Annotated in this window: 106 protein-coding genes and 1 tRNA gene (2 of these 107 cut by a window edge); 36 read left to right on the forward strand and 71 right to left on the reverse strand. The window is 46.2% G+C overall.

Annotated features, from left to right (window positions below; translation table 11 throughout):
* Nucleotides 1-858: the 5' portion of a biotin synthase BioB gene (gene bioB / locus DET62_RS04625; RefSeq protein WP_011234570.1), read on the reverse strand. 180 nt of this gene lie to the left of the window's left edge; only the first 858 of its 1,038 coding nucleotides appear in the window; it begins with the start codon at nucleotides 856-858; the stop codon falls past the left edge of the window.
* Nucleotides 859-959: 101 nt separating this feature from the next.
* On the opposite strand from bioB, the gene bioA reads away from it, so the two are divergent.
* Entirely contained in the window at nucleotides 960-2,255 is a 1,296-nt protein-coding gene (gene bioA, locus DET62_RS04630) for an adenosylmethionine--8-amino-7-oxononanoate transaminase (RefSeq protein ID WP_110013144.1), read from the forward strand.
* Here the strand turns inward: bioA and DET62_RS04635 are convergent.
* On the reverse strand, nucleotides 2,252-2,611 hold the full coding sequence (locus DET62_RS04635; protein ID WP_011234572.1) for a hypothetical protein: 360 nt from the start codon (nucleotides 2,609-2,611) through the stop codon (nucleotides 2,252-2,254). The genes bioA and DET62_RS04635 overlap by 4 nt on opposite strands.
* A 107-nt stretch (nucleotides 2,612-2,718) precedes the next feature.
* Here DET62_RS04635 and asnS point away from each other — a divergent pair, with 107 nt between their 5' ends.
* Nucleotides 2,719-4,119 (forward strand): asparagine--tRNA ligase, encoded by a 1,401-nt coding sequence (asnS, locus tag DET62_RS04640; RefSeq protein WP_110013145.1) that lies wholly within the window; start codon nucleotides 2,719-2,721, stop codon nucleotides 4,117-4,119.
* Here asnS and DET62_RS04645 read toward each other — a convergent pair.
* Nucleotides 4,116-4,682 (reverse strand): nitroreductase family protein, encoded by a 567-nt coding sequence (locus DET62_RS04645; protein ID WP_110013146.1) that lies wholly within the window; start codon nucleotides 4,680-4,682, stop codon nucleotides 4,116-4,118. The two genes, asnS and DET62_RS04645, sit on opposite strands and share 4 nt — an antisense overlap.
* 109 nt (nucleotides 4,683-4,791) lie before the next feature.
* Between DET62_RS04645 and sppA the strand changes: the two genes are divergently transcribed.
* The 3 genes from sppA to DET62_RS04660 are packed head-to-tail and all read left to right on the forward strand — an operon-like array spanning nucleotide 4,792 to nucleotide 9,071.
* Entirely contained in the window at nucleotides 4,792-6,642 is a 1,851-nt protein-coding gene (sppA, locus tag DET62_RS04650) for a signal peptide peptidase SppA (protein ID WP_110013147.1), read from the forward strand.
* A gap of 38 nt (nucleotides 6,643-6,680) precedes the next feature.
* Complete coding sequence (gene ansA / locus DET62_RS04655; protein WP_110013148.1) at nucleotides 6,681-7,694, forward strand: asparaginase; 1,014 nt, start codon at nucleotides 6,681-6,683, stop codon at nucleotides 7,692-7,694.
* Between the two features lie 33 nt (nucleotides 7,695-7,727).
* Entirely contained in the window at nucleotides 7,728-9,071 is a 1,344-nt protein-coding gene (locus DET62_RS04660) for a sodium-dependent transporter (RefSeq protein ID WP_110013149.1), read from the forward strand.
* A gap of 52 nt (nucleotides 9,072-9,123) precedes the next feature.
* On the opposite strand, the gene DET62_RS04665 is transcribed toward DET62_RS04660, so the two are convergent.
* The 17 genes from DET62_RS04665 to rluC all read right to left on the reverse strand — a co-directional run bounded on the left by DET62_RS04665 (nucleotide 9,124) and on the right by rluC (nucleotide 22,492).
* Nucleotides 9,124-10,608, reverse strand: a complete 1,485-nt coding sequence (locus DET62_RS04665) for a bifunctional 2-methylcitrate dehydratase/aconitate hydratase (protein ID WP_110013150.1) — start codon at nucleotides 10,606-10,608, stop codon at nucleotides 9,124-9,126.
* Nucleotides 10,609-10,950: 342 nt separating this feature from the next.
* Nucleotides 10,951-11,739, reverse strand: a complete 789-nt coding sequence (locus tag DET62_RS04670) for a YchF/TatD family DNA exonuclease (RefSeq protein ID WP_110013151.1) — start codon at nucleotides 11,737-11,739, stop codon at nucleotides 10,951-10,953.
* A gap of 12 nt (nucleotides 11,740-11,751) precedes the next feature.
* A complete protein-coding gene (locus DET62_RS04675; protein ID WP_110013152.1) occupies nucleotides 11,752-12,108 on the reverse strand; it encodes a hypothetical protein in 357 nt (118 codons plus the stop codon).
* A 23-nt stretch (nucleotides 12,109-12,131) separates the two neighbouring features.
* Nucleotides 12,132-12,992 (reverse strand): DNA polymerase III subunit delta', encoded by an 861-nt coding sequence (locus DET62_RS04680; protein WP_110013153.1) that lies wholly within the window; start codon nucleotides 12,990-12,992, stop codon nucleotides 12,132-12,134.
* Entirely contained in the window at nucleotides 12,992-13,609 is a 618-nt protein-coding gene (gene tmk, locus DET62_RS04685) for a dTMP kinase (protein ID WP_110013154.1), read from the reverse strand. The genes DET62_RS04680 and tmk overlap by 1 nt, the downstream gene beginning before the upstream one ends.
* Before the next feature lie 2 nt (nucleotides 13,610-13,611).
* On the reverse strand, nucleotides 13,612-14,610 hold the full coding sequence (gene mltG, locus DET62_RS04690) for an endolytic transglycosylase MltG (protein ID WP_110013155.1): 999 nt from the start codon (nucleotides 14,608-14,610) through the stop codon (nucleotides 13,612-13,614).
* Nucleotides 14,607-15,395, reverse strand: a complete 789-nt coding sequence (gene pabC / locus DET62_RS04695; protein WP_110013156.1) for an aminodeoxychorismate lyase — start codon at nucleotides 15,393-15,395, stop codon at nucleotides 14,607-14,609. The genes mltG and pabC overlap by 4 nt, the downstream gene beginning before the upstream one ends.
* 54 nt (nucleotides 15,396-15,449) lie before the next feature.
* Nucleotides 15,450-15,689, reverse strand: a complete 240-nt coding sequence (gene acpP / locus DET62_RS04700; RefSeq protein ID WP_011234585.1) for an acyl carrier protein — start codon at nucleotides 15,687-15,689, stop codon at nucleotides 15,450-15,452.
* Between the two features lie 118 nt (nucleotides 15,690-15,807).
* Entirely contained in the window at nucleotides 15,808-16,545 is a 738-nt protein-coding gene (fabG, locus tag DET62_RS04705; RefSeq protein ID WP_011234586.1) for a 3-oxoacyl-ACP reductase FabG, read from the reverse strand.
* Between the two features lie 16 nt (nucleotides 16,546-16,561).
* Entirely contained in the window at nucleotides 16,562-17,482 is a 921-nt protein-coding gene (fabD, locus tag DET62_RS04710; protein ID WP_110013157.1) for an ACP S-malonyltransferase, read from the reverse strand.
* Nucleotides 17,483-17,492: 10 nt separating this feature from the next.
* On the reverse strand, nucleotides 17,493-18,455 hold the full coding sequence (locus tag DET62_RS04715; RefSeq protein WP_110013158.1) for a beta-ketoacyl-ACP synthase III: 963 nt from the start codon (nucleotides 18,453-18,455) through the stop codon (nucleotides 17,493-17,495).
* Nucleotides 18,456-18,473: 18 nt separating this feature from the next.
* Entirely contained in the window at nucleotides 18,474-19,499 is a 1,026-nt protein-coding gene (gene plsX / locus DET62_RS04720) for a phosphate acyltransferase PlsX (RefSeq protein ID WP_110013159.1), read from the reverse strand.
* An 8-nt stretch (nucleotides 19,500-19,507) separates the two neighbouring features.
* Nucleotides 19,508-19,678 carry a 50S ribosomal protein L32 gene (gene rpmF, locus DET62_RS04725; protein WP_011234590.1) on the reverse strand — a complete coding sequence of 57 codons (171 nt, stop codon included), beginning with the start codon at nucleotides 19,676-19,678 and terminating at the stop codon, nucleotides 19,508-19,510.
* Nucleotides 19,679-19,694: 16 nt separating this feature from the next.
* Nucleotides 19,695-20,222: a 23S rRNA accumulation protein YceD gene (gene yceD, locus DET62_RS04730; RefSeq protein WP_110013160.1), complete on the reverse strand. Its 528-nt coding sequence runs from the start codon at nucleotides 20,220-20,222 to the stop codon at nucleotides 19,695-19,697.
* Between the two features lie 51 nt (nucleotides 20,223-20,273).
* Nucleotides 20,274-20,870 (reverse strand): Maf family protein, encoded by a 597-nt coding sequence (locus tag DET62_RS04735; RefSeq protein ID WP_110013161.1) that lies wholly within the window; start codon nucleotides 20,868-20,870, stop codon nucleotides 20,274-20,276.
* On the reverse strand, nucleotides 20,867-21,529 hold the full coding sequence (locus tag DET62_RS04740) for an HAD-IA family hydrolase (protein ID WP_110013162.1): 663 nt from the start codon (nucleotides 21,527-21,529) through the stop codon (nucleotides 20,867-20,869). Before DET62_RS04740 ends, DET62_RS04735 begins: the two co-directional genes overlap by 4 nt.
* 15 nt (nucleotides 21,530-21,544) lie before the next feature.
* Nucleotides 21,545-22,492, reverse strand: a complete 948-nt coding sequence (rluC, locus tag DET62_RS04745) for a 23S rRNA pseudouridine(955/2504/2580) synthase RluC (RefSeq protein ID WP_110013163.1) — start codon at nucleotides 22,490-22,492, stop codon at nucleotides 21,545-21,547.
* Nucleotides 22,493-22,944: 452 nt separating this feature from the next.
* On the opposite strand from rluC, the gene rne reads away from it, so the two are divergent.
* Entirely contained in the window at nucleotides 22,945-25,902 is a 2,958-nt protein-coding gene (gene rne, locus DET62_RS04750; protein ID WP_243734854.1) for a ribonuclease E, read from the forward strand.
* 87 nt (nucleotides 25,903-25,989) lie between these two features.
* Here the strand turns inward: rne and DET62_RS04755 are convergent, their stop codons facing one another.
* The 11 genes from DET62_RS04755 to gyrA all read right to left on the reverse strand — a co-directional run bounded on the left by DET62_RS04755 (nucleotide 25,990) and on the right by gyrA (nucleotide 37,661).
* Nucleotides 25,990-26,313, reverse strand: a complete 324-nt coding sequence (locus DET62_RS04755) for a helix-hairpin-helix domain-containing protein (RefSeq protein ID WP_110013164.1) — start codon at nucleotides 26,311-26,313, stop codon at nucleotides 25,990-25,992.
* 104 nt (nucleotides 26,314-26,417) lie between these two features.
* Nucleotides 26,418-27,113 (reverse strand): orotidine-5'-phosphate decarboxylase, encoded by a 696-nt coding sequence (gene pyrF / locus DET62_RS04760; protein WP_181396964.1) that lies wholly within the window; start codon nucleotides 27,111-27,113, stop codon nucleotides 26,418-26,420.
* Between the two features lie 4 nt (nucleotides 27,114-27,117).
* Nucleotides 27,118-28,275 (reverse strand): lipopolysaccharide assembly protein LapB, encoded by a 1,158-nt coding sequence (gene lapB / locus DET62_RS04765; protein ID WP_110013166.1) that lies wholly within the window; start codon nucleotides 28,273-28,275, stop codon nucleotides 27,118-27,120.
* A 6-nt stretch (nucleotides 28,276-28,281) separates the two neighbouring features.
* Complete coding sequence (locus DET62_RS04770) at nucleotides 28,282-28,542, reverse strand: LapA family protein (RefSeq protein ID WP_110013167.1); 261 nt, start codon at nucleotides 28,540-28,542, stop codon at nucleotides 28,282-28,284.
* A 74-nt stretch (nucleotides 28,543-28,616) separates the two neighbouring features.
* Complete coding sequence (locus DET62_RS04775) at nucleotides 28,617-28,898, reverse strand: integration host factor subunit beta (RefSeq protein ID WP_110013168.1); 282 nt, start codon at nucleotides 28,896-28,898, stop codon at nucleotides 28,617-28,619.
* A gap of 38 nt (nucleotides 28,899-28,936) precedes the next feature.
* A complete protein-coding gene (gene rpsA / locus DET62_RS04780) occupies nucleotides 28,937-30,619 on the reverse strand; it encodes a 30S ribosomal protein S1 (protein WP_011234601.1) in 1,683 nt (560 codons plus the stop codon).
* A gap of 114 nt (nucleotides 30,620-30,733) precedes the next feature.
* Nucleotides 30,734-31,426 (reverse strand): (d)CMP kinase, encoded by a 693-nt coding sequence (gene cmk, locus DET62_RS04785; protein ID WP_110013362.1) that lies wholly within the window; start codon nucleotides 31,424-31,426, stop codon nucleotides 30,734-30,736.
* A 97-nt stretch (nucleotides 31,427-31,523) separates the two neighbouring features.
* Nucleotides 31,524-32,813 (reverse strand): 3-phosphoshikimate 1-carboxyvinyltransferase, encoded by a 1,290-nt coding sequence (gene aroA, locus DET62_RS04790; protein ID WP_110013169.1) that lies wholly within the window; start codon nucleotides 32,811-32,813, stop codon nucleotides 31,524-31,526.
* On the reverse strand, nucleotides 32,806-33,909 hold the full coding sequence (gene hisC, locus DET62_RS04795; RefSeq protein WP_110013170.1) for a histidinol-phosphate transaminase: 1,104 nt from the start codon (nucleotides 33,907-33,909) through the stop codon (nucleotides 32,806-32,808). Before hisC ends, aroA begins: the two co-directional genes overlap by 8 nt.
* A 30-nt stretch (nucleotides 33,910-33,939) precedes the next feature.
* Nucleotides 33,940-35,025, reverse strand: coding sequence for a 3-phosphoserine/phosphohydroxythreonine transaminase (gene serC, locus DET62_RS04800; protein ID WP_110013171.1), 1,086 nt, complete (start codon nucleotides 35,023-35,025; stop codon nucleotides 33,940-33,942).
* Nucleotides 35,022-37,661, reverse strand: coding sequence for a DNA gyrase subunit A (gene gyrA, locus DET62_RS04805; protein ID WP_110013172.1), 2,640 nt, complete (start codon nucleotides 37,659-37,661; stop codon nucleotides 35,022-35,024). The genes serC and gyrA overlap by 4 nt, the downstream gene beginning before the upstream one ends.
* Nucleotides 37,662-37,810: 149 nt before the next feature.
* Between gyrA and ubiG the strand changes: the two genes are divergently transcribed.
* The 6 genes from ubiG (at nucleotide 37,811) to DET62_RS04835 (ending at nucleotide 43,613) form a co-directional block, all read left to right on the forward strand.
* The gene (gene ubiG, locus DET62_RS04810) at nucleotides 37,811-38,542 is read left to right on the forward strand and encodes a bifunctional 2-polyprenyl-6-hydroxyphenol methylase/3-demethylubiquinol 3-O-methyltransferase UbiG (RefSeq protein ID WP_110013173.1); all 732 of its coding nucleotides are present in this window, start codon (nucleotides 37,811-37,813) and stop codon (nucleotides 38,540-38,542) included.
* Nucleotides 38,543-39,226: a phosphoglycolate phosphatase gene (gph, locus tag DET62_RS04815; protein WP_110013174.1), complete on the forward strand. Its 684-nt coding sequence runs from the start codon at nucleotides 38,543-38,545 to the stop codon at nucleotides 39,224-39,226.
* Nucleotides 39,227-39,497: 271 nt separating this feature from the next.
* Nucleotides 39,498-41,828 carry a class 1a ribonucleoside-diphosphate reductase subunit alpha gene (nrdA, locus tag DET62_RS04820; RefSeq protein ID WP_110013175.1) on the forward strand — a complete coding sequence of 777 codons (2,331 nt, stop codon included), beginning with the start codon at nucleotides 39,498-39,500 and terminating at the stop codon, nucleotides 41,826-41,828.
* Nucleotides 41,829-41,846: 18 nt separating this feature from the next.
* Nucleotides 41,847-42,980, forward strand: a complete 1,134-nt coding sequence (gene nrdB, locus DET62_RS04825; RefSeq protein ID WP_110013176.1) for a class Ia ribonucleoside-diphosphate reductase subunit beta — start codon at nucleotides 41,847-41,849, stop codon at nucleotides 42,978-42,980.
* 3 nt (nucleotides 42,981-42,983) lie between these two features.
* Nucleotides 42,984-43,244, forward strand: a complete 261-nt coding sequence (yfaE, locus tag DET62_RS04830) for a class I ribonucleotide reductase maintenance protein YfaE (RefSeq protein ID WP_110013177.1) — start codon at nucleotides 42,984-42,986, stop codon at nucleotides 43,242-43,244.
* A 102-nt stretch (nucleotides 43,245-43,346) separates the two neighbouring features.
* Nucleotides 43,347-43,613 (forward strand): GrxA family glutaredoxin, encoded by a 267-nt coding sequence (locus DET62_RS04835; protein WP_054487610.1) that lies wholly within the window; start codon nucleotides 43,347-43,349, stop codon nucleotides 43,611-43,613.
* 36 nt (nucleotides 43,614-43,649) lie between these two features.
* On the opposite strand, the gene hrpA is transcribed toward DET62_RS04835, so the two are convergent.
* Nucleotides 43,650-47,579, reverse strand: coding sequence for an ATP-dependent RNA helicase HrpA (gene hrpA / locus DET62_RS04840; protein ID WP_110013178.1), 3,930 nt, complete (start codon nucleotides 47,577-47,579; stop codon nucleotides 43,650-43,652).
* A gap of 11 nt (nucleotides 47,580-47,590) precedes the next feature.
* Nucleotides 47,591-48,628, reverse strand: coding sequence for an isoaspartyl peptidase/L-asparaginase (locus tag DET62_RS04845; RefSeq protein ID WP_110013179.1), 1,038 nt, complete (start codon nucleotides 48,626-48,628; stop codon nucleotides 47,591-47,593).
* 89 nt (nucleotides 48,629-48,717) lie between these two features.
* Here DET62_RS04845 and DET62_RS04850 point away from each other — a divergent pair, with 89 nt between their 5' ends.
* The 3 genes from DET62_RS04850 to DET62_RS04860 all read left to right on the forward strand — a co-directional run bounded on the left by DET62_RS04850 (nucleotide 48,718) and on the right by DET62_RS04860 (nucleotide 52,074).
* Nucleotides 48,718-48,954: a hypothetical protein gene (locus tag DET62_RS04850; protein ID WP_011234615.1), complete on the forward strand. Its 237-nt coding sequence runs from the start codon at nucleotides 48,718-48,720 to the stop codon at nucleotides 48,952-48,954.
* Nucleotides 48,955-49,016: 62 nt separating this feature from the next.
* Entirely contained in the window at nucleotides 49,017-50,456 is a 1,440-nt protein-coding gene (gene sbcB, locus DET62_RS04855) for an exodeoxyribonuclease I (protein WP_110013180.1), read from the forward strand.
* Nucleotides 50,434-52,074: a GMC family oxidoreductase N-terminal domain-containing protein gene (locus DET62_RS04860; protein ID WP_110013181.1), complete on the forward strand. Its 1,641-nt coding sequence runs from the start codon at nucleotides 50,434-50,436 to the stop codon at nucleotides 52,072-52,074. The genes sbcB and DET62_RS04860 overlap by 23 nt, the downstream gene beginning before the upstream one ends.
* 20 nt (nucleotides 52,075-52,094) lie before the next feature.
* Here DET62_RS04860 and DET62_RS04865 read toward each other — a convergent pair whose 3' ends face one another.
* The gene (locus DET62_RS04865) at nucleotides 52,095-54,425 is read right to left on the reverse strand and encodes an MMPL family transporter (RefSeq protein WP_110013182.1); all 2,331 of its coding nucleotides are present in this window, start codon (nucleotides 54,423-54,425) and stop codon (nucleotides 52,095-52,097) included.
* Nucleotides 54,425-55,603 carry a YCF48-related protein gene (locus tag DET62_RS04870; protein ID WP_110013183.1) on the reverse strand — a complete coding sequence of 393 codons (1,179 nt, stop codon included), beginning with the start codon at nucleotides 55,601-55,603 and terminating at the stop codon, nucleotides 54,425-54,427. The genes DET62_RS04865 and DET62_RS04870 overlap by 1 nt, the downstream gene beginning before the upstream one ends.
* 162 nt (nucleotides 55,604-55,765) lie before the next feature.
* Between DET62_RS04870 and DET62_RS04875 the strand changes: the two genes are divergently transcribed.
* Entirely contained in the window at nucleotides 55,766-57,115 is a 1,350-nt protein-coding gene (locus DET62_RS04875) for a DUF1329 domain-containing protein (protein ID WP_110013184.1), read from the forward strand.
* A gap of 157 nt (nucleotides 57,116-57,272) precedes the next feature.
* Here the strand turns inward: DET62_RS04875 and DET62_RS04880 are convergent, their stop codons facing one another.
* The 3 genes from DET62_RS04880 to DET62_RS04890 are packed head-to-tail and all read right to left on the reverse strand — an operon-like array spanning nucleotide 57,273 to nucleotide 59,711.
* Complete coding sequence (locus DET62_RS04880; protein WP_243734853.1) at nucleotides 57,273-58,142, reverse strand: NAD(P)-dependent oxidoreductase; 870 nt, start codon at nucleotides 58,140-58,142, stop codon at nucleotides 57,273-57,275.
* Nucleotides 58,143-58,144: 2 nt separating this feature from the next.
* On the reverse strand, nucleotides 58,145-58,933 hold the full coding sequence (locus DET62_RS04885) for a methyltransferase (RefSeq protein WP_110013186.1): 789 nt from the start codon (nucleotides 58,931-58,933) through the stop codon (nucleotides 58,145-58,147).
* A 16-nt stretch (nucleotides 58,934-58,949) separates the two neighbouring features.
* Nucleotides 58,950-59,711, reverse strand: coding sequence for a Nif3-like dinuclear metal center hexameric protein (locus DET62_RS04890; protein WP_279513156.1), 762 nt, complete (start codon nucleotides 59,709-59,711; stop codon nucleotides 58,950-58,952).
* 140 nt (nucleotides 59,712-59,851) lie between these two features.
* Between DET62_RS04890 and DET62_RS04895 the strand changes: the two genes are divergently transcribed.
* On the forward strand, nucleotides 59,852-60,256 hold the full coding sequence (locus DET62_RS04895) for a hypothetical protein (RefSeq protein WP_110013187.1): 405 nt from the start codon (nucleotides 59,852-59,854) through the stop codon (nucleotides 60,254-60,256).
* Nucleotides 60,257-60,303: 47 nt separating this feature from the next.
* Here the strand turns inward: DET62_RS04895 and DET62_RS04900 are convergent, their stop codons facing one another.
* From DET62_RS04900 to DET62_RS04950, 11 genes are all read right to left on the reverse strand, one after another.
* Nucleotides 60,304-60,561 (reverse strand): DUF3912 family protein, encoded by a 258-nt coding sequence (locus DET62_RS04900; RefSeq protein WP_110013188.1) that lies wholly within the window; start codon nucleotides 60,559-60,561, stop codon nucleotides 60,304-60,306.
* Between the two features lie 83 nt (nucleotides 60,562-60,644).
* Complete coding sequence (locus DET62_RS04905) at nucleotides 60,645-61,172, reverse strand: DUF3833 domain-containing protein (protein ID WP_110013189.1); 528 nt, start codon at nucleotides 61,170-61,172, stop codon at nucleotides 60,645-60,647.
* Between the two features lies 1 nt (nucleotide 61,173).
* A complete protein-coding gene (locus tag DET62_RS04910) occupies nucleotides 61,174-61,680 on the reverse strand; it encodes a chalcone isomerase family protein (RefSeq protein WP_110013190.1) in 507 nt (168 codons plus the stop codon).
* Nucleotides 61,681-61,683: 3 nt separating this feature from the next.
* Nucleotides 61,684-62,184 (reverse strand): DUF2878 domain-containing protein, encoded by a 501-nt coding sequence (locus DET62_RS04915; RefSeq protein ID WP_110013191.1) that lies wholly within the window; start codon nucleotides 62,182-62,184, stop codon nucleotides 61,684-61,686.
* The gene (locus tag DET62_RS04920; protein WP_110013192.1) at nucleotides 62,184-63,422 is read right to left on the reverse strand and encodes a cyclopropane-fatty-acyl-phospholipid synthase family protein; all 1,239 of its coding nucleotides are present in this window, start codon (nucleotides 63,420-63,422) and stop codon (nucleotides 62,184-62,186) included. The genes DET62_RS04915 and DET62_RS04920 overlap by 1 nt, the downstream gene beginning before the upstream one ends.
* Before the next feature lie 21 nt (nucleotides 63,423-63,443).
* Nucleotides 63,444-64,166, reverse strand: coding sequence for a DUF1365 domain-containing protein (locus DET62_RS04925; RefSeq protein ID WP_110013193.1), 723 nt, complete (start codon nucleotides 64,164-64,166; stop codon nucleotides 63,444-63,446).
* Complete coding sequence (locus DET62_RS04930) at nucleotides 64,163-65,437, reverse strand: FAD-dependent oxidoreductase (protein ID WP_110013194.1); 1,275 nt, start codon at nucleotides 65,435-65,437, stop codon at nucleotides 64,163-64,165. Before DET62_RS04930 ends, DET62_RS04925 begins: the two co-directional genes overlap by 4 nt.
* Entirely contained in the window at nucleotides 65,434-66,165 is a 732-nt protein-coding gene (locus DET62_RS04935) for an SDR family NAD(P)-dependent oxidoreductase (protein ID WP_110013195.1), read from the reverse strand. Before DET62_RS04935 ends, DET62_RS04930 begins: the two co-directional genes overlap by 4 nt.
* Nucleotides 66,162-66,596, reverse strand: coding sequence for a nuclear transport factor 2 family protein (locus DET62_RS04940; RefSeq protein ID WP_110013196.1), 435 nt, complete (start codon nucleotides 66,594-66,596; stop codon nucleotides 66,162-66,164). The genes DET62_RS04935 and DET62_RS04940 overlap by 4 nt, the downstream gene beginning before the upstream one ends.
* Entirely contained in the window at nucleotides 66,589-67,995 is a 1,407-nt protein-coding gene (phrB, locus tag DET62_RS04945) for a deoxyribodipyrimidine photo-lyase (RefSeq protein ID WP_110013197.1), read from the reverse strand. The genes DET62_RS04940 and phrB overlap by 8 nt, the downstream gene beginning before the upstream one ends.
* A gap of 2 nt (nucleotides 67,996-67,997) precedes the next feature.
* Nucleotides 67,998-68,933, reverse strand: a complete 936-nt coding sequence (locus tag DET62_RS04950) for a DUF523 and DUF1722 domain-containing protein (RefSeq protein WP_110013198.1) — start codon at nucleotides 68,931-68,933, stop codon at nucleotides 67,998-68,000.
* Between the two features lie 145 nt (nucleotides 68,934-69,078).
* Between DET62_RS04950 and DET62_RS04955 the strand changes: the two genes are divergently transcribed.
* The 3 genes from DET62_RS04955 (at nucleotide 69,079) to DET62_RS04965 (ending at nucleotide 71,033) form a co-directional block, all read left to right on the forward strand.
* Entirely contained in the window at nucleotides 69,079-69,657 is a 579-nt protein-coding gene (locus DET62_RS04955; protein WP_110013199.1) for an LON peptidase substrate-binding domain-containing protein, read from the forward strand.
* A gap of 88 nt (nucleotides 69,658-69,745) precedes the next feature.
* Nucleotides 69,746-70,366: a sigma-70 family RNA polymerase sigma factor gene (locus DET62_RS04960; RefSeq protein WP_110013200.1), complete on the forward strand. Its 621-nt coding sequence runs from the start codon at nucleotides 69,746-69,748 to the stop codon at nucleotides 70,364-70,366.
* On the forward strand, nucleotides 70,356-71,033 hold the full coding sequence (locus DET62_RS04965) for a ChrR family anti-sigma-E factor (protein WP_110013201.1): 678 nt from the start codon (nucleotides 70,356-70,358) through the stop codon (nucleotides 71,031-71,033). The genes DET62_RS04960 and DET62_RS04965 overlap by 11 nt, the downstream gene beginning before the upstream one ends.
* A 44-nt stretch (nucleotides 71,034-71,077) precedes the next feature.
* Here the strand turns inward: DET62_RS04965 and DET62_RS04970 are convergent, their stop codons facing one another.
* From DET62_RS04970 to thrS, 7 genes are all read right to left on the reverse strand, one after another.
* Nucleotides 71,078-71,374: an integration host factor subunit alpha gene (locus tag DET62_RS04970; RefSeq protein ID WP_011234639.1), complete on the reverse strand. Its 297-nt coding sequence runs from the start codon at nucleotides 71,372-71,374 to the stop codon at nucleotides 71,078-71,080.
* A gap of 3 nt (nucleotides 71,375-71,377) precedes the next feature.
* Nucleotides 71,378-73,765 carry a phenylalanine--tRNA ligase subunit beta gene (gene pheT / locus DET62_RS04975; RefSeq protein WP_110013202.1) on the reverse strand — a complete coding sequence of 796 codons (2,388 nt, stop codon included), beginning with the start codon at nucleotides 73,763-73,765 and terminating at the stop codon, nucleotides 71,378-71,380.
* A 13-nt stretch (nucleotides 73,766-73,778) separates the two neighbouring features.
* Nucleotides 73,779-74,759, reverse strand: coding sequence for a phenylalanine--tRNA ligase subunit alpha (pheS, locus tag DET62_RS04980; protein WP_011234641.1), 981 nt, complete (start codon nucleotides 74,757-74,759; stop codon nucleotides 73,779-73,781).
* 123 nt (nucleotides 74,760-74,882) lie between these two features.
* Nucleotides 74,883-75,236, reverse strand: coding sequence for a 50S ribosomal protein L20 (gene rplT / locus DET62_RS04985; RefSeq protein WP_011234642.1), 354 nt, complete (start codon nucleotides 75,234-75,236; stop codon nucleotides 74,883-74,885).
* Nucleotides 75,237-75,249: 13 nt separating this feature from the next.
* A complete protein-coding gene (rpmI, locus tag DET62_RS04990) occupies nucleotides 75,250-75,447 on the reverse strand; it encodes a 50S ribosomal protein L35 (RefSeq protein ID WP_011234643.1) in 198 nt (65 codons plus the stop codon).
* 73 nt (nucleotides 75,448-75,520) lie between these two features.
* The gene (gene infC, locus DET62_RS04995) at nucleotides 75,521-76,066 is read right to left on the reverse strand and encodes a translation initiation factor IF-3 (protein WP_011234644.1); all 546 of its coding nucleotides are present in this window, start codon (nucleotides 76,064-76,066) and stop codon (nucleotides 75,521-75,523) included.
* 19 nt (nucleotides 76,067-76,085) lie between these two features.
* Nucleotides 76,086-78,002, reverse strand: a complete 1,917-nt coding sequence (thrS, locus tag DET62_RS05000) for a threonine--tRNA ligase (RefSeq protein ID WP_110013203.1) — start codon at nucleotides 78,000-78,002, stop codon at nucleotides 76,086-76,088.
* 166 nt (nucleotides 78,003-78,168) lie between these two features.
* Between thrS and DET62_RS05005 the strand changes: the two genes are divergently transcribed.
* Together DET62_RS05005 and DET62_RS05010 are read left to right on the forward strand one after the other, a co-directional pair.
* Nucleotides 78,169-79,062: a DMT family transporter gene (locus tag DET62_RS05005; protein ID WP_110013204.1), complete on the forward strand. Its 894-nt coding sequence runs from the start codon at nucleotides 78,169-78,171 to the stop codon at nucleotides 79,060-79,062.
* Between the two features lie 33 nt (nucleotides 79,063-79,095).
* A complete protein-coding gene (locus DET62_RS05010; protein WP_011234647.1) occupies nucleotides 79,096-79,305 on the forward strand; it encodes a CPXCG motif-containing cysteine-rich protein in 210 nt (69 codons plus the stop codon).
* On the opposite strand, the gene DET62_RS05015 is transcribed toward DET62_RS05010, so the two are convergent.
* Nucleotides 79,299-79,922, reverse strand: coding sequence for a riboflavin synthase subunit alpha (locus DET62_RS05015; protein ID WP_110013205.1), 624 nt, complete (start codon nucleotides 79,920-79,922; stop codon nucleotides 79,299-79,301). The genes DET62_RS05010 and DET62_RS05015 overlap by 7 nt on opposite strands.
* A 31-nt stretch (nucleotides 79,923-79,953) precedes the next feature.
* Between DET62_RS05015 and DET62_RS05020 the strand changes: the two genes are divergently transcribed.
* Nucleotides 79,954-80,988 carry a DUF3080 domain-containing protein gene (locus DET62_RS05020; RefSeq protein WP_110013206.1) on the forward strand — a complete coding sequence of 345 codons (1,035 nt, stop codon included), beginning with the start codon at nucleotides 79,954-79,956 and terminating at the stop codon, nucleotides 80,986-80,988.
* An 8-nt stretch (nucleotides 80,989-80,996) separates the two neighbouring features.
* On the opposite strand, the gene DET62_RS05025 is transcribed toward DET62_RS05020, so the two are convergent.
* The gene (locus DET62_RS05025) at nucleotides 80,997-81,260 is read right to left on the reverse strand and encodes a hypothetical protein (RefSeq protein ID WP_110013207.1); all 264 of its coding nucleotides are present in this window, start codon (nucleotides 81,258-81,260) and stop codon (nucleotides 80,997-80,999) included.
* 195 nt (nucleotides 81,261-81,455) lie between these two features.
* Here DET62_RS05025 and DET62_RS05030 point away from each other — a divergent pair.
* Nucleotides 81,456-81,532: transfer RNA gene (locus DET62_RS05030), tRNA-Val, on the forward strand.
* 262 nt (nucleotides 81,533-81,794) lie between these two features.
* On the opposite strand, the gene DET62_RS05035 is transcribed toward DET62_RS05030, so the two are convergent.
* The 6 genes from DET62_RS05035 to DET62_RS05060 form a co-directional block, all read right to left on the reverse strand.
* A complete protein-coding gene (locus DET62_RS05035) occupies nucleotides 81,795-82,349 on the reverse strand; it encodes a porin (protein ID WP_011234651.1) in 555 nt (184 codons plus the stop codon).
* Between the two features lie 219 nt (nucleotides 82,350-82,568).
* A complete protein-coding gene (locus tag DET62_RS05040) occupies nucleotides 82,569-83,603 on the reverse strand; it encodes a cyclase family protein (protein ID WP_110013208.1) in 1,035 nt (344 codons plus the stop codon).
* Between the two features lie 33 nt (nucleotides 83,604-83,636).
* Entirely contained in the window at nucleotides 83,637-85,085 is a 1,449-nt protein-coding gene (locus DET62_RS05045; RefSeq protein WP_110013209.1) for an NAD-dependent succinate-semialdehyde dehydrogenase, read from the reverse strand.
* Nucleotides 85,078-86,454 (reverse strand): sigma 54-interacting transcriptional regulator, encoded by a 1,377-nt coding sequence (locus DET62_RS05050; RefSeq protein WP_110013210.1) that lies wholly within the window; start codon nucleotides 86,452-86,454, stop codon nucleotides 85,078-85,080. The genes DET62_RS05045 and DET62_RS05050 overlap by 8 nt, the downstream gene beginning before the upstream one ends.
* The gene (locus DET62_RS05055) at nucleotides 86,444-87,805 is read right to left on the reverse strand and encodes a hypothetical protein (protein WP_110013211.1); all 1,362 of its coding nucleotides are present in this window, start codon (nucleotides 87,803-87,805) and stop codon (nucleotides 86,444-86,446) included. The genes DET62_RS05050 and DET62_RS05055 overlap by 11 nt, the downstream gene beginning before the upstream one ends.
* An 11-nt stretch (nucleotides 87,806-87,816) precedes the next feature.
* On the reverse strand, nucleotides 87,817-88,980 hold the full coding sequence (locus tag DET62_RS05060) for an iron-containing alcohol dehydrogenase (protein WP_110013212.1): 1,164 nt from the start codon (nucleotides 88,978-88,980) through the stop codon (nucleotides 87,817-87,819).
* Nucleotides 88,981-89,292: 312 nt separating this feature from the next.
* Here DET62_RS05060 and DET62_RS05065 point away from each other — a divergent pair, with 312 nt between their 5' ends.
* From DET62_RS05065 to dbpA, 3 genes are all read left to right on the forward strand, one after another.
* Complete coding sequence (locus DET62_RS05065) at nucleotides 89,293-90,453, forward strand: porin (RefSeq protein ID WP_110013213.1); 1,161 nt, start codon at nucleotides 89,293-89,295, stop codon at nucleotides 90,451-90,453.
* Between the two features lie 163 nt (nucleotides 90,454-90,616).
* Nucleotides 90,617-91,489: a DMT family transporter gene (locus DET62_RS05070; protein ID WP_110013214.1), complete on the forward strand. Its 873-nt coding sequence runs from the start codon at nucleotides 90,617-90,619 to the stop codon at nucleotides 91,487-91,489.
* 85 nt (nucleotides 91,490-91,574) lie between these two features.
* Nucleotides 91,575-92,999 carry an ATP-dependent RNA helicase DbpA gene (dbpA, locus tag DET62_RS05075; RefSeq protein WP_110013215.1) on the forward strand — a complete coding sequence of 475 codons (1,425 nt, stop codon included), beginning with the start codon at nucleotides 91,575-91,577 and terminating at the stop codon, nucleotides 92,997-92,999.
* Between the two features lie 97 nt (nucleotides 93,000-93,096).
* Here the strand turns inward: dbpA and katG are convergent, their stop codons facing one another.
* Nucleotides 93,097-95,352 (reverse strand): catalase/peroxidase HPI, encoded by a 2,256-nt coding sequence (katG, locus tag DET62_RS05080; protein ID WP_110013216.1) that lies wholly within the window; start codon nucleotides 95,350-95,352, stop codon nucleotides 93,097-93,099.
* Nucleotides 95,353-95,586: 234 nt separating this feature from the next.
* On the opposite strand from katG, the gene DET62_RS05085 reads away from it, so the two are divergent.
* From DET62_RS05085 to DET62_RS05120, 8 genes are all read left to right on the forward strand, one after another.
* A complete protein-coding gene (locus DET62_RS05085; RefSeq protein WP_110013217.1) occupies nucleotides 95,587-98,403 on the forward strand; it encodes a TonB-dependent receptor in 2,817 nt (938 codons plus the stop codon).
* Between the two features lie 8 nt (nucleotides 98,404-98,411).
* Nucleotides 98,412-99,581 carry a M14 family metallopeptidase gene (locus tag DET62_RS05090; protein WP_110013218.1) on the forward strand — a complete coding sequence of 390 codons (1,170 nt, stop codon included), beginning with the start codon at nucleotides 98,412-98,414 and terminating at the stop codon, nucleotides 99,579-99,581.
* A gap of 105 nt (nucleotides 99,582-99,686) precedes the next feature.
* Complete coding sequence (locus tag DET62_RS05095) at nucleotides 99,687-100,295, forward strand: outer membrane beta-barrel protein (RefSeq protein ID WP_110013219.1); 609 nt, start codon at nucleotides 99,687-99,689, stop codon at nucleotides 100,293-100,295.
* 292 nt (nucleotides 100,296-100,587) lie between these two features.
* A complete protein-coding gene (locus tag DET62_RS05100; protein WP_181396966.1) occupies nucleotides 100,588-102,210 on the forward strand; it encodes a BCCT family transporter in 1,623 nt (540 codons plus the stop codon).
* A 71-nt stretch (nucleotides 102,211-102,281) separates the two neighbouring features.
* The gene (locus DET62_RS05105; protein WP_110013221.1) at nucleotides 102,282-104,135 is read left to right on the forward strand and encodes a DUF294 nucleotidyltransferase-like domain-containing protein; all 1,854 of its coding nucleotides are present in this window, start codon (nucleotides 102,282-102,284) and stop codon (nucleotides 104,133-104,135) included.
* A 3-nt stretch (nucleotides 104,136-104,138) separates the two neighbouring features.
* Entirely contained in the window at nucleotides 104,139-104,885 is a 747-nt protein-coding gene (locus DET62_RS05110) for a 3'-5' exonuclease (protein WP_011234666.1), read from the forward strand.
* Nucleotides 104,886-105,004: 119 nt separating this feature from the next.
* Nucleotides 105,005-106,972, forward strand: a complete 1,968-nt coding sequence (locus DET62_RS05115) for a methyl-accepting chemotaxis protein (protein WP_243734852.1) — start codon at nucleotides 105,005-105,007, stop codon at nucleotides 106,970-106,972.
* A 222-nt stretch (nucleotides 106,973-107,194) separates the two neighbouring features.
* Nucleotides 107,195-107,809: a hypothetical protein gene (locus DET62_RS05120; RefSeq protein ID WP_110013223.1), complete on the forward strand. Its 615-nt coding sequence runs from the start codon at nucleotides 107,195-107,197 to the stop codon at nucleotides 107,807-107,809.
* 16 nt (nucleotides 107,810-107,825) lie between these two features.
* On the opposite strand, the gene DET62_RS05125 is transcribed toward DET62_RS05120, so the two are convergent.
* The 6 genes from DET62_RS05125 to DET62_RS05150 all read right to left on the reverse strand — a co-directional run bounded on the left by DET62_RS05125 (nucleotide 107,826) and on the right by DET62_RS05150 (nucleotide 114,737).
* Complete coding sequence (locus tag DET62_RS05125) at nucleotides 107,826-108,080, reverse strand: hypothetical protein (protein ID WP_110013224.1); 255 nt, start codon at nucleotides 108,078-108,080, stop codon at nucleotides 107,826-107,828.
* Entirely contained in the window at nucleotides 108,081-109,256 is a 1,176-nt protein-coding gene (gene prpF, locus DET62_RS05130) for a 2-methylaconitate cis-trans isomerase PrpF (protein WP_110013225.1), read from the reverse strand.
* 14 nt (nucleotides 109,257-109,270) lie between these two features.
* Nucleotides 109,271-111,865, reverse strand: coding sequence for a Fe/S-dependent 2-methylisocitrate dehydratase AcnD (acnD, locus tag DET62_RS05135; RefSeq protein WP_110013226.1), 2,595 nt, complete (start codon nucleotides 111,863-111,865; stop codon nucleotides 109,271-109,273).
* Between the two features lie 83 nt (nucleotides 111,866-111,948).
* On the reverse strand, nucleotides 111,949-113,073 hold the full coding sequence (prpC, locus tag DET62_RS05140; protein ID WP_011234672.1) for a 2-methylcitrate synthase: 1,125 nt from the start codon (nucleotides 113,071-113,073) through the stop codon (nucleotides 111,949-111,951).
* 99 nt (nucleotides 113,074-113,172) lie between these two features.
* Nucleotides 113,173-114,051, reverse strand: coding sequence for a methylisocitrate lyase (gene prpB / locus DET62_RS05145; protein ID WP_011234673.1), 879 nt, complete (start codon nucleotides 114,049-114,051; stop codon nucleotides 113,173-113,175).
* Nucleotides 114,048-114,737: a GntR family transcriptional regulator gene (locus tag DET62_RS05150; RefSeq protein ID WP_011234674.1), complete on the reverse strand. Its 690-nt coding sequence runs from the start codon at nucleotides 114,735-114,737 to the stop codon at nucleotides 114,048-114,050. The genes prpB and DET62_RS05150 overlap by 4 nt, the downstream gene beginning before the upstream one ends.
* A 161-nt stretch (nucleotides 114,738-114,898) precedes the next feature.
* Here DET62_RS05150 and DET62_RS05155 point away from each other — a divergent pair, with 161 nt between their 5' ends.
* Nucleotides 114,899-115,343, forward strand: partial view of a TerC family protein gene (locus DET62_RS05155; protein ID WP_110013227.1) — the 5' portion only. The gene runs 323 nt beyond the window's last position; the window shows 445 of its 768 coding nt (coding positions 1-445); it begins with the start codon at nucleotides 114,899-114,901; the stop codon falls past the right edge of the window.

Consider the following 115,343-nt stretch of genomic DNA (forward strand, 5'->3'; position numbering starts at 1 on the left):
GAAGATTGAGTTAGCACCGGCGAGAAAGCACAACGCCTGCATTTCATCGTTCATGTCTTCACGGCCGGCGGACAAACGTACATGCGAAGCTGGCATTAAAATACGGGCTACGGCAACGGTACGCACAAATTCAAAGTTATCTAAGTCTTCCAGTTTGGCAAAAGGCGTGCCTTCTACTTTAACCAGCATATTAATCGGTACGCTTTCCGGGTGCTTAGGCAAATTCGCCAACTGCACTAATAAAGAGGCTCGGTCGGTGACGCTCTCGCCCATACCAACAATGCCTCCGGCACAGACTTTCATACCTGCGTCTCGCACATTATTCAGCGTATTAAGGCGATCCTGATAAGTTCGGGTGGTAATGATGTCACCATAGAACTCCGGAGAGGTATCGAGGTTGTGGTTGTAATAATCAAGACCGGCCTGCTGCAGCATTTTTGCCTGTTCATTACTTAACATGCCAAGTGTCATACAGCTTTCCAAACCCAATGCTTTCACGCCTTTGATCATTTCAATGACGTAAGGCATATCGCGGTCTTTCGGATTACGCCAGGCGGCGCCCATGCAAAAACGGCTCGCGCCCTTCTCTTTCGCTGCCTGTGCTTCAGCCAGCACACTTTCAACTGCCATCAGGCGCTCGCGATCCAACCCGGTGTGATAATGGGCGCTCTGCGGGCAATACTTACAGTCTTCGGGGCAGGCACCGGTTTTAATCGACAACAAGGTACTGACCTGAACTTCGTTCGGGTTAAAGTGCTGGCGATGCACTGTTTGTGCTTCGAAAACTAAATCGTTCAACGGCATCTGCAAAAGATTCTGAACTTCTTCAATGGTCCAGTCGTTACGAATTTGTGGCATGGTAAATCTCGTGTGCTTGGCAAATTATGGTCGACTAGAATAATCCAGCTCGATACACTGTCAATATACTTTCAGTTTAATACTTTACAATAGTTTAATTTATGAGCAAAAGCGATATTGAGTTTGATCGACAGCACATTTGGCACCCATATACCTCTACGCTGAACCCATTACCTGCTTATAAAGTTGAGTCAGCAAAAGGGTGCAGGTTAACTCTGGATACCGGTCAAGACGTTATTGATGGCATGTCTTCCTGGTGGGCTGTTATTCACGGATACCGTAACCCTCGCTTAGATGTCGTTGCTCACAGTCAGATAGATAAAATGAGCCACGTTATGTTTGGCGGTATCACCCATCAACCCGCGATTGCTCTTGCGCGACGTCTTATTGAACTGACGCCGGAGCCTCTACAGCGAGTATTTATTGCCGATTCAGGCTCTGTCAGCGTTGAAGTGGCTATAAAAATGGTCCTGCAGTTCTGGTTGGCGCAAGAACGGCCCGAGAAACACCGACTGCTGACCATCAAGGGCGGCTACCACGGCGACACGTTTAAAGCGATGTCGGTTTGCGACCCGGTCAACGGCATGCACCATCTTTTTAACAGAGCTATTAACTCCCAGCTTTTTGCTGAAGCCCCCAGACTAACCCCGGACGATGACTGGGCAGAGACTGCTGGTGACGAACTCAGACACTGGTTCGAGCAACACCACCATGAGTTGGCGGCGGTTATTCTTGAACCTGTTGTTCAGGGAGCCGGTGGCATGCGTTTTTATCACCCTGAATACCTAAGGCTAATACGCCAGCTTTGCGACGATTTTGACGTATTACTGATAGCGGATGAAATTGCAACAGGGTTTGGTCGTACCGGCAAGTTATTCGCCTGTGAACACGCTGGAATTACGCCTGATGTTCTCTGCGTTGGTAAAGCTCTGACCGGTGGTTACATGACGCTGGCAGCCACGCTAACCACGAAACAGGTAGCAGAAACCATTGGTCACGGCCCCGGCGGAGGCGCATTAATGCACGGCCCTACTTTTATGGGGAATCCTTTAGCCTGCGCGGTTGCAGCTGAGTCACTGGCGATTATTGCTGAGGGTAAGTGGCAGCAACAGGTTGCTGAAATCGAAGCTCAGTTAAAGCAGCAACTTCTTCCCCTGGCTGAATGTGATGCAGTAAAAGACGCACGAGTTTTTGGGGCTATTGGCGTATTAGAAATGCACCACCCCATTGATGTTGCCATTGCGCAGAAGCGTTTTGTTGAATTAGGGGTATGGATACGCCCGTTCGGACGCTTACTTTATATTATGCCGCCTTATGTTATTTCTACGAACGAGCTCAGCCGTTTAACCGTTGCCATGAAAGACTACGTTGAAACTCAGAGCTCTATTAAGGCTTAATAACCAAAGAAATAAACCGACAAGCCACCCAAACAACTCATGATCAGTATCAGGATATTGATCCACAAATGCTGTTTGTCCTTGCGGAAAAGAACATAATTAAGAACAAAGCTGAGCAGACTCACACAAAGGCCAATAACTAAAAGAATAACGAATAAGTCACCTAATGTGATGAGCCAGTCTTCGCGAACAGGAATACCAAAAATTTCAGTCAAAATGGTATCGCGCTCAGGTTTTGCATAATTGAAAACGATAGCGGCAACGACAAAGATAAACCAGCCGAAAATAGACAGCCATCCCAGAACACGGGACCAAAATGGTACCTGCTTTAAATCCGCTAAGGATCCCCTTTTCATAATTTTTCTCTCGGTTATCAGGGGTTATACTTGAGTCTGCGCCAAAGCGCGGTAACATAGCAACCTTTCTATAGCAAAATAGTGTAAATTTCGGAGAAAACCAACTCATGTCGTATGCTTCTGTAGTGGATGTTCTGACGGGAAAAGTCGCTGTCGATGAGACCGTCACAGTCCGGGGCTGGGTACGCACCCGCCGTGACTCGAAAGCCGGTATTTCATTTATTAACTTGCACGATGGCTCATGCTTTGATGCCATTCAGGCCGTGGTTCCGGCAGAACTTCCCAATTACAGTAATGAAGTGCAGAAACTGACGACCGGTTGTTCTGTAGCTATTACCGGTGTTGTTGTCCCTTCTCAGGGCAAAGGTCAGTCATTTGAGCTGCAGGCAACTAAGGTTCATGTATACGGCTGGGTGGAAGATCCCGATACCTACCCTATGGCTCCTAAACGTCATAGCATGGAATACTTACGTGAATACGCGCATTTGCGTCCGCGTACCAACATTACCGGTGCGGTCATGCGTGTTCGTAATGCGTTATCTCAGGCTATTCATCGCTTCTTCCATGAGGAAGGTTATTTGTGGGTGAGTACACCAATCATCACGACTTCCGATTGTGAAGGTGCCGGTGAGATGTTCCGTGTTTCAACACTGGACATGCTGAATATCCCGAAAACAGATAAAGGCGAAGTCGACTACTCTGAAGACTTTTTCGGTAAAGAAGCGTTTTTAACGGTGTCGGGTCAGCTGAACGTAGAGTCTTACGCTTGCTCTTTATCTAAAGTTTATACATTCGGGCCAACCTTCCGTGCTGAAAACTCGAACACCAGCCGTCACTTGTCTGAATTCTGGATGGTAGAACCCGAGCTGGCGTTTGCCACTTTAGATGATGTTGCCGGCTTAGCCGAAGCCATGCTTAAGTATGTGTTTAAAGCCGTTCTGGAAGAGCGCCCGGACGACATGGCGTTCTTTGCCGAACGCATTAACTCTGACGCTATCAGCCGTTTAGAAGCCATTGTAAATAATGACTTTGTGCACATGGATTACACCGACGCCATTGAGATACTGAAGAACTGCGATAGAAAATTCGAATACGCGGTTGAATGGGGTGTGGATTTACAATCAGAGCACGAGCGTTATTTAGCTGAAGAACATGTCGGCGCACCAATTATTCTGAAAAACTACCCGCGTGATATTAAAGCGTTCTACATGCGTCAGAACGAAGATGGTAAAACCGTTGCAGCAATGGATGTATTAGCGCCGGGTATCGGTGAAATTATTGGTGGTTCCGCCCGGGAAGAACGTTTAGACATTCTTGACCAGCGAATTGAGGAAATGAATCTGCCGAAAGAAGAGTACGGCTTCTACCGCGATTTACGCCGTTACGGTACTGTTCCTCACGCCGGTTTTGGCTTAGGTTTTGAACGTTTGGTTGCTTATGTCACCGGCGTACAAAACATTCGTGACGTTATACCTTTCCCACGTGCCCCGAAAAGTGCTGAATTTTAATCCAGCACCAAGTCATTGCCACTCATAAAAAACGGTGATGGATCTTTTTGAGGCTTTATTGGCGTAGGGACCGCAGGTGTCCCTACGTACAGAAAGCCAACAATGGCATCGTCAACAGATAATTTCAGTTGTTCCTTTATAAAGTCGTCCTCGGCCATCCATCCTGTACGCCAAATAGCCCCTATACCTTGCGCAAAAGCCGCTTGCTGCATGCCGTGAGTTGCACAGGCAACAGAGCACAGTTGCTCATCGCGCGGAACTTTCGGGTGCTCCTGAAAACGTAAGCAAGAGACTATCACCATGGGCGCCCGAAATGGCAACTGCCCAGCCTGCTCTATTACTGTTTCCGAAAAGTCATTAAGGCGTGCGGCCTGCTGGAAAATATCAGCCAGAACCTGTCTTTCTTTGCCCTGAAACTGAATAAACTGGTATGGCGTTAACCCCATATGATCAGGCGCACGAACTGCTGCAGCCTTAATTAATTCTAATTGCTCTACAGTAGGACCCGGTTCACTCAAACGTGGCATAGAGGATCGGCGGGTTAATAATTCTTCGGCATTCATACTTCAACCTTATTCAATGTGTAACGGTTAGTTACATTCTCTGACTGGTCTGTCACTCGCACATTCGATATGCTAAGGCTTGTTTTTATTAGCTAATGAGAATTTAACTATGCGCTCAATCTTCAGTTATTTGTGGAAAATAATCAACGGTACACGCAAGGTCATTTTAAACCTTGTGTTCTTTTTACTATTAGCGGTTTTTCTCGTTAGTCTCTTTAGCGGAGACGATCCCATCGAAGTGCCGGACAACGGCATTCTGGTTCTGAACCCTAATGGTATGCTGGTTGAAGAAAAAACCTGGGTTGACCCCTTTAGTCAATTTCTGAACGAAGCTATGGGAAGTGGTGACGACACTCCGGAAGTACTTTTATCCGATGTGGTTAAATCCATTGAAAAAGCCAAAACCGATGAGCGCATTGGTGCGTTATATTTAAATTTACAAAACCTCTACCCCAGCGGACTCAATAAATTGCGCGTCGTTGCCGATGCTCTGGATGACTTCCGTACTTCTGGTAAACCCATTATCAGCAACGCCGATTATTACGACCAACATCAATATTATATTGCGGCACACGCTGACCAGCTGTACCTAAACCCAATGGGTGCGGTGGTTTTTGAAGGGCTGGATTACACTCAGCTTTACTTTAAAGATTTACTCGACAAGCTTAAGCTTAAGCCCGAAGTCTTTAAGGTAGGTAAATTTAAGGCAGCGGTTGAGCCTTTTATTCGTAATGACATGTCTGATGAAGCGCGTGAAGCCAATGAGTTTCTTTATTCAGCCTTGTGGGATAGTTTTCGCACCGATGTTACCGCGGCGCGGAATATTAACCCGCTAGTTACCAGTGGTAAGGTTGATGACTTTATGTCAGCGTTTGACAGTGCCAATGGCGATATGGCTAAGATGGCGTTAGAAACAAATATGGTGGACGCCTTGCGTACCCGCACTGAAGTTCGTAATGAACTGATTAACTTAGCCGGACTGGACAAAGAAAAAGACACTTTCCGCCATATCACTTTTGATAACTACCTGGCTTCTGAAGCTGATATCCCTGAAGGTTTAAAACCTCAGGATCGCAATCAGATTGCTGTCATCGTTGCCCGCGGACAAATTGTTAACGGTTCACAAAAAGCCGGCATGATAGGCGGAGACAGCACGGCAAAACTGATTAGGGAAGCGCGCAATAACAAGCAAACCAAAGCAATTGTACTACGCATAGACAGCCCCGGCGGCAGCGCCTTTGCATCTGAAATTATCCGCCAGGAAATTTTGCAGGCAAAAGACGCAGGCATTCCGGTTGTCGCTTCTATGAGCACCGTTGCAGCATCTGGTGGTTACTGGATTGCCGCCGATGCCGATAAAATTGTAGCCGCACCCACGACCATTACCGGCTCTATCGGGGTTTTCGGTTTGTTAATGACTCTGGAAGACAGTTTAGAGGCCATTGGCATTCATAGCGATACCGTCAGCACCACCGAACTATCCATGTTAAACCCTTTGGAAGAAATGACCGATTATCAGAAAAACCTGGTACAACGTTCCGTTGAAACCACTTATGAAGACTTTTTGACTCTAGTCAGTAAGGCTCGCAATATGTCGCGGGACGACGTACATGAAGTTGCTCAGGGACGTATATGGACAGGCCAACAAGCGATGGAACGCGGCTTAGTTGACCAATTGGGTAATTTTGATGACTCCGTCGCTACTGCCGCTGAGCTTGCTGCTATTGATGACTATGACGTAAAAATCATTCAGCAAGAATTGTCAGCCAAAGAACAGTTTTTTGCTGACATGTTTAACAGCACCTCAGAGTATCTTCCTGCACCCAATGTTGCCGGCGATGCACAACATTGGTTAATGGGTACGCTTAATAAGGTGAAATCTGAAACCGCAGTTTTGCAAAACTTTGATGATCCTAAAAATATTTACTCTTATTGTGCACTCTGCCCTCAACCGCGATAGAATTATCGCGGTTATTTCGCAGAGCACAGGAGTGAACTTTGGCTCGTAAAAAGATTTATGTTGCCTACACAGGCGGTACGATAGGTATGAAAAAATCAGCTCAGGGTTATGTTCCGGTTGCCGGACACCTGAGCCGATGCGTTGAAAACATGCCCGAATTCTTCCGCGATGAGATGCCCGAATTCACCATTAATGAATATTCACCATTAATGGATTCCTCTAATATGACGCCGTCTGACTGGGTTACAATTGCCCGCGATATAGAAGCAAACTACGACAGTTACGACGGTTTTGTCATTTTGCATGGTACCGATACCATGGCTTATACGGCATCTGCTCTTTCTTTTATGCTGCAAAATCTGAGCAAGCCCGTTATTGTAACCGGTTCACAAATACCCTTAGCGGCCCTGCGATCTGACGGCCAGACGAATCTGCTCAATTCACTGTATGTGGCTGCCAACTACCCCATTCCTGAAGTTGGCTTGTTCTTCAATAATACGCTTTACCGGGGCAATCGCTCGACCAAAGCGGACGCAAACGGATTTAAGGCTTTTGCCTCTCCTAATTATCCTTCTCTGCTTGAGGCAGGAATTCAAATTCAGCTGAATGCCGGAGAGCTGTCAGAACCTTCAGCCCATTCATTGAAAGTGATTGAAATGACACCTCAGCCAATAGGTGTGGTCATGCTGTATCCCGGGATATCCGCTGAAATTATAAAAAATCAGCTACAACAGCCGGTAAAAGCCATGATTTTACAAAGTTATGGTGTAGGCAACGCGCCGCAGGACGAGGCCTTACTGGCAAGTCTTAAAGAAGGAATTAATCAGGGCATTACCATTCTTAACTGTACCCAGTGCTTTCGTGGCCGGGTCAATATGGATGGCTACGCAACCGGCAATGCACTGGCAGAAATCGGCATTGTATCTGGTGCTGATATGACTATAGAAGCAGCGCTCACCAAGCTGCATTATCTGCTGTCGCAAGACTTAAGCATGAATAAAATGCAGAAATTGTTACAGAAGAATTTACGCGGCGAGCTAACTCCGACATAATTTGACGCTGCTCAAATAATAATAAGAAAAATTATGGCAAATTCATCACCTGCATTCGCAACCCGATTAGGCTTTATATTAGCTGCCGCTGGCTCAGCGGTTGGCGTTGGTAATATTTGGGGGTTCCCTACCCAGGCCGCCAGTAATGGCGGAGGTGCGTTTTTATTAGTTTACCTGGTCATGATTATTTTACTGGCGTATCCGATGCTGGTAGCCGAAATAACCATTGGCCGCATACGACGTCAAAACCCGATAGAAGCATTACGTAACTTATCCGACAAGCCATTTTTAAGGGGCTCAGGCGCCATTGCCGGGGTCACGGGCCTTATTGTCTTAAGCTTAATATTAAGCTTTTACGCCATTGTATCCGGCTGGCTTATTTCTTATATGCTGGCACCACTTATGGTGTTAATTGGGTTACCAGAAACGGCGACCTGGTTTACCGAGTTCTCGGTTTCCAGAAACCTTACCACCATGATATTTTTCATGCTGCTAACCGTTTACGTCGTACGCTCAGGTGTCAACAACGGAATAGAGCGCTGGTCCAGACGTTTGATGCCTTTGTTGTTTTTATTACTGATTGGTATGTCAGCTTATATTCTGACACAGGAAGGCGCTATTGAAGGCCTGAAAATGTATCTGCTGCCTGACTTTTCAACCGTAACAGACCCGAACCTAATTATTCGCGCTATGGGTCAGGCCTTCTTCTCGCTGTCACTTGGTGTTTGCGTGATGATGACGTACGGTGCGTATCTGTCAAACTCCGAGAACATACCCAAAACAGCAGCCTGGGTAGCAGGCATTGATACCAGCGTTGCGTTTTTAGCCGGCCTGCTTATTTTGCCCGCTATGTTTGTCGCACAAGCCAATGGGGTAACCATTTATGCGGACGACGGCACTCTGCTCTCCGCCGATACGTTAGTTTTCACTGTATTACCGGCAATGTTCGATGCCCTTGGTTACGCCGGCTTATTTGTTTCATTTGGCTTCTTCCTGTTAATGGTGATTGCGGCTATCACATCATCCATTTCTATGCTGGAAGCGCCCGTCAATGCACTTAGAGAGGAAGCAAACTGCGATCGCAGCAGCGGCGTCTGGATAATTGCACTAGTGGTGACTGCATTATCTACTCTCATCATTTATAACTTTGAGTTACTTTTTGGTGCCGTTATTACCTTTAGCACGGTTTATATGCAGCCAATAATGGCTCTGGTATTCGGTATTATGCTGACCTGGGTATTACGTCAAAATTATTTATTAAAGGCGTTAAAACAAGGGTCACCGGATATTGATAAAAGCTTGTTCTGGAAGATATGGCCGTGGTATGTAAAATTCATTTGTCCAATACTGATTTTACTGGTTATCTGGCGCGGCTAATAACCGTTTAAAGGCTCTTCAATAAGCTGAAGAGCCTTTTTTTATAAACGAATTAAATGACCAGCATATCCATAAATTCATTAACCGCGATATTTTCAAAGAACTGTTGCTGAGCGCACTGGTCAAAAATGGATTTAACCCGTGGCTCAGGAAAACGAGTCGCTAAATTAGCTTTAAATTTGCTTTCAAGTACCGGAAAGCCCTCTTCCCGGCGTCTTCTGTGCCCTATTGGGTATTCCACCACAACTTTGTCAGTATGAGTTCCATCTTTAAAGAAGACCTGTAACGCATTAGCTATAGAACGCTTCTCAGGGTCGTGATAATCCTGACTATATTGCTTGTTTTCAATCACTTCCATTTTTTCACGGATAGTATCAATAACCGGATGACTTTCATGAAAGCCGTTTTCATAATGATCAGCGGTTAATTCACCGAAAATTAGCGGTACAGCAGTCATATATTGCAGACAGTGATCTCTGTCTGCCGGATTAGCCAGCTTTCCTTGTTTTGAAATGATTCGAATAGCCGACTCATGAGTCGTTATTTCAACTTTCTCAATATCATCAATTCTACCTTTAACTTCCGGGTGTAATGTCACAGCTGCTTCACAGGCAGTTTGAGCATGAAACTCGGCGGGAAAAGACAGTTTAAACAAAATGTTTTCCATGACGTAACTGCCATAGTCACGCTGAAACTTAAACTCCCAGTCTTCTTTAGGTTTCAGCTGCTGATCTTTATTGGTTTTATTAAACAACACATCATAAAAGCCCCACTGCGGAGCAGTAAGTGCCCCTGGAATTCCCATTTCACCACGCATGGTTATGTCGGCCAGGCGCACCGCTCTTGATGTGGCATCGCCTGCCGCCCAGGATTTACGCGAGCCGGCATTCGGTGCGTGTCGGTAGGTTCTTAACGACTGGCCGTCGACCCAGGCTTGCGAAACAGCAGCCATAATCTGCTCTCTGGAGCCCCCCATTAACCAAGTCACGACAGCTGTAGAGGCCACCTTTACCAGCACAACGTGGTCCAGACCAACACGGTTAAAACTGTTTTCTATGGCTAAATTACCCTGAATTTCATGGGCTTTAATCATTGCCTCTAAAACGGTTTTCATGGTTAAAGGCTTCTCGCCTTTTGATACTCGCTTTTGCGAAATATAGTCAGCGGTTGCCAAAATACCGCCTAAATTATCGGAGGGGTGCCCCCACTCGGCGGCCAGCCAGGTATCATTAAAATCCAGCCAGCGGATAATGCAGCCAATATCCCAGGCCGCTTTAGCCGGGTCCATACGAAATTGAGTGCCCGGTACCCGGGCGCCATTTGGAACCGTGGTGCCTTCAACCAGCGGACCTAAATGTTTGCTGCACTCGGGAAAGCGTAGCGCTAATAAGCCACACCCCAGAGTGTCCATCAGACAGTTACGAGCCGTATTCCACGCTTCCTCACTGTCTACCTGGTAATCGATAACGTAGTCTGCAATGGTTTGAATGACTTCGTCGTAGTCGGGACGTTCATTACTTTCAACGGTTGTACTCATCACTGACTCCTTAGTTAATTTTATTATCAGAACGGGCTATCCGTTTGTCTATATGTACCCTGAAAAGTGTCTTTTTGATCGCCATGAATTGTTAAGAAAGAGGAAGAAAAAGATAAAAAAAACCCGGAACCAATCCAGATTGTTCCGGGTATAGGGGAATGGCTCAAAGGTTGAGCCGTGCGCTAACTCATGACAAAAACGATGCATTAGGCTGCATAAAATTTGTTCGGTAAACTTCAGTGTAGACAATATCAAAGGGATGTCTAATATTTTTTAGAATTTTTTTATCTTATTGTTTTTGCGTAATTTTAATTGAATAGAGCACAGGTTATGCACAGCTAATTAAGAGTTAGCAAACAGCTTGTAATAGTTAGCTGTCGTGGTCTTAGCCACCTCTTCTAAGGTAATGCCTTTTACGTCAGCAACGCATTTTGCAACGTCGACAACATAGGCTGGCTGGTTCTCTTTACCACGATGAGGAACCGGCGCTAACCAGGGACTGTCGGTTTCAATTAAAAGCTTATCCAGTGGCAATGCTTTGATTGTGTCACGCAGCTCCTGAGCATTGCGGAACGACGCGATACCAGAAATAGAAATAAAGAAATCGAGATCATCAATGGCTTTTTTTGCCATCTCAAGAGATTCGGTAAAGCAATGCAGAACCCCTCCTGGCTTTTCGGCATGCCCGTTTTTTAATAACGACAAGGTGTCATCCCGAGCATCACGCGTATGAATAATCAATGGTTTATTGACGTCGTTGGCTATTTCAATATGTTGCTCAAAATTTTGCTGTTGCAGAGCTTTAGATTCGGGGTGATAAAAATAGTCTAGCCCGGTCTCTCCTACCGCAACAACGCTGCTCAGTGCCGATAGTTCGCGCAACTTTGCACCAAGCTCTGCAATTGGAGTCTGGCTGTCTTTAACGTACAAAGGGTGTACACCACAGGAAATTGAAACATCATCGAATTCGGCCACCGCTGTCTGCATAGCCGGAAAGTCCTCGAGGGTAACGCAAACACACAGCATGTGTTCAACCTTATTAGCCCGTGCCGCTGCAACAATTTCTTTTAGATCGGCTCCCGCTTTTTCCGGATTGATTTTATCCAAATGACAGTGTGAGTCGACGAACATAGATAGCTCCACTTAGCGTTGATTTGAGTGACAGAAGTCGTTAACCAGTTGGTGAAAGAGTTTACCATATTCACTTGTATGATGGCGGCAAAGGTAACGAAGACGATGAATCATAGCTTGTTGTGAGGGCAAAACCGTGACTGCTAACCAATTCTTTAGCTCCCAAACCTCAAAGCAAAACACCACGGTCACCTCTAAATATAAAGGTTGACCTTCTATATCCGGACATTGAAACTCTAACCTGGCTCTGTCATCTACCGTGATATCAGCCGTTTCGCTGTTGACCAGCAGAGTAAAGGACTGAAACTCAGGAACGACATGAGCAGCGAGTTCTGTTGGCGAATTTGGACTTAATTTTAGCGTCAGCATGGCAACTCCGTTGTAAGGAGCCGTTATGCTGAAAGTGCATTGGACCAGCGGCTCCAGGCAAAGCTTAATAATAACGGCAAATTGATTCCGGTTGAGCCCTGATATAGCTGACGCAGTTGTCGGCATTCGGATACCCACTCACTTAACTGCGCAACACTGACCCACTCATAGCTGCTAATTTGTTGTAATTCGTCCGCCAGTTGCTCATAACGTAACCGCGCAGCCGCGGCTCTTTGACTAATTAGCAACCAGTCCATGAGTAAGTTCTCGGAAATATCCAGCCAGCTTAGTGCGCCCTCTTTATCTTTTAAAAGAGGTAATTCCTGCTGCCCGCGAAGTCCCGCCAACAGTTGTCCTGCTAAAGTAATCTGCTCATCACTCTGGACGGTTGTCGGGTAGGCAATGCTTACCCACTGCATGCGGCTTCTTAAGGTAGGCAGTAGGCGCTCTGCGTCTTTGGTTGAAACCAGCCAATGTGTATCTGCGGGAGGTTCTTCCAGAACTTTGAGCAGTGCATTGCCAGCCTGCTCTGTCATTTTTTCCGCTTCGAGTATGACAGCGACTTTTAATCCGTTCTGGTTAGCTGTTTGCGTGACGTTTTGTTGCAGCTCACGTACCGTATCAACTCCAATGCGGTTAACTTCTGCACCATCAATAGTCCAGGTGTCCGGATGATTACCCGATAGATAAAGTAAACAGGATTTACATTTGCCGCAGGCACTTTTGCCTGGTTGCTTACACAACAAAAACTGATTCAGACGCTGAATAAACTCAGTCGAACCGCCCTCAACATTATGTTGCAAATAATAAGCATGAGCCAGGCGTCCTGCCTCGGCACTCGCTACTAGTCTCAACCAGGGTTCCCGTAGCCATGGATAAGCCATTAAAACAGGTACTCCTCAATTGCTCTCAATATTGACTGGTGAACATCCAGCATCGACTGGTTTGCATCAATAACAATGATGCTGGGATCTTTAGCTGCAATATTCAAATAGCGTTGCCGGGTACGTTGAAAAAAGGCTAAATCTTCTTCTTCAATGCGGTCGAGCTCCCCCCGTTCCCGGGCTCGTTCAAGACCTTTTTTTTCATCAACATCAAGTAATAGAGTTAGATCCGGAGTAAAATCCCCTAAGGTAATTTTTCGTATTTTTTGCAACAAGTCATCACCAAGCTCCCGGCCACCGCCCTGATAAGCTCTGGAAGACAAATCATGACGGTCACCAATAACCCACCGGTTTTTGGATAAGGCAGGTTTTATAATATTATCGACCAACTGAACGCGGCTGGCGTACATAAGTAAGAGTTCGGTCGTGGGGCTGACTTTTTCATCCCACTTCTTTTTTACCAGGTCCCGCAGCGATTCAGCTAACGGTGTGCCGCCAGGCTCGCGAACCGTTTCAGCCTGAATTCCTTTCGCCTGAAGATGCGTAACAACACTTGCGATAGCCGAACTTTTACCGGCACCCTCGAGCCCTTCAATAACAATAAACTTTCCTGACATAATCACTCTTGATTCAGTTGATATCGGCGTACAGCCTGTTGATGTTCTTCCAGGGTTTCCGAAAAAACATGGCCACCTGATTTATCCGCGACAAAATAGTAATACGGAGAACGTACCGGATTGGCAGCAGCATTAATTGAAGCCTTTCCCGGCATAGCGATTGGTGTTGGTGGTAATCCATTAATTCGATAAGTATTGTATTGTGTTTTCTCACGTAAATGAGCGCGAGTCAGATTACCGTCAAAGTTTTCAATACCGTAAATTGTCGTCGGGTCAGACTGCAATCGCATGTTAATAGCCAGACGATTGGCAAATACGCTTGCAACTAATGGACGTTCATCGGCCACGCCCGTCTCTTTTTCAATAATTGAAGCCAGTATCAACAGCTCGTAAGGCGAATTTACAGGACATCTGTCTGAACGCTTTTGCCAGGCATTTTCCAGCACTTTCTGCATGGACTGGTAAGCTTGTTTCAGGATAGCAATGTCCGTTGTATAGGCTCTGTAACTGTAGGTTTCAGGGAGTAAAACACCTTCTAAAGAATCTTCTGTAACGCCCAATTTCAGCCTGAGCTCCGCTGCGCTCAATGCCGAAGACTCGTCTTTTAAATAAGGTTGCTGTTTTAACTGAGCTCGCCACTGTTTCAGAGTCAGGCCTTCCACCAGCGTTACGGTAAACGTTTTCTCCCGCCCCTGGCTCAGCATACTCCAAATATCAAACCAGCTTTGCTGACCATGAATTTCATACAGGCCAGCCTGTAAATGATTAATATCGGCAAAAACCTGACTCAGGCGATAGCTTAATGTTGAGTGCCCTTTCCCAAAGTGTTCTGTCACTTGAGACGTTACGCTACGGGCGGTTGCTCCGCCGCGAAAGTCTAATAATAGCGGTGTCCTGGCATCACTTTGCACTGGCTGTGACAAATACCAGCGCCCCGAGACAAGGGCAACCACAACCGCCAAAACTGCAACAAGCAGCACCACAATAAAACGTATTTTCATAATATAAGCTGCTCTAACACCGCCGGTAATTTACTCTTATCCAATACTTTACCATTAAACTGAGCGACCGTAACAGCGCCCCTGACACTGTTGCTCAAGATAATCTGCTCAACATCCGCCAATTCTTCCAATGGAAAATAGCCGATATTTAAAGGGGTAAGCGCCCTTTCATCAATAATCAACTGACGAATAATTCCGGCAACTCCGGCAAAACTAAGATCAGGGGTATACCACTGTCCTTGTTTGTACCAGAAAACATTCCCTTGTATGGCTTCGACGATATTTCCCTCAGAATCGCAAACCAGTAAATCATCATACTCAGAGGCACCGCATTCCTGAGTTAGCAGAACCTGTTCCAGCCTGTTTAATGTTTTTAAACCAGCCAACCTGGGCTGTCTGGCTAAGTTCAGTTCCGCCACCCCCAGACTAACCGAGCTTAAACGACCGGGAGCATCGCTTACCTGGATATACTCATTGGCTATACTGCCGTCTGCAAAAGCGTACCCTCGGCCTCCGTATCCACGCGTGATAATAACCTTACACACGCCGTCTTCTATGCCGTCACAAGCGTTAAGAATACGCTGATGCAAAGAGTCAAAATCCGGATGATTTATAAATAAACGATGATTCGCTTCGGATAAGCGTCTCAGATGCCTTTCAACATGCACAGGCACACCTTGAACAACTCGCATGGTTGTAAAGTGTCCGTCGCCGAATTGCAGCCCTCTGTCTATTTCCGAAAACTGAAAAGGCTTATTATTAAGTTGTATTTTTCTTATTGTCATAACAAAAAAGGCGGAACCAATGGCTCCGCCTTTTATATCACGTTCTACGACAAATTAGTCGTTAGAATGATTATTTACGTAGTCGATAGCTGATTGAACTGTTTTAATTTTTTCAGCTTCTTCGTCTGGAATTTCAGTTTCAAATTCTTCTTCCAAAGCCATTACCAGTTCAACTGTGTCTAAAGAATCAGCGCCAAGGTCATTTTCAAATGACGCTTCTGGCTTAACTTCTTCTTCTTTAACACCTAATTGTTCAACAATGATTTTTTTAACGCGTTCTTCAATAGTACTCATGATTATAAAATCCCTCAATAGTCATCGCGAGAGTGAAAATTGGCTGTAGTGTAGTGAAACCAGCCTCATTAATAAAGTAAAAAATAGCATAAAGTTAAGAGGTCGTACCGCTAACCTCTTAAACCATCGCCATACCACCATTAACGTGAATGGTTTCACCAGTGATATAAGCTGCACCTTCCGATGCTAAAAATGCTACCGCAGCAGCAATTTCCTTTGGCTCGCCTAAACGTGCTGCCGGAATATTATCAAAAATAGCCTGTTTTTGCTCATCATTCAGAGCTTTTGTCATATCTGTATCAATAAAGCCAGGTGCAACACAGTTGACGGTTATACCGCGAGCAGCAACCTCTTTGGCCATGGCTTTACTGAAACCGACCAGCCCGGCTTTTGCCGCACAATAGTTAACCTGGCCCGGGTTTCCTGTTGTACCAACCACTGAGCTGATATTAATAATACGACCGTTACGACGTTTCATCATGCCGCGTACAACCGCTTTGCACACCTTAAATACAGCGGACAAGTTGGTGTTTAATACCGCATCCCACTCATCGTCTTTCATTCGCATCATCAGGTTGTCACGAGTAATGCCGGCGTTATTCACCAGAATATCGATAGAACCGTACTCTGATTCAATCTCTTTAATTACCTGCTGCAGACTATCAGAATCGGTTACGTCCAACGCCAGGCCTTTGCCTTTTGAACCAAGATATTCGGAAATTGCAGCTGCACCCTTATCGGAGGTAGCCGTACCAATAACTTTAGCCCCCTGGCTGGCAAGTAATTCAGCTATTGCTTTTCCTATGCCCCGGCTTGCGCCTGTAACTAATGCGACTTTATTTTCAAAGTTTTGCACGTAAATAACCTTTTTATTAAAGTGAGTTCAAAGAGTCTAGCGTATTCAACGCACTACAACCAAAAGCCTTAGTAATACGTTTGTTTAATCCGGTCAGTACTTTTCCCGGACCAACTTCATAGGCTGTTTCGACATCCAATTTCGCAATCTGTTCAATCGTTTCAGTCCAGCGGACAGGACAATAAAGCTGACGCACCAATGCATCTTTAATGGCATCTTCGCTGTCGGCTATGGCAACGTCCACATTATTAATAACCGGTGTGTGTGGCTGTTTCAGTTTTATTGACTTTAACGCGTCGGCCAATTGACTGGCGGCAGGCTGCATCAATGCACAGTGTGATGGCACGCTAACCGGTAACGGCAAAACACGTTTAGCCCCGGCTTCTTTTAAAGCCTCTGCAGCACGGCCTACAGCATCTGCATGACCGGCTATAACCACCTGACCCGGTGAATTATAATTAACCGGAGTTACTACTTGCTCTCCTGCCTGCTCTAAACAAATTTTTTCAATTTCGGCATCTTCCAGGCCAATAACCGCGGCCATCGCACCTTCGCCTTCAGCCACGGCTTGCTGCATAAACTCTCCGCGCAGAGCAACAAGCTTAACTGCATCGGTAAACTCCAGAGCTCCGGCGCATACAAGGGCTGAGTACTCGCCCAGACTGTGGCCTGCCATAACGGTAACGTCAGCCAGGCCTTTTTCTTTGGCTACACGGTATAATGCAACGCTGGCAGTTAACAACGCGGGCTGTGTTCGTTGCGTTTCATTCAACTGCTGCTCAGGTCCCTGTTGTACTAACTGCCAAAGGTCATAACCTAAAACACTGCTGGCTTCCGCGAAAGTTTCTTTCACTAAAGCAAAATCATTCGACAATTCACTTAACATGCCAACGCTTTGGGAGCCTTGCCCCGGAAATAATAATGCCGTTTTAGTCATAATCATCCTCTTAATATTGAACCAGCGCTGAACCCCACGCAAAACCGCCGCCAAAAGCTTCTAACAAGAGTTTCTGACCACGCTTAATGCGTCCGTCCTTAACCGCCCAGTCAAGTGCAATGGGTACCGATGCCGCAGAAGTATTCCCTGTTGAATCAAGAGTAATAACCACGCGCTCCATCGGCATTTGTAATTTTTTTGCTGTTGCATTAATAATGCGTAAGTTTGCCTGATGCGGAATCAGCCAGTCCAGATCATTTGGCTGTAGTTGATTCTTCGCCAAAGTTTCAGTCACTAAACTACTGAGTTTTGACACCGCAACTTTGAAAACTTCGTTCCCTTTCATGTACATCCAGGCATTTTCTGCGCCGCGGTCAGAACTTCTGGAAGCTTGTTTAGCTCCTAATAAATGGCTGTATTCACCGGCACTGAAAAGATGAGTGGAGATAATTCCGGGTGTGTCACTCTGTTCAAGGACAACCGCCCCGCCGCCATCACCAAAAAGCACCACGGTATTGCGATCATTAGGGTCACATAAACGTGCCAGTACATCAGTACCGATGACCAGAATACGTTGGTGCTGCCCACTTTTAATAAATTGATCAGCTACAGAAAGCGCATAAATAAAACCGGAGCATGCAGCACCCACGTCAAAAGCCGGAATAGATGTAACCCCCAGCATTCGCTGAATTTCACAGGCCGCACTTGGAAAAGCGTGCTCGGCCGATGTGGTCGCCACCACAATCATATCGATATCCCGGGGGCTTAAACCAGCGGCAGTCAGTGCTTCTTTTGCCGCTTCATAACCTACCGTCGCGGCGGTTTCATTAGCAGCCGCAATGCGCCGTTCTTTAATGCCGGTTCGTTCTGTTATCCATTCGTCAGACGTATCAACCCGCCGGGAGAGTTCTTCATTAGTAAGCCGTTGTTCGGGCAGATAGTGCCCGGTACCAACAATTTTTGCATAAGTCATAGCGCTACTTAACTGATATTACAGCTGTTCTGATAAGACTGCTTCAACACGATGTTTAATTCGTTCAGGAAGCTGTTCATGCGCTTCTGCGACGGCTTGTTGAATTGCACTATAAAAAGCGCCGGCGCTAGCGCTACCGTGACTCTTTATCACGACATGGCGCAATCCTATCAGACTCGCACCATTGTAGTGGTCGGGCTTCAGCCTATCCCAGGACTTGTGCGTCCGTTTTTGTAAAAAACGAAAGAAAAACCGATAAAGCCAGTGCGAGTTTAGTGTGTCCCGCATTTGATCGATAATGAATGTTGCCAGACCTTCGCAACTTTTAAGCGCAACATTACCGACAAAGCCGTCACAAACGACAACATCCGCTCTGCCACTGAATAAGTCATTGCCTTCAATAAAACCAATGTAATTTACCTGCTCGCATTGAGCGAGTCTGGCCGCCGCATTACGCACGACATCATTACCTTTGATGTCTTCCTCACCCATATTTAACAGGCTAATTTTAGGCGCTGGCACACCCGATAAATATTCAGCGGCCACAGCCCCCATCACCCCAAACTGAAATAAGGTTTCTGAATCACAGCTGGCATTCGCACCTAAGTCAAGCAGGTAAGACTTTCCACCAGCTTGATTCGGCAAAGCCGTCATTAATGCGGGACGCAACACACCAGGAAGCGTTTTCAGTGTAAAGTATGCATTGGTCATTAGCGCGCCAGTATTGCCGCCGCTTACCATTGCCTGACAACGACCATCGGTTAAACTATTGAGCGCAATACGCATGGAAGATTCGGGCTTACTACGCAGAGACTGGCCCGGCTTATCGTCCATTTCGATGACTTGTTCGGCATGAACAAGCTCTATGGCAGGATGCGAGCTTAAATTGGCTTTATGGAGTAAAGGGGTAAGTTCTTGCTCGTGGCCAACAACGGTGAATTTAACATCGGGATACCGATGAACCGCTTTTTCCAGGGCTTCTATAACAATAGAGGGGCCATTATCGCCCCCCATTGCATCAATCGCTATGTTCAGTTCAGGCATGGCCTGTCTTACTTGTTAACGACCTTACGACCCTTGTAATAACCGTCGGCTGTTACGTGGTGACGACGATGCGTTTCACCCGTAGTTGAGTCAACCGACAGTGTGGGGCCGTCTATTGCATCGTGTGAACGACGCATGTCGCGTCTTGAACGACTTTTCTTACTTTTTTGAACAGCCATTTACGCTATCTCCTGATTATTTACGCTTCAATTCTTGTAATACGGCAAACGGGTTCTCTGACTCTTCAGCAGCTGATTCGTCAATTTCGCCCCACGTCATCGCATCACGATCCACCTGGCATGCCTTAGCGTCGTGCTTAGGAACTATTGGCATAGCCAGAATTAATTCGTCTTCAACAAGCCCATGCAGGTTAACTTCTCCAAAATCGTTCACCTCAATAGCTTCGTAGCTATCGGGAAAGTCATCTGCTACCTGTCGCTTAGTGACAGGAGCATACGCAAATTGCGCGAGAATATCAACATCCAGAGGCGTATTACAGCGTTCACAAAGTACTTTGACAGCAACTTTTGCTCTCCCTGTAAAATAACTAATGCCCTGCTCATCAATTCCAAACTCAACACTGGCCTCAGGATCGGGGCAAGGTTCTACCAAACTTTCCTGAAGTCTTGTTAATGTTTTTCCAGGCACTACCCCGTCATATGCCACTTTCTTGTTGGCACTTTTGACTGGGTCTACCGTTACGGGAATACGAAGTTTTTGCATAGCGCGCGAATGTTAACGAAGTTCCGCTTTACTGACAAGGGAAATCTGTCGTTAATCCTTATTTAAAGGGTTAATTCCATGGGGTCTCAACATATCCAATAAAGCAATAGCTGGTAAGCCGATGAGTGTATTGGGGTCGTTGCCTTTTAGACCACTGAACAGACTGATTCCCAGCCCTTCGCTTTTAAAGCTACCAGCGCAATCAAAGGGATTCTCGAGTTCGACATAACTTTCTATTTCTTCGTCTGTTAATTGGCGAAACTCAACTTCAAAGGGTTCAACTCTTACTTCGCACTGCTGGGTCTTTGTATTAAGAACCGCCAGTCCAGTATAAAAGGTTACTGTTTTGCCCACAAAACTGGACAATTGTCGCACCGCATTTTCGTGATTACCGGGTTTACCTAAAATGCTACCATCGCAAACAGCAACCTGGTCGGAACCAATAATAATGGCGTCATCATAGGTCATTCTTTTTTCAACTGCCCGAGCTTTTGCTTCCGCTAACCGGCCGACTAACTGCTGCGGACTTTCTGAATGAATAGTACTCTCGTCTATATCCGGCTTCACAACATCGTAGTTCAAATGCAGTTTATCTAAAATTTCACGACGGTACTTAGAACCTGATCCCAGGATTAATGGCAACGTCATAAGGCCTCCCTGACAAGTTTATTGCTGAGTTCTGAAAGCGAATCAATCACTATTGCTGCACCGGCTTCGCGTAAACGTTCAGCGTCATGCACGCCAAAGCTCACACCTATTGCCTGTACGCCAGCGGCAACAGCCATTTTCATATCGTGAACAGAATCGCCAACCATTACGGTGTGTTCGGGCTGAGTTTCAAGTTCACTCATAATTTCATAAAGCATCTGAGGGTCAGGCTTACCTTTAGTTTCACTGGCGCACCGCGAGGTATCAAAGTAATGCTCGGTTTCACTTTCTGCCCAGACTCGCTTTAGCCCACGTCTTGCCTTGCCCGTAGCAACGGCCAAACGATAACCGGCACTGGATAGCTGAGAAAGCACCGCTTTTGCATCGTGAAATAATGGCGACGGCGTTGTATTCAAGTCTACATATTCATCACGATACTGAGTTAAAAAATGATTCATTTGTGTCGCGTTAAGCACACCGAACAGTTTTTCTATTGCGGGTTCAAGGCTTAAACCAATAATATCTCTAACAGATACTTCGGTCGGAACCGGTAGCCCGGTATGCTGAGCTGTATTTTGCATAGATGACACAATTCGGCCAATGGAGTCCATTAAAGTGCCGTCCCAGTCAAACACCACAAGTCGCTTATTGTGCATCATTATAAGCAGTCCTTATTATTGCGCGGTCAGTTGTTTTAACGTTTGCTGCAAGTTGTCATCCAGAGGAGCTTCAAAAGCGACTTCTTTTCCCGTAACAGGGTGTAAAAAACGCAGCTGCCAGGCGTGTAAAAACAGTCGGTTTAACCCAAGCCCTGACATTGCGTTATCGAAATCTGCATCACCATACTTAGGATCTTTCGCTATAGGATGCCCCGCATGTAACGCGTGAACCCGAATCTGATGGGTACGGCCGGTCACAGGCGATGCTTCAACTAATGTCCCTTCCTTATACCTTTGCTGAATTCTGAAACGAGTTAAAGAGGCTTTGCCTTCGGCATCAACGCGCACAATTCTCTCGCCGGACTTTAAGGTGTTCTTTTTTAACGGCGCCTCAACACTGCGAACCCGCTTTTGCCATTGGCCGCGAACCAACGCCAGATATTGCTTATTCATTTCTTTGTTACGCAGCTGTTCGTGTAAGCTTCTCAGCACTGAACGTTTTTTAGCAACCAGCAATAAGCCACTGGTGTCCCGGTCTATCCGGTGAACCAGTTCTAAGCTTTTTTCTTTTGGCCGCAACGCTCTTAAACCTTCAATAAGGCCAAACTGCAACCCTGAGCCACCGTGAACAGCAACACCTGAAGGTTTATTAATTAACATCAAAGCATCGTCTTCATAAAGAATTGCATGCTCCAGTGCCGCAACCTGCTCTAAATTAGCAGAAGGTAGTTCCGGTCTTTCGCTCACTTTTACCGGAGGAATGCGAATAAGGTCGCCTTCCTTTAACTTATAGTCCGGTTTTATCCGCTTTTTATTCGCCCGCACTTCACCTTTACGAACAATTCGGTACACCAAAGACTTTGGTACACCGCGTAATTGCGCAATGAGAAAATTATCGATTCGCTGCCCCGACTCTTCTGCAGAGACGGTATGCCAGCGTACTTCTTGTTGAATTGTTTTCATGCCGCTATTTTACCATCATCTACAAGATTCAACAGCGAAATTGTTGCTTGTATTTTCAGTGGTTTTCATGGAATAATTAAGTGTCAAAGTCCATCGAAGATGGCAGACGAAGAATATATTTCGCGCAATCGAAATAACAGAGCGACGCATTATCCACATCAGCGTACGGTTTTAAAGTCTAATGAAGTGACTAACCGAGATGTTGATGGCACGGAGAAGAACACAGCACATCGAATACGCTTTGTTTCATAATCGATTGCAGACGTAAAATTTAGCGACAATATGACACCGAACAGTTGGTGTTATCGGCACAGTCAAACTCATTTTAGTTACACGTTGTAGATGACGGGTAACGCAGGTCCCAAAGGGCCTGCAGCGACAGACGAATTCGATAATTGCACGATCGCCATTGGGGCGTGTCATATTGTGGCCCAAAGAATTGAGTCACAGTAATGAAAAGAATGCTAATTAATGCCACGCAATTGGAAGAATTGCGTGTTGCGCTGGTTGACGGCCAGCGCCTATACGATTTAGATATTGAAAGCCCTGGTCACGAACAAAAAAAAGCAAATATTTATAAAGGCAAAATCACGCGCATAGAGCCAAGTCTCGAAGCCGCCTTTGTCGATTATGGTGCAGAACGCCACGGGTTCCTTCCTCTAAAAGAAATTGCTAAAACCTATTTTCCGCAAGGCTATACCTTTCAGGGCCGCCCCAACATCAAAGATGTGGTTAAAGAAGGCCAGGAAGTTATTGTTCAGATAGACAAAGAAGAACGGGGCCAAAAAGGCGCCGCCTTAACCACTTTCATTTCTCTGGCGGGTAGCTATTTGGTGCTAATGCCGAATAACCCCCGTGCCGGTGGTATATCCCGCCGCATCGAGGGCGATGAACGCTCAGCACTGAAAGAAGCCTTGTCTGACCTCAATGTTCCCAAAGATATGGGACTCATTGTCCGTACTGCAGGTGTCGGTAAGTCTAAGGAAGAGCTTGAGTGGGACTTAAATGTTCTGCTCAATCATTGGGAAGCCATCAGCAAAGCTGCAGACGAACGCCCTGCTCCTTTCCTTATTCATCAGGAAAGCAACGTTATTTTCCGTGCCTTACGCGATTACCTGCGTAGAGACATCGGTGAAGTGCTCATCGATAGCCCGAAAGTTTACGAACAGGTTCGCAGCCACATCCAACTTATTCGCCCTGACTTTTTACAGCGCGTTAAACAATACGAAGGCGATGTTCCGCTTTTCAGTCACTACCAGATAGAAAGCCAGATTGAATCTGCATTCCAGCGCGAAGTCCGGCTTCCGTCGGGTGGTTCCATTGTTATCGACCCGACCGAAGCACTGACATCCATCGACATTAACTCGTCACGTGCAACTAAAGGTGGCGATATCGAAGAAACGGCGTTGCAGACCAACCTTGAAGCAGCCGAAGAAATAGCACGTCAATTGCGTTTACGCGATGTTGGCGGCTTAGTGGTTATCGACTTTATTGATATGACCCCTGCACGCCATCAACGTGATGTTGAAAACCGTTTACGCGACAGTTTATCTCAGGACAGAGCACGTATTCAGGTGGCCCGCATTTCGCGCTTTGGTTTGATGGAAATGTCCCGTCAGCGTTTACGTCCTTCATTGGGTGAATCAGCAAATAATGTTTGCCCTCGCTGTAATGGTCAGGGAACCATACGGTCAAGCGACTCTTTAGCGCTGTCTATTTTGCGTTTGATTGAAGAAGAAGCCATAAAAGACAACACCATTCAGGTGCATGCTCAGGTTCCGGTTGATGTTGCTACTTATTTGCTCAATGAAAAGCGTCAATCCGTCAATCATATTGAAAAGCGTCATAACGTAAAAATCGTTATTATCCCGAATCACCATATGGAAACACCGCACTTTGAAGTGTTACGTATTCGTGATGACGAAGTTCCGGAATCGGCCAGTTTTGAGTTGGTACAAAAACCAGAGCAAACCGAATCTACGGTTTCTATCACGTTAACTCAGGATAAAGCGAAGTTTGAAGAGCCTGCACTAAAAGGCCTGCAGGCACCAAGTGCCGCGCCAACACCAGCGCCGGCTGCTAAAGTTGAAGAGAAAAAGGCAGCTCAACCATCGTTATTGAGTCGCTTATCGACCTGGTTCTCTGGCTTGTTTGGTTCAGATGAAGAGCAAAAACAAGCTGAAGCTGAGAAAGAAAAAGAGCGTAATGCTCAGAACCAACGGAATCAGCAACGCCGTGGTCGCAATCGCCGTTCAGGAAACCGCCCGCAACGAGGCCGAAACCAGTCGGCTGGCAAGGACAAGGAAGCCAATAAAGAAAGTACCTCGGCTGCGACAGAAGATAAATCAACGGAATCCCGTGATGACGCAGGTAATCGTAACAGTCGCAACCGCAACGATCGCAGACGTCGTGGCCGCAGCAATAAAAATCAGCAGCAGCCAAAACCAGAAGCGGCTAAGAACGAGCAAGTTGATAGCCCGGCTGAAGCAGAAAAGCCGAAAGAGCCTAAAGCTGTTCAGGATAAACCGCGTCGTCAGCGTAAGCCGATTGAAAAATCCGTTCGCGTTTCATCTACTGGCGATTCATTAGAAGCTAAAGAACCAGCGCAACCAGCTCAAAAGACTGCTGATGCCTCGACTGATGGTGCGGATACTCAGAAACCAACTCAGGCTAAAGAGAAGCCATCAAAACAGTCGGGTTCTGGCAAAAGCGAGAATAAAGCGATTTCTGATAAGGTGCTGGATCCGCGTATGCAGGCAGCGGCTGAGCTGGTGCAAAATCAGGCTCAATCTGCGACTCCGGAGGAACCAGGCGTAGAAAAGAGTGTTGAAGAGGCCGTTCAGAGTACTGAAGATAAAGCCCCTCAAACAGACGCTCAGGCCGCCACTCAACAAACTGAAGCCAATACAGATGACTCGGTGCAAAAGCAGGACACAGCTAAACCTGAAGCTAAGCCTGAAGCAACATCTAATGAAAAAGTAGAAACGCCGGTTGAACAGGCCAGTGAGCCAGTTTCTGAGCCAGTTGAAGATAAGCAAAGTAACACCTCTGAAACTGCTGAAGAGGCACCAAAGCAAGCTGAACCAGTAGAAAGCGTTGAAGAAAAACCGGAGCCAAAAGCTGAAGAGAAGAAAAGCCGGGATCGCTCTCGCCGCTCTCCTCGCCATCAGCGGGCGGCCGGACAAAAACGCAAGCAAATGAAAACCGAAGCGGTTATACCTAACCGTTCACTGAGTGGTTCATCATTTTCTGCAATGACAAAGGCGACAGCTGAAGAACGTAAAGAAGCCTTTAAGGCTCTGCCTGTTGCTTCTTCAGATAATCGCCCTCAGTTTGTTAAAGACAGTCGTATCGCCAGTATTTCTCAGGCGCGTTCGACTTCTTATGCCAAAATGGCAAAATGTGACTAAATTCAGCTAAACAAAAATTTAGTTAGAAAATAAGAAGGCCGGTAGCAACAAACTACCGGCCTTTTTTATCTCTGGAGTTTGCCATTATTATTGAATGGTAATAAAAGCGCGGTTTTTCTCTAACGTCTTAATACCAATTCCCTTTACGTCAAGTAATTGCTCTACTTCGGTAAAACCACCCAGTTGCTCTCTTAACTCGATGATCTGCTCAGCCCGTTTCTCACCGACACCAACCAGGACAGCCGATATCTCTTGTGCTGAACCCGTATTGATATTGACGGTTTTAACCTCTTCAGCCTGTGCTGCCGGCGATAAGTTTAAATTTGCCAGAGTAAGTAATGGGGAGGCTTGAGCCCCTGCTGTTACAAACAGCGATGAGGCAACAAGTATGGAGATTAATTTTAGCTTCATAGTGTCATTCCCTTTGAAAATCACTGCGTCACTGCAGTAAGGACACTATAGCCGAAGTTTTTAGCCTTATTAGAAGATTGCGACATTACAGAGACGTAAGTGCGTTATTCTCCTATAGAAGCTAATATTTCCGTAACGCTGGCGGTTGGGTCAACGGCCTGCGTAATGGGCCGGCCAATAACCATGTAATCGACTCCGGCCTCTATTGCGGCCTCTGGTGTCATAACCCGCTTTTGGTCGCCCGTAGCACTGTTAGCAGGACGGATACCCGGCGTTACCAGCTTAAATGACGTGCCCAAATCATGTTTCAGCATGCTGGCTTCCTGAGCCGAACAGACGACTCCGTCTAAGCCTGCCTGCTGAGCTAACTTTGCCAGTTTAAGCACTTGCTGTTCTGCAGTTGCCTGGATCCCAGTTTCTGCAAGATCAGAATCACTCATGCTGGTGAGTACCGTCACGGCTATTAATAAAGGGGGCTTATCAAATTGCTTTAATGCATCCCTTGCCGCGCTCATCATTTCAGTACCGCCGCTGGCGTGCACGTTCACTATATCAACACCAATTTTAGCTGCTGAGGTTACCGCCTTAGCCACAGTGTTTGGAATATCATGAAACTTTAAATCTAAAAATACTGAAAAACCTTGCTCAACCTGCTTTTTCACCCAGTCGGGTCCAATAGCAGTAAACAATTCCTTACCCACTTTAAGCCCAACTTTTCCAACAGGTAATTGACTCACCAAATTGTCAGCGGCTTCCTGTGTCTGGCAATCTAATGCAACATAAATTTTCGGTAACGCCATGTTGTTATTCACCATCTAATCCAAAAATAGGTTTTGTTGTTGCCCAGCTTTTACACGAAGGACAACGCCAATATAAAGTATGTCCGGAGAAACCACAGTGACGGCACTTATAATTGGGGCGCTGCACTATGTGCTCATGAACCATTTTGCGCAGTCTCCGCAGGCTGTCGCGCGCATTGCCCACATCCGCGGCTCTAATGTGTAACCCCATTAAATGATGGAAGCCGCGCATTGTCGGATGCTGCTCTAAAACGTGGGTCATAAAGTGTTCTGCGTCTTCAATACTTTGCGATTCACAAATTTTTTCTGATAGCGTAATAGCTGCCGTTATTCCGGCATTGTGTTCAACGCAACTGTGTAGAAACTCAATAAAAGTATGAGTATCCGATGTTTTCTCGTAAGCTTCTTCCAGCAAAGGAATGGTTTCGCAAACAAATGATTTATCTTGTTCAAACACCCGGGTTAAATAATTAATAGACTCTTTGTACTCCCCTTCTTTCATATAAATTTTACCCAGGGAAAGTACAGCTCTAACACAGTTATCATCATGTTTAAGTGCTTTGCTGTAATGCTTTATCTTACTCGGGACATTGTCGTCTAATTCTGCAAGCTCACAGTATAACTGGGCGAGAACCACCCGCGCGTGGCTGCTTTGTTTTGCCAGCCGTAAAGCAATTTTTATGGCCTTATCCCATTCATGGGTTGACTCATAAAGTTCCAGAAGATGCTTTTGGCTTTTTTCCCGGAATAATTTGTAACTCTGTAAGCCGGCAAACATTTGTTCAGCGCGGTCATAGATTCCGGCAGAAAGGTAATCTTTGCCTAACTCGTACATGGCTGTTAGGCGGTCATGCTCAGACAAATTGGGAAGTGACGTCAGGTTTTTATGAATTTTTATTGCGCGGTCAACTTCGCCTCTACGGCGAAATAACTTACCTAACGTCCAGTGAGTCTCAATGGTTTCGCTGTCGACATCTAATAACTCGACGAATAAATCAACCGCCTTATCTGGCTGGTCTGACAGCAAAAGGTTGATACCAGTCGCATACTGTTTGGAAAAACGCTTCTGCTCTTTTCGTTCTTCTGTGCGAACACTATTGCGCCCCATGAACCAGCCATAGGCAGCAGCAATTGGTAAAAGCAGGAAGAGAAGCTCCAACATGAGCCGTTAGCTCTCCTTGTCCAGTTTATTTAAACGCTTAACTAAACGGTTGTACTTGTAGCGCCAGGATAAACTCGATAAGCAAAGTAATAAAATACCAACCAGAAAGCCGCTACCAAAAAAGATAGCAAGCAAGGACGCAACAGCCATTTCGGTTTGCAGAACCAGTAGATTAACCACTACGGTTTGCGGGTTCTGTGCCCCAAAAGCCATTGCCAAAAGAAATATGATTAATACAGGAATGAGAATAAGCAGCTTTTTAAGCATAATTGCTTACCTGTTAGTTATAAAAAAACGGCATGCCAGTATAGCATGCCGTTTTTATCAATCGAGCGGAAAAACTAACTTAATGTATCGACCCTCTCGCGAAGCTCTTTGCCCGCTTTAAAATGCGGCACGTATTTTCCGTCTAATTCAACAGGCTCACCTGTTTTAGGATTACGACCAACACGAGGTGCCCGATAATGCAGAGAGAAGCTCCCAAAACCCCGAATTTCAACGCGCTTACCCTGCGATAAGGATTGCACCATTTGTTCGAGTATTTCTTTAACCGAAGCCTCAACCTGCTTAGGAGGTAACTCGTGCTTCAAAGTTAACCTTTCAATCAGCTCTGATTTAGTCATCATTACCTCCTTTTAATCAACTGCATCAGTGCAGTAAATTATTCGTCGTCAGTTTTTGCAGCTTTAAAGGCTTCAGCCATTGCGCTGTTAAGACCAGAACCACTGTCCTGCTGCTTATTAACGCTTTCAACCGCTTCTTTCTCTTCAACTTCATCTTTCGCACGGATAGACAAGCTAAGAGTACGGTTTTTACGGTCAACGCCCATGAAGCGAGCTTCAATAGAATCACCAACGCTCAGTTCAGTGCTTGCATCTTCAACACGGTCGCGTGAAATGTCTGCGGCACGAACATAACCTTCAACGCTTTCAGCTAATTCAACTTTAGCGCCTTTAGCGTCTACTTCAGTAACTGTACCTGTAACAATAGCACCTTTTTTATTGGCCGCCAGGTAGTTATTGAATGGGTCTTCTTCAAGCTGCTTGATACCCAGAGAAATACGCTCGCGTTCAGCATCAACCTGCATGACTACAGCGGTAACTTCTTCACCTTTTTTGTAATCACGAACAGCTTCTTCGCCAGTAGCGTTCCAGCTAATATCTGACAAGTGAACCAAACCGTCAATACCGCCGTCAAGACCGATGAAGATACCAAAGTCAGTGATTGACTTGATCTTACCAGTAACTTGCTCGCCTTTATTGTGGTTCTTCGCAAACTCTTCCCAAGGGTTTGGTTTGCACTGTTTCAGGCCTAGTGAAATGCGACGACGTTCTTCGTCAATTTCCAGAACCATAACTTCAACAGTGTCGTCCAGGTTAACCACTTTAGAAGGATGAACGTTTTTGTTAGTCCAGTCCATTTCTGATACGTGAACAAGACCTTCAACACCCTCTTCGATTTCGACGAAGCAGCCGTAATCAGTCAAGTTCGTAACACGACCAGTTAAACGGTGACCTTCTGGGTAACGGTTTGCGATATCAGCCCATGGATCTTCGCCTAATTGCTTAAGGCCAAGAGATACACGAGTACGTTCACGGTCAAACTTCAATACTTTAACAGTGATTTCATCGCCAACGTTTACGATTTCACTTGGGTGCTTAACGCGCTTCCAAGCCATATCGGTAATGTGCAATAAGCCATCGACGCCGCCTAAGTCAACGAACGCGCCGTAGTCAGTCAGGTTCTTAACGATACCCTGAACTTCCTGACCTTCTTGCAGGTTTTCAAGCAGCTCTTCGCGCTCTGCACTGTTTTCTTTTTCGATAACAGCACGGCGAGAAACAACAACGTTGTTGCGCTTCTGATCAAGCTTGATAACTTTGAATTCTAAATCTTTGTTTTCCAGGTGCGTTGTTTCACGTACTGGACGTACATCAACCAGTGAACCAGGCAAGAACGCGCGAACGCCGCCTAAGTCTACTGTAAAGCCACCCTTAACCTTACCGGAAATAATACCGATAACGGTTGCATTGTCTTCGTGTGCTTTTTCCAGCTGCAGCCATGCTTCATAGCGTTTCGCTTTTTCGCGAGACAGGATAGTTTCACCAAAGCCGTCTTCAACAGCATCAAGGGCTACGTCAACTACGTCGCCGACGCTGACTTCTAATTCACCTTCTGCATTACGGAATTGTTCTGCTGGAATCGCGCTTTCAGATTTCAGACCAGCATCAACTAAGATCAGGTCTTTTTCGATAGCAACAATAGTACCTTTAACAATGGAGCCCGGGCGTGTTTCAACTTCCTTTAGGCTTTCTTCAAATAATTCTGCAAAATTTTCTGACATAGTAATTAACTTCGCTTATCAATAAGACGTCCACTGAACTTCCGTATACAGCGGGGTTATTAAAATAGTCTGTTCGCTTCCTTACAACAGACGCCTAATTAAGGTCACCTGACCCTAGCTAGTCTTTGAGAGTTTGCTGTGCGCAAACGTCAATACGTGTTCCAATACGTCTTCAATCGACGTATCAGTAGAATCCAGATACACCGCATCCTCGGCTGGCTTAAGTGGTGCCACCGAGCGATTCGTATCACGATCATCTCTTTCTTTAATTTCGTTCACTAATTGATCAATATTAGCATCAAAACCTTTTTCCTTCAATTGCTCAAAGCGTCGTCTTGCTCGCTCTTCGGCTGAAGCCGTCAAAAAGATTTTCGCATCGGCATCAGTGAACACAACAGTCCCCATATCGCGGCCGTCGGCAACCAGACCCGGCAACTCCTTGAAGCCCCGCTGGCGGCGTAGAAGAGCCTCTCTGACGCGTGGTAAAGCCGCTATTTTTGACGCCATATTACCCACTTGTTCAGTACGGATGGTCATGGTCACATCCTCACCTTCAAGAATAATATGTGTCAATGAGCGTTCTTCTTCCGCTTCAAATTTCACATCCAGATGCGCCGCCAGTGCCACCAGGCTCTCTTCATCTTCCGGCGTAAAGTCATGATGCAAAGCCGCCAGTGCCAGCACGCGATAAATTGCGCCACTGTCCAGCAAATGCCATCCTAGCTTTTCTGCCAATAATCGGCTTATTGTCCCTTTTCCTGCCCCACTCGGCCCGTCAATCGTAATGACTGGAATATGAGTTGTCATAAAATCCTCTAATTGCTCTGCATTACGCAGCATTTAGCCGCGCAATTATACGCATTTGTAAAAAAATTGCATTAATCAAAGTCAGCGAGTCTAAGAGTTAACTGTGACAGAGCCGTGAAAACTCGGAAAAATAGTCAGGGTAGGTCTTAGCGCAACAAGCGGGATCGTTGATTATCACCCCAACAGGAGAAAATGCCACTAAAGAGAAACACATTGCCATACGGTGGTCGTCATAAGTATCAATGGCAGCATGCTGCCAGTGTTTCAGCGGCTCAATACGGAGGAAGTCGTCGCCCTCATCGACCGTTGCGCCAAGCTTGCGCAGCTCAGTCGCCATAGCATGAAGCCGGTCGGTTTCTTTAACCCGCCAGTTTGCTACATTACGAATTGTCGTCGGCTTATTTGCGAATAAAGCCAGTGGCGCGACTGTCATTGCCGCATCGGGAATATCATTAAAGTCCTGATCAATGCCCTGTACACGTCCTGTGCCGGATACGGTTATGCTGTTTTTATGGTAGCTCACTGACGCGCCCATGGCTTCAACCACTTCGGCGAAACGTTTGTCGCCCTGAATAGAGTTTTTACCGACACCGATAATCTCAACCGGACCTTTGCCTAACAGCGCGGCAGCCATCCAGTAAGACGCAGCACTGGCATCGCCTTCGACCCAGTATTCGCCGGGCGACTGGTAGCATTGCCCGCCGGTAATAGCGTAGCGCTGAGGAGAGTCTTCTTTTATCGAAATGCCAAAGTCTGCGAGCATTTGCAGCGTCAGTTCAATGTAAGGTCGTGAAACCACATTCCCTTTCAATGTCAGGGTTGAATGACCGGGCAGTAACGGAAGTGCCATCAGTAAGGCCGAAATAAACTGGCTGGATACCGAACCGTCAATTTCAAAGTGACCCGAGGCTAAGCCTGCCGTTATTTCCAACGGAGGAAAACCAGACTCGCCCAGGTAGTTAACTGCCGCACCTTGGGGTTGTATGGCATCAACCAAATGCTTAACTGGTCGTTCGTGCATTCGGGCATCCCCTTTTAGCACTACCGATTTATGTTCGCTTTTTAATGTTGCTGCTAACACGGCTACGAGTGGCCGCATTGCCGTGCCGGCATTGCCCAGATAGAGCTCAGAAGCGGGGGTATTCCAATGCCCCCCCAAACCGCGCACCCGGGTAGTGAGTTTGTCATCTTCAAAGCTCACTCCCAATGCACTAAGAGCTTCACGCATACGGCTAGTGTCATCGCTAACCAGTAAATTATGTAAGGTGACGGGAGTCTGACATAAAGCGGCCATAAGCAATGCCCGGTTAGCAATGCTTTTTGAACCCGGTAAGGTGACAGTACCGCAACAATACTGTTGCGGCTCTATGTGAATAGAATTAACCACGTAGCTTTTTCATTGCCTTAATAAAGGCCTGGTTTTCTTCGGGCAGACCAATACTGACACGTAAATGGTTCGGTAATTCATAACCACCGACTGGACGTACAATAACGCCTTCGTGCAGAAGCTGGTCGTAAAGTTTCTCAGCATCGGGGCCAACTTCTATGGTTAAAAAGTTACCGTAAGATGGAATGTAGTTAAGCCCTGAATCTTCACAAAAATCTGTTAACTGCTTCATACCCTGAGCGTTTAGCTCAACGGCTTTTTGCAGATAAGCGTGATCATCTAATACGACTTCAGCAGCTTTCAGCGACAACGAATTCATATTAAATGGCTGGCGAATGCGGTTAAGAACGTCTGCCACACTTTCGTCGCTGACCACGTAACCTGCACGTAATCCAGCTAAGCCATAGGCTTTAGAAAAGGTTCGGCTGACCACTAAGTTAGGGTACTCTTTTATCCACTCAACCGACGGTGCCCGTTCGTCTTCCGGCACGTACTCGTAATAGGCTTCATCCAGAACAACAATGATGTTCTGCGGTATTTTATCCAGGAAGTTCTTCAGCGCCGAAGTCGATAAAAACGTGCCGGTTGGATTATTCGGGTTGGCGATAAAAATCATCTTGGTTTTATCGGTCACCGCTTTTGCCATACCATCAAGATCATGGCCATAATCTACCGCAGGAACGGCAACGGGTTTTGCGCCAATAGCCTGAGTCACCAGCGGATACACAACAAACGCATGCTGAGAGAAAATGACTTCGTCTTTATCTGACACAAAGGTCCGGGCTAAAATTTCCAGAACATCGTTAGAACCGTTACCCAGAGTTATTTGCTGCGTTCCAACTTCATGTAACTCGGCCAGACGACTTTTAAGGTAGTAACCGTTCGCATCGGGGTAACGCACTAAATCCGTTAACTCGGCTTCCAGCGCGGTTTTTACTTTTTCACTCAAACCCAGGGGGTTCTCATTTGAAGCTAGCTTAACCACGTGCTGCAGGCCTAACTCACGCTGCAATTCAGACGTAGGTTTACCCGCCTGATACGGACGTAATTGCTTTACTCCGGAATTAACCAGTTCTAATGCATTAAATTCTGCCATAGCGATTCACTACCTTTTTTATTCTATTTATTAGCCAAGCTTACGTTCAAAATCAGCCATATAACTTAGCAATGCTTCTACGCCTTCCACCGGCATTGCGTTATAAATACTGGCTCTCATGCCACCAACAAAGCGATGCCCTTTTAGCCCCAATAAACCTTGGTTTTTAGCGCCTTGCAAAAACTCAGCATCGAGCTTGTCGTCAGCCAACTGGAAAGGAATGTTCATAATTGAACGGTAAGCCGGATTAATAGTGTTACTGTAAAAATCGGACTTATCGACAAAGTCATATAAAAGCTGCGCTTTATGACGATTGCGTTCGCCCATAGCGGTTAATCCGCCCTGAGCTTTTAGCCATTTGAATACCAACCCAGCCAGGTACCAGGCAAAAGTATTGGGCGTGTTGTACATAGATCCGTCTTTTGCCTGCAGCTGGTAATCCATGATAGAGGACACCTGCTTCTGCGGATGGCCTAATAGAGACTTTTTAACAATCGCAATGGCAAAACCGGAAGGGCCAATATTTTTTTGAGCTCCAGCGTATATGACGCCAAACTTTGAGACATCCAGAGGTTCAGAGAGAATATTCGATGACATATCAGCCACAATTGGCGCCTTTACGTCAGGAATCTCATGCAGCGCAATGCCATCGACGGTTTCATTAGGACAATAATGAAAATAAGCGGCATTTTCAGACAAATTCCAGTCTTTTGACGACTGAATTTCCTTGCCTTTAGCGCCTTCCTGAACTTGCCCTGCAACATTCACTCTGGAAACAAACTTTTCGGCTTCCCGGATAGCAAAACCAGACCAAATTCCTGTATCCAGATAATCGACGGTGGCATCCGGTGACGCAATATTTTGCGGAACCGCAGAAAACTGGCCGCGGCCACCGCCTTGCAAAAAGAGTACTTCATAGTCATCCGGTACGTTTAACAGGTCGCGCAGGTCTTGCTCGGCTTCACGTGCCATGTGGACATAAACAGGGTCGCGGTGAGAAATTTCCATCACCGAGACGCCCTGTCCATTCCAGTTTAATAGCTCTTCCTGAGCCTGCTTCAAAACGTCGACCGGCAACATTGCCGGTCCGGCAGAAAAGTTAAACAACTGACTCATGACTCGTCGGAACCTTCTTGATTTTCAGTATTGTCGTCAGCTGCGGTTTCACCTTCTTCAGCAACAACCTCGCCGTCAACTAACACTTCATCTTCATCAATTTCGTCAATACGCTGTAAGCCAACGACTTTTTCGTCATCAGCGGTGCGAATTAAGCGCACACCCTGAGTGTTACGACCAACAGTAGAAACCTCGTTGACGCGAGTTCTTACCAGAGTGCCTTTATTACTGATCAACATGATTTCGTTGCCATCAATAACTTCCATAGCACCAACCACAGAGCCATTACGTTCGCTGACTTTAATAGAGACAACACCTTTGGTGGCACGGCTCTTCGCCGGGTATTCGCTTAGCGGTGTGCGTTTGCCGTAACCGTTTTCAGTCACGGTTAATACATTCGCTTCTTCCTCTTCGTATTCACGAGGAACAATCAGTGATACAACACGCTGCCCTTCTTCTAAGCGAATACCACGGACACCTGTAGCTGTACGACCCATTGAACGTACTTGCTCTTCAGCGAAGCGCACCACTTTACCGGCGTCAGAGAACAGCATAATTTCGCCGTTACCGTCAGTGATATCAACACCAATCAGTTCATCGTCATCAACCAGGTTCAGTGCAATGATGCCGCCGTTACGAGGACGTGAGTACTCTGGTAATGGCGTTTTCTTAATCGTGCCTTTCTTCGTTGCCATAACCACGAACTTATCTTCCGGGTAATCCCGTGTTGGCAGAATAGCGGTAATACGCTCGTCGGCTTCAAGCGGCAACAAGTTCACTATTGGTTTACCACGAGAGGCACGACTTGCCAGCGGCAACTGGTAAACTTTCATCCAGTAAATACGGCCACGGGTTGAGAAGCATAAAATGGTGTCATGCGTGTTCGCTACCCACAGTCTTTCAATAAAGTCTTCGTCTTTCATCTTAGTGGCGGCTTTACCTTTACCACCACGACGTTGCGCTTCGTATTCGGTCAGTGGCTGATATTTCACATAACCTTCGTGAGAAAGCGTCAGAACCACGTCTTCTTCGTTGATTAAATCTTCCATGCTGATGTCGTGTGCAGCAGCAGTAATATCGGTTTTACGCTCATCGCCGAAGTTGTTACGTATTTCTACCAGTTCTTCACGAATCACTTCCATCAGGCGCTCTGAGCTGTTCAGAATATGCAGCAGTTCAGCAATCTGTTCTAACAGGCCTTTATATTCATCCAGAATTTTTTCGTGTTCTAAACCGGTCAGTTTGTGCAGGCGTAAATCCAGAATCGCCTGAGCCTGTTCTTCGGTCAGGTGATAGTTGCCATCGCGAATACCGTATTCTTCTGGCAGATGATCAGGACGCGCAGCATCCACACCGGCAGTTTCCAGCATGGCCGCAACATCACCCAGCTGCCATGCACGGGCAATTAGACCAGCTTTCGCTTCAGCAGGCGTTGGTGAGCGACGGATAAGTTCAATAATTTCGTCAATATTGGCCAGCGATATCGCCAGACCTTCCAAAATATGAGCACGTTCACGAGCTTTACGTAATTCGTATACTGAGCGACGTGTCACCACTTCACGACGGTGGCGAATAAAGCAGTCCAGCATATCGCGCAGGTTGAACAAACGTGGCTGGCCTTTATCCAGCGCAACCATGTTGATACCAAACACAACCTGTAACTGGGTGTTAGCATACAAATGGTTAAGCACCACTTCACCCACATCGCCGCGGCGGATTTCGATAACAATGCGCATACCGTCTTTATCAGACTCATCACGCAAGGCACTTATACCTTCAACGCGTTTTTCTTTGACCAACTCAGCAATTTTTTCAATTAAGCGAGCTTTATTCACCTGATACGGAATTTCCGTAACAATGATGGTTTCTTTACCCGTTTTCTCGTCAACTTCAATTTCCGCCTGAGCGCGCAAATGAATACGGCCACGACCGGTTTTATAAGCTTCGACAATACCGCTACGTCCAGAAATTGTTGCCGCCGTCGGGAAGTCCGGTCCCGGGATGTATTCCATTAACCCTTCGACATCAATCTCCGGGTTATCAATCATGGCAAGTGCACCATCGACAACTTCGGTCAGATTATGAGGTGGGATGTTTGTAGCCATACCAACGGCAATACCAGAAGAACCGTTAACTAACAGGTTAGGTACACGGGTAGGCAGAACGTCAGGAATACGCTCGGTACCATCATAGTTGTCTACAAAATCAACCGTTTCTTTATCTAAATCGGCGAGTAACTGATGCGCAATTTTCGCCATACGAATTTCGGTATAACGCATCGCCGCAGCTGAATCGCCGTCAACCGAACCAAAGTTACCCTGGCCATCGACCAACATGTAACGCAAGGAGAAGTTCTGTGCCATACGCACAATAGTGTCGTAAACAGCACTATCACCATGTGGGTGATATTTACCGATGACGTCACCAACGACACGAGCTGACTTTTTATAAGGTTTATTAAAGTCGTTGCGCAATTCGCTCATTGCGAACAAGACACGTCTGTGTACTGGCTTCAGGCCATCACGAACATCTGGTAAAGCACGCCCAACAATGACGCTCATGGCATAATCGAGGTACGAGCTTTTTAGTTCGTCTTCGATATTTACCGGTGACACTTCTCTGGCTAGATCGCTCATAGTTTATTCCCTAAATATAGATCCGCATATTCATTGTTATTTTGATCCAATCATTGTACCCATCCCAACCGCGTCTCGCACCCTCTTTTTCTTATTCTTTGCCTGAGGTAGACTAGCCGCGTTATCCATCTCTTAAAGACGCATAATCTATGACCACCAGTCGCTCTAAAAGTGAACAAAAAAACGTCGATCCGGAAGAGATCGCAAAATTTTCAGCCCTGGCCTCGCGTTGGTGGGACCCCGATGGAGAATTCAAACCCTTACATAAAATAAACCCCGTTCGGCTGGGGTTTATCGAAAATCATACAGAGGGTCTGTTCGGCAAAAACGTACTGGATGTTGGTTGCGGTGGCGGGCTATTAAGTGAAGCGATGGCTGAACGCGGTGCAAAAGTTACCGGTATTGATTTAGCCGAACAGTCATTAAAAGTCGCACGCTTGCACGCGTTAGAAAGCGGCCGTGAAATTGATTACCAGTGCATTGCCATTGAAACTCTGGCAGAGCAGCAACCGGAAAGCTTTGATGTGGTTACTTGTCTGGAGATGCTGGAGCACGTACCCGACCCTGACGCTATTGTCCGGGCTTGCACAAAAGCACTTAAACCTGGTGGGCACATCTTTTTCTCGACCTTAAACCGCAATGTAAAGTCGTGGCTATTAGGTATTGTTGTCGCCGAACATGTTTTAGGCTGGGTTCCCAAAGGAACTCATCAACATCAACGTTTTATCAAACCGTCAGAGCTACTGCGTATGACAGATGCAGCCGGATTAGAAGATATCGCCATTAATGGTCTTATCTTTAATCCGCTTAAAGGCTTTGTTCTTTCAGAAAAAGATGTTGATGTGAATTACATTATCGCTTTAAAAAAACCGGAGTCATAAATGCCCTCATCAGACAGAAATTCTCCGGTAAAGGCGGTGTTGTTCGATTTGGATGGCACACTGCTTGATACAGCCCCCGACCTGGGTGCCGCACTAAATGCCGTGTGCGAACAATACCAACGCCCTGCCATTACGGCTGAGGTATTTACGCCTGTTGCATCACATGGTTCCAGAGGCATGCTACAGCTTGCTTTCGCTAATGAGTACAGCGACAGGGAAGCCGAACTGCGACATGCTTTTTTGAGTGCTTATAAAGAAAACATAGCCACTCATACACAGCCTTACCCGGGCGTTCTGGAGCTACTGGCTGTGCTGCAACGCGAATCCATTCAAGTTGCCATAGTCACCAATAAACCAGAACGACTTACACAACAGTTATTGCCTCATTTTCCGGAGTTTGAAGCTATTAGTGTAGTCGTAAGCGGCGATACCTTAAGCGTCTCAAAGCCGTCGCCGGAACCTTTGTTCTATGCGGCTGAACAGCTGGGAATAGAACCTGCCGACTGTCTTTATGTCGGAGATGCGGAACGGGATATCGAAGCTGGCCGCAATGCCGGTATGGTTACTGTGCTTGCTGAATATGGCTATATTAGCAATGAAGATCAGCCACAACGCTGGCAAGCCGATTACCATATTGCCTCGCCCCTGGAGTTACTGGAGCTACTTGCTATAAATAATTCTTGATCTATAAACACATTTTGAAAGATCAAAAAAATATATAGCAAGATTACCTGCGCAAACTCACGCCAAATAAAGGCTGACAAAAAATCAAGATTTCTAAATCAAAATTATTCTTGTTTTTGGCCGTAAATTTACTTGATCGAAGTGACAGTTAGACCTAGCATACTCCTCATTCCCAAGACACTAGATATTGTGTAAATATCGCCCTGTACAACTAATAAGCACAATATCTTGTGGCTACAAACATATAACAAAAGCTAAGAGTCAGCGCAAAATGAACGAGCAACTATATGTCACTAAACGCAGCGGCGAACGCGAACCGCTAAACCTCGATAAAATTCACCGGGTCATCATGTGGGCCGCTGAAGGTCTTAACAATGTTTCAGCTTCTCAGGTCGAAATTAAGTCTCACATTCAGTTTTACGACGGTATTAAAACCGAAGATATCCACGAGACCATCATCAAAGCTGCAGCTGATTTAATTTCAGAAGAAGCGCCTGATTATCAATACATGGCCGCGCGTTTAGCTATTTTCCACTTGCGCAAACGGGCCTACGGTAAGTTTGAGCCTCCGCGTCTCTACGATCAGGTCAAAAAGATGGTTGCAGAGCATCGCTACGATGAGCACCTGCTGGAAGACTATACTGAAGCAGAATTTGACCAGATGGACGAAATTCTGGATCACTGGCGTGACATGAACTTCTCTTACGCAGCCGTTAAGCAGCTTGAAAACAAATATCTGGTTCAAAACCGGGTTACCGGCGACATCTATGAAAGCGCTCAGTTCTTATACATTCTGGTAGCGGCTTGTTTGTTTGCTAACTACCCGAAAAGCACTCGTATGGACTACGTTAAACGTTTCTACGACGCCGCTTCTGAATTCAAAATCTCGCTACCAACACCTATCATGTCGGGTGTGCGCACGCCTACGCGTCAGTTCAGCTCCTGCGTTCTGATTGAAGCCGGCGATAGCCTTGACTCTATTAATGCCACTTCAAGCGCCATCGTAAAATACGTATCGCAGCGCGCCGGTATTGGTATTAACGCCGGGCGTATTCGCGCTCTGGGCAGCCCTATTCGTAACGGTGAAGCCTTCCACACAGGTTGTATCCCGTTCTATAAATACTTCCAGACAGCGGTTAAAAGCTGTTCGCAAGGCGGTGTTCGTGGTGGCGCGGCTACCCTGTTCTACCCACTTTGGCATCTGGAAGTTGAAAGCTTATTGGTACTGAAAAACAACCGCGGTGTTGAAGAAAACCGGGTTCGTCATCTGGATTACGGTGTGCAGTTTAACCGCACCATGTACCAACGTCTGATTAAAGACGATTATATTACCCTGTTCAGCCCGTCGGACGTTCCGGGGCTTTACGACGCGTTCTTTGAAGATCAGGACGAATTTGAGCGTTTGTACCTTCAGTACGAACAGGATGAAAGCATCCGTAAAAAACGCATTAAAGCCATTGAGTTGTTTGGCCTGTTTATGCAGGAACGCGCCAGTACTGGCCGTATCTACGTACAAAACGTTGACCACTGCAACACGCACAGTCCGTTCGATTCTAAAGTTGCTCCTATTCGTCAGAGCAACCTGTGTCTTGAAATTGCGTTACCAACTAAGCCCCTAAGCCATGTGAATGACGAAGAAGGTGAAATTGCCCTTTGTACTTTATCGGCTTTTAACTTAGGCAAAATTGAGAGCTTAAGTGAATTTGAAAACCTGGCCGACTTAGCCGTGCGCGCACTGGACAGCCTGCTGGATTATCAGGAATACCCTGTTCCGGCCGCTTATAATGCCACCATGAACCGCCGTACTCTGGGTATTGGTGTTATTAACTTTGCTTACTACCTGGCCAAGCACGGCGTTAAATATTCGGACGGCTCTGCCAATGGTCTGGTTCACCAGACCTTTGAGGCTATACAGTATTATCTGATGCAGGCGTCAATGAACCTGGCTAAAGAAAGAGGTGCCTGCCCTAAATTTAATGAAACCACCTACTCTCAGGGCATTATGCCAACCGATACCTACAAGAAAGATCTGGATAAGGTTTGCGATGAGCCTCTGCATCTGGACTGGGATAAGCTTCGTGCTGACATTAAGCAGCACGGCATGCGTAACTCAACGTTATCAGCGTTAATGCCTTCTGAGACGTCCTCGCAGATTTCTAACGCGACCAACGGCATTGAACCGCCTCGTGGCTTTGTCAGCATTAAGTCGTCAAAAGACGGTGTCACCAAACAGGTTGTTCCGGACTACGAAAACTTAAAAGACAAGTATGAGCTGTTATGGCAAATCCCTAATAACAAGGGATACCTGGAGCTGGTTGGTATTATGCAAAAATTTGTCGACCAGACAATTTCTGCAAACACCAATTACGACCCAAGTAAATTCCAAGCCGGTAAAGTCCCCATGAAGCAGCTTCTGCAGGACTTATTAACGGCCTATAAACTTGGCGTTAAGACGCTTTACTATCACAACACCCGTGACGGTGCTGCGGATAACCAATCCGACATTGCGGCACGTAAAGGTGTTGCTGCGTCTCAGGCACAGCCGACAGAAGTGATCATTGAAGAAGATGATGACTGTGCCGGCGGCGCCTGCAAAATTTAATAAGAAGGATTTTAGCGAATGTCGTACTCAACTTTTAATCAACAGCAGAATGACCCGTTAACGGAGCCGATGTTTTTAGGTAACTCTGTTAACGTTGCTCGCTATGACCAGCAAAAACACAGTATTTTTGAAAAGCTGATTGAAAAACAAATCAGTTTTTTCTGGCGCCCGGAAGAAATCGACGTCAGTCGTGACCGTATTGACTTTAACAAGCTAACCGCCAGTGAAAAGCATGTGTTTATTTCTAACCTGAAGTATCAAACACTGTTGGATTCAATTCAGGGGCGTTCACCGAATATCGCGTTACTGCCAATTGTTTCTCTGCCTGAGTTAGAAACCTGGATTGAAACCTGGTCTTTCTTTGAGACCATACATTCGCGTTCGTACACACACATTCTGCGTAATCTGTTCAGTGACCCCAGCGAAGTCTTTGAAGACATTGTCATTAATGAGCAAATTAAAATTCGCGCGAATGACATCTCCAAGTACTATGATGATCTTATTTTCTATACTCAGCTGTTGCAGACGCACGGTGAAGGCGATGTGGTTGTTGAAGGCAAAACCCATACCGTAACCCAGCGGGAAATTAAGAAGAAGCTATTCTTATGCATTAACTCGGTTAACGCGCTGGAAGCTATTCGTTTTTATGTCAGTTTCGCCTGCACTTTCGCTTTTGCAGAACGTGAGTTAATGGAAGGCAACGCAAAAATTATTAAGCTGATTGCCCGTGACGAAAACGTTCATCTGACATCGACACAGCATATTCTTAATTTGTGGCAATATGGCGAAGACGACCCGGAAATGAAAGAAATTGCCGAAGAACTGCGTGACGATGCCTATGAAATTTTCATGACCGCAGTGAAGCAGGAAAAACAGTGGGCGCACTACCTGTTTAAAGACGGCTCAATGATTGGCCTGAACGAGAGCATGCTCTGCCAGTACGTGGAGTATATTGCGAACTTACGTATGCAGGCCATTGGCTTTGACGCACCGTTTGAAAACCAGCGTTCCAACCCACTACCCTGGATGAACAAATATCTGGTATCAGACAACGTTCAGGTAGCACCACAGGAATCAGAAATCACTTCTTACCTTGTTGGTCAGATAGACAGTGAAGTTAATGCTTCCGACCTTGGGGACTTTGATCTCTAAGCTATGGCTAACACCTTTAAAGTCACAGTCAACGGTGGGCCTGAACTTGCCGTTGATGCGACTGAAGGCACCTTACTCGAGGCCTTAGAAAAGCATCAGTTAGAAATGCACTACCACTGCCGCAGTGGTTTTTGTGGTGCCTGTCGTAGCACTCTAAAGTCCGGCAAAGTCCGTTATACAACAGAGCCTCTGGCTTATGTCAGAAAAGGCGACATTCTGCCCTGCTGTTGTATCCCGGAGTCGGATCTGGACATTGACCACTAAGTATTATTCATTAAATCGATTGTGCCCATCGTGCAGAACAATTGTTAACCAACAATAAAATCTGGATAATGGCACCATAAATTTTTGTGAGAGAGGTATTCCATGTTTACAGTCATTTTTGGACGTCCGGGTTGTCCGTTTTGTGTTCGTGCCGTAGAAGTAGCGGATAAATTAAAAGCCGATATGGATGATTTTGATTATCGCTATGTCGACATTCACGCTGAAGGCATCAGCAAAGCTGACCTGGAAAAAACGGTAGGCAAACCGGTACAAACGGTTCCTCAAATTTTTGTCGACGAACAACATGTTGGCGGCTTCACAGAATTTGAAGCCTACGCAAAAGAAAACTTAGGGCTTTACACTGCATAATTCTGTGTAAGTAATGTAACCCTAGTATAGAGGCGGCTATTTAGCCGCCTCTATTGCTTGTTTCACCCGCTTTTCTGACACCGGATATTTCGTTCCCAGCGTCTGCGCAAAGAATGATACTCGCAGCTCTTCAATCATCCAGCGAATTTCAGAAACCTCATCGGGAACCACCGAACCTTTATTTTCATAAGCTTTCACGACCGCTTTATACTGCTCTTCAAGGTTAGCCAGAGTCAGAGTCATCAATCTGTCTTTATTCGGGTCGACCGGCAGTTTTTCCAACCGACGTTGAATAGCTTTTAAATAACGCACAATGTCATTCAAGCGTTCCCCACCAAAAGCGGAGACAAACCCCGCGAACACTAAGTTGTCCAGTTGATCCTGAATATCGCCCCGCGACTGGATCTGATCCAGTGGGATTTTACCTTTAAGAGACTTTCTAACCTGCTGCGACAATAACAGACATTGCTCGACTTCCAGCGCAATTTGCTCAACGCGCTCATTCAAATTAGCACGAACAATATCTTTTAATTGCTCAAAGCCCTTTTGTTCACGGAGCTCATTGCCCTGCTCAATCTGTTCCTGAATGAGGCCGTCTACCGCCGCTGCGATACAGTCGGCTATTAACGCATCCACTTTCCCCCAGGGGTTAAAGTACATAGCCAATTTGGCTTTATTCGACAGTGACTTCTGTAAATGCTTAATTGGCGAGGGTATTTGTTGCAGTAACAATTCACGTACACCGGCTTTATGATGCTTTTTCGCCTGCTCCGGGTTATCAAACAATTGCAGAGCAACCTGTCCTTTGCCTTTATTTATCAGGCCCGGATACGCCTTAAGCTCAAAACCTTGTTGACGTTCGGTGATCACTTCAGGTAGATCATCAAAGTCCCAGCTATCGACACGCTCACGGCTAATATCGTCACCTGCCGTTTTCTCCAGCCGCTGTTGCACTTTACCTGACAACTGCTGTTGAAGGCTTTGCAAGTCACGTCCCTGGTTAACCAGCTTTTTGCCGTCAAGAATCTTAAAGTTCATGCGTAAATGAGCCGGTAGCGAGGACTCATCCCAGCTTTCATCCGGAACCGCCACGCCGGTCATACGCAGTAGCTTAGTCGCCATAGCGTCAGTTAAGCGCCCTTGCAGCGGCTCAATATCGGCGATAATCGCACCAGCGAAGTTAGGAGCAGGTACAAAGTTCCGGCGTAAGGTTTTCGGTAGCGACTTAATTAAATGCGCAATACGTTCCTCACGGAGCGCCGGAATATGCCAGTCAAACCCCTCTGGCTTCACCTGATTAAGAATCCCTAACTGAATATTCACGCTGACGCCGTCGTCTTCGGCGTTAGGCTCAAAATGGTAGCTTAACGGCAGGCGCAGGTTGCCCTGGCGCCAGAATTCCGGATACTCGTTTTCAGTAATATGTTCCGTGTCACCGGCAATAAGATCATCGCGTTCAAAAAACAGTAGTTTAGGCTCTTTTTTAGCCGCTTTGTGCCACCAGCCAGCTAACAATTTCTCGTTATAGATCCCTTCAGGTATAGCGCGATCGTAAGCCTCAAACAACACCTCTTCGTCCACCAGAATATCGCGACGGCGAGATTTCGCTTCCAGCGCCTGAACGTCCTGAATTAACTTTAAGTTGTGTTGAATAAAAGGTAGCTTGCGCGTTAACTGCGAATTGACCAGCCCTTCTCGAATGAAAATCTCCCGGGCTTTAACCGGTGAAACCGGGCCAAACTGGACGCGTCGTCTGGGAACCAGAATAAGCCCCAGTAACGTGACCTGCTCATCGGCCGCCACACTGCCCTGCTTTTTCTCAAAGTGCGGTTCAAGATACTGCTTTTTGACTAAGTGCGGTGCCGCTTCCTCAACCCACAACGGATCGATGTCAGCATTAATTCTCGCATACAATTTTGAAGTTTCCGCCAGCTCGGCTGTGACAACCCACTTAGGCGGTTTACCGAATAAACCCGACCCCGGGAAAATATGAAAACGCGTTTGTCGGGTTCCCTGATACTCGTGTCGGTCCTCTTTTACACCCACCTGAGACAATAAACCGGTGATCAAAGCGCGGTGTATTTGCTCAAAAGTCGCCGGCTCCTCGTTAATAGACAGCCCCATTTCCCGAACCGTTTGCCGACTTTGCGTGTAAATGTCCTGCCACTCGCGCAAGCGCATAAAATGAATAAACTCACGACCCATTTGCTTACGGAACTGGTTACCAGACAAGGCTTTTTGTTTTTCTTTGACGTAATTCCATAGATTCAGAAACGCCATAAAGTCAGAGCTCTTATCGCGAAAACGCTGATGCCACTCATCGGCTTTTTGCTGTGCATCGTGTGGTCGTTCACGCGGATCCTGAATACTTAAGGCTGCAGTAATAACCAGCATTTCACGGACACAGCCATACTGCTGACCGGCCATGACGATTCTGGCTAACCTCGGGTCCAGTGGCAGACGGGACAGTTGCCGACCAATGTCGGTTAGACGGGGTTGTTCATTTTTACGTCCGGGCTTAATGGCATGCAGCTCTTCCAGTAGATTCAAACCGTCTTTAACAAAGCGTTCATCCGGCTTTTGCACAAAAGGAAATTGCCGAATATCGCCCAGGCGCAATGACGACATTTGCAGTATCACCGCCGCCAAATTGGTTCGGAGAATTTCCGGGTCAGTGTATTCCGGTCGCTGTAGAAAGTCCTCTTCGCTGTATAAGCGAATACAAATACCCGGACCAATACGGCCACAACGTCCTTTACGCTGATTGGCGCTGGCCTGTGAAATGGGTTCAATGGGTAAGCGCTGCACCTTAGTTCGGTAGCTGTAACGGCTCATACGCACTGTACCCGGGTCAATCACAAAGCGTATCCCCGGAACCGTTAATGAGGTTTCCGCTACGTTGGTGGCAATAACCACCCGACGTTGACTGTGCGACTGAAATACACGGTTCTGCTCGTGCGATGACAAACGCGCATACAAGGGTAATACTTCGGTATTACGCAGTTTCAGCTCACCGATAGCGTCCGCGTAATCGCGGATTTCGCGCTCACCACTGGCAAAAATCAGAATATCGCCTTCGCTTTCCCGCTGCAGTTCTTCCACCGCATCACAAACCCCTTGTAGCACGTCGGAGTCCGCCGCTTTGCCATCTTCTTTCGGCGGCCTATACCGAACTTCAACCGGGTACGTTCGGCCGGTTACCGTCAATACCGGTGCATCGTGAAAATGTTTGGAAAAACGTTCAGTTTCAATAGTTGCAGAGGTAATAACAACCTTCAGGTCGCGACGTTTGGGCAATAGCGTATGCAGCACGCCGAGCAAAAAGTCGATGTTCAGACTGCGCTCATGCGCTTCATCTATGATGATCGCATCGTATTGCAGCAGCAGAGGGTCTTGCTGTAGTTCGGATAACAGCATACCATCGGTCATTAGCTTGATTGCCGTTGTCGGCGCCGTTTCATCCTGAAAACGGATTTTATAACCTACCTGTTTTTTTGCGTAGTCCTGCAGCTCGTCGCCAATGCGGGCGGCAACACTGCGGGCAGCGAGGCGCCGCGGCTGAGTATGACCAATGGTACCTTTGCGGCCATAACCCAGTTCCAGCAACATTTTAGGTAACTGTGTGGTCTTACCCGAACCGGTTTCACCGGCAATAACCACCACCTGATTCTGTTCAATGGCTTTCTTAATGTCACCACGCTGCTGGGCAACCGGCAATTCTTCGGGGTAACTGATATGAAACTTTTGCTGCTGACGCTCCAGATACGCCAACTCAGCAGTCTCGATATCTGCGGCTATGCGCTCGAGCACCTGCTGCTGTCGTTGCTCGTTTTTAATCTTACTCAGACCACGCAAGCGACCGCGCAAAAGCGCGGCCTGTTGTGTTGTACATTGCTCTAATTGTGTCTGAAATTTATCAACAAAAGGCTGACTTTGTGATTTATCGTGCGATTTTTGACGACTCATAGACTCCGAACTTATTCATCCTCGTTATAAATAGCAATATGGGCATCACCTTCGCCCTTAATATAGCCACGATACATACCTTCGGTATTAAAAGGCATAGCAATATTGCCTTCTGCGTCAATAATAATAACGCCTCCGGTACCACCCGCTTGTTCCAGCACACCGTGAATGACTTCATCGCCGGCTTCACTTACCGAAAGCCCTTTATACTTAACCCGTGAGCAGATATCAGCCGCCACGTGGAAGCGAATAAAATATTCACCGTGTCCAGTCGCAGACACCGCACAGCTGTCGTTATCCGCCCAGGTACCGGCACCAATAATGGGGGAATCCCCTATTCTACCATAACGTTTGGCTGTCATGCCGCCGGTTGACGTACCTGCACTTAATAGACCGTTTTTATCAACCGCCACAGCACCGACGGTACCGTATTTGTAGTCCAAATCCAGATACTCCCAGGCTTGTTGCTCTGGCTGTTCACTTTTCTTAATGGTTTCTTTGGCTTTCTGTAGCTGCTTGTAACGGTGCTCAGTATTAAAATAGCTGTTCTCGACCTGCTCCAGCCCTTGTTGCCGGGAAAACTGCTCTGCGCCTTCACCACTTAGCATCACATGAACAGATTCTTCCATTACTTCACGAGCCAGTTCTATTGGGCTTTTTACCGTTTTCACGCCAGCAACAGCCCCGGCATTGCCGTTCAGACCTTCCATTAACGAAGCATCCAGCTCATGTTCTCCATCCCAGGTATAAACCGCGCCTTTGCCAGAGTTAAACAGCGGCGACGCTTCCATTACCTGAATAGCCGCAATAACTGCTGTGGTGCTGTCACCACCTTCTTTCAATACTTTACGCCCAGCCTCTAAAGCTTCCGTCAGTTTATCTTTGTAGGCTTGCTCTTGTTCAGCGGTTAAATTCGCGCGAGTAATCGTACCCGCTCCACCATGAATGGCCATTGCGTATTCAACATCATGATCATCCGCCTGTACGGCTGGTAATAGCGATCCAAACGCAGCGGTGGCAAGTACTGCAGATAAGTAGAGCTTTTTCATCCTGACCTCGATTTTATTGTTATAGGCTAGATTGTTAGTCATAACATAGTCGCAGGAAAGCAACGAACTGACAACGAGGAGATATTCAGATGCCGACTTATCGCGTTGAGTACACACACTTAGGCGACAGACAGCAAATTACGCTGGAAGTAGATAATGAAGCATTAGATAACGAACAAAAGTTCAGAGACGCCGTTGCACAGCGTTTAGCCGACCGCATTCTGCCGCACGCTGAACTTGCTTTTCGCCACGAAGACGACCGCACATTAGAGCAAAAGCTCGACAAAGCTTACGACGTGCAAGTGAACAAGATTGAAAGAGAGTGAGTGGCTGAATTTATCTGCGGGCTCGTGCTATAGTTTTCCTTTTCCGCTGAGCAGTTAGGCTTATGGCACAAAACGAACAAGAAACCTTTTACTGGCACGATTATGAGACATGGGGCGCTAACCCGTTAGTGGATCGCCCCGCACAGTTTGCCGGCTTGCGCACAGATACTGATTTTAATGTTATCGGTCGCCCGCTAACGCTTTACGCTCAGCCCACACCAGACTTTCTGCCTAACCCGGAAGCCACCTTAATTACGGGTATTACGCCGCAGCTTGCTGCGAAGCAAGGAGTCGGTGAAGCGGAGTTCAGCAAAGCCATAGCAAACGAATTTCAAAAGCCCAATACCACCATTATTGGCTACAACAACATCCGTTTTGATGACGAAGTCACCCGTTTGCTGTTCTATCGCAACTTTTATGACCCTTACGAATACAGCTGGCAAAACGGCAATTCACGCTGGGATTTAATTGATGTCGTGCGAGCCTGTTTTGCGCTGCGCCCTGACGGTATTAACTGGCCGGAGAACTCTGACGGACAACCCAGTCTAAAACTGGAGCATTTGAGTGTTGCCAATAACATTGAGCATGGTCAGGCGCACGATGCTATGTCGGACGTTTATGCGACCATTGGTCTGGCAAAGCTCATTAGCGAAAAACAGCCGAAATTGTGGCAGTGGGCTTACAGTATTCGCCGTAAACAAAAGCTACTGAACCTGTTTAACTGGCAGGCACCGGAGCCGCTGGCGCATGTCAGTGGTTTTTACGGTACGGCTAACCGCTATTTGTCGGCTATATTGCCGCTGGGTTTTCACCCTAAGCAAAATAGCAACGTTGTTGCCTGGGACCTGCGCGTTCCGCCCATGGATTTTGCCGATAAATCGGTAGAAGAATTAACGGAGTTAACCTACACCAGTCGTAGGGAACTGGAAGAGCAAGGCTTACAAAAGAGCGGCATACAAAATATTCACCTCGGTCGCTGTCCTTTCTTAGCGCCTATTAAAACTATTTCTGCTGAAGCTGCTGATAGTGCCGCATTAGATACAGCCGCCCTGGAGACAAACGCCAAATGGTTACAGGAAAACAGCGACTTTCGCGACAAACTCATGCAGGTGTTTGAGCAGACCAAAGAATTTGCCCCCAGAACCGACGTTGACCACCAGATATACGACGGCTTTTTCTCTCCTCAGGATAAAAAGCATATGGAGATTATCCGTTCGTCAGAGCCACACCAACTGGCCGGTCTGGAACTGGATTTTCAGGACAAGCGTATGCCTGCACTGCTGTTTCGTTACCGGGCGCGAAACTACCCGTCGACTCTTAGCGACAAAGAACTAAATAAGTGGCGTCTGTTTTGTCAACAGCGCTTAATAGAGCCGCCAGAAGGCTTATTGTCCGCAGAAGACTTTGCCCTGAAACTAGAAGACTTGGCGAACCAGCATCAGGAAGATGCGCATAAACTGCGGTTGCTGAAATCACTGTATGACTACGCCGCATCTCTCTGACGCTAGCGCGTCGTTCGATTACATTATTGTCGGAGCCGGCTCTGCCGGTTGCACCCTTGCCAACAGACTCACAGAATGCGGCAAGTTTCGGGTGTTGTTACTAGAAGCCGGATCATCACATGGTGGACTATTTTCTGACATGCCCTCAGGCTTTGCCCGCTTTATGCATAGCCGCAAATTTAACTGGCTTTACCGAAGCCATAAAGAGCCGCAACTGACTAGCCCCAAAGGTTGTTATACACCGCGAGGGAAAATGCTGGGTGGCAGCAGTGGCATTAACACCATGATTTATACTCGGGGGCTCTCCAGTGACTACAATTCTTGGGCAGCTAAAGGTAACGACGGCTGGAGTTACAACGATTTATTGCCTTATTTTATAAAAAGTGAAAATAATAGTCGCGGTGCCTCAAACTACCATGGAAACAGCGGCCCCTTAACCGTATCCGATGTATCCCCCTTTTACCCGGTATCAAAATGTTTCTTAGAAGCCTGCAGCGAATTTGGTTTGCCGCCTAACCCCGACTTTAACGGCGTACACTTGGAAGGACACAATTCATACCAGTTCACAATGAAAGATGGGAAGCGTTGCAGTGCTTACCATGCCTACCTGAAGCCAGCACTGAAACGAAACAACTTGACGGTAATATCCGGATGCCTGACCGAGCGAGTGGCTTTTTCAGGGATAAAAGCGACCGGAGTCTGTTATCAGCAGAATGGTCGCCGATACATAGCCAGCGCAAGGAAAGAGGTTATCCTTTGTGCGGGGGCCTTTAACTCCCCCCAAATTCTCATGCGCTCCGGTGTAGGCTCTGCATCAGAGCTTGCAAAATTTGGAATAGAAAGCGTTTATGACAACCCGGCTGTCGGTAAGAACTTGCAGGAGCACGTGGACGTTAGCATACAATGTAAAAACAAAATGAGAGACGGCCTGACACTGAGTCCTCTGGGGTTAATCAAGCTCTCAGTACCTTTTATTCAATATATACTCTCTAGCAAAGGCCAGCTGGCACACTCACTTGCTGAAGTCGGAGCTTTTTACCGCTCATCGAATGAAGTTAAAGAACCGGACATTCAGGCTCATTTGTTGCCTGTCATGTTTAATGACAGCGGCTACGACTGGAATCCTACTTTAAAACACGGATTCACCTGTCATGTCTGCTTGTTACGCCCAGAATCACGTGGTGCAGTGCGCCTAAACCCGGAAAACTCAATGGCTAAACCGCAAATTACTTATGGCTTTTTAAGCGAAAAGAGTGACCAGAAGGCCTTACTCAACGGTATAAGAAAAGCATTAAAGATACTGAAGCAACCGGCTCTGGCAAAACATAATGGTGGGATCATGTTTCCCAATCCCTGCTTAAGCGACGCCGAACTTCTGGAGCAGATAAAATCCAAAACTGGGCTTATTTATCATCCTGCGGGGACTTGCAAGATGGGGCCTAAAAACGATACAGGGGCTGTTGTAGATCCTGAATTAAAAGTAATAGGTGTTGAGAAACTCAGAGTAATAGATGCATCCATTATGCCTACCGTTATCAGTGGTAACACCAACGCTCCTACTATCGCTATAGCTGAAAAAGGCGCCGACTTAATAAAAGCCGACGCCTTAATTCACTAACTCAAGTTATAAGGTAAGAGCTAAGCTTTTTTATTCCCTACTCTGAATAACCTTGCCAGTGCCGGAATTAAGATAAGCGCACCCAGCATATTCCACAGGAACATAAAGGTTAGCAATATACCCATATCAGCCTGGAATTTAATGGGTGAGAATATCCAGGTAGCGACGCCTATAGCCAGCGTTAAGCCAGTAAAGCCGACGGCCTTGCCGGTGTTATCCAGCGAGTACTTGTAGGTTTCCTGCAACGACATGCCCTGCTGCAAGCCCTCTTTCACTTTACTGTAAATATAAATGCCGTAATCGACACCAATACCAACCCCTAAGGCAATAACCGGCAAGGTAGCCACTTTAATGCCTATGCCTAACACCGCCATAAGTCCCTGACTCATAACAGTAGTAAAGGCCAGTGGTAGTACAATACAGGCTACCGTGCGAACGCTTCGGAAGGTAATAAAGCACAGCACGATAACGACGCCGTACACCCACAGCAGCATCTTGTTCTGGGCTGCTTCTATAACTGAGTTGGTTGCCGCTTCAATGCCGGAGTTGCCTGCCGCCATCAACAGCTCTAAACCTTCCTGCTGATAGTTCTGATTAAACTCGTTAACCGAACCAACCACATTCTTTAATGTTTCCGCTTTATGGTCGTCCAGGTAAATAATGACCGGCGCCATTGAACAATCGTTATTGATCAAGCCATCCGGAATACGGCTTAACGAGGCGTTGGTAACGTATTTATTACGGTTTAAGCTAAACCACTTAAGGTTACCCTCGTTTATGCCGAACATGCCCATTTTAGAAACGTAGACGACAGACTTAACGTCCTGAACACCGCTGGTATTTTCCATATGCCAGCTAAAACGTTCCATAATCTCAAGGTTATCGTAGGCAATACATTGCTCAGGCGCGGAAGCCGCCATCACCACAAAAATATCGGTACTGGAGCTGTAGTTTTCAACAATAAAGGCATTGTCCTGATTGTAGCGACTGTCCGGGCGAAGCTCCGGCGCGCCTTTATCGAGATCCCCAATTGCCATGTTTTGACTGTTCACCAGGCCCCAGGTCAGCATAATAAGAGCAACAACTAGTGCCGAATAGGCCCATTTAGGCTGAGTAAACTTAGCGAAGAAATCAAATAAAGGATGACGCTCGCCTTTTATTTTCTTCTGATAAGCAACGCCGTTGTCCGAGGTTCCCAGGTAGGACATCAAAATAGGCAGTAACCCCAGATTGGTCAGCACCACCACGGCGACACCAATACTGGCTGCTATAGCCAATTCTTTTATGACTTCAATATCGATAACCATCAAGGTCGTAAAGCCAATGGCGTCACTTGCCAGAGCCGTTAACCCTGCAATATACAGACCGCGGAACGCTGTGCGAGCTGCAGCGACTTTATCAAGTCCGGCAACCCGGTTAGTACCAATTGCATTTATAATCTGTACGCCATGCGAGACACCAATGGCAAAGACCAAAAATGGCACCAACATCGAGTACGGATTAATACCACTGCCTATCAATTCAATAATGCCAAGCTGCCAGATAACCGCAATAATTGAGCAGCTAAGGACCATAAAAGTGCTGCGCCAACAGCGGCTGTAAAAATAAAGCATGACCAGGGTAATAGCTATGGCCAACAGGAAGAACAGCCCCACCTGCTCAGCACCTTCTATCAGATCGCCTATCAGTTTCGCAAAACCAGTAATGTGAATTTCAATATCTTCACTTTGGTATTTATCGCGAACCAGAGTCTCCAGCTTTTCAGAGAACTCTTGATAATCCAGTTTCTCACCAGTTTCAGGGTTAACTTCATCCAGCGGAATATAGACAATGGTTGATTCAAAGTTATTTGCAACCAGGTTCCCGACTTCCCCCGAACGCAGAACATTAGTTCTTAATTGATCTAATGATTCTTCACTACCGTCATAACCATCAGGAATAACCGGACCACCAACAAAACCTTCTTCCGTTACTTCCATCCAACGAACATTGGGTGTCCATAAACTGCGAAGCCCTGAGCGGTTGACGCCCGGAATGAAGAAAATTTCATCTGTAATTTTTTGCAGTTCTCGTTGAAAATCGGCTTCAAAAATATCGCCGTCTTTATTTTCAACTGCCACCCTAACAACATTCCCCAGGCTGGCTAAGTCGTCCTGATAATCAAAATAGTTTTGAATAAATGGATGGTTAGTCGGGATCATTTTGCTCAGGCTGGCGTCAGGGCGAACCTGCGACGCGTGATAGCCCAGGAATAAGGTCAGTAACAAAAAGACGATTAGCCAGGGAGCACGCACCGTGAACAATAACTTCTCCAGCACTCCTGCCGGTTTATTCGCACTCGGATTATCCATTACTTCGCTCCTTGCTGCGTTGCTGTTGCCATGGCTTCTGCTTCAGTGATTTTGGCCGGCCAGTGCAACAAACCACTACGCCCAGTCATAATCCATTCACCGTCGGTTAGTTCAATAATATCAGTCATAACCGAACCGCTCGGGTGAGTTCTCTTTTTAACCTTGAAGTTCTCGTCAACTTCAAGAATGGTTCCTGAATGCCCGACAATTAGCTGAGTACCATTTTCAGTGTTTATTCCCGCAGAAAGATTCACTCTGGTGCCTGTATCAACGGTTGTAAAGCTTTGTCCTTTATCGTCTGAGACAAAAGCATTGCCACGCAAACCGTAAATCCATACACGCCCCCCGGCATCAATGTGTCCGCCAAAAAGCGAGCCGCGATAAGGCGAGTCAAGGGTCTCCCAACTCTCACCACCGTCGTGGCTAGCGAAGGCTAACCCGGCTTCGCCGACAATATATAAATCATCACCCTGACCAAAAATAGTATTTAAATGATAACCGCCCGGGTTTTCCAAACGACTCGAGATAACCTGCCAGTTTTCACCGCCATTTTCGGTTTTCAGGAAAGTACCATAAGCGCCAATCGCAAATACCGTTTGATTGTCTTTAGCATAAAGGTCTAAAAAGGGCTTGCTGGGTCCTTCCTCCTGAGCAACTTCTATATTACTGATCTGAAACTGAAGTTCTTCAAGCTGCCATTCAAGCTCACCTATCACGTCTTCATCGTCAGTTGATTCAAGTTCTTCTTTCAGTTTTTCAATACGCTGTTCAAAATAACGTTTTTCTAACGTCATTAGTTCAAAACCATCTAACTGCCGTTTCCAGGTTTTACCACCGTCTTCGGTTTTAATAATGACACCATGATGCCCAGTCGCCCATCCGTTGTCTTCGTCGGCAAAAGCGACGCTCGTTAGAAGAACACTGGTATCTACCTTAGCCTGTTCCCAGTTATCGCTCTCTTTCCAGATAATATTTCCATGCGCGCCGACGGCTACAAGCCGCGCCCCAACAGTCGTGACTTCAATAAGCACTTCGCTTTTAATTCTGTCTGATGACAATGCTGGTGCACTGATCACGTCATAATCAGTGATTGTTGTTGTGTCGCTATCCTGTGCGAGCACTGTGGTGCTAAAAATAGCTCCCAACAACACCCCTAATGGGGTTAAAGACAAGCGCATGGAACCTCCCGGGTACTAAAAATGTCATAGGATTGTATAAGCTCAAGATAATTTGAAAACCTTTTTTCGTTAATTTCATGCTTTTTTTCGTTAAAGTATTGCTTGAGAGGTCAGTCCTCTGGCAAAGTGATGTTGGAAAGTAGAACAACAAGGAAAATTATAATGAATAAACTGATGCTAAAAGCTGGCGTTTTTGCCATGTCGGTGATTTCCGCGAGCGTTGCGGCTAAGGTATCACCGGAAGAAGCCGCAAGGCTTGGTCAGGATCTAACCCCAATTGGTGCTGAAAAAGCAGCAAATGCTGATGGCTCTATCCCGGCCTGGAACGGTGGGTACTCTGATCATTCGGTGGAAGTTGTTCGCGGTAATAACCCATTTGCCGATGATAAGCCGTTATTTACTATTACTCATGACAACTTAGATGAGCACAAAGAACACCTGAGCGAAGGCCAAATCGCCATGTTCGATAAATACTCAGACTATAAGATGATTGTCTATCCAACCCGCCGTTCGGCAACATACCCAGACGAGCTTTGGCCTAAAATTAAATCAAACGCTGAAAGTGCAGAAATGGTCGCCGGTGGTAATGGTGTCGAAAACTTTGATACAACCATTCCGTTCCCTATCCCTGAAAATGGCTTAGAGGCCGTATGGAATCACATTACCCGTTACCGTGGCGGTGCTGTAACTCGTAACGTTGCCCAGTTCCCGGTGCTATCTAACGGTGACTACGTAACTGTTGAACTAAAAGAAACTTTGGTATTCCCGGAGTATCTTGAAACAGGCCGTCAGGAAGCCGACGACAACGTTCTGTTCTATTTTATGCAGGAAGTTGAAGCGCCTTCTCGCTTAACCGGTACCGTTTTGCTGGTTCATGAAACCATTAACCAGGTAAAAGAAGGACGCCGTGCGTGGATTTACAACGCAGGTCAGCGTCGTGTTCGCCGAGCACCTAATGTCGCTTATGACGGTCCGGGCACAGCAGCAGATGGCTTACGTACGTCTGACAACCTGGATATGTACAACGGAGCACCAGATAAGTACAACTGGGAATTGAAAGGTAAGAAAGAAGTTTATATTCCTTACAATAACTTCAAGATCATGGATCCTGAGCTGAGTTATGATGACATCATTAAAGCAGGCCATATGAACCAGGATCTTATCCGTTATGAAAAACACCGTGTCTGGGTAGTCGAAGGCAACCTTAAAGACGGCGAACGTCATATCTACTCTAAGCGTACAATGTACCTTGATGAAGACACCTGGACAGCCTCACTGGTTGATCACTACGACGGACGTGGCGAACTATGGCGTGTTGGTGAAGCTGTGAACACTCAGTTCTATAACCAGGACGTTCCGTGGATGGCTGCGGAAGCGTTATATGACTTAGACTCCGGACGTTATATTTCTCTGGGTCTTGGTAATGAAGAGAGTACTTACATGGAATGGGATATTTCTCCAAACCGTGAAGACTTCAGTACTAACGCATTACGTCGTAAAGGCTTCAGATAAGCCAATACCGCTTAAATGAAAAAAGGAGACTCATTCCGAGTCTCCTTTTTTAATGTCCGTAACCTGATGAATTCTATGTAGCTTGACGTTATTACATAAGAAGGCACCAGCATCGCTGGTTGTTACGGGTCATCTCACCTGATGCAATAGCATCAGGCTACTTTTCCAGACGAGCCAGAAGACTCGAAGTATCCCAACGACTGCCGCCCATTTTCTGAACGTCGGCATAGAATTGGTCGACTAATGCTGTCGCCGGCATCGACAACCCCTGACGGTCAGCTTCAGCTAAAGCAATTTTTAAGTCTTTACGCATCCAGTCGACAGCAAAGCCATGCTCATAATGGTTATCCCACATGGTTTTATAGCGGTTTTCCATTTGCCAGGAACCCGCGGCGCCCTGACTAATAGCCGCAATAAGCTTATCCGGATCTAAGCCGACTTTACGCGCCAGTTGGAGGCCTTCCGATAACCCCTGCAAAACACCGGCAATACAAATCTGATTCACCATTTTAGCTAACTGTCCGCTTCCGGCAGGCCCCATTAACTGACGAGTTTTGGCATAGCATTGAAAGAGCTCGTCCGCGACTTCAAAGGTTTGCTGCTCACCACCGACCATAGCGGTTAAAACGCCCTTTTCCGCTCCGGCCTGGCCGCCTGAAACCGGCGCGTCTAAAAAGGCACCTTGTTTTTCCTTTACAGCCTGTTCGAGCTCTCGTGCCAGTTCAGCAGACGCCGTAGTGTGATCAATAACAACGGCACCGGGTTTTAAATTCGCCAGGATACCGTCGTCACCATAAAATACACTGCGTACATCGTCATCGTTACCAACACAAACCATAACAAATTCAGCTTCTTTAACCGCTTCAGCCGGGGTTGGCTGGCAGCGTCCGGAGTACTCCTTTGCCCATTTTTCGGCTTTAGCCTGAGTGCGGTTATAAACCGTTACCTTGTGGCCCGCCTTTTGTAAATGACCGGCCATTGGGTAACCCATAACGCCTAATCCAATAAATGCACATTGCTTCGACATAGTCATTCCTCCTGACAATTCGGTTTTTCTATAAGCCAGTGTTGGTAACGCCCCAGCTCACGATAAGGGGACATTTGGTTGTATTTCATTTCCAGTGCCAGTAGCTCATCGAATCGTTGCTGATGAGTCAAGTCGCGTAAGTAATCATGAAAACAGCGAACACCGGTCTTTTGTTGAACTTTTAACCCTTCTTGCTCTAACCAGTCGTCAACCTGTTCCGGTACCGCCGGGTTCTGCGGACTCAGCCGAACGGTTTTCTTCACCTTAAGACCACGTTCGATATAATCAAAATTGCCGTAAACGGCGTTGGCAAAGAGCTTCGCATGGTAGTTATAGAACATGAGAGACAGTTTGCCGCCGGGTTTTAATAGTGAAGCCAGTTGAGCAAGGGCGAGCTCGGTATCCGGCAGCCATTCCAGCACGGCATGACAAAGAATAATATCGTACTGAATTAACGGTTGCTGATTAGCAAGCTCGGTTAAACTTTCCGCAACATACTTGCACTTATGCCCCAGGCCTGCCGCTTTGTGACGTCGCTCAGCTTCTTCAACCATTTCGGTTGAAAGGTCAGAATGCACCACCGCAAAGTCTTTTTCCTGAAACCATTGATTTACCTGACCAAGCCCGGCCCCTACATCCAGCACTAAACATGGTTCAGTAGCTAATAGCGGCGCTAAATCGCGCTTGAGCACCTCAACCCTGAGACGCCCTTTAGTCGTATCATAAATGGACTTAGAGAACTTTTCGCTGATACCACTGAAGTCACCGCGTTCCTGCTTCTTTTTATTCATTAAAGGCTTCTTTCCCTCAGGCCGGACTGTCAATGTCAATAAATTGGACATCAAGCTCAAATTGCTTCGCTAAATGTTCGCCCAGCGCTTTTGCACCGTAACGCTCTGTGGCGTGATGCCCGGCCGCAAAAAAAGCGATTCCCTGCTCGCGGGCACTGTGGATAGTTGGTTCAGAAACTTCACCGGTAATAAAGGCGTCGGCTCCAAGCTGAGCCGCCCGGTCAATAAAACCCTGACCACCACCAGTGCACCAGGCAACTGTTTTAATTTCATTTAAACTGTCGACACGACAAACTAACTGACGTTCTAATCGCTGCTCCAGTTCACGGGCAAATTCGTCGCAGGAAACGGCTTTAGCTAAACGACCCGTTACCAGCGGGCAGGCCGGATCAGAATCATCCACCGGCCCGTCAAATTCCCAGCCCATTAACTTAGCCAACTGTGCGTTATTTCCCAGTTCCGGGTGAACATCCAGCGGTAAGTGATAAGCAAATAAATTGATATCATGCTTCAACAGCTGCTGTAAGCGCCGCTTTTTCATACCAACAACTTCCGCCGGCTCGCCTTTCCAGAAATAGCCATGATGAACGAGAATGGCATCGGCGTTCTCGTCAACTGCTCTGTCAACCAGGGCCTGGCATGCTGTTACCCCGCTAACCACTTTTTTGATCTCGGATTTACCCTCGACTTGCAGCCCATTAGGGCAATAGTCTTTAATTTTCTCACTATTTAATAGCTTATTAAGATAATTCTGTAATTCATCTCGAGTTATCGGCATATCTAAAAACCAAATTGCTGTTCTGAATGGTCTCAGTTTACCCGAAATTAGACAATAATCCGAAAAAACGGTATAAACGAATAGCGAAGCATTTTTATACAAAACTTTTACAACCAAACCTTGAATAAAGGAACATTTGAATGAGCAAACTGGATAAAGAAAAGGTACTCGCCGAATATACCGAAGCTTATCAAAAGGCTCACGGTAAAAAGCCCGAAATAGAAAGCAGTAACGGCTGGTATAGCGTTAATGGTGGTAAGAATGTACGTCTTACTCAGTTGGCTGATGAAGCGAAAGAGTTGGCTAGTGAGAAGTCATCATCGGCTAAAAAGCCGGAGCCCAAAAAAGCAGAGGCGAAAAAGCCTGCCGCTAAAAAAGCTGAAACCAAGAAACCAGCAGCTAAAAAGCCTGCTGCGAAGAAATCTTCAGCTAAGCAATCTGCGGCGAAAAAATCCAGCTCTGGCGGCTTAACCGCAAAAGAACTGTGGAAACAAAAGTTAGAAAGTAAAAACAGTGACTGTCGCCTGCCTCGTGGCAGTGCCTGACTTACAGTGATAAATAAAAAAAGCGACCTTGATGGTCGCTTTTTTCGTTATAAGACGTCTGGATTCTTGCCGGCAACGCGGTCAATCGGAACTTTAATTTTACGATAACGATGCACCAGAAAATCGCTACGTTTGAAAATGACTTTTTCGGAACCAAAGTCAGCCTGAGACACCAGGAAGCGATCGTTATCCAGAGTTTTTGCTATAATTCCTAACTTCCCCTGATGCGGTCCGCGCTTAATAAAAATCGTCTGCCCTTGTATGCGGGGGTTGTTATAAGAAAATGTCGGATAATTAATTGCCACTGCCGTTTCCCTAAACCTTTTTAGGCTATATCAATATCAGGATTATACTCCTATTATCGGTCGCCGACAGAGATTCTTGATATTTATTTCTTACCGATATAAAGCGTGATCTCGCCAACCGGCAAACCCCATTTAGACATATCGGTACGGTTGATCATATTGTTTTCGTCAATCAGATACAGCCAGTCATCCAGCGTCAATACTAATGGTTCTCCGTCTACCACAACTTCCAGTTGGTATTCCCAGTTAAGAACATTTCCTGCGGTAGTTCCTTTGGCGACACCTTCAACATCGTCTGCACGTCCTTCGTAGCTGTTAGGGCCTGTTTTTGTTATGTGCCAGACGCGTTGCTGCTCACGACCATCAGCATAAGTAAAATGCTCATCAAGGACACCCTCGTTGCCTTCCCAGGTACCTGTCATGGTGACTTCAAAACGTTGAATGACTTCACCGCTGTAGTCCTGAACCATGCCGTAAGCAACTAGTTCGCCATTGAAAAACTCTTCGAGTTTTAACTTAGGTTCGGCCGACTTATAAGTATCAATACCCGTTGAGCAGGCCGCCAGTAAGCTGAGCAAAACGCTAAATCCTAAAACCTTTAAAGCCTTCATATTATTTCTCCCCGATGAGTTCATTGCGCTCAGATTCAAAGCGGCTATTTTCCGACAGCCAAATCGCTAAAAACTGTTCGGTAAAGTCTTTATCGTCAATTTCACCCAGCAACGTATCGCCCTGATAAAACTCGGCGGTTCCGTCTTGCTTTTCAACCAGTAAAAGGCAGTCACCCTCTTTAATGTCAGGCCAGATGGAACCCAGTTTTTCTAACCATTGCTCGTGTTTATCACTATTTAACTCAAGCTTCTGCCATTCTTCTTCCGTCGTTTCGATAAGATCTTTCGCCTTAATATCACGTAGGTACTCCAGTAACAGAGCCTGTCGCTCGTTCTGTTTGTATGCACCTGACGGACTGTATAAAGTGGCATCGTAGACATCCCAGAAATAGACGCTGAGGCGAGTTTCACCAACTTTAGAAAAGTCATCGGGTACTGAATCGGTGCATTCAGCAGCATAGGAGTTAAGGCTGAAAAGCGCGACAATACCGCATAAAATGGATCTCATACTCTACACTCCTTGCTCTTTTTTAGGTGACATGGAAAAAACAAAATACGTCATCATGAGTCCCCATACGGCAGCGTAACAAGCAATAACAATGGGCATTGAATCAACGGTTGCAGCGTTAAGTTTTATTCCTGCAAAATAACTCAAAGGACCTGAAACCGCGCCAAGCAGAACAGCTATTACCGGTTTAGGTGCCAGCCAGTCCAGTGCAACCGGGGCCATAGACGAAAAGCCCAGCCACAGCATGACCAGCCACAAGGGAAAGTATCCTCCGGCAAAATCGATAACGCCCAGGCTAATCACAATAGCCTCCAGCAATAATCCAACGGCGAACAGACGTAAAATTAAGGTCCAGCTGACCCGGGCTACGGCAATGCTGTAAAAAAATTGCAAGGCTAATAAAACCCCGCTAAGCACAATGTAGTTCTCACGCCCGGATACGGCACTAAGCCACAGCGCATTAAATAAAACAAAGCTAACAATTTTATGCTGAATAGAAGTCATTAGTAGGCCTGCGATTTGCTGGCGGTAACCTGAACAACCGATACCCGTTGCTCCAGAAATCCGCCTTCACAATAGCTAAAATAGTAATTCCATAATCTGGAAAAGCGTTCATCGTAGCCAAGCTTTTCGAGCTCGCTTTGGTGGGCGTTAAACCGTTGTTCCCATTCTCTAAGAGTTTTTGCGTAACTCAGCCCAAAGTCGTGTACGTCACGTACCACCAGGTCGGTGTATCGTGTAAACAGTTGGGTCATTTGGCTCAAAGACGGAAGAAAACCACCGGGGAAAATATGTTTTTGAATAAAATCTACAGAGCGAGCGTAGGATTTCGCCCTCTGATCGGCAATAGTAATAGCCTGTAACGACATTCTTCCGTCTTCTTTCAACAGTTTGTTGCAGGTTTTGAAAAAGGTCGGTAAGTATTCTTTTCCTACCGCTTCTATCATTTCAACCGAAACCAGCTTGTCGTACTGCCCTTCTAAGTCCCGATAGTCACGCTTCAAAAGTTCAATTCTGTCGGACAAGCCTGCCGCTTCAACTTGCTGTTTAGCGTACTGGAACTGTTCGTCAGAAATTGTTGTCGTGGTTACCCGGCAACCATAATTTTTTGCCGCATAAATAGCCAGGCCACCCCACCCTGTACCTATTTCCAACAAGTGGTCTTGCGCCTTTAAATCAAGCGAGTCGCATAAGCGCTGCATTTTATGGCACTGAGCTTGCTCCAGCGAGTCTGAAGTGTTTTTAAATAAACCACTGGAATATTGCATGGCACTATCAAGAAAGCGGGTATAAAGCTCGTTACCCAGGTCATAGTGAGCCGAGATATTCTTTTTTGCCTGCCCCTTGTGGTTGCGGTTACTCCAGTGCTGGTATTTATTAAATGGAAAAGTTAGCCAGGCCAGTCGTGTTTCCAGTTTATCTAAGGCCGGTAAGTTACGGGCAAAAATACGAATAACCGAGGTTAAATCGGGAGTCTCCCAATGCTTATCAATATACAACTCGGCTGCACCAATACTGCCACCAGTCACCAGGCGACGGTAAAATGACGAATCCTTCACGTCAATTTCAGCGTTCAGGTCTTTATCAGAGTGACCAAAAGTTTCAATGAACGTGCCTTTTTCTTTTATCGTCAGCTGCCCATACTGCAAATGAGCGAGTAGCTTAAAAGCGATAGTACGGAAAAGCTTATCCAATACACCATACTGAATAGGCGCTACCATAGTTGTTTCACCACTGGACATACAAACTGCCTTCTAATTATTTTAGTTACCAGGGTTTCCGTAAAATGGAACCCGCTTGATAAAAAGCTTTAACGCCTGCCAATAAATGCCCCCAATAATTTTTAGAGCCATAACAGGTGTCGTTCTTAATACGCGGTAAACTTCACTACGGTTTAGCGGTTGTCTATTTAATTTTATGCCGGCAACAAAATCTTTCTCTTGCTGGTGGGCGCTTAGAGTGACTTTTAAACTCTCGGTGGGTGGCTCTATCTGCCAGTGGTAGGTCATATCCATAGGATTAAATGGAGAAACATGAAATTGCTTTACGGTTTCAGGGCTCTCTTCAGACAAATCGACCAAGTAATAATGACGTTGCAGCCAGGGCGTATTGCTCACTTCCGCTAACATATGAGTGTACTTGCCATTATCCTGACGAAGAAAATACATATTAATGGGACTGAAGAAAATTCCAAAGGTACGTAAGTTCCCGACAAATACAACCTGACCGGTTAACTCTTTCCCGGCAAGGGAAGACATTTTTTTCAGTGCTGCCTGCTGTAAGTTCCCCTCTTCATCTTTCAGATAGTCTTTTCGACGAAACCAAAGGGGAGCAAAATTGTTACAGGATAGCCAACGGCTTATAGAGCTGACTTGGTCAAGTTCAGATAAATCGATGCACCATTGTTGAAAACGGTAATTAAAGGCGTGACGTTTGGGTCGATGTCTTACGTGAAAAACATCCCCCCAATAAATGGCGCTCTTCATGAGTTATCAATCGCCACACTATTCAACCGGTTAACAACGTCGATAGCACTTCTTACACCGTCTTCATGAAAGCCGTTATACCAATAAGCACCAACAAAATGAGTGCTGTTTTTACCGCAAATCGCATTTCGTTCTGCCCTGGCTTTTAAAGACTGAACCGAATATTGCGGGTGCTCATAGGTAAAAGTTTTCATGATCTTGTCAGAATCAATTGCAGCGGTGTTATTCAATGTAACGCATACGGTTTCATCGCATTGCAGCCCTTGCAGAATGTTCATATTATAAGTTACTGAGCTTGGCTGTTTTTCTGCTGCATCATCGTCTCTTAACAGATAATTCCAACTTGCCCAGGCACGTCTGTTTCTGGGTAACAAGTTCTCGTCGGTATGCAGAACAACCTCATTCGGGCAATACTTTATCTCACCGAGAATGCGTTTTTCGTCAGGGCTGGCATCGTCAAGTAAAGCAAGTGCCTGGTCACTGTGACACGCAAAAACCACTTCATCAAAATAGCGTTCCTCACCATTACTAAAGACAAGAACAACCTGTTCCTGTTGGCGCTTAACCGCAACAATTTCACTATTTAGCTCAAGTCTTTCTTTAAACGGTTCGGTCAGCATAGGAATGTACGCGTGAGAACCACCAATCAGCGTGTGCCACTGAGGACGGTCGCTAACATTCAATAACCCATGGTTATCAAAAAAACGTAGGAAAAAGCCCAGAGGAAAATCCTTTGCATCGGCCAGACTGGCTGACCAGATAGCCGAAACCATTGGTAATAAGTAGTACTGTGAAACCGATTCCGGAATATCATGCCGAACAAGGAATTCTGCTAATGTGATGTTATCAGCCTCGCTGATACCCTCTTCTAATGCACTTTTCGCGGCGGAATTAAATTTCAGAATGCCTTGTAATAAACGGTAAAAAGACAAGCTAAACAAATTTTTCCGTTGCGCAAACAACGTATTAAGGTTGTGCCCGTTAAATTCCAGCCCCGACTCAGGGTCACGCACACTGAAGCTCATTTCAGTGTCACGCCAGGCCACTTTCAGCTCCGCAAGCAAGCGTTTAAAGCGTGGATAAGTCTTATCGTTAAAAACAATAAAGCCTGTGTCCACAGCATACATACTGCCATTAATTTTCACATCGCTGGTGCATGTGTGCCCGCCAATGTAGTCGTTTTTTTCAAATACACTGACTTGATGTTCACGACTTAAATAATACGCACTTGTAAGACCCGCAATACCACTTCCAATAACGGCTATCTTCATGAGGACTGCTTCCTTGCCATTTGTTCCGATAGTTTCACTTGTAGCCCTTCCGGCAAAATAGACATCAATTTCAAAAGACGACTAAATAGCCATGGAAATGCGATATCCCGTTTGTTCTTACTAATACCTTTCATTATTGCCTTTGACGCAAATTCAACGTCAACACGCATTGGCATCTCAAAGTCGTTAGCATCCGTCATTGGAGTTTTCACAAACCCAGGCGATACGGTTTGAACTTTGATGCCCTGAGGTTTTAAATCAACTTCCAGACCCCGGGCGATATAATGCATAGCGGCTTTTGAGCCACCATAAGCCTGAGCCCGGGTAAACGGGAGAAGTCTCGCCAGACTGTCAACAATAACCAGGCGAGCGGGATCACTGAACTGGGGAAGTAAGGCTTCCACACAATTCATTGTGCCAAATACATTCACTTTAAACACACGCTCAAACATGTCGGCATCGAAAGCCTTAACGTCAAGGTATTCACAGACGCCTGCGCAAAGTATCGCAATATCAATATCATTCACTTTTGCTAACGCATTTTTCGCCGACTCTTTGTCAGTGATATCAAAGGCACTGCAGGTTATTTTATCCGGGTATTGTTTCTGTACCTCTGACAGCGCGTCATTATTCCTTCCACACACAACAACGTCATTGCCGTCAGCGGCGTAATCCAGCGCCAGCTGACGACCAATACCTGATGAAGCTCCTGTAATTAAGACTTTCATTCGTCTGTTAGCCTCTTTTTAATTTTATCAATGACATAGCCGACCAGCGGTACGTGTTCATAAAGCATTGCACCAAGGTCGTAGTAATCTCTTTGTTCTCTGATTTTGCCGTCTTCAAAAGTTAAGTACGAAGCACCCGGCAAGATAATTTCCATGCCATTGGCAAGCTTCGGGTGTGCGTAGCGCATCTGCCATGCAAGAAAAGCCTGTTCTTCTCCGACGCATTCATCGTCAAAAGCAAAGTGACAATACTCGACGTTTTCCATTGTGTGTTTTAGATACTTGTGAAAATCATCCAGCCCGACAACATGCTGTATTGGATCAGTAAAGGAAATTTCTTCATGGTATAACTCATCCAGGTCATCGAGGTTTTCGGTTTTCAGCTCATCGTAGAATTCTTTGAGTTTTTCGACTAATTCACTGTTATCCATTTTTCACCTGCTTAAACGTTGTTAAGAATCGCTCACGAGCAAATTTGTGCTCGACCATGGGTTCGCAATAGTTATTACTGCTTTGTTGCTGAAGCCAACTATGAGGCCAGTGAATATACTTTGTTGGTACTTCCTTAAGCTCGTCTACCCATTTACGAATGTACTGTCCGTCAGGATCAAATTTCTCACTTTGCTTAACCGGATTGAAAACTCGAAAATACGGTACAGCATCCGTTCCGACTGAAGCGCTCCATTGCCAGCCCCCATTATTTGCCGGAAAGCTGCCATCAATTAAATGCTGCATAAAAAAGGCTTCGCCTTTTCGCCAGTCCACTAATAGATCTTTTACCAGAAAATTGGCCGTGATCATCCTTAAGCGGTTATGCATCCACCCGGTTGATGTCAATTGACGCATCCCGGCGTCAACAATCGGATAGCCTGTGCGTCCTTCGCACCAGCGCTGAAAAGCATCATTGTCCTCTAACCACTGAATGCTGTCGGTTTCAGTCTGGAAGCTCTCACCTTTTGATAAACGCGGCACAAAATACATGAGATGCTGATAGAACTCTCTCCAGGCCAGTTCGGTAAGCCAGGTATCGGCACCGCTATCAAGACCGAACGGGAACTCGGGAGAAAACTTGTGTAATGCCCTCGCGGCTGTCTGTGGCCCAATCACGCCAAGCGCCAAATAGGCGGAAAGTTGTGAGGTTCCGTTTTCAGCAGGCAAGTCCCGGGCTTGTTGATAATCATCAACGCTGTGGCCAACGAATTGACCCAGTTTCCCCAAAACTTGTTGCTCACCAGCACTCCAGTCAGACGAGTTTTTTCTCTCTAGCGGGCATTCAGGGAGGCCTTTTGCAGTAACTCTGGAAAAAGATTTAATTTGTAGCGGTTCGCTGTAGGCTTTTTCACTTAACACCTGTCGCCAGCGCCGGTTAAAAGGTGTGAACTTTTTGTAGTAGTCACCTTGTTGCGTTCTGACCTCTCCGGGCGCTACCAGTAAGTTACCATGATGCGAAACCAATTCGATATCATCATTACTTAATACTGCATTGGTCGCCGCGTCTCTGCGCTTTTCATCCAACGCGTATTCCGCGTTAATATGTACCCGCTCAATTCCATTATCCCGGCAGAAGGCCCGTAAAGCTCCCGGAACCTGACTGAATTTGGGTACTAACTGCACTTGCAGTTCAATGCCCCTCTCAGCTAAATCCTGCTGCAGGCATTCTAAATTTCGCCATATAAAGTCAATTTTTATCGGTGCCCAGTCATGGTTTTCCCAGGTTTCATAACACGCAAAAAATATTGCTAACGGAGGCTCATTACCCTGGCATGCAGAAAACACAGCCGGGTTATCCAAAACTCTTAAATCACTACGAAACCAAATTGCTTCTCGCATCGCTACAGCCCATAACGTAATTTTAAATCATCGGGGTAAGGCGTCAGATACCATTGCCCTTCTAAATACTCTTTTGGAAACTCGCGCAAATAATGGCGTATCAAAGTAAGAGGCGACATCAGCGGTAAAATACCGTCATGGTACTGGAGAATGATGTCGCTCAGTTCTTCGCGACGCTCATGAGCCAGATCCGATTTAAAATAGCCCTGAATGTGCTGGAGTACATTGGTATGATTCTTCCGTGACGCCGGTTTTGATAAGGCTTCCATCACATCAATAATATACTGCTCTGCAAAAGCAGTATCGATGGTTTCTTGTTGTCCAAGACGTTTGCCCAATTCGCGATAACGCTGCTGGTTATGGGCTAACAAAAGCAGTTTACAGCGCTGATGGAACTGCAAAAGCTGATGTTTGGAGAGCTTCTGCGTCATTTCTTTCCATTGACTGAACACATAAACCCGCATGACAAAGTTTTCACGTAAATGCGGATCATTGAGCCGGCCATCCTCTTCCAGAGGCAAAGCAGGGTTCTTTTCTTTCAGACGCGCCGCAAAAATGCCCATGCCCGCTTTTTGTGCATGCCCGGTTTCCGGATCATATAATTTGACTCGCTCCATACCGCAACTGGGCGATTTCGCACAAAGAATGTAGCCACTTAGTTGCTCAACTTTCACCTGAACCTTATCGGCAAAAGCAGCGAGTTGCGACGTAACATTTTCACCGGTTTTGGGCACGACCGCCTGCACGTCCTCATGTTGCTCAAGCCGGATTGTCGGTCTGGGTACCGGCATTCCAATGCCAACTTCCGGGCAAAAGCGCACCAGTTCAATGTGTCTATTTAGCTCATCAACACAAAATGCGGATTTCTTGTGCCCCCCGTCAAACCTGACTTCGTCACCCATTAAACAGGAACTAATACCCACTTTTAATTTTACCATTTTAACCCCTGCTGAATTCCACTGATAACAATGTACGGTATATCGCTAAAAATAGTTTGGCATTTACTCGACAAAAAAGATCCAACCATGCCCCCCTCAACGTAATGTTTCTTAATTGTTCAAACTACTAGCCAAATGAGGTTATATGCAGCAGTATCAGCAGTTACCGCTATTTCCGCTTACCTCGCATATAATGCCGGGCGGACGCATGAAACTTAAGGTGTTCGAGCCTCGTTACACCAGGCTGGTAAAAGAGTGTCTACAAAATGACAGCGAATTTGTTGTAGCTATGTTTAATAACGAGCATGCAACCACATCAAGCGATTACCTTCTTCCTTATGCCACCACAGTGAAAATCATTGACTTTGAACCAAGAGACGATGGCTTACTCGGTATTACCATTGAAGGAAAAAATCGGGTTCGTATTGACGAGCACTGGTCAGAAAACGATAAACTCAGATTCGGCAAAATAGAATATCTTGAAAATTGGCCAGAGCTTTCTCTGGATAGCGCCGCTGCTAAACTCAAAACCCGGCTACAGGAAGCTTTTGAGACTTACCCGGAACTGTCAGAGTTGTTGCCCGATCTCGGCTACGAAAAACTTGACTGGGTCTGTTCAAGGTGGCTTGAAATACTGCCTCTGGACGTCTATACAAAACAAGAGCTGATAAGATGCGAAAGTTGTCTAAAAGCAAAAGAATATCTGTTAGACTTAATTCGTTAATTGAGTAAACATTCTGCCATCTGGGTGATCCATTTTCTCAACACCCCGTAATAGTTAGAACATTGTGTGAAAAGAAGCAGGTCTAATTATGCAAATGGTGTCAGAAAGAACATCGAAACGGGGGCCTATGGCTACCACCCAGACAGACGCTGCCGAGAAAGCAGCGGAACTGCTGGCAAAGATTGCAGAAAATAGAAATCGCGCTGCCTTTAGTGAACTTTTCAGGTTATTCGCACCCAAGCTGCAGTCTTACGCTACAAGACAATTTGGTAACGAACAAACGGCTATGGATCTTGTTCAGGAAACCATGACGAACGTGTGGCACAAAGCTCACTTGTTCAAGCCTGACCGTGGCTCTCCTTCTACCTGGATATTTACTATAGCGCGTAATATCCGCTTCGATTTGCTTCGTAAGAACAAAAAGCGTAAAGATGACATTAGTGCCGATGAACTCTGGCCGATTCTTTCAGAGCAGAACGATAGCCTCGATGATGGTTACGCATTGGATCACGATGTTCTGATGCAGGAAATTTCTTTTTATTACGCTCAATTGCCCGATGCACAACGGGTTGTTATTGAGAAGATTTATATTGAGGGAAAGTCTCAGCAGGAAGTCTCTGACGCTCTGGGAGTACCTTTAGGGACAATTAAGTCCCGAACTCGTCTAGCATTAAAAAAACTGAAAGAGTTGATAGTCGATGATGATTAAATCACACCCTGGCGAAGGCCTTTTATATCAGTACGCCTCTGGCGACCTTAGTGCGGCAATGACCTTAGTTGTCGGCACACACATCGATATGTGTAAAACATGTCGTCAAACCGTCTGTGAGATTGAACAGAAGTTGTGTGAAGAAAATCTGGATACTCTGGTCAGCGTTGCCAGCACAACAATGAGTAAGTCTCAGTGCGACCAAATGCTGGAAGCCATTTTTGCATCGTCGGCATGTAACAAGCCAACACACCAGCCAAATGAAATGTTGTCTCTGGAAGGTCGTCGCTTTACGCTACCCCGAACCCTGGCACATAACAGTCACCGCATAGGTGAGTGGTCAAAACTGGTCGGTAAACTCTGGCGCGCACCATTAACTCTGGACAATGGAAATCAGACAAATCTGATTTATATGGCACCAGGAGCCAGGCTTCCGGAACATACGCACAAAGGAAAGGAAGCAACGCTGGTTATTGACGGTGTTTTTAATGACGAACAGAGCGAGTACCGGGATGGTGACTTTATTTTGTTAGACCCGAGTCGGACTCATACTCCGGAAACTCAGGATGAAGACTGTTTAACTCTGGCTACATTAGATGCACCGTTACACTTCACTTCAGGCATCAGCCGGTTACTGAATCCCTTTAGCCAGCTCTTCTTTCGTTAATTTCCGGCGACTAAGTACAGACTCAAATAAAAAAGAACCCGAGGTTAATCCTCGGGTTCTGCGTTTTCAACTCGACTTTTAAACTTCTGGCCAGGTTTGAAGGTGACAACCCGACGCGCTGAAATAGGAATTTCCTCGCCCGTTTTCGGGTTACGCCCAGGGCGCTGATTTTTAGTTCGCAGTTCAAAATTGCCAAAACCTGACAACTTCACCTGCTCGCCTCTTTCCAAAGCAACTCTGATTTCTTCAAAAAAATCTTCAACTAACACTTTGGCATCTTGTTTACTAACACCGTATTTGTCGAACAGCACTTCTGCCAGTTCTGCTTTGGTCAGCGCCATAGTTTAATCCCTCAATGTTGCATTAAACTCACTCTTTAATGTCTCAATAAATTTAGTCATAAGCTCAGTGACTTCCGCTTCTTCCAAAGTTTTGTCGCTGTCTTGCAAAGTAACGGATAGAGCCAAGCTTTGTTTACCTTCTGCCACGCCATCACCGATGTAAACGTCAAACAAGTTTAGGTCAACTAACTGTTTTACGCCAACATTTTCCATCGCAGCTATCAGCTCACCTGCCGCAAGGTCCTTATCAACCACAACAGCAAGGTCGCGACGAATAGAAGGATAACGAGACACCGGCTTGGCTTGCGGTAAAGGTCGCTCAGTCACGGCTGATAACGCCAGCTCAAACACAAAGGTGCGCTGGTTAAGGCCTAAAGCCTTATCAAACTTAGGATGCAAAGCGCCGATATCACCGATTTTTTCAGAGCCTCGGTAAATTGCCGCTGATTGCCCAGGGTGCAGTGCTGGGTTTTGTGATGCAACAAAACGAAACGCCGCAGCATTGCCTGTTTGAGCTAACAAAGCTTCAACATCACCTTTTACGTCATAAAAATCAACCGCACGGTCACCTTCTGACCAGTGTTCTGAATGCGCTTTACCAGAACGTATACCGCTGATAACCGCTTCCTGACGAACACCGTTTTCAGCTGACTCGTCTGGAATAAAGCATAAACCCGTTTCTACGAAAGCCAGCACAGACTGCTGACGCTTCTGGTTATGAGCAACCGCGCCGACTAATCCCGGCCATAGGCTCACACGCATAGAAGACATATCAACCGAAATTGGGTGTGGCAAGGTCAGCGCTGCGGTTTCATCAAACATCAGTGCCTGATGCTTTGGATCAACAAAGCTGTAGGTTATCGCTTCCTGATAACCACGGCTGACCATAGCATCCACCAGTTGATGGGTACTAAGCTGGCTTTCTTTACGCTCAGTCATGCGCAGTTGCGCTGCCGGCGGTGCAGCATGAATTGAGTTGTAACCGTAAACCCGGGCAACTTCTTCAATTAAATCTTCTTCAATGCTCAAGTCAAAACGGTATGACGGAATGCCCACCTGCCACTGTTCACCGTCAAATGACACATCGAAGCCTAAACGCTCAAGAATTTCAGTGACATTGTCATTAGCAATGCTGACACCCAGTACTTTAGCCAATCGGCTGGCTCTTAGGGTAATGCCGTCACGCTTAGGCAAAAATGCTTCTGCAACCGCTTCGGTTACCGGCCCTGCTTCACCGCCGCAAATTGCCAAAAGTAATTCTGTAGCTCTTTCCATTGCCGTACGCTGCAGCTGAGGGTCTACGCCGCGCTCATAACGATGAGACGCATCGGTATGTAACCCGTAACGACGCGCTTTGCCTAAGATGGCATCTGGTGCAAAGAAAGCGCTTTCCAGAAAAATATTTTTACTGTTTTCGGTTACACCACTGTTTTTACCACCGTAGACACCCGCCATGGCTAATGCTTTTTTCTCGTCAGCAATAACCAATGTATCTTCGTCCAGCTCAACCTCTTGATCATCAAGCAAAGTAAGCTTTTCTTTAGGCTTGGCTAAGCGAACATCGATGTCCCCTTCAAGTGAATCGAGGTCAAATGCATGCATGGGGTGACCCAGTTCAAGCAACACGTAGTTAGTGATGTCAACTACCGGGTCAATGCTACGAATACCGCTGCGTCTTAATTTTTCTGTCATCCATACCGGCGTTGGGCGAGTTAAATCGACACCTTTGATAACGCGGCCTAAATAACGCGGACACTGCTCAGTAGCAGACAAAGTAATGCTTAGCGTATCTTCAATACTGGCCGCTACTTTGTTGCTCTCTGGTACTTTAACATCCAGACGGTTCAACACACCCACTTCGCGTGCAATACCACGAATACTCAGACAGTCACCACGATTCGGAGTTAAGTCGATATCGATGCTGTTGTCGTCAAGTTGCAGGTATTTACGGTAATCTTCTCCAACCGGAGCATCAGTCGGAAGCTCAATAATACCATCATGCTCATCAATAAGGCCCAGCTCTTTAAACGAGCACAGCATACCGTTTGACGGCTGACCGCGAAGCTTCGCTTTCTTAATTTTAAAATCGCCGGGCAATACCGCCCCAACTTTAGCAACCGCGACCTTAATGCCTAAGCGGCAATTGGACGCTCCGCAAACAATATCCACCGGCTCGTCTTCACCAACGTTAACTTTGGTCACTTGCAGTTTATCTGCGTCCGGGTGAGGACCACATTCAATCACTTCACCAACCACGACAGTATGGAATTCATCGGCAACCGGCTCAACAGCATCTACTTCAAGACCTGCCATGCTGAGCTGTTCACTCAATTCATGACTGCTGATGTCGGGGTTAACCCATTCCCTTAACCATTGTTCACTGAATTTCATTGCTTACTGCCCGTTAGTTAAATTGTTTGAGGAAACGCAAATCGTTCTCGAAGAACGCACGTAAGTCATTCACGCCGTAGCGCAACATGGTAAGACGTTCAACGCCCATACCAAACGCAAAGCCGGTGTACTTTTCCGAATCAATGCCTACCGCCTTCAACACGTTTGGGTGCACCATGCCGCAACCTAAAACTTCTAGCCATTTACCATCTTTACCCATCACATCAACTTCTGCCGAAGGTTCGGTAAACGGGAAGTACGAAGGTCTGAAACGCACTGTCAGTGACTCTTCAAAAAAGTGATTGAGGAAGTCTTCTAAAATTCCTTTTAATTGGGTAAAGCTGACGTCGGTATCAACCATTAACCCTTCGACCTGATGAAACATCGGTGTGTGGGTCTGGTCGTAGTCATTCCGGTAAACCCTGCCCGGAGAAATGATCCGCAGTGGCGGTTTTTCATTTTCCATAGTACGAATTTGTACACCAGAAGTTTGCGTACGCAGCATTGTTGAGGGGGTAAAATAAAACGTATCGTGGTCGGCTCGTGCCGGATGATTCGCAGGAATATTCAGCGCATCGAAGTTATGAAAACCGTCTTCGACTTCCGGGCCTTCTTTCACGCTAAAGCCTAAATCACCAAAAAACTGCTCAATACGGCGAATGGTCTGAGTTACCGGATGCACTCCGCCTACCGCTGAGTGCCGTCCGGGTAAAGTAACGTCTATGCGCTCCGCTTCCAGCTTTTGCGCTAATTCAGCCGCTTTCAATAGCTCTTTACGAGCATTGATACTAGTCTGAACTTGTTGCTTGGCTTCATTAATTTTTTGTCCGGCTTCCCGGCGCTCAGACGGGTCTAACTTACCTAAGCCTTTTAAAAGCTCAGTGAGCTGCCCTTTCTTGCCCATATACTCGACGCGGACTTCGTCTAACGCAGTCGGTGAATCTGCGGCCGCAATGGCCGATTCAGCCTGCTCAACAATTTGCTCTAGCTGCATCGTATCCCTCAACAACACAAGATAAATAATAAAGGCGCTATGATAGCGAATTTTCAATGAAAAAGGGAGCCAATTGGCTCCCTTCTAAATCTGTTTATTCGAACCCATAAAGGTTTTGAATAATTACAGTGCGCCTTTTGCTTTCTCAACCAAAGCGGCAAAACCGTTTTGATCATGAACAGCGATATCGGCTAAGATTTTACGATCGATTTCAATAGATGCTTTTTTCAGACCATTGATAAAGCGGCTGTAAGACAGACCGTTTTGACGAGCCGCAGCATTGATACGAACAATCCACAATTGACGGAATTGACGTTTTTTGTTGCGACGGTCACGGTATGCATATTGACCTGCTTTAGTTACTGCCTGGACCGCTACGCGATAAACGCGACTACGGGCACCATAATAACCTTTCGCCTGCTTCAGGACTTTTTTGTGACGCGCTCTCGCGATTACACCACGTTTTACTCGTGCCATTTGCCATCTCTCCTTATGCGTACGGTAACATGCGAACGACTAATTTAACGTCGGCCTCATGGACCATGCTCTTAGCGCGAAGCTGACGCTTACGCTTAGGGCTCTTCTTAGTCAGAATGTGACGCAAGTGAGATTGCTTGCACTTAAAACCACCAGAAGCAGTCTTTTTAAAGCGCTTGGAAGCGCCCTTGTTCGATTTCATTTTTGGCATGAAATTAAACTCCGCATTGTTGATAAAAGTGTGAAAGGGTGAGCCTGACAATCAGACTACTTGTAAACCACGATCACTTCTTGTTGGGTGCCAAGACCATAATCATCTGGCGCCCTTCGGCACGTCTTGGGAACGACTCAACAATTGAGATTTCTTCTAAATCGTTTTTAACGCGATTCAGCAATTCAATGCCCAACTCTTGGTGTGCCATTTCCCGGCCACGGAAACGGATAGTGACTTTAGTTTTGTCACCTCCCTCGAGGAAACGACGCAGGTTGCGCAGTTTTACCTGGTAGTCGCCCTCATCAGTACCAGGTCGGAACTTAACTTCCTTGACCTGAATCTGTTTCTGTTTTTTCTTCTGCTCTTTCTGTTCTTTACTCTTTTCAAAGAGGAACTTGCCGTAATCCATCAAGCGGCAGACTGGTGGTTCTGCGTTAGGGCTCATCTCCACCAAATCAACACCAGCTTCCGCTGCTGCATCAAGAGCCTCGTTAATACTGACGACACCAGCTTGTTCACCATCGGTTCCGATTAAGCGAACTTCATCAACGCCTGTAATTTGTTCGTTGATACGGTTTTTATCTGCAGCTTTCTGAGTTCTTTTTCCGCCTTTAATGGTTTATTCCTCCAAACAATTAATCAATTTTGCGAGTACGGACTTCGTCCTCTACACGAGTAATGAAGTCTTCTAACGGGAATTTGCCCAAGTCTTCACCACCACGTGTACGTACCGCAACCTCACCAGCTTCGACTTCTTTATCGCCGACAACCAGTAAATATGGAACACGTTTTAATGTGTGTTCACGGATTTTAAAGCCTATCTTCTCATTTCTCAAGTCGGCTGATGCACGAATTCCCTTTTCGTTCAGGGTTTTGACAACTTTTCGTACATAATCGCTTTGATTATCCGTGATATTCATTAATACAACTTGCGTTGGCGACAACCACAATGGGAAGTGCCCTGCGTACTCTTCAATGAGAATACCCATGAAACGTTCAAGTGATCCCAAAATAGCGCGGTGAATCATAACTGGCGTGTGTCGCTCGTTATCTTCGCCTACGTATGTGGCACCTAAACGCCCTGGCAACGCAAAATCGAGCTGTATTGTACCACATTGCCACGCTCTGCCCAGACAATCGAACAAAGTAAATTCTATTTTCGGGCCATAAAAGGCACCTTCACCCGGTAAATAAGAAAAATCGATGTCATTATTTTTCAAAGCCTGAGCTAGTGCAGTCTCCGAGCGGTCCCATGTGGCATCGTCGCCTAAGCGTTTTTCAGGGCGGGTTGAAAGCTTCACATCGATGTTCTCGAAACCAAAGGTTTTGTAGGTTTCGTACACCATTCTGATGCAACCCGCGACTTCTTCCTGAATCTGCGGTTCCGTACAGAAAATGTGCGCATCATCTTGTGTGAAACCACGAACACGCATCAGACCATGCAACGCACCTGAAGGTTCATTACGGTGACAACTGCCAAACTCTGCCATACGTAACGGCAAGTCGCGGTACGACTTTAAGCCCTGATTAAAGATTTGAACGTGTCCCGGGCAGTTCATCGGCTTAACGGCATACTCGCGGTTTTCCGATGACGTAGTAAACATCAGTTCTGAGAATTTCTCCCAGTGCCCCGACTTTTCCCACAATACCCGATCCATCATCATCGGACCTTTGACTTCCTGGTATTCGTACTCGCGCATTTTTTCGCGAATGTAAGTTTCTAACTCACGGAAAATGGTCCAGCCATTGTGATGCCAAAACACCATACCCGGCGCTTCTTCCTGCCAATGGAATAAATCCTGAGCTTTAGCAATTTTACGGTGATCGCGTTTTTCCGCTTCTTCTAAACGCTGCAAATAGGCTTTTAACTGTTTTTTATCTGCCCAGGCCGTACCGTATATACGCTGCAACATTTTGTTGTCAGAATCACCACGCCAGTAGGCACCGGCCATTTTCATAATTTTAAAATGCTGGCAAAACTTCATATTGGGTACATGCGGGCCACGACACATGTCGATGTATTCTTCGTGGTGATAGAGCCCTGGCGTTGCATCGGTCGGGATGTCTTCGTCCAGAATTTCTATTTTATAAGGTTCATGGCGCTCTACGAAAGTTTCACGGGCTTCTTTCCAGCTGGCTTTTTTCTTTATAACGGCATATTCCGTTTTAGCCAGCTCTTTCATCCGCTTTTCAATCTTCTCCAGATCTTCCTGAGTAAAGGTGTGATCAACGTCAATATCGTAGTAAAAACCGTTATCGATGACCGGGCCTATTGCCATTTTTGCGTCTGGCCACATCTGTTTAACAGCATGCCCCATTAAATGAGCACAAGAGTGACGAATAATATGCACGCCGTCGTCATCTTTTGGTGTCACAATTTCAATGCGGGCATCATGTTCAATGAGTTCACAGGCATCAACCAGCTCACCGTCAATACGGCCCGCAACTGTTGCTTTCGCAAGGCCAGCACCGATATCGGCGGCAACTTCCATAATGCTTACAGGTTTATCGAATTCGCGTTGACTTCCGTCAGGGAGAGTAATTACAGGCATGAAACTTCCTTTCCAACCAGTGGTGACACCTACCAAGTGCCACGTGCTCTATTTTGGTTTTATCTGCTTGATAGAAAAAACCTACGAAATTTTTGCGTTCGGTACCATCGAACGCGAGACGCTACTATAATCGACCGCTTACATTTGAGCAACCGCCGAGCCTGTTTTGACATCAGACATTACCGGAGAATTAATCGGACAACTTGCCGCTTTATTAGCCGCTGGTTTCTGGGCTGTCGCTACCGTACTGTATCACCGTGCCGGTAGCCACTTCTCGCCTTTACAAATGAACTTAGTTAAAGGCGTTGTTGCGACTCCCCTGCTTTTGATCATGAGTTTGTTGCTGGGTAACTCGTTAGAGCTAAGCTCAGGCCTGTGGTTACTCGCCCTAAGCGGCATTATAGGTATTACCATTGGCGACAGTTGTCATTTTGCCGCGCTGCGGCGTTTAGGCCCCTGGCACGCTATGTTGCTGGAGTATCTCGCACCACCACTGGCTGCATTCATGGCCTGGGTATTTTTAAGTGACGGTTTATCCACCATTGAAATTACCGGTGCGGTCATAACCTTAAGCGGTGTTCTGTGGGTCGTTACTGAAAAAGCCCCAGACAAACAGCCTGCGCTTTCATTATCAGGTATATTCTTCGGCTGCGGCGCCGCACTCTGTCAGGCTACCGGTTTAGTCATGGCTTTTGCGGTGCTAAAGCAATCCAGCGTAAACGCTATTGATGCGGCATTTGTGCGTCTTGCCGCCGGCTCCTTTTTACTCGCCATAATTGTCGGACTTTCGAAACGAGGCGCGTACAACGCAATCATAAAACAAGTTCGCTCTATTAACCCTTTGCCGCTACTCGGCGCCATTGTATTCGGTACGTTCCTGGCTATTTGGTTACAGCAAATATCTATCGCCAATATCAACCCGGGCCTAACCCAGACTTTACTCTCCACCGCTCCACTCTTTTTAATACCGATATCTTTACTGAAAAAACAACGAATTACCCCACGTTCTATAACCGGAGCGTCAATCTCATTGGGCGGAATCAGTATTTTATTTCTATAGTTACAAGCAAAACTTGATAGGAACGAGTGAATTATGAACGAAGAAAATTTACAAAGTGTGCCGGTGAAATGCCCGCATTGTGGGCACAATACCTTTTTAGATATTGATGCCTCGGAAGGCAATCAGGATTATCAGGAAGAATGTGCTGCCTGCGGTGACCTCATTCATGTTCAGTTACAAGTTGATGAAGTTAACCAGCAGGCGCGAGTGAAGGTCGACGGGAACGATGAGCAGTTTTACTGACGTTTAGCCAGCACACGCTCAACTGTTTCAACAATAGTGATGGTTTGCTGATCAAGTTCGATATTCAGACTGTCACCCACCTGCGTTGATTCCAAATTGGTCAGGCGCAAAGTTTCCGGAATTAAATGCAGACTAAAGCAATTAGCTTCAACCTGACCTACCGTCAAACTGGCACCGTTAACCGCAATAAACCCTTTGGCAAACAAGTATGGGGTGTATTGCTCTGGTAGTTCTATCCACATAGCAAGGTTATTCTCAGAGGTATCAATTTTAGTCACTTTGCCCTGGCAGTGAATATGACCTGAAACCGCATGTCCGCCAATTTCATCGCCCACTTTTAGTGACCGCTCCAAATTAACTTTGTCCCCCTCACCTAACAGCCCCAAATTTGTTAGCCGCAGGGTTTCATCAATGACGTCAAAGTGCACCTCAGTATCGCTGAATTCGACCACGGTTAAACAGCAACCATTTATGGCAATACTTGCACCAATAGCCAGGTTTTGTAGAAATTGGGGTTCAGTTTTAATAACCAGGTGTCGAAATGTCTTGTGATCAGAAACTACTTGGTCGGAGACTGAAAATATCGTAGCTTGGGTTTGAACAATACCTGTAAACATCGATAAGAACCTTGTTGCAAGGAATAATACAATGAAGCGAAGTGTACTGATTTTCCGTTCTTTTGGCTATGCGTTCGTCGCCTTTGGGTTATCGGCCTGCTCAGATGACCAGGGTCTAACGGAATACGCAGATGAACTGCATAACCGCGTCCAGAGTACACTTGAGCTCCCCAATAACTCAATAGAAGCCCCTAGACCTCAACTCCAGTATCCGGCCAAGCGCGCACTAAGCCGAAATATTGAACGGACAAGCATGGGCTTACTGGAAAGCCTTCGGCTTAATCATTGTCAATTAGGCCAGCTAATAGCTGAAAACAACAGTTCACTGGGAAAGCTAAAAGATGGGTTTAGCCGCTATCATGCGGACCTGAGGATGATTCAGGCACTGAAGAAATGCATTGAGCATCCTGAATCAGCCAATGTTAAAGACAAATTGAAAGAAGCATTAGTGCATAAGGAATCTCAACTGCAGAACAGCCTGGCAAATGCTTTCTCCCGTGACGACGGGTTGAGAAAAGCTCTGTCTGTAGGCAATAACTCTTTACCCAAAATACATGTAACAGAGTACAACTACGCTGTGAATGCGCTGGAGCGATTTACCCGCATTTTAGAGCGTTGGAACTACACAAAAGAAGCAGATGCCCCCGATGAGCTAATAGAGATGCTCGGTCGTTTAGAGCGCAGTGACTACCTTCCTGACTTGTTCCGTACTATGCTAGATTACTCTTATAAACTGGAGAAAATGACCGAGCTGCTGCCTGAAGTTCCTAAGTCAGTTTATTGTCAAAATGGAAAAGTGCCAGATGACGCATTAGCGCTAAAAGAAGCTTTTAACGCCATTTACCTCAAAGAAATGCAAAGTGACATAGCAGAATTGATTGAACAGCATCAGCGCTTACTCATGACTCTGGAGAACCTCGCAGGTATAGCCCCTCAACCGGAGCTAAAAGCTTACATTGCAGAACTCGGTACACTCAGTAAAAAGCTAACCGATGCATCAGTGCATTTTGTACGCCCATGGCAAAAATTCTATAGTGCCTGTGACTTTACACCAGGGCTGGATTAGCGGTTCGCTTAAAGATGCCAGTGTTTAGTTAGGCCAGGGTGTGGCGTACCCTGCTCTTTTTGATGAATTTCATTGATAACGTACCGTAAGCCAATAAAGACCCAAAGCCAGAACGCGGCATGTAGAGCCCCCGCCATAACAACAATGACGGAAGAGCGCATCAAAATATCGACATGTAATATATTAAAAGCAAGCTGTGCAATAATGCCGGCGATGGTCGCCAGAAAAAGAAGCCCTGCAACGGCACGTATTACTCGTAAAAAAGCAAACATTTAACCACCTCTTTTTCGTCAGTAAAAACTGAGTATAGTGAACATTCTAGCAAAAGCCTTCTAAAGAAAATAAGCATAGTCATTCAAAGCTGAATAGAATTTCGACAAACAAATGCATTTAGTAAAAAATCGCTTGCACCTGTGAGCGCAAATCACTAATATACCGCCCGTCGTTAACGACATTCCCCATAAAGTGCGTCCGTAGCTCAGTTGGTTAGAGCGCTGCCTTGACATGGCAGAGGTCGGTAGTTCGAGTCTACTCGGACGCACCATTCTAAGTGACCGGTTTACCCCATAGAAAAATACCTTTACTCGGTTAATTGAAGTATCCCTCAAGCTTTATTCATTTACTTTGACTTTAATGGAAACACAACGGTTAAAGCCTGAACGGGTTCTGTCTGTGGTTTTCTTAATGAAAATGAAGCATTGTTTGTATCGAAGTTTAACTAGCGCGGGCTTTAAGAAGGTAAGGGAAGTCTTTAGGGTAAATTGCCGCCCGTCTAAAACGACAGGCGGCAGGCTTAACTGGCTTGCTTAGAAGTGCCAAGCAGCGCCAATGAAATAGCTATCATCTGTATCGCTGTCAAAACCATCTACATAAGCTGCACTTAAGCTGAATGAGCTGTTAATGTACCAACGAGCAGACAATTCAAATTGTTGGTAATCATCTTCATAGATGTCGAGGTGACGAACTAAACCGCCAAATTCAACCGCTTCGTTTAAACGATAAACAGCACCAGCTTGCACTGCATAACCATAATCATCATCAATACCAGAAGCATCCGCATAAGCCAGGTTAGCATCGACAAAACCCGCAAGCTGCTCAGTAAAGTCATGCTTATAACCAACACCAACTAAAGCTTGGTCAGATGAAAGACCGTGGTCACTAGTGTGGATGTAATCGCCCGTCAAGTAAATAGACTCGTCAAGCATTACACGACCATTAAGACCGAAAGCATCGCCATCAAAATCACTAGCGTCAATGTAGCGTGCTTCTACGCGGTCAAAGTCAGAACCTTGATCAGCGGCTAAAGTTGCACCACTGAATAACGCGGCGCCGATAAGTGTAGCTAATACTGCTTTTTTCATTCTTAATACTCCGTTATGTCGTGCGTGTCCCGCACTTACTACTTCCAAGCTGCCAGGCAGCACTGCTTCATTCAGCGAAGCAATGTATGTAATAATAACGAAATAAACTTATATTTTTTGTTGTTTTTTAGTTGATTATCATATGATTATCGACATTTTTTACGACAAAAAGCAAAGAGATATGCAGGCAGATATGCCTGCATACTCTTAAATGAAAGGCTACTTAATAACGATAGGATTAATTGGAGAACCGGAGCCTCGCTCCATCTTTAAAGGCGCAGCAGTAAACATAAAGGTATATTGACCATCTTCACGGCTATCTGCCGCTAAATCGTCCAGCCAGTATAGCTCGCTCAACACCACACCTAAGTCCCGAATAAGCGCACCATGTAGCGGGATCACATAATCTTTACCTTCAATCTTTTGCGGTACAAGTTCAACTGCCAGATTATCAGCCGCAATCACGGGTATCTCCATGTTATCAATCCATTTAATCAGGTCTTTGCTATAACACAAGCCGGGCTCTGTTGTTGCGCTCCACTCAGCATCTGGTTCCTCTTGATAAAAACGTCCTACAGATCCTGTTCTGATTAACAAAATATCGCGTTTTTCAACAGTTACATCCTGCGCTTTTGCGGTGTCCTTGAGGTCTTGTAAAGTAATACATGAACCCGGTGCCAACCGTCCTATGTCACCACCTTTCAAATGCCCGACATCCAGCAGTACGCCGCGGCCAACAATACCGTGTTCAGCTAAGACACCAACATCAACATGATCATGCCCATGCACTGTGCTATCAGCCGATACCCCGCCATATACTTTATCGCCATACCATGCGTGGCCTAGAGCATCCATGTGTGTCGTGCCCTGCAAGTACATGAAAACGGCATCGTCTGAGTACTTAACACCACCGGCCAGTTCATCCAGCTTATTTACGCTGTACATACTCTCGTCCTGCGTCATGAAGTGCATTGCCGGAACGCGTCCCGGGAATACTGGCCCTACTCCATGGGTAATCGGCAGTTGAAGCGTAAAAGTTTCCCCTGAACGAACGGCTTTTATACCACGTAAGGCCTGTTTTTCATCAAGGTAGTTAAGGGCGCCAAGTTGATCGGCATCGCCCCATTTCCCCCAGTTTTTGGGCATATCTTTTTGAAGGTTTTCAATATCGCTGGTCTGAGCCAACGAAACTCCGGAGGCACTCATAAGTGCGGTAGCTAAAGCCATTGATAGTACTGATTTTATTGTTTTCATTGTTCTTCCTTTTTTGTTGTTCTAACGCTTATATTAATAACTAAGTTTGATGTACTTAGTTTCTAAATATTCTTCAATTCCATGGCGCCCGCCCTCACGGCCAATCCCCGACGACTTAACGCCACCAAAAGGCACTGCCGCGTCAGATATAACGCCGCTATTAACACCAATCATTCCAACTTCAAGAGCTCTCGAAAGACGTTTTATTTGCCCTAAATTCTGGCTGTAAAAGTAGGCAGCTAATCCGGTTTGTTGCTGTCTGAGTTCTTCTAATAAAGCTGTCTCATTGTCGTATTGAACAATAGGTGCAACGGGCCCGAAGATTTCTTCATTCACACAATGCATAGAGCTATCAGCGTTGAGTAACACGGTCGGGTAATACCAGCGCTCTGAGTTTACCCACCGCTCTCCGCCACAGGCGATTACGGCGCCTTTTTTTACTGCATCTGCGACTATCTGCTCTACTTTTTCGAGTGCATTTTCGTTAATCAATGGACCAATATCGACGGACTCATTTTTGCCGTTACCCAACATGAGTTGATTTACCCGGGCGATAAATTTCGCAGTAAACTCATCGTAAACTTTGGCATGAACGTAAAAGGCATTAGCACATACGCAGGTTTGCCCCGCATTACGAAATTTTGATTGGATAGCTCCTTGCACTGCACGCTCGACATCTGCGGTTTCACAAACAATAAAAGGCGCATTTCCACCGAGTTCAAGTGAGAGTCGTTTAACCGTTGAAGCTGATGAAGCCATAAGTAAACGCCCGACTCGAGTTGAACCGGTAAAACTTAACTTTCTGACTACGGCGCTTTCACTGAATATTTTACCAATAGCCTCCCCGTCGCCGGTTACAATGCTTAAAACGCCTTCGGGAATCCCCGCCTGTATCGCTAACTCAGCAATTGCAATTGCTGTCAGCGGGGTTTCAAGAGCGGGTTTCACCAACATTGTGCAACCAGCCGCCAGTGCAGGTGCAACTTTGCGCGTGATCATCGCCGCAGGAAAATTCCAGGGTGTTATCGCAGCACAAACACCTACCGGCTCGGTAATAACCATCATTGATTCATCGGTTGACGAGTACGGCAGAATGCTCCCCTGGTCTTGCAGGCCTGGCTGCGCATACCATTGAATGTAACTTGCTGCGTAACGTATCTCGCCTCGTGACTCAGATAATGGTTTACCCTGCTCACTGGTCAAAATGCCAGCAAGCTCCTCTTCCTTTTCAAGCATGAGTTGATACCAGCGAAAAAGCTTCTCGCATCGCTCTCTGAGAGGAACGTCTCTCCACTTGTAAAAAGCGGCTTCCGCAGACTCTATAGAGCGGCTAATTTGCTTCGGTGTTAAATCGGGTACGTGACCTATCACATTCCCAGTTGCAGGATCATCAACAGCTATTGACCTGTTTGTTGACGGGCCAACCGGGCTGTTTTTCATTAACTCCACATTATCGGGCTGTAAAACTTGTTCATTATTCATCGTTCGGTAAGTCCCTTTTTTGTTCTATGCGCCAGCGTTTTTGTTTTTTAACTAAGGTCGACTGATCAACGCCCAGAGCGCTGGCTGCCGCCCGCGTGGTACCGTGCATCAATAACGCCTCTTCAATTACTCTCTTCTCAAGCATCTCTACCTGTTCTTTTAGCGAGCACCCGTCACGCCCTAACGGCCTGTCAGTTGCTATTTCTATAGGTAACTGAGCCGTTGTGATCAGCGACTGTTCAGAAGTCACCATTAATCGTTCTGTCAGATTAATCAGCTCGCGAATATTGCCCGGCCATTCATATTGTTTAAGACGAGCAATCACATCAGCATGCCAACGACAGTCCAACTCATAGTTTTCATTGAAATGGTTGAGATAATGTTCAAGCAGTACGGGAATTTCTTCGATCCTTTCTCGCAGGGGAGGCAGTTCAATTGGTACCACACTTAATCGGTATAACAAGTCTTCCCGAAAATGACTTTCGGCAACCAGTTTCTTTAAGTCATGATGTGTTGCTGAAATTAACCGAAAGTTCGTTTGCTTAAACGAAGTAGCACCGACCGGCAAAAACCGTTTTTCATCAATAACTTTAAGTAACTTGGCTTGAAGAGTTAGCGGCAAATCACCAATTTCATCAAGAAACAAAGTGCCATTATTAGCCGCCTCAAGTAACCCTGTCTTGCCTTTCTCGGAGGCTCCGGTGAACGCCCCGGAAGCATAACCAAATAACTCAGACTCAAGCAGAGACTCTGGCATCGCGGCACAATTTAATTCAATAAAAGGCCCGTTAGCGACATTGCTGTAACTATGAATAGTCCGTGCAAGCAGTGTTTTCCCGGTACCCGTTTCTCCCTGTAGCAATACTTTTGCAGAGGAGCTTGCCACTCGTTTTGCGAGATCATAGCAAGCTCTCATTTGCCGACTAATGACAAAAGGCTCTTTATGACCATCGGTTGAAACAGAAGCACCATATTGCTCACGTAAGCTCAGTAATTGTTCCAGCTTTTCCTGCGCTCTTTTGGCTTTTAGCAGCTCAGTGACATCCCGAACCGTGGTAACGATGTATTCAATACGCCCGTCGGAGTCGAACATCGGTGTACCAGAAACTAAAATTTGGTGCTCTTTACTTACGTCCTGCGTCAAAGTAACCGGTCTTCTTTCTTTCAAAACCTCCAAAGATACCGAGCGCGAAATATAACCACGCTTCACAACTTCGGACATATGTAACCCCCGAAGCTTTTCCTTCGGAATACCGGTAATACGCTCATAAGCCGTATTGACCGTTATCGTAATACCGTTACCATCGGTGACATAAACGCCGTCGCTCATCGCATCTAATACACGTTGTAACCTATCGCTACCGAACATCCGTCTGCTCCTTTTTAGGTGCGCGCAAACGCCAGCCATATAGCAAAAAACATAACAGCAGCCCTGCAGCGAAAGCCCAAGTTGCTCCTTTAACTACAAGAATTGCCCCGATAATTCCAGCTATGCCCAAGTCGCGTTCCGTTTTTGCTTCCTGAATGCCAATACGAACGCTGACGTAGCCTTGTATAAGCAAAGTCAGAGCTAAAGCAATTCCCAGAATCGGTTGAACTAAGCTAACCACCGGCAGAAGTAAAAGGCCGGTATTGGTTCCCCAGCGAAAAGAACCCGCGCCTCCAAAAATGGAGTCCATAGCTTTCCGCCCTTTTTTAAAGCGCTCAACAATTACCACATGCATTGCCGCCCATAACGGTCCGCACATCGCAACATCCGGGCCAATTATGCTCATACCAAAGTTGCGGGCACCAAAAATGAGATGCGCGCGATCGGCGTTGTAATCAATTTTTTCGTCCTGACGCATCTCATCTGCTTCCGCCAGAATAGCTTTGCTCTGTAACACATCGCCGAACAGCACAATATAAGCTGCCAGCACCGTTGGTATGGCAGTTAAAAACATACTAAGAGGCGGTAGCCCGACACCAAAAACGGTGTAATGCGCGAATAAGGTTGCGAAGTCAGGTGATGTTATGCCCCATTCGATATCTGGCCATGGAGCTTCTGAAGCCAGTGGTGCAATCACAATAGCCAAAGCGATAATGGGAAAAATGCCGAGCTTACCCAGTACACGAAGAACCCAGTGTTTATTCTGAACCGTCGCGAAATGACGTGAAAAAATAAGATAAAAAGCAATGCCGACCGCAATTGAGATAGTAAACGGATAGGATTCGAAACGGCCTCCCTCCTCAAATACTACCGCTACCGCAGCTAAGCCGGAGCCCATGATGATTCCAGCTTTTATAGCGCTGGGAATAATCTGCACTACTCGTTTTGCAACACCGGATGCTCCCAGCCCAATGGCAAAAAGACCCAGCATCATCTGAAACGCTATCAAAGCATGCACTCTCGCTTCGCCCTCTGCAAAGGTCGATACGTACATCATCAATAAAGGAATAGCGGGCGTTATCCATCCGGGAACTACCGGGTCACCCAATAAATGGTGTAACAGATAAAACGCTCCGTTAATCAGAACAACGGCTAATGCCGCTTCAAATGGCATTCCCAGTAATTCGGTCATTAATGATATTGCAGCCAAATCGACGGCGCACATTAATAACCCCTGCAGATAGTCTGGCCACTCAAAGCGATAATGCAGAAATGGCAATCTGACCTTGAATGGTCCCATAGGCCAGAAAGGTGCTTCCGCCCCGTCTTTTCGTTGTTTCCATAACGACATAATGAATCCTTTTAATAAGCGCCCTGATAAATTGCTTCGATATCATCGACGCTAAGTTCACGAGGGTTATTTCGCAGTAAACGAGTCACACCACTCGCCGCTTCAGCCAGTGAACGCAGATCACTATGTTCAATACCAAATTCTCTTAATCCACCAGGAATCTCGACAGCCCGGCAGAGGGATTCAAGTTTCTCGATAACGAAATCTCCTGCGTCGGCTTCGCTAATCGTTGCTTCAGCCCCCATCGCCAGTGCAATATTGAGAAAATCATTTGGGCAGGATGATAGATTCCAGCGCATGACGTGAGTGAACATCAGTGCATTACTAATTCCATGCGACAAGTGATAACGCCCGCCCAGAGGATAAGCCAAGGCATGTACTGCACCAACTCCTGCATTTCCGAATGCCAACCCAGCCATTAAGCTACCGGTAGCCATACGCTCTCTTGCGTCGAGATCATCAGGACGTCGATAAGCATCGGGCAAGGCGTTGACAATCATTTTTATGGCGCCTACTGATAACGCCCGGGTGATATCTGAAGCAAAATTAGAAATATAACTTTCTACGGCGTGCACCAATGCATCAATGCCACTTGCTGCCGTTACAGATGGCGGGCAACTCTGCGTCAATTCCGGTGCAACAATCGCCACATCCGGCAGCAGTTCATCGCTGACAATCCCCTTTTTCAGTTGTGCCTCTACGTCTGACAGGATGGATATATTAGTGACTTCGGAGCCTGTTCCTGCGGTGGTCGGTAAACAAACTAAAGGTACGGTTCGCCGCGCACAGTTGTTCTCACCAAACAGTTCGTTCAAAGCTCTCTTCTCACTTTGATATACCGCAACGGCTTTTGCGGTATCCATTGCACTGCCGCCACCAATTCCAATAATCCCATCACAGCTTTCATTAATGAAAACGTCACGGCACGATTCAACGACATGGGTTTCTGGCTCCGCTGATATCTCAGAGTAAATAACAATACCCGTAATGCCCTGACTTTTAAGTTCGGCAACAATAGGTTGGATTAGCCCGGCATCAAGTACGCCTTTATCCGTTACAATTAAGGGATGCCTCAAGTTAAGCCTGCACATCTCGGAAAATAGCTGGTTACTTGCTCCTGAGCCGGTAAGCAATCGTCCCGCCGTTTTAAAAACCTGTACGCTATTAGCTGTCATAGATTTCCTTCATCTATACCTTCAAGTTATGTCAATAAACTGTAGCAAAACCCGTACCACTCACAACAAAATTATATAACCCTTTGTTTTTAAATCACTTTACGTAACTTCACCTGCTGAAATTAAAATATTTTGATGAATTAAATCATCAATATAGCCAGATTTGATGAGATATTTCATCAAATAGTTAAATGTAAATACATTAAAAAATCATAAAAAACATAGAGTTACTCGAAGCCCACCGTTTGGCACAAGCATTGCTACTCAAACCGCTGACATTAGTCACATAATAAAAAACCAGGGATTATAAAAATGAATAACAAATACACTATTTACCGGTCGCTAGGTATTGCAGGAATGTTAATCAGCGGAAGCTCAGCAGCGCAGACAACTCCGGACTGGGATTTCAACTTTAACGGCTACATCAATGCACATGCGGTATACGCAAGCTGTGACGACTCTGATAACACCGTCGCAGGAAACGCACTGCTATGTATTGGTGAAGACGCTACGTCAGTATCAAATGGATACAGCCCGTCCAGCTTTCAATTCTCAGCAACAACTCAGACACATGACTTCGATATAAAAGCATTTTTAGCAATTGAACCAGGATCTACTGATAACAGTGCCTTTAACGGCAACGGAGACAATCGGGCTTACCGAGCGTATTTTACAGTAGGAAATGACGATGTCGGAACGTTAAAAGTCGGACGCGGCTATGGAGTATTTGGCATTGATGTCGTTTTAGAGGATATGGCATTGAGCGGTGTCGGTGCGCCGGCCTCAATTCGCAGCCCATTAAATACCTCGTTGGGTGCCGCAGGCTATGGCTATATTTTTGCCGACCGACTTTCTCAAATTACATACAGTCGTGAACTAGGAGAAAACTTCCACGCTGATATCGGCATTTTTCAACCTTTAGATTCTGTCAGTTTCGGCGGTAATGGTTATGTTGGCGATTCAGGTTCTGAACGCCCTGGACTTCATGGACGGCTTCGCTATAACTACGATTACGGGTTTATTTCAACAACTTTCTATAATCAAAAGGTCAGTACCTCACTTGATGATTACAATGCAAAAGGAATCGATATCACTGCCGCCATTCAGCTTGATGACACTCGGTTATCACTCTCAGCTTTTGATGCGTCAGGCCTGGGCTATTATGGCTTATTAATTGATGCTGCTGACATCAACGGCAGTCCACGCGACAGCTCAGGCTGGTTTACACAGCTAACCCATCAATTTGGTGCAACCAAAGTTGGCCTGAATTATGGCACGTCAAAAGTGGACTTAGCTGGCGTAGACAGCTTAGAGCAAGTCAAACAACAAACAAAAGTCAGCGCTGCCGTTTATCACACCTTATGGGAAATTTTTACGGTTTCGGCTGAAGTGTCGGCGCTAGAAGCAGAAAACCACATGAACCAAAGCATTAAAAACGAAGCTTTCAGTATCGGCTTTGCGCTGTCATTTTAATCATTAGCATTATTTTCAATAGACAGTCACTGCTCGCGCTTTCAGAGCAATGACTGTCAAACTGGCAGTTTAGTAGCTAAGCACCATTTGAAAATCTCCTTCCTGTCTTCTAAATTCAATACTTTAGGTTCATTCAGCACTCCAACAGAAGTTGACCGAAGCAATGACGAATTCAGGCATCATACTGGTGGCGTCAGCGGCGCTGTTCTGGGGACTGTCCGGCGGAATAGCCGGCATTCTAATCAACGACGATTGGAATGCCGTTTTAGTATCTTTTTGCCGGGGTGCTGTCGGGCTTATATTTGTGCTGATGTGGTTGGTTTTAAGACCTCGCAATAGTGGGTTCACTAACGGTAAGTTATGGTTGTGGTCTATCATCGCCGGGTTTGGGGTCTCCGGAAATTTCGCTTTTTATTTCTTCAGTATTTCTGAGAGCAGCGTTGCCGTTGCAGCGACACTCATGTATTGCGCCCCCATATTTGTTTACCTAATTTCTTTCGCTATTAAAATTGAACGCCCCACGTTAAGCAAATGTGCCGCAATATTGTTAGTAATGGCTGGTGTCGTATTACTCACCCGTGTGTATCAAGTCGACAGCGGTGGTATTACTTCTATAGGCGTCATAGCCGGACTTCTTTCAGGTATGTCACTGGCGCTTTTTATTTTTGGTTTTAAATACGCAGCCAGGCAAGGCAGTCCTCAGGCCGTTCTTGCAATCGCGTTTTCTACCCTGACACTGGTTCTGGGCACATTAATCGATATAGAGGAAGCCGGCAGAGTCGTCAACTCCGTAGACTGGCCGCTCTTTGCTATTCTCGGAGTACTGGGCGGTGGCGCATCCTTTATTCTTTATATTATTGGGCTGAGAAGAACATTGCCCGCGCTGGCGTCCATAGTGGCGACAATAGAACCCGTTACGGCCGCGCTATTCGGCGTGATTATTCTAGGTGAGGTGCTGGCTTACACGCAGGTACTAGGAATGCTGATAATACTGGCTACGGTCACTGCCCTGGGCGTTTATTCCAGCAAACAGTGAGCTTTTACTCAGATTACCTCAGTATATTTGTCCAGAACCCTGTTACAATAACCACAGAAACCTGACACAGAAAGTGGCCCCTTTAATGCCTATAAATACGCCTGAAAATATCTCGGATAACACTTCTGATACTTCACCTGAACTCCTTCACTTTAATCAACTGAACCTGCCGCCAGCGTTACTGACACGGCTTGATGAAATTGGTTACCAACAAATGACACCGGTGCAGTCCTTAAGCTTGCCGGTTATTTTAAATAGCACCGACGCCGTTGTTCGCGCTGATACCGGTTCAGGAAAAACCACCGCTTTTGCGCTGACTTTGCTGGCAAAGCTGGAGGCAAAAGGCTTTTCGCCACAGGCGTTGGTATTATGCCCTACTCGTGAACTCGCCCATCAGGTTGCTGACGAGGTTCGTAAGCTGGCTAAATCAATGCTTAATATCAAAATACTGACCCTGTGCGGTGGCGAGCCATCACGTATTCAGACCAACTCGCTTGAGCATGGCGCTCATGTTTTAGTTGGCACACCCGGTCGGGTACTTGATCATCTTGAGCAGCGCAATGTTGATTTGTCCATGTTGACGACTCTGGTTCTTGATGAAGCCGACCGAATGTTAGAAATGGGATTTCAGGACAGCCTGAACGCCATCGTCAAACACATTCCAAAAACACGACAGACACTATTATTCAGTGCCACCTACCCTAAAAATATCGCTGCCTTAGCAGAACAGGTGACAACTAAGGCAAGAAATATTGAGGCCATTCAAGAGCAGGCAAAGCCACAAATCGAACAGCTCTTTTATGCCATGAATAATGAAGACAGCGCACAGCTGGTAATGAATTTACTGGGCGATCATCAACCCGAAAACTGTCTGGTTTTCTGCAACACCAAGAACGAAGTAAAAGACATTTTTAACACACTTAGGGCCAATAAATTCAGCGTATTAGCTCTGCATGGTGAGCTTGAGCAAAAAGATCGCGATCAGGCGATTATACAATTTAGTAATGGCAGTGCTCGCGTACTAATTGCAACCGACGTAGCCTCCCGCGGCTTGGATATCGCCGAACTTGATTTAGTGATTAGCGTTAATATGGCTCATGATTTAGACACTCATACCCACCGCATAGGTCGTACTGGACGCGCGGGCAAAGAAGGCGTCGCAATAACCTTAATTGCGGAAAAAGATGATTATAAAATGCGCTTGCTTGAGGATACTTTTGCCGAACCCATTCAGGTAAAGCCTGCGCCAGCGCTGCCTAACAACAAACCGTTGAAAGCCAATATGTCGACCATACAAGTCAGTGGCGGGAAAAAGGACAAGTTGAGACCGGGTGACATTGTTGGCGCCCTAACGAAGGATAACGTTTTAAGTGCTGACGACATTGGAAAAATAAAGCTGGAAAGTACCTTTGGTTTTGTTGCGGTAAACTCCCGTTTGGCTAAGCACGCTTTAGGGCTTATCAATAATAATAAAATAAAAGGTAAGAAGTTTCGGGCAAAAGTACTTTAATTCGGGGTGCCTCAGCCTGCTCTCTTAAATGACAATGTAAAAAGCGGTGATACTCTCTTCGTTCTGAAGAGAATACCACCGCTCACACGCTTAACTATTATTTCAGATCAAAGCGATCTAACTGCATGACTTTCGTCCATGCCTGAACAAAATCATTAACGAACTTTTCGTCTGCATCACTCATTGCATACACTTCTGCAACAGCACGCAATTCAGAGTTTGAACCGAAAATCAGATCAACCGTCGTAGCAGTATATTTCTGTTCTCCAGTTTTACGATCAAAGCCTTCGTATATCGCTTCGTTGTCCGATGACTTTTTCCATTCGTTATCCATGCTTAGCAGGTTAACGAAAAAGTCATTATTCAACGTGCCCGGCTGGTCTGTAAAAACACCATGGTCACTATCGTTATAATTAGCGTCCAGCGAACGTAAGCCACCCACTAATACCGTCATTTCCGGTACCGTTAAAGTTAGCTGGTCAGCTTTATCGACCATATGCTGAGCTGGTGACACACGGTTGCCTTCAGCATAGTAGTTGCGGAATGCGTCAGCTTTAGGCTCAAGGAACGAGAACGAGTTAACGTCCGTCATTTCCTGAGAGGCATCAGTACGACCCGGCTCAAAAGGTACCGTCACATCGTAACCGGCATCTTTTGCTGCTTTCTCGACAGCGGCAGCCCCGCCTAAAACGATAACATCAGCTAAAGACACGTACTTGTCGCCGGACAGCTCATCATTAAAGTCTTCCTGAACGCCTTTCAGCGTATCCAGCACTTTCTTAAGCTCAGCCGGGTTGTTCGCTTCCCAATTCATCTGAGGCTCTAATGCAATACGAGCGCCGTTAGCACCGCCACGCATGTCAGTACCGCGGAAGCTCGATGCCGAAGCCCAGGCCGTACGAACTAACTGAGGCACGCTAAGGCCTGAGTCCAGAATAGCAACCTTGAGCTGTTCAACATCATTGCCGTTAATCAATTCAAAATCGACTTCAGGAATTGGATCCTGCCACAGAAGATCTTCCTGCGGAGCCATATCACCAAGATAACGCTGTTTAGGGCCCATATCGCGGTGAGTCAATTTGAACCAGGCTTTTGCAAATGCCAGTTCAAACTCTTTAGGGTCTTCATGGAAGCGTTTAGCAATTTTGCGATACTCAGGGTCTTCTTTCAGCGAAAGATCCGTCGTAAACATAATAGGAGCATGGCGCTTTCCTTCAACGTGAGCATCAGGAACTAAATTAGACGCCTGACCGTCAACAGGGATCCACTGAATAGCACCGGCTGGACTCTTAGTCTGTTCCCATTCAAAACCAAACAGGTTATCCAGATACTGAGTTGTCCAGGCTGTCGGGTTCACTGACCACGCCCCCTCTAAACCACTGGTAATGGTATCTTCGGCGTTACCTTTACCACATTTATTTTTCCAGCCCAGACCTTGCTCTTCAACACCTGCAGCAGCCGGTTCAGCGCCTAAACATTCTTCTGGCTTGTGCGCACCATGTGCCTTACCAAAGGTATGTCCACCGGCAATCAGAGCAACGGTTTCTTCGTCGTTCATTGCCATGCGGCCAAAGGTGTCACGAATGTCTTTCGCGGCCAATAAAGGATCCGGCTTGCCGTTAGGTCCCTCAGGGTTAACGTAAATCAGACCCATCTGAACAGCGGCCAGAGGGTTTTCAAGTTCACGATCACCAGAGTAGCGCTCGTCACCCTTTAACCATTCTTTTTCGGGACCCCAATAAACAATATCAGGTTCCCAGGCATCTTCACGTCCGCCGGCAAAACCAAAAGTTTCGAACCCCATAGACTCAAGCGCAACGTTACCGGTTAGCACCATCAAGTCAGCCCATGAGATATCTCTGCCGTACTTTTGCTTGACCGGCCACAACAATCGACGCGCTTTATCCAGACTGACGTTATCCGGCCAGCTATTTAGTGGCTCAAAACGTTGTTGAGCGCCAGCAGCACCGCCGCGGCCATCCTGAACCCGGTAGGTTCCGGCACCGTGCCAGGCCATACGAATAAAGAATGGACCATAATGACCGTAGTCGGCTGGCCACCAGTCCTGATCCGAGGTCATCAGCTCTTCAATGTCTTTTTTAACCTGCTCAAGGTCAAGCTGACTGAAGGCTTCAGCATAATCAAAATCGTCGCCGTAGGGGTCTGATTCAGGACTATGCTGACGCAATGGCTCTAAATTGAGCTTATTTGGCCACCAGAAATCGTTCGACTTAGGCTCTGGAGAATTCACCTCATAAGATGAGTGTTCCTGAGCACTTGCAACACCAGTTCCGGCTGAAAACGATATCGCAATCGCTACAGCAGAAAGTAAAGGTACTGTTTTCTTAAACATGATTAATTACCCTTTTCGTTAGACACAATAAGTGCGTCAGTAATATAAAACAAACGCAGTGTTTTAGGGGGCTCAGATAGGCTCGAAAAATAGATTGCCATAATCGGATTGTCTGTCTTGACCCAAAAATTTGAGTCATAAATATGTTAAGAATGTTTAAAAATTGAGGTAAAAATAACGATCTGGGTATATACCTACAACTAAGTTAATTGTTAAAACAGTGTAGGTTTTATTATGAATAAACACAGAAAAAGCTACTTATCACTCTGTACTCTTGCCGCTTTAAGTTCATTTACTCTCCCCCTTCAGGCACTTGCCATGCAGCAAGATCGCAGTGAAGATGATGAAGAGGCAATGGAAAAAATTACTGTGGTAGGCAGTAATATTCGGGGGGCGCAGGCTGCCGGACGACTCCCGGTGACTATCCTCGATTCAGATGACATCATTAATACAGGCGCTGTTACTGGAGATGAACTGCTTCGCTCTATTCCTCAAGTGGGCGATATCAGTTTTAACAACGAGCGATCTATTGGTGGTGTTAATGATGCACGTGGCGATGTCGCTTCCATTAACTTGCGAGGCATAGGCACAGGTAATACCTTAACTCTGCTGAACGGTCGTCGTCTGGTTTTGCACCCGGGAACCCAGACCGAGAACTTTGTTCCTGTTACCACGGTAAACTCGAACACCCTTCCGGTAACCGGTTTAAGACGACTTGAAGTACTTCGTGATGGTGCCTCAGCACTTTATGGAACCGATGCCGTAGCTGGTGTCGTTAACTATGTTCTGAAAAAAGAAGTCACTCAAACTCAGTTAAACCTGAGCGCCGGCAACGCTGAAGGAACTTCAATGCAACAGTACCTTGCCAGCGGTTCAACCGGCGTATTTTTTAACGACAATAAAAGCCATTTAAGTCTGTCTTTCGCTTATTACACCCGTGATGAAATCGGCGCCAATGAGCGCTCATATTCAGCCAGCGAAGACCGTCGTTTTAACGACAGAATACCAGAGGCTTTTGTTGGTGATACCCAATTAGACAACCGTTCGTTATCCAGTCCCTGGGCAATATACGATGGCGAAAATATTGGCCGTTTCCATATTCGCCCGGAATCTATGGGTGATTGCTTTCAGACTTTGTCTGATGGAGTCTGTGCTGCCGAAGGTTCCATTCCCAGAGATATGCGTTACGACTCAGCTCAGGATCAGAGCATGACCTCGGCAATAGACCGGGTAAACCTATTTGCTTATTACACACATTCTCTTGCGCCTAACTTAGAGCTTTTTGGCGAGGCCTTATACTACGAGGCGCTATCTAAGCGTCGCCGCGAGCAAAATGCCAACCTTACTGCGCAGCGCTTCACCATTAGCGAAAATGCAGCTTACAACCCATTTGGCGAAACTGTAACGCTGCGCAACATACGGCCAATGGATGTCGGCCCAAGAAAAATAGAGGTTGAAGACTCCAGTTACCGTCTACTGGGAGGCATAAAAGGTTACTCAAAACAGTGGGAATGGGAATCCGCCCTGCTCTATTCCAGAGCCGATACACTGGATACAGGCTATAACCGCATCCGCGTAAGTGCGCTGCAACAGGCGATTAACTCAACCAATCTTGAAGAAGCTTATAACCCATTTATTGGCGGTAATCCGGAGAACGTAAATAACGGAACATCCGTTTATAACTCAGCCGCTGTTATAGCCGGGCTGACCGAAGACATAACTCGGGACAGCACCAGTGAGCTGGCGCAATGGGATTTCAAACTATCCAACCCCGCATTGGCAAATTGGTACGCAGGCGACATTGGCATCGCCGCGGGGGTCGAGTATCGTTACGAAGCCTACGCCGATGACCGACATTATTTGCTGGATGGCTCTACCCCTTTCTATGATCAAATCACTGGCGAACTGATGACCAACTCCGATGTTCTGGGAAGCAGCTTTACACCGGACTCAGAAGGCAGTCGTAACGTTTTTTCCGCTTATACTGAGCTCCTGGTACCGCTGCACCAAACCATTGATATGCAACTGGCGCTTCGTTACGAAAGATTCAGTGACGTCGGCAGCGTAACCAAGCCTAAAGTCGCCCTGAGCTGGTTACCGGTTGACTGGCTGCAATTAAGAGCATCGTACTCCGGCGGTTTCCGCGCACCTAACTTACCTCAGGTGGTTGAGGAAAGTGTTTCCCGAACCAATTCCAGAACCGATCCTGTTATTGATGATCGTTACAGCATAACCGAGATTAGAGGCGGCAATAGCAAACTCACACCAGAAGACGACGAAATTTATAACGTAGGTTTTGCCATTACCCCTTTTGAAAACTTTCTTATTACTGTTGACCGCTGGACAATTGAGCAGGAAAACGTAGTCGGAATTTTAAACAGCCAAACCCACTTACTTTATGATTCACTGCTACGCTCACAAGGCAGCTCAAATCCTGCCGTTATACGTAACGATGATCTGGAGGTTGTTTACGTAAATAATCAGTACGACAACCTTGAAGTTCGTGAAATTTCCGGTACCGATATCAGTATTAATTATGAAGTTAACAGTGAAGCCTTTGGTTTATTCAACTTTTCGATCAACGCAGCTCACTTGCGTAAATTTATGCAAACCCCGGACCCTATAAGTGCCATTGTTCTGGAAGCTCAGGAAAATGGTAACCCCGCTGTCCCTATTGACATTCCGGTGGTTGGCGCAGGTGATTTACGGCAAATGGACGGGAACCCTAAATGGCGTTCGTTTGCTCGTCTAGACTGGGATCTCGGGAACTGGGGCGCTGGTATACGAGTCAACTATGTTGATGACTTTTACGAAACTAGCGTAACAACGTCTGATGGAGAAATGATGCCAATTGATAGCTGGATCACAACCGATATCTATCTCGACTACTACTTTAGTCAGGAGTCACTCGACGGCTTAAGTCTGCGAATAGGTGCCCGCAATCTGGCTGATAAAAAACCGCCCATTGCAGATGAAAGCTTCGGTTACTTTTCCGATGTTCACTCAAACCGTGGACGTTATACATACGCCACTTTGTCGTGGGCATTTTAGGAGTATAAATGCTCACACTAGCTAATGTTGCGTTATTAAGCCAGTTAGCACTTCAGCAGCCTGAAGAGACGGATAAAAAACCGAAGGACTGCTCTTTTGAGCAGATCGAGTTCACTATCAATTTTGCTGTGGGACGCCTGAACCATTGTGAGAAAACAGGTGATAATCAATACAGGCTTTTTCTGGAGCCTGAACGAGAGAAAATTAACCCAAGTCCCTGGTATGCTTTTGCGGTAAAAAATAAAGCTGAAACAAGCCAAACAATCGATATTACTTTGGTCGCCAGTGAAGGGGTTTCGCGATATAAACCCAAACGCAGCGAAGGCGATGATATTTGGCACGCAATTCCATTTTCTGAAGGCGACGGCACGCTTCAGTTTGAATTAACCCTTTCAGGCCAAACCAAAGAGTATATTGCCGGACAGGAGATTATTGACAACGTTCATTACATTGAGTGGCTCAGTAGTCTTATTAAAGAGCCGCAACAGACCGAAGTTATTTCTCTCGGAGTCTCCAGTGAAGGACGTAACCTGGCGGCTCTGGAGCATAGAGTTGAGTCCAGCGATAAATGGATAATTTTAATTGGCCGTCAACACCCTCCCGAAGTTACCGGCGCGTTAGCACTACTACATTTTGGTGAGTTGCTGTTTAGCGACGAGCCTTACGTCGTTAAATTTCGACAAAAGTACAACATTCTATTGGTGCCCAATATGAATCCAGATGGGGTCTACCATGGGAACTGGCGCTTAACCGCGGCAGGCATCGATATGAACAGAGACTGGAAAAATCTGACCCTACCGGAAACTCAGGCCATGGCTAATTATCTTAAAAAGCTGGTTAAAGACGGCGGGGAAATTGAATTTGCAATTGACTTCCATTCTACCCGAAAAAATGTCTTTTACACCATGCCTAAAGACTACGAACCCCTCAGCGGCGTGCCTTTGAGAAACCCTCAAAGAGTCTACAACTGGATTGAGGAAATTGAAGAACTTGTCGGTTCAGTAGAACTTGATTATCAGCCTGGAGCTCATCCTGAAAGTGGTGTTTTTAAGCAGTTCATCGCTGATGAATTTGCCGCGCACGCCGTGACCTATGAAGTAAGTGACAACGAAGAACGCAATAACATTAAAAAAGTTGCGGAAGCCGCCCTCATCTCTTTAATTAACCGCTTAGATTAAAGGTTTCGTAAAGGGCATTGCTGACTGCCACGGGTGTAGCTAGCTTTAAATAGAGATAACCGCTTGGTTACTTTTGAATAGTTACTCTCAACTTAAGGAAGAATTATGAAGAAAACATTAATTGCAATTGCATTGATTGGAACTTCAACTAGCGCCTTTGCCGACTCTCCTAACTGGGATAAAATTCAGGCGTCCTACATAGAAACCGATATTGAAACACCTATCGACGATGATATTACAATGGATGGTTATGCCGTAGCCGGCTCGCTTTCACTAACTGACTCAATTTTTGTGCTGGCCAATTTCGACTCCGTTGGTGACGAATCGGATTTCGGTGACGTTGATTTAGACTCACTTAACGCAGGTATCGGCTTTAATCACGGTATCACAGAGTCAACTGACGTTTTCGCTACAGTTACTTATGAAAAGCTTGAACTTGTTGGCTCAGTAGACGACCTTGGTTCAGAGTCTTTCGATGAATCAGGATACGGAGCAGGCGTTGGCATTCGTTCAATGATCACCGACTTTTTTGAGCTATCGGTGAAAGCTGATTATCTGGACATTGATGACGAAAATGGTATTCGTTATGACGCTTCAGCTTTCTTTCATTTAACTAACAACCTTTCTCTAGGTGTTGGTTATAAACTCTACGATTTAGACGAAATCGATCAGGACGTCGATACTGTCGCCGCAACAGTTCGGTACAGTTTCTAACTCTTAGCCTGAATGCTTAAACGCTGGCGTGTCACCTTATATAGAGACACGTCAGCACACCTCTACAACATTTCTAACCTCTCTAATTCATTATTTTTACTGCAAAAAACCGATCTAACTTTAAGAAACGTCCGTAGCTCTCTATACTCTATTAGTAAATTTAGAATAAACGCTTAAATTCAAAGCGTAAAAACACCTATTTTTATACAGGGGAGAGCAAATGAATAAAAAAGAAGAGGAAGTGCTCCGCGGGGACAAAGACCTCGAGCGCGAGCGCAAAGCCGACGACCCAATGATTCCTGACGGTGAAGTCAACCCAATCGATACGGATTACCAAGTAGGACAAGATAACGTTGTTATGAAAGTAGGACCTTTTGGTCTGGATTTCCATAACCGCGTATTCGCTATCTCCGGACTTGCGATCGTCGCCTTTGTGGTTATTACTTTAATGTTCCAGAATCAGGCGGAGCCGGTATTCACAAGTACAAAAAATTGGTTAACGGCTAATTTAGACTGGTTCTTTATTGGTGCAGCTAATATTTTTGTGCTTCTGTGTCTATTCTTAATTGTTTCACCATTAGGGAACGTGCGTTTAGGCGGCACTGAAGCAAGCCCGGACTTTTCTTACCTGGGCTGGTTTTCAATGCTGTTTGCCGCAGGCATGGGTATTGGACTCATGTTTTACGGTGTCTCTGAGCCGATTACTCATTTTAGTGCTGCATTTGGTGGAACTGAGTTTAACGCGGATGGTATTCGTACCGACTCAGCACCTCTTGGCGGTGCTGGCGGTGACCAGGCTGCAGCAATAAAATTAGGCATGGCTGCAACCATTTTTCACTGGGCTCTGCACCCATGGGCTATTTACGCCGTTCTTGCTTTAGGTTTAGCCTTATTTTCTTTCAACAAAGGCTTACCATTAACAATACGCTCTATTTTTTACCCAATTCTGGGCGAGCGCGTATGGGGCTGGCCAGGACATATCATTGATATTATCGCAATACTGGCAACCTTATTCGGTCTTGCAACATCACTTGGACTGGGTGCTTCTCAGGCGGCAGCAGGGTTAAACTTTCTATTCGGCTGGGCTGAAGGTGATACCACCGATGTGCTACTGGTTATGGGGATAACCGCTATCGCATTAATTTCAGTTCTTGCAGGCCTGGAAAAAGGTGTACAGCGACTATCGCAAGTGAATATGTCACTGGCGGCTATTCTGATGCTGTTTGTCATTATTGTCGGCCCGACGGTAGCTATTTTCACTGGTTTCGCGGAAAACCTTTACAATTACATTGTTAACCTCCCAGCCCTGTCAAATCCGGTTGGACGAGAAGACCTGGGTTACTCTCAAGGCTGGACATCGTTTTACTGGGCATGGTGGATTGCATGGTCACCTTTTGTAGGTATGTTTATTGCCCGCGTTTCAAGAGGCCGTACCGTACGTGAATTCTTAATTTCGGTACTATTGATACCTTCTCTGGCCTGCGTATTCTGGATGACAGTATTCGGTACCGCTGCAATAGAGCAATTCGTTGCGGGAGCCGAACAAATAGCCAGTGAAAAGCTTTCACTCAAACTGTTTATTATGCTGGGAGGCTTGCCCTGGACAGAAGTAACCTCGTTTGTGGGTATTATTCTGGTTATGGTATTTTTCATTACCTCGTCTGACTCAGGCTCGCTGGTTATCGATACCATAAGCGCTGGCGGTAAAGTTGAAGCACCGGTACCTCAGCGTATATTCTGGTGTACGTTTGAAGGGTTAGTCGCAATTGCGCTGATACTTGGCGGTGGTCTCGTTGCCCTGCAGGCAATGTCCTTATCTTTAGGCTTACCGTTTACCATTGTTTTATTGGCTTCCTGTTTTGCAGTCGTTCAGGGATTGCGTTCCGAGCCAAGAGTTGGTAAACCTGCTAAGTAGCTATTAGCGAAAGCTCCTTACCCATTTAAAAGCGGCGCTGAAGCGCCGCTTTTGCTATAACAGGTACAATTATGGAAGCCGAACATCTGGAAATTCTGAATTTTTTACGTCGTTTCCCTCCTTTCAATGAGTTACCTGAAGACGAACTTGTTGAGCTTGCCAAAAACACTGCAATCAGCTATTTCAAAGCCGGCTCTCAAGTACTTGAATATAATGAGTCAATTTCTGATTTATACGTCATTAGGAACGGTTCAGTAGAAACCTACAACCGTAACGGCGACCTGTTTAATCGTTTAAGCGAAGGTGGTTTTTTTGGTGAAGCGGGTCTACTGCGTAAAGGCAAGGTTCGTTACCCTGTCAAAGCATTAGAAGATACGCTTATCTACTTTATTCCCGGCAGTTTGTTTAATCGCTTGTTCGATGAATACGACAGCTTTGCCGACGCAGTGGAAGTCGAAGGGCACAGGCGCGTAAATCAAGCCGTAAAAAAGCAGGAAAACCGTAATGAATCGCTTTCTGCGACCGTTGATACAATCATTACGCGCGAGCCGGTTTCTATTGATTTAAACGCCAGTATTCACGATGCTGCCGCAAAAATGACAGATGAAAAAGTATCATCATTACTTATTATCGATGAAACACAGCATCTTCCTGTGGGTATTATAACGGACAAAGACCTACGCAAGCGTGTTCTGGCGGTAAACCGGTCCAGTACCCACCCCGTTTCTTCTATAATGACCGAGAACCTGACATTTGTTCAGCATAATAACCGCGTGTTCGAAGCTTTGTTGATAATGATGCGAACCAACCTTCACCATTTGCCGGTACTGAAAAAAGGTCAGGTTGTAGGCGTCATAGCTTTATCGGATGTGGCACAGCATGAGTCAAAAAGTACTCTGTTTATTGTCAGTGGTATTTTTAAGCAAAACTCTATTGAAGAGCTAACCGAACTTGCAGAAAGTGTCCGCGCCAGTTTTGTCCGCATGGTTAACGAAGATGCAAACTCGCGGATGATAGGTTCGGCAATGGCTACCATTGGTCGTTCGTTCAAACAGCGGCTTTTAGAGCTTGGCGAGGAGAAATTCGGACCGCCGCCGGTGCCCTACTGTTTCCTGGCTTTGGGTTCAATGGCACGTGACGAGCAAAGTATTGTCACGGATCAGGACAACGCTATGGTTTTACACGACGATTTTGATCCCAAACAGCACGATGCCTACTTTAAAGAGTTAGCGGGCTTTGTGGCCGACGGCTTAAATGCCTGCGGCTATACCTATTGTACGGGCGGCATTATGGCCACCACCGATGCCTGGCGACAACCGTTAAAAGTGTGGAAAAACTACTTTACCGACTGGATTGAAAACCCGTCACCGGAAAAGCTGCTGCACTCCTCCATATTTTTTGATTTGGACGGTGTCTGGGGGCAACAAAAATTCGCCGATGAGCTCAATTCACTGATACGAAAAAAAGCCAAAGGCAATAAACGGTTTTTAGGCTCTATGGCACGTAATGCGCTAAACCGCACGCCCCCTCTGGGCTTTTTTAAAGACTTTGTCATGGAAAAAGATGGCAAACACCGTGACAGCATCAATACCAAACGTCGCGGCACCGGCCCTGTTGCAGATTTGATCCGTGTTCATGCTCTGGCCATTGGTTCATCACAGCGCAATTCCTTTACTCGTCTTGAAGACATTATTGATTCACAAATTTTGCCACAAGGTCGCGGACCAGATTTACGTGATGCTCTGGAATTAATTTCTATGGTGAGAATTCGACATCAGGCGTTAGCCATTTCGGCGGGTGAAGTGCCTGACAATAACGTTGCTCCGGAAGACTTATCTCATTTTGAGCGTAAAAACTTAAAAGACGCCTTTCAAATTCTAAGTAACGCACAAAAATATTTGCGTTACCGTTACTCGGGAGGCTAGGCAATGCTTTATCTTGCTCCGGAAAACAAACAAAAACAAAAGCCCAGAAAATCTAAGAACATTGACTGGCCCAAACAATTTGAAACCTTAGAACAGCTGAGCCACTCTCAGGCGCTTAAACGGTATTACAGTCAGGGCATCAGTTCGCCGGATACGCCCATTAATAAAACGCCCATGGTTGCCGTCGACTTTGAAACCACGGGCTTAGATCCTGAACAGCATGGCATAGTCAGCATCGCCGCAATACCTATGACCACAGAGCGGATTTTATTTTCAGAGGCAAAAAGCTGGGTTGTTAAACCACGACGCAGTCTTACGGATGAATCCGTCGTTATACATGGTATTACTCATAGCGAAATTGAACACGCCCCCGATTTAGAAAGTATTATTGATGAGCTACTGGAGCTTGTCGCCGGAAAAGTCTGGGTTGTTCATTACCACGGCATTGAACGCCCTTTCCTGCAACGGGGAATTAAAGAACGCCTGCACGAAAACATCCAGTTTCCGCTTATTGATACAATGGAAATTGAAGCTCGATTCCACCGTAAACCGTTATCCTTCTGGCAAAAACTACTTGGAAAAAAACCGGAATCAATTCGCCTTGCGGACAGTCGTACCCGCTATAACCTACCTTTTTATCCGCCGCATAATGCGTTAACTGACGCACTGGCATGTGCGGAACTTCTGCAGGCTCAGATAGCCTATCACTTTGAGCCAGATACCCCACTTGGTGAGATTTGGCTGCCTTGATCTACTCGTTGGGAGGTACGCCTTAAAGGTGAGCGATTGTCGCGCCGATGACAAATATAATAGTCAATTTCGGCTTAGGCGAATCGAGGGCAAATATGAACTGGCTGGGCAATTTATCAATGCGCAACAAACTACTGTTGTTGGTGCTTCCCCCCTTATTTATGATGATATTTCTTGCGGTAACGAACTTAGTTTCGACATATCAGCGTTACTCAGAAGCACACCATATTGAATTATTAACTGATTTAACCGTTGCCAGTGCTCCCGTGGTTGGGGCCTTACAACGTGAACGTGGTCTTTCAGCACTGACTATGGCCTCTGGCTTCAGTCAGAATAATGTAGACAATTTACAGCGGCAGCGCGATGAGCTGGATCAATTTATTAACCAGTTCTTAACTAAAACACAAAATATTGCAGCTGAAATAACTTTTTCAAAGAAAATTCAGCAGAAAATTGAAGCTGTACAAAACAATAAACTGGATGAGTGGCGCGGTAAAATAGACAGCCGCCAAATGGATCGCCAGCAAATGGTGAACCTTTATACTCAAGCCATAAGCTCATTACTTAGTGTTGTCGACGATGTCATTGCTGAGTCCTCAAATTCGCAAATTACGCGGGAACTCAGCACCTATTCTTTAATGGCAAATACAGCCGAAGCGGCAGGAAAAGAACGAGCGTCTGTCGCTGCTTATTTAGCCTCCGGACAAGCCAATACGAAAGAACTGGCTAAACTGCAAAGTTTGTCCGGACAACAGCATGCGCTATTGGATAACGCCTTCTATGCCGCGAATAAGTCGTTAAAACCGCTGATAGAAGAACTGATAAATTCGTCTCAGTTGGCTAAAGTAAAAGCCACACGCGAGCAGCTTCTGGAAAGCGATGTTTTTTCTCAACTGAGTGGTATGGAATGGTTCCAACTCAGTACTCAGTATATCGCCAGAATCAATAAAGCGAATCAGGCGGTGCTCGAAGTCGTTAGTGAATCCTCTATAGCAACAGCAAGCGAAACGTTAAGCCAGTTGTGGCTGTTAGTTATTCTGATTTCTGCTTTTATCCTGGCGATTGTAGTACTCACGTTCTTTATTCTGAAAGGAATATACAGCCAGGTAAGAGAGCTCCTCGAAGGCATAGACTTTGTAATGAAAAACAAAGATTTACGCCGGAAAGTTTCAAGTAAAACAACGGATGAACTGGGGAATATTGGTTCGGCTTTTAACCAGTTGCTGGAGAAGTTTAACGCTTCTTTGAATAAAATTGATCAAATGAGTGTTCAGCTTGCCACGGCAACCGAAGAAACAAGCTCTACTGCTTCGCAAAACTCGGAGCAAATAACCCGTCAGCAAAAACAAACCGAACAGGTCGCTACTGCCACTGAAGAAATGAGCGCTACCGCATCAGAAATTAGCGAGAATATTCAACGCGTTGCCGATGCTGCCGATAGTTCCATCAACAGCAAAAACAAAGGTGAAGCCGCTGTTCGCGAAAGTATCAACAGTGTCAGAGCCTTAGCTTCTGCGATAGGAAATGTAGGCGAAGTAATTAGTCAATTGCAGGAACGCAGCGTTAACATTAATCGCGTTATTGACGTTATTCAAAATGTCGCCGACCAGACTAATTTACTTGCGCTAAATGCTGCAATCGAAGCCGCTCGCGCAGGCGAACATGGTCGTGGGTTTTCAGTTGTGGCTGACGAGGTGCGAAAATTAGCAAGCCAGACTCATAATTCAACCAATGAAATTTCTGAAATGCTGACCGGTTTTCAGCAGCTATCAGATGCCGCCTATAAAGATGTGAATGAGAGTAAATCTATAGCCACAGCAACAGAGGAGCAAGCCAGAGAGCTAGAACAGGCTTTTGCAGTCATATCTGAGGACATAAATAGTATCTCCGAAATGTCGACTCAAATAGCGACTGCATCAGAAGAGCAAGTTGCTGTAGCAAAAGATATTGCCAACAATATGGAGTCAGTTAATGAAGCGTCGCTTCTTATTCTGACAGGCTCGCAGGAGATTAAGAGCGTAACCGAGGAACAGGCTAAATCGGCCAGAGAATTACAAGATTTAGCGATGGAGTTTAAAACCGCTTAATTGTTACCTCAATGACTATAAGGCCTGACTTTTTTATTGTCGGGCTTTCTGTTCTCAGGCCCCTCAGAAAAGAGTCTGCGGGTAATTTCTTGTTTAATTCAACGCGTGTGAAGTTAAGTAAAAAGTCTGGACTCTGACGCTAATTAATATCACCCTTGCTCTCTTAGTCTCAAAAAAACCACATCAGAAATTGGTTTTATAAAAAGCAAAAAGGTAACAATAATGAAAATCCGGCTTTCCATGCTTACTTTACTTTTAGGAACAGCATTATCTCATACCTCGATCGCTCAGGATCAAGTGATTAAACCAGCTCCCAGGGTTTCAACTCAGGCTCAGGCTGAGTTTTTTGCTGCTATAAACAAGCTTTGTGGTAATTCTTATGCAGGCGAGGTAACAGTCGATACGCCAACTTCAGAAGGGTTCGAAGGTGACTTAGTGATGCACGTTCGTAAGTGTGGTGAACAACGAATCGAAATCCCTTTTCATGTCGGAGACAACCACTCGCGCACCTGGATATTAACCCAAACAGGCTCAGGTATTAGCCTAAAACACGATCACCGTAAACCTGACGGCAACTATGATCCGTTAACTATGTATGGCGGACATACCACTGACAAGGGCTATGCAACTGCACAATCCTTTCCTGTAGATGCCTATTCTAAAGAGTTATTTATTGAACTTGGCGTCCCGCAATCAAATACAAACACCTGGCAAATGTACATTCACGACAATACCTTTACGTATCGTTTGGTTAGAGAAGGTCGCGAGTTTCGGGTGGACTTTGACTTAACGGAGCCGGTTGAAACACCAGCTACTCCATGGGGATACGCGGACTAAGGTTTACCGAGTAAAACTAATTAATATCGCTCCAGTGCGTATTTTTATTACTTTTTTCTTCCTTTTCCATTAGCACCAGAGTGAGATAAATTTTGGTGGGCAGCGACAGAATAACGCCAACAGCATTCATCGCCGCCCCCAAAATGTAACCACGAAAATCAATATCATCGTTGCCAATAGTCACAGCCAGCACAACATGCCCTAACAAAATTAGGGTAATGCCGGTGACCATGGCAATTTTAAGTAACTTGACTTGCGTAGCTTTTTCCACTTAAAGAACGTCCCCCGGAATACGCACCTGCCCTTCCATTAACACTCGGGCACTGCGACTCATAATGGCTTTAATGGCTGTCCATTGACCATTCACCTGTTTACATTCAGCGCCTACTTGCAAGGTACCTGAAGGATGGCCAAAATTCACCATAGTACGGTCTTTACCGCCCGCGGCTAAATTAACGGTTGTACCTGGAATAGCTGCAGCAGTGCCGATAGCAACAGCAGCAGTGCCCATCATGGCGTGATGCAATTTTCCCATCGACATCGCCCTTACCAGCAAGTCAATGCCGTTGGCCTTAATGACCTTGCCACTGGATGCGGTGTAGTCTTTTGGCGTTGCCACAAAAGCCACTTTTGGGGTGTGCTGACGGTTAGCCGCTTCGGCAATATCATCAATCAAGCCCATCTTCACCGCGCCATAGGCACGTATGGTTTCAAAGCGCTCCAGAGCTTCCGGACTGCCGTTAATGACCTCCTGCAACTCAGTGCCGTCGTATCCAATTTCTTCTGCATTAAGAAAAATGGTCGGAATACCCGCGTTGATCATCGTTGCTTTTAATGTGCCAATGCCAGGAACCTCTAGATCATCAATAAGATTACCGGTCGGAAACATTGACTCACCATCCGCTGATGGATCCATAAACTCCACCGGCACTTCAGCCGCCGGAAAGGTCACACCATCCAGAATAAAGTCACCGGTTTCCTGCACTTCACCATTGACCATAGGCACTTTGTTGACAATGGTTTTACCAATATTGGCCTGCCAGATACGGACTTCGCACACACCGTTTTCAGGGATACGCTCAGCATCGACAAGACCATTAGCAATAGCAAAAGGCCCTACGGCTGACGATAAATTGCCGCAGTTACCGCTCCAGTCAACAAAAGGCTTATCAATAGACACCTGACCGAAAAGATAATCGACATCGTGCTCTGGTTGAGTACTTTTCGATACGATCACGGTTTTGCTGGTACTTGACGTTGCGCCACCCATACCGTCCGTATGCTTAGCATAAGGATCCGGACTGCCGATTACGCGCATCAATATAGCGTCACGCACAGCGCCCGGCTGTTGAGCCGGCTCGGGTAAGTCCTTCAGACGAAAGAAAACCCCTTTCGAGGTCCCGCCACGCATATAGGTGGCGGGAATTTTAATTTGTGGTTTATGCATCGTTTTAGAACCCCTTAGCTTGCTTCTGCTTCTAAAAAGTCCTGAGCAAAACGTTGTAATACACCACCGGCTTCATAAATTGATACTTCTTCTTTGGTGTCTAAGCGGCACTGTACCGGCACTTCTTCACTGTCACCATTGGCACGATGAATGACTAAAGTCAGTCTCGCACCAGCTTCCGGCGTACCTTTCACATCAAAGGTTTCAGTACCATCAATATTCAGCGTTTTACGGGTTGTGCCTTCTTCAAACTGCAGTGGCAATACACCCATACCAATTAAGTTGGTACGGTGAATGCGCTCAAAGCCTTCGGCAACAATGACTTCAACACCGGCTAAGCGCACACCTTTTGCAGCCCAGTCGCGTGACGAGCCCTGACCATAATCAGCACCAGCCACAATAATAAGCGGCTGTTTGTTCTCCATATAGTGTTCAATAGCTTCCCACATGCGCACGGTTTTACCTTCAGGTTCAATTCGTGCCAGCGAGCCCTGAATGACTTTACCGTCTTCGCCTTTCACCATTTCATTAAACAGTTTCGGGTTAGCAAAGGTCGCGCGCTGCGCTGTTAAATGGTCGCCACGGTGCGTTGCGTAAGAGTTAAAGTCCTCCTCCGGCACACCCATTTTCGCCAAATATTCACCGGCGGCACTGTCAGCCATAATAGCGTTTGACGGTGACAAGTGGTCAGTGGTGATGTTATCACCCAGCACCGCTAACGGACGCATACCTTTCATGGTGCGCTCTGCAGCTAATGCGCCTTCCCAATATGGCGGACGGCGAATATAGGTAGTTTGCGGGCGCCAGTCGTACAACGGGTTGTTCTTCTCACCGTAGTCAACTGACAGATCAAACATCGGGTCATAAACCTTACGGAATTGCTCAGGTTTAACGCTCTGTTTCACAATGGCATCAATCTCTTCATCGCTTGGCCAGATATCTTTCAGCGTTACCGGATTACCGTCCGGGTCAATGCCCAATACGTCTTTCTCAATATCAAAGCGAATAGTACCCGCTATGGCGTAAGCTACGACCAATGGCGGCGAAGCCAGGAACGCCTGCTTAGCATACGGGTGAATACGACCGTCAAAGTTACGGTTACCAGACAATACCGCCGTAGAGAATAAATCACGGTCAATAATTTCCTGCTGTATTTTAGGATCCAACGAACCACTCATGCCGTTACAGGTGGTACAGGCAAAGGCGACTACGCCAAAACCTAAATCTTCCAGTTCAGGCAACAGTTCCGCTTCTTCCAGATACATTTTGACCGTCTTAGACCCTGGAGCCAGCGATGATTTTACCCATGGCTTACGGGTTAAGCCCAGCTTGTTCGCGTTACGAGCAATTAGGCCGGCAGCAATCATGTTGCGTGGGTTACTGGTATTGGTACAGCTGGTAATGGCTGCGATAATCACCGCGCCGTCAGGCATTTTGCCTTCTTCCGGGTTCTCAATGTGCTTCGCAACACCACGCTCCGACAGTTCCGATGCCGGTAGCAGCGAATGCGGGTTCGAAGGCCCGGCCAGGTTACGCTTAACTTTCGATAAATCGAACTTAAGTACTCGGCCATATTCGGCAGACTTTAAGCTGTCGGCCCACAATCCGGTTTCTTTGGCAAAATGCTCAACCAATTCTACCTGGTCATCGTCACGACCGGTCAGTTTCAGGTAATCAATAGTTTGATCATCAATATAGAACATGGCCGCAGTCGCGCCGTATTCCGGTGTCATATTAGAAATGGTTGCACGGTCGCCAACGGTTAGGGCTTCTGCACCTTCGCCGTAAAACTCCAGGTAGGCGCCAACGACACGCTCTTTACGCAAGAACTCGGTCATTTCCAACACTAAATCCGTGCTGGTAATACCCGGTTGCAGTTTACCGCTCAGCTCAACGCCAATAATGTCAGGCAAGCGCATATAAGATGCACGCCCCAGCATAACGCTTTCCGCTTCCAGGCCACCAACACCGACAGAGATAACACCTAAGGCATCAACCATTGGCGTATGGCTGTCAGTACCTACACAGGTATCGACAAAAGCGACATTGTCGCGTACCTGAACTACCGGGGACATTTTCTCCAGGTTGATCTGGTGCATAATGCCGTTGCCGGGAGGAATGACATCAACGTTTTTAAACGCCGTTTTGGTCCAGTTAATAAAGTGAAAACGGTCATCGTTACGACGGTCTTCAATAGCCCGGTTTTTTTCAAAAGCGTCTTTATCAAAACCTGCATGCTCAACGGCCAGTGAATGATCAACAATCAACTGGGTTGGTACCACAGGGTTCACTTTGGCGGGGTCCCCGCCTTTTTCAGCAATGGCGTCACGCAATCCGGCTAAATCCACTAAGGCTGTCTGACCTAAAATATCATGACAGACAACGCGTGCCGGGAACCATGGGAAATCGTGTTCTTTTTTGCGGTAAATCAACTGTTCTAACGATTGCGTCAGAATATCCGCCGGGCAGCGACGGACTAAGTTTTCAGCTAATACACGGGAAGTATAAGGCAGGCGCGCATAGGCACCCGGTTCAATCGCATCTACAGCGGCTTGAGTATCAAAGTACTCGAGCGTAGTACCAGCGAGTTTTTTACGGTATGAAGTCATGAGTTACCACTTATCGTCATGGTTAAACGAAAAAAGGAGCAGTAGATGACTGCTCCTGTACTATTTATCAGTCGAAGAACAGATTAACGCTCTTCTAAAGCCGGAACTTTACGCGGCTCTGGGCCTGTATAATCGGCACTTGGGCGGATAATACGGTTGTTTGCACGCTGCTCTTTCACATGAGCGGTCCAGCCGGTCACACGCGACATAACAAAGATTGGTGTAAACAATTTGGTTGGAATACCCATGTAGTGATAAGCCGATGCATGGAAGAAATCCGCATTCGGGAACAATTTCTTCTCGTCCCACATGACTTTTTCACAACGCACAGACACGTCGTACAAGCGGCTATCACCCACTTCTTCAGATAGCTTCTTAGACCAGGCTTTAATCACGTCGTTACGCGGATCAAAATCACGGTAAATGGCATGACCAAAACCCATGATTTTCTCTTTGCGTTCCAGCATGCCTTTCAGTTTCTGCTCGGCATCGTCAGCGTCTTTCATGCCCTCAATCAGCTCCATTGCCGCTTCGTTTGCACCACCATGAAGTGGCCCGCGTAATGAACCAATGGCACCGGTCACACAAGAGTGAATATCTGACAAGGTTGAAGCACAAACACGAGCCGTAAAGGTTGATGCGTTAAACTCATGCTCAGCATACAGAATTAACGAAGTGTTCATTACTGCTGCGTGCAGCTCTGAAGGTGCTTTGTCGTGTAACAAGCGCAGGAAGTGTGCACCGATAGACTCTTCTTCAGAATCGGTATCAATACGCACGCCGTCGTGAGTATAGCGGTACCAGTACAGTACGATACCCGGGAAAGTCGCCAGCAGACGTTCGATGTGATCGTCAGCTTCATCAAAGCTTTCTTCCGTTTCCAGGTTACCCAGCATAGAACAACCGGTACGCATAACATCCATTGGATGCGCTGATTTTGGAATACGCTCAAGTACGTCTTTAACTTCCTGAGGTAAAGTACGCAGTGACTTCAAGCGCTTTTTGTAGTCTGTTAGCTGTTGCTTATTCGGCAACTCGCCTTTCGCTAAAAGGTAAGCCACTTCTTCAAAACTGACTTTTTCCGCCAGTTCAGAAATGTCATAGCCACGGTAGGTTAAACCTGAACCGCTTTTACCAACAGTACATAGTGCCGTCTCGCCGGCTGACTGTCCGCGCAAACCTGCGCCACTTAGTTTCTTCTCTGCCATAATGTTGTTCCCTTCTTAATTTTTGTATTTGATATCTGCCATCGCTCGTAGCCTGACGTTTACGTCAGGAACGATATCTCACCTGACATAAATGTCAGGCTACTTTTTAAATAATTGATCGAGTTTTTCTTCAAAATCGTGATAGTTCAAAAAGTCATACAACTCTGCGCGAGTCTGCATGTCATCAATGACGGCTTTCTGATCGCCGTTCTCTAAAATACTATTGTAGACGTTAAGTGCGGCTTTGTTCATTGCCCGGAAAGCACTTAAAGGGTAAAGAACAATTTCCACCCCAACGTCAGCTAATTCCTGTTTATTAAACAATGGCGTAGCGCCAAATTCAGTGATATTGGCCAGAACCGGTACATTCAAGGCTTCGGTGAAGGCTTTATATTGATCAAGCGTATGAACAGCTTCTGCAAAAATGGCATCAGCGCCGGCATCCACACAAGCCTGTGCACGTTCAATAGCGGCCTCCAGACCTTGTTGTTGTAGTGCATCAGTACGCGCCATAATAAGGAACTGGTCGTCAATACGTGCATCTACGGCTGCTTTCACTCGGTCAACCATCTCTTCTTGCGTCACAATTTCTTTATTTGGGCGGTGGCCACAGCGCTTTTGAGCCACCTGGTCTTCAATATGCATTCCGGCTGCACCGGCACGTGTCATTTCCTGAACGGTACGGGCAATATTAAAAGCGCCGCCCCAGCCTGTGTCAGCATCAACTAACAGAGGGAGATCGGTTGCTGCGGTAATACGGCGAATGTCTTCACAAACATCATTTAACGAGGTCATGCCTAAGTCAGGTAAACCGAAAGACGCATTCGCTACCCCAGCACCAGACAGGTATAGCGCTTTGTGCCCAACCTTTTCTGCCATCATTGCTGTGTAGGCGTTAATGGTGCCAACAATCTGTAAAGGATTTTCGTCGGCAATAGCTTGGCGCAACTTAGCACCCGGGCTTGTCATATGAGTCATGATGTTTCCTTTTCTGTTTGTAACCGTAATTCAATGTTTTTACGAGACGCGCCAATATGGCGGCGCATTAGCAGATCGGCCAATTCACCATCGCGATTAGCAATAGCATTAATAATGGCTTTATGTTCATCGAAGGCGCGCGAAACTCTCGGGCCATTCATACCCATCTGTACTCGATACATACGGACAAGATAGTAGAGTTCGTCGCAAAGCATATTAATTAAATACTGATTTTTACTGCCGAGTATAATGCGATAGTGAAAATCTAAATCACCGGCTTCCTGATAGTAACTCTCACCTTCACGAACCCGCTGAGTTTGCAGATGCTTATCTAAAAGCTGCCTTAACTCGTCAATTTCATTGTCGGGCATTTGCTCTGCCGCTAAACGACAGGCCAGGCCTTCAAGCTCTTCCCGTATTTGATATAACGAAATTAATCCTTCCAGAGACAGGGTAACCACTCTGGCACCCGCATTCGGAATTCGTTCAATAAGATGGCAACGCTCAAGTCTGGCTAAAGCTTCACGCAATGGCGCTCTGCTGACATTGAAACGCCGGGCAAGCTCCGGTTCGCTAATTTTGCAACCCGCCGCAATATCTCCTTCGACAATAGCGCGCTGTATTTCAAACAAAACGCGATCTGATGAAGTAATGGCGGAACGTTCTAAAGGGCTGACTATTTGCATTAATTGTCGACAGTAATTATTGATTTAGCTATTTTCCACGAAAAAACCGATATTTGCAAGGCGGACTAAATTAAATTGTCGACAATCTAAAATCGATTGTTTTTATCACTAATACCTTTCAATATAGCAACTATCACTTTGTCAGGACTACAGAGATCAACATGTTCGAATGGATTACCATGCCAGAAGCCTGGATTGCGCTGGCAACCTTAACCGCGTTAGAAATTGTGCTGGGTATTGATAACATCATTTTTATTTCCATTTTAGTTGGGCGCCTACCTGAGCATCAACGAGACAAAGCCCGCACCATAGGCTTAGGTCTGGCTATGGGCACGCGGTTACTCCTGCTCTTTTCTCTAACCTGGGTAATGACTCTTACCGATCCGCTATTCAGTATCTTTGCAGAGGAAATTTCAGGGCGCGATCTAATCTTGCTGTTAGGTGGTTTATTTCTTCTTGGAAAAAGCACTTTAGAAATTCACCATGCACTGGAAGGTGATTCGCAAACAGAAAAATCCCCTGTCGCCGCTTCTTTTATCGGCATTCTTATACAGATAGCCATTCTGGATGTTGTTTTTTCGCTGGATTCAGTCATTACAGCTGTTG

Source organism: Idiomarina sp. H2 (genome assembly GCF_004364275.1).
GTDB lineage: Bacteria > Pseudomonadota > Gammaproteobacteria > Enterobacterales > Alteromonadaceae > Idiomarina > Idiomarina loihiensis.

Coding starts and splice junctions, on each gene's coding strand:
- bioA (WP_110013144.1), top strand. CDS start 960: ATGAGCAAAAGCGATATTGAGTTTGATCGACAGCACATTTGGCACCCA.
- DET62_RS04635 (WP_011234572.1), bottom strand. CDS start 2,611: ATGAAAAGGGGATCCTTAGCGGATTTAAAGCAGGTACCATTTTGGTCC.
- asnS (WP_110013145.1), top strand. CDS start 2,719: ATGTCGTATGCTTCTGTAGTGGATGTTCTGACGGGAAAAGTCGCTGTC.
- DET62_RS04645 (WP_110013146.1), bottom strand. CDS start 4,682: ATGAATGCCGAAGAATTATTAACCCGCCGATCCTCTATGCCACGTTTG.
- sppA (WP_110013147.1), top strand. CDS start 4,792: ATGCGCTCAATCTTCAGTTATTTGTGGAAAATAATCAACGGTACACGC.
- DET62_RS04660 (WP_110013149.1), top strand. CDS start 7,728: ATGGCAAATTCATCACCTGCATTCGCAACCCGATTAGGCTTTATATTA.
- DET62_RS04665 (WP_110013150.1), bottom strand. CDS start 10,608: ATGAGTACAACCGTTGAAAGTAATGAACGTCCCGACTACGACGAAGTC.
- DET62_RS04670 (WP_110013151.1), bottom strand. CDS start 11,739: ATGTTCGTCGACTCACACTGTCATTTGGATAAAATCAATCCGGAAAAA.
- DET62_RS04675 (WP_110013152.1), bottom strand. CDS start 12,108: ATGCTGACGCTAAAATTAAGTCCAAATTCGCCAACAGAACTCGCTGCT.
- DET62_RS04680 (WP_110013153.1), bottom strand. CDS start 12,992: ATGGCTTATCCATGGCTACGGGAACCCTGGTTGAGACTAGTAGCGAGT.
- tmk (WP_110013154.1), bottom strand. CDS start 13,609: ATGTCAGGAAAGTTTATTGTTATTGAAGGGCTCGAGGGTGCCGGTAAA.
- mltG (WP_110013155.1), bottom strand. CDS start 14,610: ATGAAAATACGTTTTATTGTGGTGCTGCTTGTTGCAGTTTTGGCGGTT.
- pabC (WP_110013156.1), bottom strand. CDS start 15,395: ATGACAATAAGAAAAATACAACTTAATAATAAGCCTTTTCAGTTTTCG.
- acpP (WP_011234585.1), bottom strand. CDS start 15,689: ATGAGTACTATTGAAGAACGCGTTAAAAAAATCATTGTTGAACAATTA.
- fabD (WP_110013157.1), bottom strand. CDS start 17,482: ATGACTAAAACGGCATTATTATTTCCGGGGCAAGGCTCCCAAAGCGTT.
- DET62_RS04715 (WP_110013158.1), bottom strand. CDS start 18,455: ATGACTTATGCAAAAATTGTTGGTACCGGGCACTATCTGCCCGAACAA.
- plsX (WP_110013159.1), bottom strand. CDS start 19,499: ATGCCTGAACTGAACATAGCGATTGATGCAATGGGGGGCGATAATGGC.
- rpmF (WP_011234590.1), bottom strand. CDS start 19,678: ATGGCTGTTCAAAAAAGTAAGAAAAGTCGTTCAAGACGCGACATGCGT.
- yceD (WP_110013160.1), bottom strand. CDS start 20,222: ATGCAAAAACTTCGTATTCCCGTAACGGTAGACCCAGTCAAAAGTGCC.
- DET62_RS04735 (WP_110013161.1), bottom strand. CDS start 20,870: ATGACGTTGCCATTAATCCTGGGATCAGGTTCTAAGTACCGTCGTGAA.
- DET62_RS04740 (WP_110013162.1), bottom strand. CDS start 21,529: ATGATGCACAATAAGCGACTTGTGGTGTTTGACTGGGACGGCACTTTA.
- rluC (WP_110013163.1), bottom strand. CDS start 22,492: ATGAAAACAATTCAACAAGAAGTACGCTGGCATACCGTCTCTGCAGAA.
- rne (WP_243734854.1), top strand. CDS start 22,945: ATGAAAAGAATGCTAATTAATGCCACGCAATTGGAAGAATTGCGTGTT.
- DET62_RS04755 (WP_110013164.1), bottom strand. CDS start 26,313: ATGAAGCTAAAATTAATCTCCATACTTGTTGCCTCATCGCTGTTTGTA.
- pyrF (WP_181396964.1), bottom strand. CDS start 27,113: ATGGCGTTACCGAAAATTTATGTTGCATTAGATTGCCAGACACAGGAA.
- lapB (WP_110013166.1), bottom strand. CDS start 28,275: ATGTTGGAGCTTCTCTTCCTGCTTTTACCAATTGCTGCTGCCTATGGC.
- DET62_RS04770 (WP_110013167.1), bottom strand. CDS start 28,542: ATGCTTAAAAAGCTGCTTATTCTCATTCCTGTATTAATCATATTTCTT.
- DET62_RS04775 (WP_110013168.1), bottom strand. CDS start 28,898: ATGACTAAATCAGAGCTGATTGAAAGGTTAACTTTGAAGCACGAGTTA.
- rpsA (WP_011234601.1), bottom strand. CDS start 30,619: ATGTCAGAAAATTTTGCAGAATTATTTGAAGAAAGCCTAAAGGAAGTT.
- cmk (WP_110013362.1), bottom strand. CDS start 31,426: ATGACAACTCATATTCCAGTCATTACGATTGACGGGCCGAGTGGGGCA.
- hisC (WP_110013170.1), bottom strand. CDS start 33,909: ATGGCAGAATTTAATGCATTAGAACTGGTTAATTCCGGAGTAAAGCAA.
- serC (WP_110013171.1), bottom strand. CDS start 35,025: ATGAGTCAGTTGTTTAACTTTTCTGCCGGACCGGCAATGTTGCCGGTC.
- gyrA (WP_110013172.1), bottom strand. CDS start 37,661: ATGAGCGATCTAGCCAGAGAAGTGTCACCGGTAAATATCGAAGACGAA.
- ubiG (WP_110013173.1), top strand. CDS start 37,811: ATGACCACCAGTCGCTCTAAAAGTGAACAAAAAAACGTCGATCCGGAA.
- gph (WP_110013174.1), top strand. CDS start 38,543: ATGCCCTCATCAGACAGAAATTCTCCGGTAAAGGCGGTGTTGTTCGAT.
- nrdA (WP_110013175.1), top strand. CDS start 39,498: ATGAACGAGCAACTATATGTCACTAAACGCAGCGGCGAACGCGAACCG.
- nrdB (WP_110013176.1), top strand. CDS start 41,847: ATGTCGTACTCAACTTTTAATCAACAGCAGAATGACCCGTTAACGGAG.
- yfaE (WP_110013177.1), top strand. CDS start 42,984: ATGGCTAACACCTTTAAAGTCACAGTCAACGGTGGGCCTGAACTTGCC.
- DET62_RS04835 (WP_054487610.1), top strand. CDS start 43,347: ATGTTTACAGTCATTTTTGGACGTCCGGGTTGTCCGTTTTGTGTTCGT.
- hrpA (WP_110013178.1), bottom strand. CDS start 47,579: ATGAGTCGTCAAAAATCGCACGATAAATCACAAAGTCAGCCTTTTGTT.
- DET62_RS04845 (WP_110013179.1), bottom strand. CDS start 48,628: ATGAAAAAGCTCTACTTATCTGCAGTACTTGCCACCGCTGCGTTTGGA.
- DET62_RS04850 (WP_011234615.1), top strand. CDS start 48,718: ATGCCGACTTATCGCGTTGAGTACACACACTTAGGCGACAGACAGCAA.
- sbcB (WP_110013180.1), top strand. CDS start 49,017: ATGGCACAAAACGAACAAGAAACCTTTTACTGGCACGATTATGAGACA.
- DET62_RS04860 (WP_110013181.1), top strand. CDS start 50,434: ATGACTACGCCGCATCTCTCTGACGCTAGCGCGTCGTTCGATTACATT.
- DET62_RS04865 (WP_110013182.1), bottom strand. CDS start 54,425: ATGGATAATCCGAGTGCGAATAAACCGGCAGGAGTGCTGGAGAAGTTA.
- DET62_RS04870 (WP_110013183.1), bottom strand. CDS start 55,603: ATGCGCTTGTCTTTAACCCCATTAGGGGTGTTGTTGGGAGCTATTTTT.
- DET62_RS04875 (WP_110013184.1), top strand. CDS start 55,766: ATGAATAAACTGATGCTAAAAGCTGGCGTTTTTGCCATGTCGGTGATT.
- DET62_RS04880 (WP_243734853.1), bottom strand. CDS start 58,142: ATGTCGAAGCAATGTGCATTTATTGGATTAGGCGTTATGGGTTACCCA.
- DET62_RS04885 (WP_110013186.1), bottom strand. CDS start 58,933: ATGAATAAAAAGAAGCAGGAACGCGGTGACTTCAGTGGTATCAGCGAA.
- DET62_RS04890 (WP_279513156.1), bottom strand. CDS start 59,711: ATGCCGATAACTCGAGATGAATTACAGAATTATCTTAATAAGCTATTA.
- DET62_RS04895 (WP_110013187.1), top strand. CDS start 59,852: ATGAGCAAACTGGATAAAGAAAAGGTACTCGCCGAATATACCGAAGCT.
- DET62_RS04905 (WP_110013189.1), bottom strand. CDS start 61,172: ATGAAGGCTTTAAAGGTTTTAGGATTTAGCGTTTTGCTCAGCTTACTG.
- DET62_RS04910 (WP_110013190.1), bottom strand. CDS start 61,680: ATGAGATCCATTTTATGCGGTATTGTCGCGCTTTTCAGCCTTAACTCC.
- DET62_RS04915 (WP_110013191.1), bottom strand. CDS start 62,184: ATGACTTCTATTCAGCATAAAATTGTTAGCTTTGTTTTATTTAATGCG.
- DET62_RS04920 (WP_110013192.1), bottom strand. CDS start 63,422: ATGTCCAGTGGTGAAACAACTATGGTAGCGCCTATTCAGTATGGTGTA.
- DET62_RS04925 (WP_110013193.1), bottom strand. CDS start 64,166: ATGAAGAGCGCCATTTATTGGGGGGATGTTTTTCACGTAAGACATCGA.
- DET62_RS04930 (WP_110013194.1), bottom strand. CDS start 65,437: ATGAAGATAGCCGTTATTGGAAGTGGTATTGCGGGTCTTACAAGTGCG.
- DET62_RS04935 (WP_110013195.1), bottom strand. CDS start 66,165: ATGAAAGTCTTAATTACAGGAGCTTCATCAGGTATTGGTCGTCAGCTG.
- DET62_RS04940 (WP_110013196.1), bottom strand. CDS start 66,596: ATGGATAACAGTGAATTAGTCGAAAAACTCAAAGAATTCTACGATGAG.
- phrB (WP_110013197.1), bottom strand. CDS start 67,995: ATGCGAGAAGCAATTTGGTTTCGTAGTGATTTAAGAGTTTTGGATAAC.
- DET62_RS04950 (WP_110013198.1), bottom strand. CDS start 68,933: ATGGTAAAATTAAAAGTGGGTATTAGTTCCTGTTTAATGGGTGACGAA.
- DET62_RS04955 (WP_110013199.1), top strand. CDS start 69,079: ATGCAGCAGTATCAGCAGTTACCGCTATTTCCGCTTACCTCGCATATA.
- DET62_RS04960 (WP_110013200.1), top strand. CDS start 69,746: ATGCAAATGGTGTCAGAAAGAACATCGAAACGGGGGCCTATGGCTACC.
- DET62_RS04965 (WP_110013201.1), top strand. CDS start 70,356: ATGATGATTAAATCACACCCTGGCGAAGGCCTTTTATATCAGTACGCC.
- DET62_RS04970 (WP_011234639.1), bottom strand. CDS start 71,374: ATGGCGCTGACCAAAGCAGAACTGGCAGAAGTGCTGTTCGACAAATAC.
- pheT (WP_110013202.1), bottom strand. CDS start 73,765: ATGAAATTCAGTGAACAATGGTTAAGGGAATGGGTTAACCCCGACATC.
- pheS (WP_011234641.1), bottom strand. CDS start 74,759: ATGCAGCTAGAGCAAATTGTTGAGCAGGCTGAATCGGCCATTGCGGCC.
- rplT (WP_011234642.1), bottom strand. CDS start 75,236: ATGGCACGAGTAAAACGTGGTGTAATCGCGAGAGCGCGTCACAAAAAA.
- rpmI (WP_011234643.1), bottom strand. CDS start 75,447: ATGCCAAAAATGAAATCGAACAAGGGCGCTTCCAAGCGCTTTAAAAAG.
- thrS (WP_110013203.1), bottom strand. CDS start 78,002: ATGCCTGTAATTACTCTCCCTGACGGAAGTCAACGCGAATTCGATAAA.
- DET62_RS05010 (WP_011234647.1), top strand. CDS start 79,096: ATGAACGAAGAAAATTTACAAAGTGTGCCGGTGAAATGCCCGCATTGT.
- DET62_RS05015 (WP_110013205.1), bottom strand. CDS start 79,922: ATGTTTACAGGTATTGTTCAAACCCAAGCTACGATATTTTCAGTCTCC.
- DET62_RS05020 (WP_110013206.1), top strand. CDS start 79,954: ATGAAGCGAAGTGTACTGATTTTCCGTTCTTTTGGCTATGCGTTCGTC.
- DET62_RS05025 (WP_110013207.1), bottom strand. CDS start 81,260: ATGTTTGCTTTTTTACGAGTAATACGTGCCGTTGCAGGGCTTCTTTTT.
- DET62_RS05035 (WP_011234651.1), bottom strand. CDS start 82,349: ATGAAAAAAGCAGTATTAGCTACACTTATCGGCGCCGCGTTATTCAGT.
- DET62_RS05040 (WP_110013208.1), bottom strand. CDS start 83,603: ATGAAAACAATAAAATCAGTACTATCAATGGCTTTAGCTACCGCACTT.
- DET62_RS05045 (WP_110013209.1), bottom strand. CDS start 85,085: ATGAATAATGAACAAGTTTTACAGCCCGATAATGTGGAGTTAATGAAA.
- DET62_RS05050 (WP_110013210.1), bottom strand. CDS start 86,454: ATGTTCGGTAGCGATAGGTTACAACGTGTATTAGATGCGATGAGCGAC.
- DET62_RS05055 (WP_110013211.1), bottom strand. CDS start 87,805: ATGTCGTTATGGAAACAACGAAAAGACGGGGCGGAAGCACCTTTCTGG.
- DET62_RS05060 (WP_110013212.1), bottom strand. CDS start 88,980: ATGACAGCTAATAGCGTACAGGTTTTTAAAACGGCGGGACGATTGCTT.
- DET62_RS05065 (WP_110013213.1), top strand. CDS start 89,293: ATGAATAACAAATACACTATTTACCGGTCGCTAGGTATTGCAGGAATG.
- DET62_RS05070 (WP_110013214.1), top strand. CDS start 90,617: ATGACGAATTCAGGCATCATACTGGTGGCGTCAGCGGCGCTGTTCTGG.
- dbpA (WP_110013215.1), top strand. CDS start 91,575: ATGCCTATAAATACGCCTGAAAATATCTCGGATAACACTTCTGATACT.
- katG (WP_110013216.1), bottom strand. CDS start 95,352: ATGTTTAAGAAAACAGTACCTTTACTTTCTGCTGTAGCGATTGCGATA.
- DET62_RS05085 (WP_110013217.1), top strand. CDS start 95,587: ATGAATAAACACAGAAAAAGCTACTTATCACTCTGTACTCTTGCCGCT.
- DET62_RS05090 (WP_110013218.1), top strand. CDS start 98,412: ATGCTCACACTAGCTAATGTTGCGTTATTAAGCCAGTTAGCACTTCAG.
- DET62_RS05095 (WP_110013219.1), top strand. CDS start 99,687: ATGAAGAAAACATTAATTGCAATTGCATTGATTGGAACTTCAACTAGC.
- DET62_RS05100 (WP_181396966.1), top strand. CDS start 100,588: ATGATTCCTGACGGTGAAGTCAACCCAATCGATACGGATTACCAAGTA.
- DET62_RS05105 (WP_110013221.1), top strand. CDS start 102,282: ATGGAAGCCGAACATCTGGAAATTCTGAATTTTTTACGTCGTTTCCCT.
- DET62_RS05110 (WP_011234666.1), top strand. CDS start 104,139: ATGCTTTATCTTGCTCCGGAAAACAAACAAAAACAAAAGCCCAGAAAA.
- DET62_RS05115 (WP_243734852.1), top strand. CDS start 105,005: ATGCGCAACAAACTACTGTTGTTGGTGCTTCCCCCCTTATTTATGATG.
- DET62_RS05120 (WP_110013223.1), top strand. CDS start 107,195: ATGAAAATCCGGCTTTCCATGCTTACTTTACTTTTAGGAACAGCATTA.
- prpF (WP_110013225.1), bottom strand. CDS start 109,256: ATGCATAAACCACAAATTAAAATTCCCGCCACCTATATGCGTGGCGGG.
- acnD (WP_110013226.1), bottom strand. CDS start 111,865: ATGACTTCATACCGTAAAAAACTCGCTGGTACTACGCTCGAGTACTTT.
- prpC (WP_011234672.1), bottom strand. CDS start 113,073: ATGGCAGAGAAGAAACTAAGTGGCGCAGGTTTGCGCGGACAGTCAGCC.
- prpB (WP_011234673.1), bottom strand. CDS start 114,051: ATGACTCATATGACAAGCCCGGGTGCTAAGTTGCGCCAAGCTATTGCC.
- DET62_RS05150 (WP_011234674.1), bottom strand. CDS start 114,737: ATGCAAATAGTCAGCCCTTTAGAACGTTCCGCCATTACTTCATCAGAT.